Origin of the sequence: Thalassotalea sp. G2M2-11, from assembly GCF_017168195.1 — a bacterium.
Taxonomy (GTDB): Bacteria; Pseudomonadota; Gammaproteobacteria; order Enterobacterales; family Alteromonadaceae; genus Thalassotalea_E.
Genome location: NZ_JADNYL010000003.1, coordinates 57,672 through 173,014 on the forward strand (window position 1 = coordinate 57,672; position 115,343 = coordinate 173,014).

Below are 115,343 nucleotides of genomic sequence, written 5' to 3' on the forward strand. Positions count from 1 at the left end.
TAGAACATGAAATGGAATCAAGAAGCGATGAAATTGAAAAACGTGGCGAAGCAATTTGTTATTCCGTTTATAAAGTAGAGCAGTTAGAGCAACAGCTGCAAGATGAAGTTGATGAGTTGAGCCAATTCGACGTTATTTCAGCAAAAATCAAAGAACACAACAAAATTTAAAGTTTCAATCAATTAATTTCTCTGGATTGATGTGGGTACCTTTGAGGTACCCTTTTTTATGTGTGATGCATCATTTATAATGAAGCATCTCCCTCAAATCGAAAACTCTATGCACGCTGTACATCGGCTTTATCAATATCGTAAAAGTTTATCGACAACGACTTTTCAAGCCCGAGGTAAGGGCGTTAATCGCTGTGAGTGTTGCCGCCTAGCGAAAGAAAATTGTTTGTGTGCTATGCGGGTTTCCTTACAAAGTGATGCTGCATTTTTATTGCTAATGTATGACACTGAGGTGCTCAAGCCGAGTAACACAGGTAAACTTATTGCCGATTTACTGCCAGATTGTTATGCCTTTTTATGGGCAAGAACTGAAGTACCTGATGAGTTATTGAATGTGATCAATAATGATCAGTATCAGCCATATGTTGTGTTTCCGGCAGAGTTTGCTGATCAAGACCAGCAGGTATTTCAGCAGTCGGTGACGGTGCCAATTGATAAGCGGCCGTTATTTATTTTGTTAGATGGTAGTTGGCGAGAAGCGAAAAAGATGTTTCGTAAAAGTGATTACCTTAAACAATTGCCTGTGTTATCAATAGACCCACAACGCCTGTATTCAAAGGATTATACTTCAAAATATCACATAAGACATGCTGCTAAGGCGTCACAGTTAGCAACTGCTGAGGTGGCTGCTATGGTGTTAAATGGAATAGGTGAGCACAAAAATGGAGAAACGTTAGCTGCTTGGTTTGATTATTACAGTTATCAATACCAAAAAAGTGTTTGTCAGGCTAACCAAGGTGATCCTTTTGCTGAACAGCGCTATAAGACATTAATAATGGATGTTATTGAGCACAGTTAGTGTGAGATGAAACGAGGTTATTCTTTGTCAATAACCTCGATTATATTTGAGTAATAAAGTGTTTACAGACCTAGTTGCTTTTTACCTTGGTTAAACACTATGTCTACAGGGATCCCAGCAGTTTCTAATCGTGCTAAATCACTCGCAAGTTCTTGCTTGATCACGCCACTTTTCTGCACTAAATCACCAACGCCTTGATAATCACCATTGCCTTGGATTTCTAAAATTAATGCCGATAAGCTATCAATTGCCTGGCTCATTTTCTCCATGTTAACGCGATATAGCCCTTGTTCATTACGAGTAAATGCGCCCTGTTCTTGGAAGTAGTTAAAGCGTACCATGTTTGCTTTGCCATGGGCTGAGCTCGCACCAAAGCGAACTGAGCGGAAGATTCCCGCTAAGAAGGTGGTGTAATAATCCTCAAGCATTCCTTCGGTGATTGCACCTTTTTCTAGAAGTTGGCGGATCATATACAGGCCAAGGATATCGGCTTTACCTTCTTCAAGTGCAGAGGCATGTTCTTTCAGTGCTTGGCGAACAGTGCCTGTGTCATTAATGGTATTTTTGATCCCTAAGCCATGCGCTACTTCATGGAACATAGTGTTGGCAAAGAATGCGGTAAAGGTGATATGTTTTCTTTGCTCAGGCGCGATTAACTGTTGTGCAATTGGCACAAGAATATGATCGAACTTTGCTTGCATGGCGTTTTTAAGTTGTAAGCGTCTTGTGCCTTTCTTTAATTGCACTTCCTCATCATTAGGTAGGTTTATCGCAATTGTCTTACTACCAGCGTTTGAGTGCCCCGCGTAGTAGATAACATCATAGGCATTAAGATCTGCGTCAGAGCCTGGAGTTTCAGCTTTGTACTTTTTATTTACAGGCAAGCCCTTTTGCAATTCTGGCAGGTATTGAGCGTATTTCGCCAGCTTTTCACTCCAAGCCATGTCTTTAACTAGCACATAAGACTCAAAGGCTGCGCGGTAGCCGTATAACTGATCTTCATAAGTTTCGATTGGACCTATCACCACGTCGATAGGGTTATTTTTCATGTCCATCCAAGCAAAATCTGAAGCTTGATAACTATCAGTTCTTAATGCTTCTGCACGCATTGTTAAGTAGCTGGCAAACTCTTTATCTTCGGCGTAGCTTGCGGCTTTTTCTAAAATCACTGCTGCGCGGTTTAATTCATCACTATAAGCTTCAGAGTAGCCAACCGTCATAAGTTTGCCGTTTTTGTCTCTCTTGACCAGTGAATATAAGCCTTTTTTATCAGGGAAGTCAGCTTGTTCAAACTCTGTTTTAGTCATGTCATGAGGGTAAAACTCAGCACCAAGAGATTTTTCTTCGTAACCAGTTAAAAAAGGTTTATCGCCATTAAGGCGATCCCAAGGGCCATAATTAATCGTGGCAAAGTTTTTTACTTTTGGATCATTAATCTTAGCTAAAAAGGTGGCTTTATCTTCACCAAATGCTTGCTTCCAGAATAGGTCATCCATAATGGCTGACGCTTCTATCAATAATGAAAGCATTTTCTTTTGGTTGTCAGAAAGGTGAGACAAGTCACTTGATAATGTGACGGTTTTATAGATATCTAATCGATTCTCATAGCCATTGATTAACTCAGGTGTATGTTGTGATACTGGTGGCGTTTTGTCATTGCAAGCGCTTAACGTTGAAGTTGCTAGTAATACAATGCTAGCAAGTCGTGAAATTTTCATGTGGTTTAACCTTATTGTAATTATCGGCTAGAGACTAGAAAAAAAAAGCAGCCTTGGCAACCGTTTGGCGAAATTAATTGAATGATTATTGATTTAATGGCAGTGAAACTAAAGGAAATAGCGTTAAGTGAAACTTACAGAGATAAAAAAACCGGCAAAAGCCGGTTTTTATTAATGTTGATTCAACAAATTAAAGTGCTTTGATAGCAGCGTTAATACGGCTTTTGCTACGAGCAGCTTTATTTTTGTGAATAAGACCTTTACTTGCGTAACGATCAAGAATTGGTGTTACTGCTGCAAATTCAGTAGTTGCAGTCTCTTTATCACCGGCTTCAATTGCAACGAATACTTTTTTAAGTAATGTACGCATCATTGAACGACGACTTGCATTGTGTTGACGGCGCTTTTCTGATTGTACTGCGCGCTTCTTAGCTTGCTTTGAGTTAGCCAAGGTGAACTCCTAAAATGAATTAAATATAGCCTAAATTTAAGGCGACGAAATATGCCTTTTTTTCGTGAAATTGTCAAACCTTTTCCGCTTTTTATTTAAATTTATCTGTTTTTGTCGAACGATTGAACGTTTTTGAAGCGGATAAGTAAAAAGAGGAAACAATATTAGCTGTTATACCGATTAATCACTTGTTTATCAAGGGCAAATCACCGCATAATTAATAGCAATAATTTCATCATTCGGGCAAGGCGTTAAAAGGGATTGGTTTGAGTAAAAAGCTGGTTAAATCAGGTATTGTTGTCAGCATGATGACACTTATTTCGCGCGTATTAGGATTAGTGCGGGATGTGGTTATTGCCAATATGATGGGCGCAGGGGCATCTGCTGATGCATTTTTCTTTGCTAATAAAATTCCTAATTTTCTGCGCAGGTTATTTGCTGAAGGGGCTTTCGCACAATCTTTTGTGCCTGTGCTCAGTGAATACCACCAAAAAGATGTAGATGAAGGAACTGAGCATACCTGTCAACTTATCGCACAAGTTTCAGGCACTCTTGGCGTTATTGTTACTTTAGTCACCTTGATTGGCATGATTGCATCACCCGTCATAGTGATGATTTTTGGGCCGGGTTTTTATCTTGATTCCTTATCTGAAGGGGCCGAAGGGAAGTTTGATTTAGCGGCAAGTCTACTCAAAATTACCTTTCCCTATTTATGGTTTATTAGTTTTACGGCGTTAGCTGGCGCCATTCTCAATACCTATGGTCGTTTTGCTGTAGCTTCTTTTACTCCTGTGTTACTCAATGTGTGTATTATCTCGATGGCAATTTGGGGGCGAGTTTGGTTTGATAACCCAGAATATGCACTTGCTTGGGGCGTTTTTTTAGGTGGCTTAGTACAGTTTTTATTTCAAATCCCGTTTCTTTATCGGGCCGGGGCTTTGACCATGCCTAAGTGGGGGTGGTATAGCTCGGGCGTGACGAAAATTAGACGTTTGATGGCGCCTGCCTTGTTTGGTGTGTCGGTTACGCAAATTAATTTATTGCTTGATACCCAGATTGCGACCTTTTTAGTCACGGGCTCGGTCAGTTGGCTTTACTACGCAGATCGTTTATTAGAGTTTCCATTAGGCTTATTTGGTATTGGTATTGCGACGGTGATTTTACCGAGTTTAGCTAAGCTTCATACGAAAAAAAGCCCAGCCGCTTTTGAGCAAACACTTGATTGGGGCATTAAAATTATCACTTTATTAGGCTGGCCAGCGTTAGTCGGTTTAATGATACTTGCTCAGCCGATTATCATGGTTTTATTCATGCGTGGTGAATTTACCCAGTTTACTGTGATTCAGGTCTCTTTTGCACTGTTTGCTTATTTATCTGGCTTGATCAGTTTTATGTTTATTAAGGTACTGGCACCTGGTTACTATGCTCGCCAAGACACTAAAACACCGGTAAAAATAGGTATCAAAGCCATGGTAGCTAATATGGCGTTTAATCTGATGCTCGCACCGTTTTTTGGTTATGTAGGTTTAGCGATTGCCACGACGTTATCGGCAACCTTAAATGCGTTTTGGTTGTATCAAGGTTTGAAAACGTTAGCGGTATATCAATTATCAAGGTCAACGATAATATTTATGGCTAAGGTGATCATGGCCGCTTTAGTGATGGCTGTGGTGGTCAATTGGTTATCACCACCTTTTAGCACTTGGTTGGATATGAGTTATATGCAACAAGTGATTCAATTAATTACCTGTATTTCAGTTGGAGCGTTTTGTTACTTTATCATGGTGATTGCCTTAGGGATTCGATTGCGTGATTTTAGCGTAAAAGCTGAACAATAAAAAAAAGTGAAACAAATTACGCTGAGGTGCTGATTCTTACTAACGACTAAGCTATAATTCGTCGGTTTTTATTTTACGCCGTTATTTTAGTGGCGCTAACAGCAAATAATTTAAGGTTTTTCAGCTAAATGCAGTTAATTCGTGGTATCCACAATATTCAATCAGACCGTAATAGGGTTGATGAACGAGGTTGTGTGTTGACCATAGGTAACTTTGATGGTGTCCATTTAGGTCATCAACGAGTGATTAAAGCATTAGTTGCCAAAGCGCTTGAGTTAAATAGTGTTGCAACTGTGATGGTGTTTGAACCTCAACCAAGAGAGTTGTTTGCACCTGAGACAGCGCCTGCACGACTAACACGATTAAGAGATAAATACGCGTTATTAAAAGACCTAGGTGTCGAACGTTTGATTTGCGTAAATTTCAATCGTAAATTTGCCAACATTTGCGCCAATGAATTTGTCGAGCATTTACTGGTCAATAGCTTAAATATTAAATATTTAATTATTGGTGATGATTTTCACTTTGGTAAAAACAGGCAAGGTAATTTCGATACATTAAAGGTGGCTAGTCAGCAGTTTGACTTTGGTATTTCGGATACCTCCAGCTATAAACTGCATGATTGTCGTATCAGTAGTACAGCGATAAGAAATGCATTAAGTGATAATAAACTTGATGAAGCTTTTCAGATGTTAGGGCGTCCTTATTCTATTATTGGTCGTGTATTTCATGGTGATAAGCGTGGCAGAGAGCTAGGTTTTCCAACGGCAAATGTACTGTTAAAAAGGCGAGTTTCACCTGTTTCTGGGGTGTATGTTGTCGCAGTGAAGATTCCATGTGGTAATTTTTATGGTGTCGCTAATATTGGTTCTAGGCCAACTTTTGTCGGTATCAGGCAACAATTAGAAGTACATATTTTTAATTTTGATCGTGATATATATGGTCAAATAATTGAAGTAACATTAATAGAAAAGCTCAGGGAAGAACAAAAATTTTCTTCGTTAGCTGAGTTAACCGAGCAAATTGAAATAGATTGTGAGCAGGCAAAACAAACTGTTCAAACATTAAAGAATAATTAACCTTAAATCCCAGTTGAAAATATTCAACTTAGACAATAATGGATATGAATTTAAATGAGTGATTATAAACATACCCTGAATTTGCCAGCGACTTCTTTCCCAATGAAAGGAAACATGGCAAATCGTGAACCGCAAATGCTAAAGGATTGGGCGAGCAAAGATCTTTATGGCAAAATTCGCGCCGCTAAAAAGGGTAAAAAGTCGTTTATTTTGCATGATGGTCCTCCTTATGCCAATGGTAGTATTCATTTAGGTCATGCAGTAAATAAAATTCTTAAAGACATTATTATTAAAGCCAAAACGCTATCAGATTTTAATTCTCCTTATGTACCAGGCTGGGATTGTCATGGTTTACCAATTGAGTTGATGGTGGAAAAGAAAGTCGGTAAGCCGGGCCACAAAGTGAGCGCAGCAGATTTTCGTCAAAAATGTCGCGAATATGCGCTAAAACAAGTTGATGGGCAACGCGAAGACTTTAAACGTTTAGGTGTGTTTGGTGATTGGGATAAGCCATACTTAACCATGAATTTTGACACTGAAGCTAATATTATTCGTGCTTTAGGTAAGATTGCTGAAAATGGTCACCTACAGCAAGGTTTTAAACCTGTGCATTGGTGTACAGATTGTGGCAGTGCATTAGCCGAAGCTGAAGTTGAGTACAAAGATAAACAGTCTCCTGCAATTGATGTGAAATTTACAGCCCTTGATAACAATGTGGCGGATAAATTCTCTCACCCTGAAAATCATGAAGGGCAAGGTGAAATTTCAGCGGTTATCTGGACTACTACGCCATGGACACTACCTGCTAACCGAGCTATTTCAGTGCACCCAGAGGTTGAATATACCTTAGTGCAATGTGAGAAAGAGCAACAAAAGTTTCGTTTAATACTCGCTTCTGAATTAGTGAGCTCATGTATGGATCGTTTTGGTATCGATAAATACCATGCGTTAGGCTTCTGTCGTGGTGCTGACTTAGAGCATGTGCAAGTTAAGCATCCATTTTATGATTTTACCGTACCCATTATCTGTGGTGATCATGTCACTACTGATTCAGGTACAGGCTGTGTTCATACCGCAGGTGGTCACGGTGTTGACGATTTTGCTGTTTGTAAAAAATACGATTTAGAAATTTATAACCCAGTAGGGGCGAATGGGGTATTTTTAGACGATTTACCATTATTTGCTGGCCAGCATGTATTTAAGGCGAATGCGTCAATTGTTGATGTGTTAAATGAAAACGGTGCGTTGATCCACCATCATGCGTATGAGCATTCTTATCCACATTGCTGGCGTCATAAAACACCAATTATTTTTCGTGCTACGCCACAGTGGTTTATTAGCATGGATAAACAAGGGCTACGTCAAGCATCATTAGCTGAAATTAAGCAAACTGAATGGATCCCAGATTGGGGACAGAGCCGTATAGAGTCAATGGTGGAAGGGCGTCCAGATTGGTGTATCTCCCGTCAACGTACTTGGGGGGTTCCTATTGCACTATTTGTTCATAAGGACACAGGTGCGCTTCACCCAAGAAGTTTTGAATTAATTGAAGATATAGCAAAGCGTGTTGAAAAATCAGGAATTCAAGCTTGGTTTGACTTATCCGCTGAAGAGTTAATTGGTGATGATGCCAAAGAGTTTGTTAAGGTTGCAGATACCTTAGATGTTTGGTTTGATTCTGGTGTCACTCATTACTCGGTTGTTGATGCCAGAGATGAGTTTGATAAAGCTGCTGATTTGTATCTGGAAGGCTCTGATCAACATCGTGGTTGGTTTATGTCGTCAATGATGTCATCAGTTGCGATGAATGGTAAAGCGCCATACTCACAAGTGTTAACTCATGGTTTCACTGTTGATGTGAACGGCCGTAAAATGTCTAAATCACTTGGGAATGTGATCACGCCAGCCGAAGTTACCAATAAACTTGGCGCTGATATTTTACGTTTATGGGTAGCCTCAGTTAACTATACCCAAGAAATAACAGTCTCTGATGAGATCTTTAAACGCCAAGCGGATGCATACCGACGTATTCGTAATACATCTCGCTTTTTATTAGCCAATATCAATGGCTTTGAACCAGCTAAGCATTCAGTTGATGTGAACGAAATGGTTGAGTTAGATCGCTGGGTATTAGGACGTGCGGCGCAACTACAAGATGAAATCGTACAAGCTTATGACAAGTATGAATTTCATAATGTGGTACATAAGTTAATGAACTTTTGTACCACGGAGCTAGGTGGCTTCTATCTCGATATTATTAAAGATCGTCAGTACACAGCGAAAGATAACAGTGTGGCTCGTCGCTCATGTCAAACGGCTATGTATTTAATTGCAGAAGCGATGACTCGTTGGATGGCACCTATTTTATCATTTACTGCACAAGAGATTTGGCAAGCATTACCTTCGGTTGATGGTAGTGAGCGTGATGAGTTCGTCTTTACTGGTGTGTGGTTTGATGGTTTAGTGCACTTAACGGATGACGCACAATTTAACAATGACTATTGGCATGAAATTTTACAAGTGCGTGCGGAAGTCAATAAAGTGCTAGAAAATGCTCGTAAAGAGAAGATTGTCGGTAAAGCACTCGAAGCTAAGGTTACCTTATATGCCACGCAAGAATTAGCTGACAAATTGAAGGCGCTAGCAGATGAACTTCGTTTTGTATTGATTACTTCTGGTGCTGAAGTACAAGTTGTTGATACAGCCCCTGAAAGCGCGATAGCAACGGATATTGAAGGTTTATGGCTGGCCGTTAGCGCATCAACAGGTACTAAGTGTGAACGATGTTGGCACCACACCGAAGATGTTGGACAATATGATAGTCATCCTACCTTATGTGGCCGCTGTGTGACTAATGTTGATGGTGAAGGTGAGCAAAGACAATTTGCTTAATTAGTGACCGAACGTAATTTAAAAGTGCTCAGGCCCCTATGCAACAGCAAGGTGTACTGAGCATTTTATTATCAATATAGAGAAAGTTTATGGAGCAAGAAAAAAGTCAATCAAGTTTATCTTGGTTGTGGCTAACACTGGTATTTTTGATGATTGATCAGGCATCAAAGTATTGGGTTGCCAGTTCAATGAATCTATACCAATCAATCAACTTATTGCCATTTTTTAATATTACCTATGCACAAAACCCAGGTGCGGCATTTAGCTTCTTAGCTGATCAACCAGGGTGGCAACGTTGGTTTTTTTCTTTAATTGCGATGGTTGCTAGTGTAATCTTTTTGGTATGGTTAAAAAGAACTCCTAAAAGCCAGCCTATTTTAGCGGTCGCATTAGCTTGTATGCTCAGTGGAGCACTAGGTAATTTAATTGATCGGGTATTGTTTGGTTATGTTATTGATTTTCTTGATTTCTACCTCGGTCAATATCATTGGCCAACGTTTAATATTGCTGATTCAGTGATTTTTATTGGCGCAGTGCTAATGATCATCGATTCGTTTAAACAAGATAAATCAAGCCAACCTGACGTATTGAAAGAGAAATAATCATGTCTAAAGTTATTGAAAGTGATTCACAAACCATCGTCCATATTACTATGAAGTTAGCGGATGGCTCGGCGGCTGATAGCACGAAAGTGAATAATAAGCCGGCTAAGATAATTATGGGCGACGAAAGTATTTCACCTGCATTTGAACAGGAATTACTAGGTCTTAAGGTGGGTGAGAATAAAGAGTTTACCTTGTCTGCAAATGATGCATTTGGTGAGAGTAACCCTGATAATATTCATTATGTTGATGCTAATAAGTTCTCCGCTGAAGCTCCAGCAAAAGTTGGTAATATCATAACCTTTACCCAACCTGGTGGGGTCGAATTACCTGGGATGATCACCGATGTTTCGGGAGATTCAGTTACGGTTGACTTTAATCACCCTTTAGCAGGACAATCCGTCACGTTTATTATAGACGTCATAGACATTTTATAGGTGATAGTGTGGATATAATTTTAGCTAATCCTCGTGGTTTTTGTGCCGGTGTCGATCGTGCCATTAGTATTGTTGATCGCGCATTGGATTTATTTGAAGCGCCAATTTATGTTCGACACGAAGTTGTTCACAACAAGTTTGTTGTCAATGGTCTGAAAGACCGTGGCGCGGTATTTGTTGATGAATTGAATGAAGTGCCTGATGGCAGCACGGTTATTTTTAGTGCACATGGTGTTTCTAAAGCCGTCAGAAATGAAGCAAAACAACGTGGTTTAAAAGTGTTTGATGCTACTTGCCCATTAGTGACTAAAGTACATATGGAAGTTTCTCGTGCCAGCCGTAAAGGGATTGAGTGCGTGCTGATAGGTCATGCTGGTCATCCAGAAGTTGAAGGCACAATGGGGCAGTATGAGAGTGAAGAGGGCGGGATATATTTGGTTGAATCTGCGGATGATGTGCAAAAGTTGACCGTTAAAGACCGGCAAAAATTGTATTATTGTAGTCAAACTACGTTATCGGTTGATGATACCAGTGATGTGATTGATGCGCTTCGTCTAAAGTTCCCTGAAATTGAAGGACCAAGAAAAGACGATATTTGCTATGCGACGCAGAATAGGCAAGATGCGGTAAGAGCCATTGCTAATGAGGTTGATTTATTATTAGTGGTTGGCGCTAAAAATAGCTCAAACTCAAATCGTTTGCGCGAGTTGGCAGAAAAAATTGGTACAACAGCTTATTTAATTGATACGGCAGATAATATTGAGCTTGATTGGCTAGCAGGTGTTAACTCTATCGGTGTTACTGCTGGTGCATCTGCACCTGCGATTTTGGTTCAACAAGTGATTGAAGCTTTAAAAAAACATGGCGGTAAAGAGGTTACCGAGTTTCCTGGCAGGAAAGAAGACACCGTATTTGCGGTACCTGTAGAATTGCGCTAGTCTTAGTGGAGGCTGGAAGTTAAGCAATCTGATTCTCACAGTGAAATTACGTTGCTTTATTTTTATTAAGCAATTGAAAATAAATGAATAGTTACTGTGCATCATAAAAGGATGACTATTTGTTATATGGATATAAGGTATGGGTTAATGCGGTTCACATTAGTGATTTTTAACACATATATGCAACTCTTATCTGCGCTTTTACTCGATAAAGCGCTCTTTGTACTCATCTACAGTATTATTGCTCGAATTTATGGGCTATATTTTAAGATTAAAACTATTTTGTTGAATTGTCGTTTTAACTTCTCTTTTGATGTCGTTAACGCCATGGGAGTCATTGATGAAGCAAGGTTATAGTCAACAATCAAAAGGAATGACTTTTATTGAAGTCTTAGTGGCTTTAGTCATTATCGTTACTGGGATTCTTGGCGCTGTTGCTATGCAGGCAACGGCAAAAAAGGCAAGTTTTGATGCGATGCAACGTTCTCTAGCTTCGTCTCTTGCACAAGATATGATTGAACGTATGCGTGGAAATGATCCTGCGATCCTTGGTAATTATAATGGTACAGACTATGGCGAGACTTTAGATGCTGAGCCCAGTAATCGCTGTAATACATCAGCAGGCTGTGTTGCTGCGGATTTGGTGACCAACGACAAATATGAGTGGGAATTAGCGCTTATGGGGGCTGATGTTCAAAGTTCTGGCAGTAATGCGGGGGGGTTAGTTGGTGCTCGCGGCTGTATTTCACATTCTTTAGGGGCTGTAACCGTTATAGTTTCTTGGCAAGGTAGAGATGAAATCGCTGATAGTGATAAAGGCACTTGCGGGGCCGCAGGAAAAAAACGTCGTCAGGTTATTGTACAGGCTTTTGTGATTTAATATGAAAAAACAACTAGGTTTTACAATTTTAGAAATATTTATTGCGTTAACGATCGGTTTAGTGCTGTTTGCCGGTGTAATGAGTATTTTTGTTGGTATGAAAACAACCACTAAAGAGACATCATCTTATGGTGAGTTGCAGGAAAATGGTCGATTTGCTCTGAGTGTGTTAACGGAAGATTTATTACGTCAAGACTTTTGGGGAGATCTGACAGGTACGCTTGATTTAGCAAAATTAAATGGGGTACCTGTAGCACCGGGCAATGATTGTAATGGCGGCGGTGTTAATAATGCTTCATTTCCTGCAGCTGTTGGTCGTTACCGAACCATCTGGGGGGCAACAGCTACAGCGCAAGCTAATATGGGCTGCATCGCAGATGCGAAAATTGGTTCTGATATTTTACAGTTAAAACGTGTTATTTCGACTCCGCTTGAATCTGCGCCAGGTATACCAATTGCCAACGCGCCGTCAGGAAAATATTATTTTGTCGCGAACCAAAATGAAGGGGAAATATTTGCTGGTGGCGGTGCAGTGCCTGATCTTGATGTCAGTCGGGTATGGGAGTTCCAACATCATGTCTATTATGTCAGAGAAGATACTATAGGGTCTAATACGGTACCAGTATTGATGCAAGGGCAATTGACCACAAAAATGAATTTTGAGCCTATTATTGATGGTATTGAACGGATTAAGTTTATGTATGGTGTTGATACAAATTTTAACGGCGTAGTGAATACGTTTATCTCAGCAAACAACATGACGCAAAATTTATGGGATGGTTTTAACAATGCACGCATTTTAGCGGTAAAAGTATATGTACTAGCACGCAATGTTCAGCCAGATCCCAAATATACTGATACTAAAACCTATCAAATGGGAGATGAGCTAGTGCCAGCCTTTAATGACAATTATCGAAGGTTATTATTTACTAGCGTCGTCAGTTTACATAACGCAGGTATTGAAGAATGGCCAAAAACATGAAGTTAAATACGTTCAGAAGCCAACAAGGTGTGGTGTTGATTGTTTCCCTTGTTTTTTTAGTGGCGCTTACTGCTGTAGCGGTTGCATTGATGCAAAACTCGACCACCGATATGAAAATGGCTGGGGCAACTGAACAGCGTGTGATTGCTATCCAAGAAGCCGTGAGTGCGGTAGATGAAGTAATTTATCGGCAGTTAGCAGGGGGAACCGGTACCAATGGTTTTGCCCAAAACTTAGTCAATTTTCCGCTTAATGGGGTTAATGGCGTGACTGGTGATTTAACGCAAACAAATAAGAAAACCGACACGGTTGCAGATGTTGATATTATTAACAATGATTTTCGATTAGAAGCAGATTGTCCTGCATCTCGGTCGGCGTCTTCATCACAAGTATTTTCATGTAACTCATTACGCATCAGAGTGATTAAAAATTATGGTCGAAATAATACCAGCAATGTTGAAGTGAATTCAGGTATATCGCAGCAGTTACTGCGATAAACTGTTTAAGGATTATGAGGTAATCAATCAATGAAAAAGTTAATTGCACTGACCATCTTACTGTTAACCTCTAATATCTCGTTTAGTGAAGATATTGAGCTATACATTAGCGAAACGATTCGAACGACCGGTAAAAAACCTCAGGTGTTAATCATACTGGATAACTCAGCCAGTATGTCCACATTCCAAAATACAGTTGAAGGCTATAAAAATGATCCTTCTGCTCCCTATGTAGCAGAAAAATCTACTCATGCTTTTGATGATGGTATGTTGTACTATAATGTTGGTGGTGCTGATGGTGGTGGCTTTGGCGTCCCTGACAGTGCAAGTGATGCCAGACGTTTCCCAGTTGATTCCAATAATTGTGAAACCGCTCGCCAAGTGATTGCCGATGTTGGTTATTATATTGGTCGCATACGTGAGTATCGCATGAAAGGTAATACCGGTACATGGGAAGAGGTACCTGAAAATAACGGTGCCAATATCGAAGTACTTGATTGTATGGCAGATAATGAGCTTGATTTAGCTGATGCCTATAACAGAGCTGAGAACCCGATCACGAAAACTAATAACTTACCAAATGGCTATCCAATTGATAAAAAAGGCAATAAAAGTAACCCTGTCTATTATTCAGATGACGTTACCGAATCTGAAAAAATTGATTGGCAAGGTGGGCGACTTGTTACCATTTATTCAGCCAATTATTTAAGGTGGCACTACCTAGAATCCAAATCAGAAGTAAGCAAAACCCGCCTAAAGATGGCACAAGATAGTATTAGTGAAGTTATTAAAGCCGCCCCTTCAGTTGATTTTGGTTTAGAAGTGTTTAACTATAATCCAAGTGATAACGCTAGTGCATCGCAAGGAGGACGAGTTGTTTCAGCGGTTAAAGAAATGAATGCAACCAATAAAGCAGCATTATTAGATATCATTAATAATAAACTTGCTGCTGAAACTAATACGCCGCTATGTGAGTCTTTATATGAGGCATCTCAATATTTAGCCGGTAATGATGTCGAATTTGGTGATACGGATAAAGATTATAAAGATAACTTGGCGAATATTGATTATAAAGCAAATCGACCACCGATTGACTCAGCTGCTTTAATCGATTCAAATACTTATTCATCACCAATGCAAAAATGCCATAAAACTGCTTATATTATATTAATTACTGATGGTGCGCCTACCTTTGATATTGAAGCTAATGATCTTGTGGCTGCGCTTGCTGATGATGAATCTGAGAAGCCTGATGATTATGATCGCTCAGTGTTTGATGGGAGTTACATGCCTTCGTTAGCTGCCTGGATGGCAAACAATGATGTTAACCCCCAAATTGAAGGCAGACAAACCGCCCACACTTATACCATAGGTTTTGGTGTGCCCACCGAAAAAGAGGGAGAGTTTACAGCTGAGCCCTTATTAAATGAGACTGCTAACCGAGGTAATGGTATTTATTATCGGGCGACGGAGCAGCAAGAGTTAACAGAAAAATTATTGGCAATTTTTGAAGATTTAACACCTAGTAATCAAAGCTTAACATCGGCATCTGTGGCGGCTAATAACTTTGACCGCACAGAAACGTTAGACTCTGTTTATTATGCCATGTTTGATCCTGATAACAGCCCTCGCTGGCAAGGAAATGTGAAAAAATATAAGGTCGTAGGTGGCACTCAATATGGTAAAAATGATCAGCCTGCGTTAAATGAAGCTACTGGTCATTTTTCTGATGATGTTAGAAGTTATTGGACGCCGGATGTTGGTGAACCCGATGGTGCTTATGTTGAATCTGGTGGTGTTGCTGAAATTTTACGTAGCACCGCGGTAGCAGATAGAGTGCTTTATAGTGACTTAGGTACTGATAATGCAATTGTTAAGTTTACCACAGCGAATGCACTATTAGCTTTTGGAAACAGTACTAATTTAGCGAATGAGCTAAATGTAATTGATGACGATACTGAAATTACTAACATGCTTAATTGGGCTAAAGGCATGGATGTCGATGATGATAACGGTGATAAAATCACAACGGATACTCGCTATGATATTTTTGCTGACCCATTACATTCAAAACCACTAGTGGTTAATTATGGCTCCAGTATCCGTATTGTTATCGGTACTAACGCTGGGGCATTACATATGTTCCAAGACAATGACGATACGGTTGATGAAACATGGGCATTTATGCCAAAAGAGTTTTTTAGTAACTATAAATCACTGCGAGAGAATAATGTTGGCTCAGGTAAAGTTTATGGTGTAGATGGTAAAATTACCCCATTTGTACTTGATAAAAATGGTGACACCAAGATTGTTGCTGCTGATGGTGATAAGTTATGGATTTTCTTTGGTTTACGTCGAGGAGGTTCAACTTATTATGCGTTAGATATCACTAACCCAGATGCTGCACCTAAGTTAATGTGGAAAATTGATGCTAACACGTCAGGCTTTTCTGAGCTTGGTCAATCATGGTCTCAGCCAAAAGTGACTTATTCTAAGTTAAATGCTTCAGGAAGCGGTGAGACAGCCGTAGCTAAGCCTGTTGTTATTTTTGGTGGTGGTTATGATGGCAATAAAGATGCCTCTGGCCCAGGTACAGCAGATGCTAAAGGTAGAGCTATATATATGGTAGATGCTGAGAAAGGTACACTGTTATGGAGTGCCGCTCCATCAGGTGCTACGACAACTTTTTCAGGAATAGATGACAGTATCCCATCATCAATTGGTACACTCGATAGTAATGGTGATGGTTTTGCTGATAGATTATATACAGGCGATACTGGCGGTAACGTTTGGCGAGTTGATATGCCTGGGAAAATACCAAATGATCCTACAGAGCCTTGGACAATATATAAGTTAGCAGATTTAGGCGGCACAACAGATAGCACAGATGTACGCTTTTTTAATGAAGCATCCATAGTTAGAACATTTATTACTGAGACATTAGAAACGACGGTTTCAGATGGTAGTGGTGGTAGTAAAACAGTCGTCACTCTTCAAGAAAAACCTTATGATGCGATATTGATAGGCAGTGGTGATAGGTCTAATCCGTTAGGCAGAGATACCCAAGATACTTTCTTTATGATAAAAGATGAAAATGTGGTCACCAAATCAACAGCGACAGCTCCTGCGGCCATCACCAAGGCTGATTTATATGATTATACTGATGATCCTTTTGGTGCAACTATGACTGATGAACAGCGGCAAACCTTATCTATTGCGGTTAGTAAAAAGTCAGGTTGGTTTATTGATTTTACCCAAAGTGGTGAAAAAAATAGCTCTAAAGCAATTGCCATCAATGGTGTTGCATATTTTACCTCATATACGCCCCCTGATCTCACTGGAGTGATAGAAGCTTGTGAAGTACCTAGTGGTGCTGGTTGGTTATATGCGGTAGATCTGGCGTTAGGTATTAAAAAGTATGATTGGCAAGCGGAAGATCCAGACAACAGAAGTGATAGAATTGCCTACATAAGTGAACAATTTTTAGGTTCTCCAACATTAATCGTGGTGCCTGAAGATGACGGCGATCCCAATACAGTTGACGAATCTGTCGGCAATATTATTGTTGGTAGGAAAATTATGCCAGTAGGTTTTAGTTTGAAAACATTACGTAATTATTTATACGTAGAAGAGGAACAATAATGAGAAGTGCGATGAAATCTTTCGGATTTACGCTGATTGAATTAATGATAACCGTTGCCGTTATAGGTATTTTAGCTGCTGTTGCATATCCTTCATATGTGGATTATGTCAAACGATCTAATCGTGCTGAAGCGCAACGTGAGTTAATGCGAATTGCAAATTTACAAGAGCAATACTTTATCGATCATCGCACCTATACTGCAGACTTAACTAAGTTAAACTTGGCAAATCCATATGTGACAGAATCAACGAATTATTCTATTTCTGCAACTGGTGATGCAAGTGGTTTTAAATTAACGGCAAACGCCCAAAATTATCAGAGCAGTGACACAGGATGTACTAAAATATCAATTACGCATACTGGCGCTAAGCCTGATGGGGAAACGTGTTGGGAGAAATAAAATGAAAATTCATAACCTATTGTTAATGAGTGTTTTTTCTACGGTTTTTATGGCAAATGCAGAACAGGTCGCTGACGATAAAAAGCCTCATTCAATAAAAATGAAATGTCACGTCGAATTAATGGGCGGTGGTGAGTCAATTCATTATACTTTTATTAAACGAAGCCAACTTTCACAAATAAAAACTTTGGTAGCTGGACGTGAAATACCTGTGTTTAATTCGCGAAAAAACAAAGCTATTTACAAAGTAAATGAATGCTTGCCTATGGATAAAAAATTCAAAAATAAACGTGCAAACATGATTGCTGAGCGATTAGCGCAATAAAATTGCATTATCACTTGCTCTTAAAGCTTAAACCGAGTTAAGAGCAAGTGATATCATTACCATTTCTGTCTTCATCTTTACCGTCAGAGTCACTATCTTCGCTGGTATAAGATCGCCCCGTGAGTGAAATATCAATTCCTCGAGACCAATCGGTATTTTCAGATGGACAATAGCTGATTGTACCTGCATTAGCGCTAGCTAACTTACCATTAGGTGCAAAAATAACAAATGAAGAAGTAAAGCTGACAGCATCATTATTAGTCACTGCGTCCTTAACTCTTAACATCTCTCCAGTAGCACTGTCGTATTTTTTGGAATTTGCTAGAGTATCATTGGTGAAAACACTGATTTCTCCAGTCCAGTCATTGCTACAGGTTTCACCAGATAATGGGCATACCGTGGTAAATTTTCCGGTATTTATTGCGGTATTTCTTGCCGTAAGCAACAATCTGTTTATTTCGGAAATTTGATTATCTACCCGAGTTTTGACAATAAAATCACTTAAGCTAGGTACACCTACGGCGATCAAAATACCTAATATAGAAATCCCCACTATCAATTCTAATAAAGTAAATCCTTGAGTTTTCTTTCTACTGAGGAATGAAATGTGTTGATTTGTCATAAGAATACCAAGCGCTATACGTCCATCATATCCATTATTTATAACATCTATCAATGAACGCAGCTAGTTTAATTTCTTACTAATGGCATACTATGTACTTGCCCGATCGAGTTTTATCTCTTCCTGAACTTTTATCTTGTTTAGATTTATAAGCCCGGCCTGAAAGGTGAACGACTACCCCTCTTGATTTGTTTAAGTGGTTATGTGGGCAGTAACTAAAAGTAGCATTTTGCCCCCAACCATTTAGATGGCCATCATTACCATATGTTAAGCCTATACGGCTCGTACCATATTGTAATTTGTCTTGATGATGAATGGCATCTTTTGAGGTTAATATTATTTCTCCTTTATTAGCTTCAAATATTTTATTATTGTTTGTATCAATAAATACTGAAATTGATTTATGCCATTGATTATGGCACTGATTGTCGTCATTGAGTGGACAGACAGTTGTCGGTAATGAGTTTGAAATTGCTGAAACTCTCGCAGTGTTCAATAATCGATTAATCGAGCTAATTTCATTATCAACTCTCATTTGAACAATAAAGTCATCGAAGGAGGGGATACCCACAGTGATTAGTATCATTAATATTGTGATAGATACTAAGATTTCTATTAAAGTAAATCCGTTACTTTTCATTGCGCACCTCAGTCCTTGAGGTTAAGTAAATTGTCCTTCTAGGTATAGCTTAAAAGTAAAATAATACCAAATAATGCTAGTAATTTATCAGCTTGAACTTTGGTGTTTGATGTTGTTTTAATCCGCAGTATTGTTATCGACAATCACTACAGTTAGTCATAGATAGTTGGTATAGCAGCCCGTTTATGTTGGGTTTTACGGTAAATAGTTAAGATGATATCAACCACTTCTTGTTTTACGGCTTTACCTTCAAGAAAGTCGTCTAATTGATCATAACTTATCCCCAACGCATCCTCATCTTTTTTACCTGGTGATAATTCTTCTAAATCTGCTGTGGGGGCTTTTTCAATTAACTGTTTAGGCGCGCCTAAAGCGCTAGCAAGTTGACGCACTTGGCGTTTAGATAAGCCAAACAGAGGAGCTAAGTCACATGCGCCATCTCCCCATTTGGTGAAAAAGCCGGTGATATTTTCAGCTGAGTGATCTGTACCGATCACCAGCCCTCCTAAAATACCGGCAATATGATATTGCATCACCATGCGGGTTCGAGCTTTGACGTTCCCTTTTGAAAAATCTATCTGCGCACTTGATGCGTTCAACAAACCACTTTCGCTTAATGCTTCTAGTACTTCTTGATGAATGCCATTGGCACCACTTGCGATATTAGTTGAAATGCTTTTTGAGGGTTGGATAAATTGCAGTGCTAATTGAGCGTCATCTTCATCTGCTTGTACGTCAAAGGGTAATCGTACGGCAATAAATTGATAACTATCATTATACTCTTGGTTAAGTTCATTAATGGCAAGTTGGGCTAAGCGACCACAAGTCGATGAGTCGACACCGCCGCTGATCCCGAGTACTAAGTTTTTGAGTCCTGAATCGAGTAGCTGTTTCTTGATAAACTGAACTCTACGCTTGATCTCAAAATTGACGTCAATTGAAGGTAAAACTTTCATTTCGTCGATAATAGCTTGTAGATCCATTGATATTCCTATGCAGTATAAAGAAAAATAACGCGGGGCTAGTGTAGCAAATTCTTTTTATTTTGTGATGAAATTTATTTACCGATCTGGCTTTCGTTTAGCCTTAACATTTGTGTACAATGAGATGAACTTACTTACAATAAATGCGTTAACAGTGTTATGAAAAAGATTGAAGCAATTATAAAGCCATTTAAATTAGATGATGTAAGAGAAGCATTGGGCGAAATCGGTGTAACGGGCATGACGGTTTCTGAGGTAAAAGGTTTCGGTCGTCAAAAAGGACATACTGAACTTTATCGTGGTGCTGAATACATGGTGGATTTTCTGCCTAAAGCAAAACTAGAGATTGTTGTTCCAACTGATGATGTTGAGCGATGCATCAGTACGATTATGGATGTTGCACAAACAGGCAAAATTGGCGATGGGAAAATCTTTGTCACTGAGGTAGAGCGTGTGATCCGTATCCGTACTGGTGAGGAAGACGCTGAGGCGATTTAGCTGTTCATCGAAATTACTTTCCCATTATCGTATAACGGCTAGGTGCTTTTTTATGCCGTTATTGATTTTCGCATTTATCTATCGTTTCGGTATAATCGAAGCGTTCTTCCTATATAGGTTCATCAATTAGTGAAATATTTATCTCCCTGTTTATTATTATTTTTATTCTTACAAGGTTGTTCAACCACGTCACAACAATCTGGTGACATGATTGGTCAGTTGGTGATTGCTGAACCTCTGATGGTTAACTATAAAAGTGAAGTGGCGTTAGCAAGGATGACAGAAGTGCTTCAAAGTGTTGAAGTGACAGATGAACAACGTGCTGAACTTTTTTATAATCGAGGTGTGATCTATGACAGTGTCGGATTACGTTCCCTTGCTCGATTAGATTTTAACCGAGCATTGCGTTTAAAGCCTGATATGGTTGATGCCTATAACTTTCTAGGTATTCATATGACGCAATTGCAAGAGTTTGACCGTGCTTATGAAGCGTTTGATTCTGCGTTGGAGTTGGCCCCTGATCATGAGTATGCCTATTTAAATCGTGGTATCGCGCTCTATTATGGTGAGCGTGCTCATTTGGCTGTTGATGATCTAACGGTATTTTATCAAAAGAAAAAACACGATCCTTATCGCCTCTTATGGCTTTACCTCATCGAGCAGTCGGTAGACAATCAGTTAGCAATGAGTAACTTAAAACAACGCATGACATTAATTGATGATAATGTGTGGGCGAAAAATATCATTCGTTTATATGCGGGAGAGTTAAGTCACAAAGCGTTTATTCGTGATATCACGATCGGTGTCGGATCTAATAAAGAATTTAGCGAGCGATTGTGTGAAGCTTATTTTTATTTGGGTAAATTGACCTTGTTGCATGGTGATAAAAGGGCGGCAGCCAATTTCTTTAAACTTGCGCTAAGTACTAATGTGTACGAGTTTGTTGAACACAGATATGCACGGTTGGAGTTAGATTTGATGCGCCGAAAAGTGATCAGCAATCATGAAAGTGAGTAATTTTTTATTTAATGAATAAGCGCTTTATTCTCTTACTGATATTAACAATGAGTGTGACTAGCATCTGGCTGTTGCACTCATTTTTTTTGCCATCGCATATTTCTTCTAGATTATTAGCAGGTAAGGCAAGTGAATTTGAGCTTTGGTATGCTAAAAATGAGCAGCTATCTGCTTATTCTTATTATCAAACTGTTCATAATGAGGTTGGTTCTACTTTATGGTTGCGGGGTATGAGAGAGCTTGCCACTACGCAAGGAAAATCGGCTCTAACCTTAGCACGTTTTTATATTGAAAATAATAATCCCATTCGGGGTGATTATTGGTTAAGCCATGCTACAGCGTTAGGGAGTTTGCCAGCTAAACAGTTATTGGTAGAGCGTTCTCTTGCAGATGGCAAGTTAAAACAGGCATCTGCAGTGTTACAAACTATGCTTGATGAAACCTATGGCGAATATTATCTGTGGGCTATTATTCAAGCAATTGAACTGGCAATGAGAAATGGTGAACAGCAAAAAATCGAGTTGCTGGCTAAAAAATTAAAATCACAAGCACCTGAGCATGACATACTTGTTGAGTTGGCTCATTTTTCGGTGCTTGGTATTAATGACCAGCAACCTGATGTAGATTGCATTGCTAGTGTACAAATATATGCGGCTACGCTTCATGATTTGCGTAGAACTGAACAATTAATTGATCAATTTGCTCAGTCTAAGTTAAATAAATATGTTTGTCTTACTGTTCCTCGTTACATGCCTTTGTCTACATTAAACTGTCAACATGATCCAAATGAAGCGATTCGCTGTGATGAAACTATTTGGCAAACGCAGCTAACTAACATCCAAACTCGTTTTCTTGGTGTCATGTTACCCAGCGGAGGAGCAAATGTTAATCATGGCATCATGTATTTAGATCGACATGATAAGTTTTCAGTGTTTATGCATGAAATTGCTCACTTACTTGGTTTTATTGATGAATATCCTTTACCGCAAAATCACGCAAAATGTATGGTAGAACAGCAGGCAAGTTTTTCACATAATGTTGTGGTATTACCTGCAAGCCTGACAGGCGATAAATCAGCGGTTAGGCGCAAAGTGTTACAGCAACTGCCTTGGTTTCATCTTATAAATGATGATACGCCGATTTTAACGGCAAAAGATGGCTATTGGCAGTTAGGTACGCCAACAGAATTTCAAGGCAAGGTTGGCTTGTTTAAAACTCGTACATGCGCTGAACGTCAACCTTTTCATGAACAAGCGGCGAAATTACAAGCGTTCAAGCCGATATCCAATTTAACCAAACTTGCACATCATGAACTGGAACTACCTGAGCTGTATTATCAGTTACTGCAAGCTGCACCTGAAAAGTTTTTAATGCCAAGTTTCCATAGAAATATTGAAATTGCTCAATCAATAGACGATTGACAGAACAATTAACTTTCTTTTTCTTTTAACTGTGGTTGTGCGTTGGCAGATTTATTTTTACTTGATTGAGTATATTCTTGTTGTTTAACTAGTGTATTTCGTCTTACTTTTGCTATTGGCCACATGGTGCTTTGATTGAATGCTGATTGCGTAATTTGAAGTTGAGAATTTTTGTTCGTTGTCCGTTTGGCTTTTTGGTTGCCAATAAACCATGAAAATAAAGGCATACTACTTTCCCTCTTAATACCATCTATAAGTTATAGCTGATTTTGCCTGAGAACACATAATAAGAAATTCATCTTTACCTCAATATTTTTGCCTAATTTAGGTATAATAAACTCACTTTTACTCCGATCTTTTAACTAACTAATTGATATGAAAACATTTGATGTTAACCAGTTTCGTCAATATTTCCCCATCCTTACAACAACTTTCGAACAATATCATTTAGTGTATTTTGATAATGCGGCCACCATGCAAAAGCCATTATCTGTGATCGACGCTGAGCATGATTATTATTTAACTTATAATGCTAATGTCCATCGTGGTTCTCATTATTTGAGCCAACGTGCAACTGAGCTTTTTGAACAGGCAAGAGTGGAAGTTCAACGCTTTATTAACGCGCGTTCAGTTAAAGAGATTATTTGGACCAAAGGTACGACTGAAAGTATTAATTTAGTTGCTCAATCATGGGGGCTTGAACAATTACAAGCTGGTGATGAAATTGTGCTAAGTTATGCTGAGCACCATGCCAATATCGTCCCTTGGCAAGTGGTGGCTGAAAAGGTTGGTGCTAACATCAAGGTATTACCGTTAAATGAATCAGGGGTGATCGATGTTCATCAGCTAGATAGTCATATCACGGAAAAAACCAAGATCGTTTGTTGTAGCCATTTGTCAAATGTCATCGGTAAGTTTAACCCAATAGAAACCATCATAACTAAAGCCAAGAGCGTTGGTGCGTTAACTCTGATTGACGGTGCCCAAGCGATAGCCAATACCGAAGTTAATGTGCAGCAACTTGATTGCGATTTCTATGTTTTTTCTGCTCATAAACTTTATGGGCCAACAGGTGTCGGCGTTTTATATGGTAAACAAGCGCTCCTAGCTCAAATGTCGCCCTACCAATTTGGCGGCGAGATGATTAAAAAAGTCAGCTTTGCTGGCACGACTTTTAATGAATTACCATTTAAATTTGAAGCCGGTACCCCCAATATTGCCGGTTGTATTGCGTTTACTGAAGCGATCAAGTTTATTTTATCGCAGAACTTGGAGCAGCAACTTACTTATAAAAAAACGCTTACTGCGTATTGCTATCAACAACTTGCCCAAATTGGCTCTGTTCAATTTCTGGTTAAGCAGTGCCCTGATATCCCTTTATTTTCGTTTAACTTGAGCGGCTTTCATCAACAAGATGTTGCCGCAGCGCTTGATAGTAAAGGCGTTGCTGTCAGGGCGGGGCATCATTGTGCGATGCCTTTGATGGACTATTTGGCTATCAATGGTTGTTTGAGAGTTTCGTTAGCAGCCTACAACACATTTGATGAAGTTGATTATCTAGTTAATTGCTTAAAAGCACTGATTTTAGAGTCACAAACTACGCAAACAGTTCCCCTTGTTGCCAACACACAGGAAAGTCATGCATCTGACGATGATATTGAATATATGGTGTCGATTTTTAGTCAACAGCAAAGTTGGGACAGTAAACATCGACACCTTATGTTGTTGGGCAAAAATTTTCACCGGATGGATAAAAGCCTACGCACTGAACAAAGACTGGTAGCTGGCTGTGAAAGTGAAGCATGGTTGGACATCAGTAAAAATGCTGATGGACGTTATCTGCTCCAGGGGGATAGCGATGCTAAGATCATTCGAGGTTTGATGAAGATCACTTTTGCTGCCTTTAATAATAAAACAGCTGAGCAGATCCAGCATTTTGATATTCAAGCATATTTTGAAAAACTCGGCTTACTCAGCCATTTAAGCCCTTCAAGGGGCAATGGATTGCTGGCGATTGTTGAAAAAATTAAGTTATCGGTTAGCTAACTTTTGTTATCGGTTTTTGCTTGCTTGAGTTTTTGTTTGTGAAGTAATTTGTTAATTGCTTTGCCAACGGCAAAGAACGCAAAACTTGCGGTTACATGAGTTGCAGCACCAAAACCACCACTACAATCTAAACGCATAGTCCCCTCTTGCGTTTGCTTGGCATGACACACTTCACCTGAGCTATCAGGGTACATTAATTGCTCCGTTGAAAATACTGCGTCAATGCCAAACTTTCTCTTGGTATTGCGTGAAAACTGATATTCGCGACGTAACTGATTTCGTACTTTAGATAACAAGGGATCTTGATAGGTTTGGCTTAAATCACTCAGTTGGATTTGACTTGGATCACTTTGTCCGCCAGCGCCGCCAACAGTGATTATCGGGAGTTTGTTTCGCTTACAGTAGGCAATGATCGCTGATTTTATTTTTACAGAGTCAATGGCATCAATAACGTAGTCATAATGAGCAGACATAAGCTCGACTAGGTTTTCTTGAGTAACAAAGTCCTCAACACAATGAACCACACATTCAGGGTTTATTTGCTTGATACGCTCTGCCATTACCTCAACTTTACTTTCGCCTATCGTTGTTGAAAGCGCATGAATTTGTCGGTTGATATTGGTGGTGCAAATATCATCAAGATCGATAAGGGTTATCGTGCCAATACCTGAACGAGCTAGGGCTTCAGCAACCCATGAGCCAACACCACCAATACCTATTACGCAAAAATGAGAATCTTTTAATATTTGTGCACCGGTTTGTCCATATAACCGACTGATACCGCCAAAACGTAATTGATATTGTGACATGTTTACTACTTGAAAATTGCAAAATAACCATTATACCGACTGATCAAATAAAAGGGCAGTAGCGCATAATATATTTAGGTAAAATTAGCTGAATTTCGTGTCAGATTGGACTGTTATATTCTGATAAAAATTAGATAAAAATTAGATAAAAATTAGATAAAAATTTATCAGTAATTATATAAATAAAAATTGAATAGTTATTTGAGTAAATAGTTCAAATGTGTGTTTGAAAAAGAAACAAAAAAGGCAGCTAATGCTGCCTTTTTTCAGTCATTGATCATTTATCTATTTTTCAGTGGTACAAACTCTCGGTTAATATCACCGATATAGTTTTGACGAGGACGACCAATTTTTTGTCCTGGTTGACCTAGCATCTCATCCCAGTGAGAGATCCAACCGACAGTACGAGACATCGCAAAGATCACGGTAAACATGTTGGTAGGAATACCAATGGCTTTTAAAATAATGCCTGAGTAGAAGTCTACATTCGGGTAGAGTTTCTTCTCAATGAAGTATGGGTCTTCCAATGCAACTTTTTCAAGGGCCATGGCAACATCAAGTAATGGATCTTTAATGCCTAACTCTTTTAATACTTCATGACATGTTTCGCGCATAACGGTAGCACGTGGGTCAAAGTTTTTATAAACACGGTGACCAAAACCCATTAGTCGGAATGGGTCGTTCTTATCTTTTGCTTTTGCTACAAACTCATCAACACGGTCAAGCGAACCAATTTCTTCAAGCATAGTTAAACATGCTTCATTGGCACCACCATGAGCAGGACCCCATAGAGAAGCCACGCCGGCTGCGATACATGCGTATGGGTTTGCACCAGAAGAACCTGCTAATCGTACGGTTGATGTCGATGCATTTTGTTCGTGATCTGCGTGAAGAGTGAAGATACGATCCATTGCACGAGCAAGTACTGGGCTAACTTTATATTCTTCAGCAGGAACTGAGAACATCATATGTAAAAAGTTTTCAGCGTAAGTTAAATCATTACGCGGATAAACAAATGGTTGTCCCATGCTGTATTTGTATGCCATTGCTGCAATAGTCGGCATTTTAGCAATCAGGCGATGAGCACTGCGCATACGCTGCTCAGCATCATTGATATCCAAATCACTGTGGTAGAAAGATGAAAGTGCACCTACAACGCCACAAACCATTGCCATTGGGTGGGCATCTGGTAAGAAACCTTGGAAGAAGTGAACTAATTTTTCATGCACCATAGTATGGTTAGTGATGATGTTTTTAAATTCTTCGTATTGTTCTTTTGAAGGTGCTTCACCATTAAGTAGGATATAGCAAACTTCAAGATAATCAGCTTGCTTAGCTAAGTCATCTATTGCATAACCTCGGTGTTGTAGTATCCCTTTACCACCATCAATAAATGTTATAGCCGACTCACAAGAAGCTGTCGCTAAAAAGCCCGGATCATAAGTGAAGTAGCCTGCGCCGCCTAAGGTGCGAATGTCAATTACGTCATTGCCTGCTGTACCAGAAAGAATTGGTAGCTCAGCAATTACTTTGCCATCAATACTAAGAGAGGCTTTTGAATCAGCCATATGTTTTACCCCTATCAAATTCGATTGCTGAAGAACTTTGAAAATTACATTTTGCAAAGTTAATCAGTTTTTATGAATATAAAACTGCGCGCTATTCTACTGCAAAACACCCCCTAAAAGTCAATTCAAATGTTATAAGATTAGACTAAAGTCACATGTTTTTTTGTTATAGGTCAAAAAACATACGCAAGCCTTTAAAATAGCAACAAATTTGTCGATTAAGAAAATTGTAATTAAAAATTTAGGGCGATATAATCACGGTGATCTAGGATTTGTTTGCCTAACATCTTTATGTTTCGTGAATATCTACTAAGATCCTTGGGGGGTTGCTCATACAAATTATTTTTGGGTGACAATAAAAAAAAAGTTGAAGGCTCTTTGAGCTCTTAGGCGAAATCGTGAAAAAACAACGTCCTGTAAATCTAGACCTAACTACAATTAAAATGCATCCAGCGGCAAATGTGTCTATTTTGCACCGTATTTCTGGTGTCATTATGGTATTTGCTATTGGTATTTTATTGTGGACACTTTCATTATCTTTATCTTCTGCTGAAGGATTCGCACAAGTCGAGTCATTACTTGATGGTGTATTCTTCAAACTGATTATCATCGGTATTACTTCCGCTCTTATCTACCACGTTTTAGGTGGTATTCGTCATTTATTGATGGATATGGGGCATTTTGAAGAACTCAGTTCTGGTAACGCAACCGCTAAACTAGTGCTAGCTCTTTGGTTGATTCTAACCATCGTTGTAGGAGTAAACTTATGGTAAATAATGCAGCAACTGTAGGCCGTAGCGGCGTACATGACTTTATTCTTATTAGAACAAGTGCCGTGGTACTTGCTCTTTATGTTTTTTATATTCTTGGCTTTTTTGTTACAACGCCTGACGTAACTTATGAGTTATGGCAAGGCTTTTTTGCGAATATTTGCACTAAAATATTCACTATTGTTGCATTGTTTGCCTTGCTGATTCATGCATGGATCGGTATCTGGCAAGTGTTATCTGATTACGTTAAACCTGCGTTTTTCCGCGGTGTTTTACAATTTTTATTTGCGGTTACTTTATTAGCTTATTTAGTAACTGGCTTTTTAACTGTGTGGGGTGTGTAAATGAGCGTACCTGTTCGTGAATTTGACGCCATTGTAATTGGCGCCGGTGGCGCTGGTATGCGCGCTGCATTAGCAATTTCAGAGTCTGGCCAATCATGTGCCTTGATTTCGAAAGTTTTTCCAACTCGTTCTCATACGGTTTCTGCGCAAGGCGGTATTACTGTTGCGTTAGGTAACGCCCATGAAGACCACTGGGAACAACATATGTACGATACCGTGAAAGGTTCTGATTATATCGGTGACCAAGATGCGATCGAATACATGTGTAAAACTGGCCCAGAGTCCATTATTGAACTTGAAAAAATGGGTTTGCCATTTTCTCGTTTCGAAAACGGTAAAGTTTATCAGCGTCCATTTGGTGGTCAATCGAAAAACTTCGGTGGTGAGCAAGCTGCTCGTACTGCCGCAGCTGCTGACCGTACCGGTCATGCCTTGTTGCATTGTCTCTATCAACAAAACGTTAAAAATAAAACCAACGTTTTCTCTGAGTGGTACGCACTAGACCTAGTTAAAAATGACGATGGTCATGTTGTGGGTACAACCGCTATTTGTATTGAAACGGGTGAAGTCTGCTACTTTAAAGCACGTGCAACAGTACTTGCTACTGGTGGTGCAGGTCGCATCTTCGCGTCAACAACTAATGCTCATATTAATACTGGTGATGGTGTTGGTATGTCGCTTCGTGCTGGCGTTCAAATGCAAGATATGGAAATGTGGCAATTCCATCCAACGGGTATTGCAGGTGCAGGTGTACTTGTAACTGAAGGTTGTCGTGGTGAAGGTGGTTATCTATTAAATAAAGATGGCGAGCGCTTTATGGAACGTTATGCACCAAATGCTAAAGACCTTGCTGGTCGTGACGTAGTTGCGCGTTCAATGATGACTGAGATCCGTGAAGGTCGTGGATGTGACGGTCCTTGGGGTCCACACATTAAACTGAAGTTAGATCATTTAGGTCGTGAAACGTTAAATCAACGTTTGCCTGGCGTATGTGATTTATCTAAGACATTTGCACATGTTGATCCAGCGGAAGAGCCAATTCCTGTTATTCCTACATGTCACTACCAAATGGGTGGTGTGCCATGTAATGTTAATGGTCAAGCAATTAGCTTTAATCCTGAAACGGGTGAAGACACCATTATTGAAGGTTTATTTGCCGTTGGTGAAATTGCGAACGTATCAGTTCACGGTGCTAACCGTTTAGGTGGTAACTCATTACTTGATTTAGTGGTATTTGGTCGTGCAGCGGGTAACTTCTTAGGTAAATACTTAAATGATACCGAAAGCGGACGCGATGCTTCTGAATCTGATATTGATGCAGCGTTAGCACGTTTTAATCGTTGGGAATCTTCTACTTCTGGTGAAGATCCGGTACAAATTCGTAAAGATTTACAACAATGTATGCAGATGAACTTCTCGGTATTCCGTGAAGGTGAAGCAATGGCTCAAGGTATGAAAGAGTTAACGGAAATTCGTGAGCGTTTACAACATGCCAAGCTTGACGACAAGTCTTCTGAATTTAACACTCAGCGTATTGAGTGTTTAGAGTTAGATAACTTGATGGAAACAGCGTACTGTTCAGCTAAAGCGGCTAACTTCCGTACTGAATCTCGCGGGGCTCATGCACGCCAAGATTTCACTGAGCGTGATGATGAGAACTGGTTATGTCATTCTATTTATTCTCCACAGACTGAAGATATGTCAAAACGTGGCGTTAATATGGCACCTGTTCACCGTGAAGCTTTCCCTCCGAAAGCTCGTACATACTAAGGAGCATTCTTGATGAAACAAGTTTTTTCGATTTACCGTTACAACCCAGATGTTGATAATGCACCTTACATGAAGGACTACGAATTAGAAATTCCTGAAGGTTCTGACATGATGGTACTTGATGCCTTGATCTTATTAAAAGAGCAAGACTCAACGTTATCATTCCGTCGCTCATGCCGTGAAGGTGTGTGTGGTTCTGATGGTTTAAATATGAACGGCAAAAATGGTTTAGCATGTATCACGCCATTATCTGAGTTAAAAGCGAATAAAATTGTGTTACGTCCATTACCAGGGTTACCGGTAGTACGTGATTTAATTATTGATATGACTCAGTTTTATAATCAGTATGAGAAAATTAAGCCGTACTTAATTAATGATGGTAAAGAACAGCCTGCACGTGAACATCTGCAGTCTCCTGAAGAACGTGAGCACTTAGATGGTCTTTATGAGTGTATCTTGTGTGCTTGTTGTTCAACGTCTTGTCCATCTTTCTGGTGGAACCCTGATAAGTTTATCGGTCCTGCAGGTTTATTACATGCCTATCGTTTTTTAATCGATAGTCGTGATACTGCAACTGAAGAACGGTTAGATGATTTACAAGATGCCTATAGCGTATTCCGTTGTCACGGTATCATGAACTGTGTGGATGTTTGTCCGAAAGGATTGAACCCAACGAAAGCCATTGGCCATATTAAGTCAATGTTACTTTCTCGCGCAGTATAAAACTAAATAGCAGAGCACATTGTCAGTGTTCTGCTATTTCTTTATTCGGTGTAGTTGTTGTTTGCATTGATGCAATTAGCCAATAGTCTAATTTACGTGCGAATAATTATTATTTAATTTTTTATGGCTTATATCCCATAAAGGAACAGGCAATGCCAGAAGGTGTAATGAAGGCTTGGCTAGAGTCTTCCCATTTAAGCGGTGCAAATACTGCTTATATTGAAGAATTGTACGAATCTTACCTCGATAACTCGCAATCTGTGTCGGCAGAGTGGCGTGAAGTCTTTCAGCAACTGCCTAAGATTGAGGGTGCTGATGTTGAATATCGTCACTCAGAAATCCGAGAAGAATTCAGAGAACTTGCAAAAGAAGCCCATAAAACCGTGGTCGTATCGGCTGGTGGTGATGCAAAACAAGTTAAAGTATTGCAACTCATTAATGCATTCCGTTTTCGCGGTCATCAAAACGCTAATTTAGATCCGCTAGGGATTTGGCAGCGTGAGAAAGTACGTGATTTGCAACTGTCGCATCATGAGTTATCTGAAAACGATTTTGACAAAGAGTTTAATGTAGGCTCTTTTGCCGTCGGTCAAGAGACCATGAAGTTAGGCGATTTATTCAAAGCGTTGCAGAAAACGTATACTGGCTCTATTGGTGCTGAGTATATGCATATTACTTCGACTGATGAAAAGCGCTGGATCCAAAATCGCCTTGAATCAGTGCAGTCACAAGCAAAAATGTCTGTGACTGAAAAAGAAGAAGTACTTAAAGGCTTGATTGCTGCTGATGGCTTGGAAAAATACCTTGGGGCTAAATTCCCAGGGGCTAAGCGCTTTTCACTAGAAGGTGGCGATGCCTTAATTCCAATGCTGAAAGAGTTAATTACGCGTGCAGGCACTCATGGCACTAAAGAAGTTGTCTTTGGTATGGCTCACCGTGGTCGTCTGAATGTGCTTGTTAATGTCATGGGCAAAAACCCGAATAAACTATTTGATGAATTTGCTGGTAAAACAGATGAAGTGTTAGGCTCTGGTGATGTGAAATACCACCAAGGTTATTCATCTGACTTTGTGACACCAGGCGGTAATGTGCATCTAGCGCTCGCTTTTAACCCTTCTCATCTTGAAATTGTTAACCCTGTCGTGATTGGCTCAGTTCGAGCTCGTCAAGACAGACGTGAATGTGATCAGGGCGACTTAGTGTTACCGGTTACCATTCATGGTGATTCTGCTATCGCTGGTCAGGGGGTAGTACAAGAAACCTTTAATATGTCACAAGCGCGTGCATTTAAAGTGGGTGGTACTATTCGTATTGTAGTGAACAACCAAGTTGGCTTTACTACTTCAAACCCGCAAGATACGCGCAGTGGTGAGTACTGTACCGATATAGCTAAAATGGTACAGGCACCAATTCTTCATGTGAATGGCGATGATCCTGAAGCGGTTGTTTTAGCAACCCAAATCGCACTAGATTACCGTAATACCTTTAAGCGTGATGTGGTTATCGATCTTGTTTGTTACCGTCGTCACGGACATAACGAAGCAGATGAGCCAAATGCGACGCAGCCGTTAATGTATCAGAAGGTGAAAAAGCACCCAACGCCTCGTCAGCTGTATATGGAACGTCTAAACAGTGAAGGTTCAATACCTGAATCGAAAGCCAAAGAATTAGTTGAATACTACCGAAAACTGCTTGATGAAGGTCAGTGCACTGTTGAACAGTGGCGCCCGATGACAGAGCATTCAGTCGATTGGACTCCTTATCTTGGTCATGACTGGGATGATGCTTATGATGCATCTCTACCATTAGATAAATTAAAAGCGTTGGCAGAGAGTATCTCAAGCTATCCTGAATCGCATACCGTCCATTCACGTGTTAAAAAGATATATGATGACCGTGTTAAAATGGCAAAAGGCGAGAAGTTACTTGATTGGGGCTTTGCGGAAAATCTAGCTTACGCGACTATTGTAGATGAAGGCCAACGTGTTCGTATCACGGGTCAAGATGCGGGTCGTGGTACATTCTTCCATCGCCACGCTGTGCTTCATAATCAGGACGATTCTTCACAATACATGCCGTTAAAAAATGTACGAGAAGGGCAAGGGCCTTTTGATGTTCATGATTCGGTGTTGTCTGAAGTGTCTGTGCTTGCGTTTGAATATGGTTATACCACGGCAGAACCAGCTGGTTTAACGATTTGGGAAGCCCAATTTGGTGACTTTGCAAACTGCGCACAAGTGGTTTTTGATCAGTTCATTTCTTCAGGTGAACAAAAGTGGGGCCGTTTATGTGGCTTAACTATGTTATTACCTCATGGATATGAAGGACAAGGTCCGGAACATTCATCTGCGCGCTTAGAACGTTATTTACAGCTGTGTGCTGATCACAATATGCAAGTGTGTATTCCATCAACACCAGCACAAGTGTTTAATATGTTACGCCGTCAAGTGGTACGCCCAATGCGTCGTCCATTAGTGGTTATGTCACCTAAATCATTATTACGTCATCCAGCTGCTGTTTCTTCATTAGAAGACTTGGCTTCGGGCGTTTTTCATAATGTTATCGGTGAAATTGATGATATTAATCCAAAAGACGTTGAACGCGTTGTTTTTTGTAGTGGTAAGGTTTATTACGAACTACTTGAACAACGTCGTAAGAGAGAATTAAACAATATTGCGATTATTCGTGTGGAACAACTTTACCCGTTCCCAGAAGAAGAATTTAAGAAAGAGTTGGAGCAATACCAACATGTTAAGCAATTTGTTTGGTGTCAGGAAGAACCGCAAAACCAAGGTGCTTGGTACTGTTCACAGCACCATTTTAGAGCGATGATCCCTGAAGGTACTTATTTGACATATGCTGGCCGTAAGGCATCTGCAGCGCCGGCTGTCGGCTATATGTCTGTCCATGTTAAAGAACAACAAGCGTTAGTAAATGAAGCGCTAACCGTTGAATAAACCATATTATGTGGCTAAAAGATTGTAAGGAATAATTGAATGACAACCGAAATTAAGGTTCCTGTTTTACCCGAATCAGTTGCTGATGCAACAGTAGCTACTTGGCATGTTCAAGTAGGTGATAGCGTATCACGCGATCAAGTACTTGTTGATATTGAAACAGATAAAGTGGTACTTGAAGTACCTGCAACTGTTGATGGTGTGATCACTGAGATCTCACAAGAAGAAGGGGCAACTGTTTTAGGTGAACAAGTAATCGCCATTCTTACTGAAGGTACAGCAGCTCAAGAAAAGTCAGCACCAAAAGAAGACGCTCCAGCAGCATCAACAGGTGGCGAAACTCTTGATATTTTAGTACCGGTATTACCTGAGTCAGTTGCTGATGCAACCGTTGCTACTTGGCATGTTGCCGAAGGTGATGCAGTATCTCGCGATCAAGTGTTGGTTGATATTGAAACTGACAAAGTGGTATTAGAAGTGCCTGCTACTGCTGATGGTGTGATGGGTAAAATTGAACACGGTGAAGGTGATACAGTGTTAGGTCAGCAAAAAATTGCTGAACTAATTGCCGGTGGTAGCGCAAGCGCTTCTGCTGCACCAGCGTCTTCAGCTGAAGATGCTGTAAGTGCAGATGAATTAGCTAGCCCGTCTGTTCGTCGATTAATGACCGAAAAAGGCTTAACCGCGAGTGACGTTACTGGCTCAGGTAAAGGTGGACGCATTACTAAAGAAGATGTTGAAGCAGTAGCTAATAAGCCAAAATCAGCACCAAAAGCTGAAGCACCAGCGCCAGCAGCACAAGCATCAGCAGCGTTAGGTGAACGTACTCAAAAACGTGTACCTATGACGCGTTTACGTAAAACTATTGCTAACCGCTTATTAGAAGCGAAAAATTCAACGGCGATGTTAACGACTTTCAATGAAGTTAACATGAAGCCAATCATGGACTTACGTAAGCAATACAAAGACGTATTTGAGAAAACTCATGACACACGTTTAGGCTTTATGTCGTTCTATGTGAAGGCGGTAACGGAAGCATTAAAACGTTTCCCTGCAGTTAACGCTTCTATTGATGGCGATGATATTGTTTATCACAACTTCTTTGATATCTCGATTGCCGTGTCTACGCCTCGTGGTCTAGTAACTCCAGTTCTTCGTGATGCTGATCAGTTAAGCATGGCAGGGATTGAAAAAGGTATTAAAGAGCTAGCGATCAAAGGTCGTGATGGTAAATTGAGCATGGAAGACATGCAAGGTGGTAACTTCACTATTACTAATGGTGGCGTATTTGGTTCATTAATCTCAACACCGATTATTAACCTACCACAAACGGCTATTTTAGGGATGCATAAAATCCAAGATCGTCCAATGGCGGTTGATGGTAAGGTAGAAATTTTACCTATGATGTATCTAGCATTGTCTTATGACCACCGTTTGATTGATGGTAAAGAGTCTGTTGGCTTCTTAGTAACAATTAAAGAGTTACTTGAAGATCCAACACGTTTATTATTAGACGTATAATCGTTAAGTGATAGCTCGTTAATAAAAGCCGCTAAATAGCGGCTTTTTTTATTGCTGAAATACTTCTACTTAGTTGCGGCTTGTTCATCAGCACAGCATTCATCCTGAAGAAAACCGAGCACTTGTTTAAGCCTTTGATATTCTACCACACAGTATAAGGTACGGCTTTCTCGACGCTGCTTGATCAATTGAGCAGAGACTAGCCCTGATATATGATGTGACAATGTTGACGCTGGAATGTTTAATTGTTCTTGTATCACACCTACCGGTAAACCATTGGTTCCTGATTTCACTAATCGTTGAAAAATAGCTAATCGTGTTGGATGACCAAGTTCTTTAAGTGCTTTTGCAATGCTGTCGATATCCATCAAAAATCTCAAAATTCATATCTATATTTCGATATTACTAGAAATAACTTGCAATAAGCAAATGTAATTATATAATTCGAAAAATCTAGAAGTATGGAATTGGTCGTTGTGATGAATGAATCTGTGAGCAGTACATTAAATATGTTTGTTTTTCTTGCCGTAGAGTTAACGGTGCTTTTTTTAGCTATTAGTTATCTAGTTGGTGTGTTGCAGCACTATATTTCGCCAAACAAAATCAAGGCGATACTAAGTAGTTAAAATGGCAAAGGCTATGTGGTTGCTGTTTTTCTTGGCGCGATCACGCCGTTTTGCTCTTGCTCTACCATTCCTTTTTTAAAAGGGTTATTACGAGCAAAAGCAGGGTTTGGGCCTATGCTAGTGTTTTTATTTGCCAGCCCTTTGTTAAATCCAATCGTGTTAGGGCTATTTGCTGTCACCTTTGGCTGGCAAGTGGCGTTATTTTATTTTGCTGTAGCGGTTGTTGTTTCGATCGCGGCTGGCTTTACCTTAGAGCAACTTGGTTTTGAACGTTATGTCAAATCTGAAGCGTATCTGGCGCCTGCATCAACAAATTGTGCGAGTCAATGTGCTCAGGCAAAACCCATTGTTTCGAAATGGCTTAGCATTTGGCAAAGCACTTGGAAAGACTTTAAGGCTGTGCTGCCTTATTTAGCGGTAAGTATCACAGTGGGCGCTGTTATTCATGGTTTTGTCCCGGCTGAATTTATTGCCAGTGTTGCCAGTAAAGATAACTTACTGGCTATTCCTATTGCTGCCGTGATTGGTATTCCTTTGTACGTTAGAGCTTCTGCAATGATACCGCTCAGTTCAGTGCTCGTTTCTATGGGCATGGGATTAGGAGCGGTTATGGCATTAATTATTGGTAGTGCAGGGGCAAGCTTAACGGAAGTGATATTACTAAAGTCATTGTTTAAAAATACCATGATAGTTGCTTTTTTAGTTGTTGTGCTGTCAATGGCAATTGGTGCAGGTATCTTATATTCAACGTTGTTTTAAATACTAAGCTGATTGACGTTGCCATACCAGCTCAAATGCCTTTGCAAGAAGGAGCGAGTTATTGTGTAATTTCTTGTGGTGTAGACAGTGGTGGCTGCATGCAAATTTAACGCAATTTGATTTTTACTGTTGGATAATTATTCAAACTGCAAAGATAAACATATAAGTCAATACAGATGTAAGGTATTTGTTAAACTTTCATTATTATTAATCAAATTACTCAAAAAAATAATGATCTAGACTATAGTATAAGCTTCAAGGGGTTTGCTCTTTAGAGCTTTTGTACTATAATCGGTCAACTTTTTTCGATGGTGGTAGCTTTTATTTAGTTACTGTCATTTTCATCTACAGATAAATGGATAAAACACCATGAATTTGCATGAGTATCAAGCGAAACAATTATTCGCTGAATATGGTTTACCAGTTTCTGAAGGTTTCGCTTGCGATACACCTCAAGAAGCTGCGGAAGCTGCTGATAAAATTGGCGGCGATATGTGGGTTGTTAAGGCACAGGTTCACGCCGGTGGCCGTGGTAAAGCTGGCGGTGTTAAGCTAGTTAAAACCAAAGACGAAATCAAAGAATTCGCACAAAACTGGTTAGGTAAGAACTTAGTGACTTACCAAACAGATGCGAATGGTCAGCCAGTTGCTAAAATTTTAGTAGAAAGCTGTACTGATATCGCGAACGAACTATATTTAGGCGCGGTTGTTGACCGTGGTACTCGTCGTGTTGTATTCATGGCTTCAACAGAAGGCGGTGTTGACATCGAAACTGTTGCTGAAGAAACACCACACTTGATCCACAAAGCAGCGATTGACCCATTAGTAGGTCCTCAAGCGTATCAAGCGCGTGAATTAGGTTTCAAACTTGGCTTAAACCCAACACAAATGAAGCAATTTGTAAAAATCTTCATGGGCTTAGGTAACATGTTTATCGATCACGATTTCGCCTTATTAGAAATCAACCCGTTAGTTATTACTGACGCAGGTAACTTACACTGCTTAGACGGCAAAATTGGCGTTGATTCAAATGCGTTATACCGTCAAGCAAAAATCCGTGAAATGCACGATCCATCTCAAGAAGATGAGCGTGAAGCACATGCAGCGCAGTGGGAATTAAACTACGTAGCATTAGACGGCAACGTAGGTTGTATGGTTAACGGTGCTGGCCTTGCAATGGGTACCATGGATATCGTTAACTTACACGGCGGCAAGCCAGCTAACTTCCTTGATGTAGGTGGTGGCGCAACGAAAGAACGTGTATCAGAAGCATTCAAAATCATCCTTTCTGATGACAACGTTAAAGCAGTATTGGTAAACATTTTCGGTGGTATCGTGCGTTGTGACATGATCGCTGAAGGTATTATCGGTGCGGTTAAAGAAGTAGGTGTTGAAGTACCAGTGGTTGTTCGCCTTGAAGGTACAAACGCTGAAGCAGGTCGTGAAGTGTTAGCTAACTCAGGCTTAGACATTATCGCTGCTGAATCATTAACTGACGCTGCTACTAAAGTAGTTGCTGCTGCGGAGGGCAAATAATGTCTGTATTAATTAACAAAGATACTAAAGTTATCTGTCAAGGTTTCACTGGTGGTCAAGGTACTTTCCACTCAGAGCAAGCGATCGAATACGGTACGCAAATGGTTGGTGGTGTATCACCAGGCAAAGGCGGTCAAACTCACTTAGGTTTACCAGTATTTAACACAGTACGTGAAGCGGTAGAAGCAACTGGCGCAACTGCAACAGTTATCTACGTACCGGCACCATTTTGTAAAGATGCTATTTTAGAAGCGATTGATGCAGGTATTGAATTAATCGTGACTATTACTGAAGGTATTCCAACGTTAGACATGCTTGACGTTAAAGTGAAGCTTGAAGAAACTGGCGTTCGTATGATCGGTCCTAACTGTCCTGGTGTTATCACGCCGGGCGAAACTAAGATTGGTATCATGCCAGGTCACATCCACAAGCCAGGTAAAGTAGGTATCGTATCTCGTTCAGGTACGTTAACTTATGAAGCCGTTAAGCAAACAACGGATGCTGGTTTTGGTCAATCAACGTGTGTTGGTATTGGTGGTGACCCAATCCCAGGTACTAACTTCATTGACGTATTGGAAATGTTCCAAAATGACGACCAAACTGAAGCGATCGTAATGATCGGTGAAATTGGTGGTACAGCAGAAGAAGAAGCAGCTGAGTACATTAAAGCAAATGTTACTAAGCCGGTAGTTTCTTACATTGCTGGTGTTACTGCTCCTCCAGGTAAGCGTATGGGCCATGCTGGTGCTATCATTGCTGGTGGTAAAGGTACAGCTGACGAGAAATTTGCTGCATTAGAAGCTGCTGGTGTTAAAACGGTTCGTTCTTTAGCGGATATCGGTGAAGCACTTAAAGAGAAAGCGGGTTGGTAAGCAACTAGCGTTTCTTTTGAAATGATATTTAAAACCCGCCATCAGGCGGGTTTTTTGTTTTAAACAAACATATCCCTTTGTTTGTCATACATAGATTTAGCATGCCTATGCGCCTTGCCCTGTGGTGTTTCATGAGGAGATTGACCATCTAGTACTTCAATAACTGTGGGGACAGAATACCCTTTAATTTTTACTTCTCCAATTTCATCTAGCTCTCGATTAATTCTTAATACACAGTTTATGCTTGTACCCGCGTGAAAATTTAAGCCATCAATAAAAATAGATTCTTTGAATTTTTGATCATGCATATTAAAGCTAATTGTTTGATCTTTATATATTCCTTTCCACTTATAATTACCATCTTTTAATACTGGTGATATAAGCTCTATTTGTGCATTATCATCCTCTTCTGCTCTCAATTTATTAGTACTAAGAATAAACTCTCTAAATGCTCTTCGGTCTATGATTTTTTCTTGGGAAAATGGGTTATCTTTATTATCAAGTGCACTGATACTTATACTCTTAACTTTAGGGTCATTATTTAGATGAGTATAAAAATTAGATTTTCGTTTTGTTATCTTTAAATTTTTAGATAATTTTTTTGCGGTTACCTTGGCAAGATCGTTAATATTGTCAGATGAGTTTATTTGCTGCAGCTTCATTTTAAGTTCTTGTATTTGTAACTGCTCGAGCTCTTTAGTACGAGCATCACCTTCGGGATCATAAGTAAAGTATATTGTTGTTACTAAGCCTACTGCCATTAAAATAACTTGAAGCTGTTGAGAGTTTTCGCCTAGTGCTTTCCATTTATCTTTAAAGCCGCCTTCAAGAGGTATTTCTGATATTAGTCTTGTTTTAATATCTAATAATGTGGCGACTTCGGATATTATTGCTAATAGCTCTGCTTCACACTTATTTCTTGTTATCGCATCGATATCATGACTATCATCATCAAAATAATAATGAAGCTCAAGCTTGTTTATTGCTTCCATTCGTTTTTCCGATTTATTTAACAATATTTTAGTAACATATTGTCATGGCAGAACTTTATTGTTAATACTGATAATTAATACAGTCATGGTAAAAATAAATGAGGCTAGAGCGTTTGATTGGTTATCATAAAATACTTTTTAGTTTAGTTAATCATTCTTATAATATTGTCGCGGTGGCGACAACACCCAAAGGGAGACTGCCTCCGGCCTCCCTTTGGAATCCCTCGGAGCTGCTGAAAAATGTATTTCTTCTTTCATCACTAATATTCGAGCTAACGTTCAGATAGCACATCCATGTGCTACTTCACTTTGCTGGCGTCCTGCCAGCAATAGCTGATATTGATGATTCATTCAGACATTTTTCAGGAAATCAATGGGGTCAGATCGTTTGATTTGTTCTTGTTAAATACTTTCTAATATTGCTTTATATTTTCATTATATTGTCGAGGGTGCTCGACGGCACCCAGAAAGGGGCAAACGCCGGCCCCTCTCTGGACTCTCCCGGCGCTGCTAGCAAATGTTATATCTGATCTTAAAAACCTTAATATCGACGTATCGGCTCATATGGCACATCCCTGTGCCACAGAGCCTTTGCCATCATCCATGATGGCAATACGTGATTAAGTTTTTTAATTTCAGACATTTGCTCAAGCAGAATAATGCTCCGTTCAAGTTTGGTGATTAGTTTCGTTGTTTCTGGTTTGGTGTTTATTGCGGTTAAGCTATAGAAATGAGTGGGGCTGTTTACACCTGTTCCCATCTCAGCGGTTTGATAATTAACTAGCAAGGGTAGGCCTCGACCCGAGACATGGATGTCGAGGGCTGCCGTTGTTCATGGATGATAAATTGGCAGGTATCGGGGCATACGCTAGTTCATTATCAAAGTCTTCCGCTGATTGGGCGCCACGGGGAGTCCAGAGGGGCATTTGGCGTGTAACGCCCCTCTGGGTGCTGCGGCCACCGCCGCAATGGTGTTAATAGGTTATTTAAATTAGAAAGTATTTATTCTGAAAAATGCTTTTGAACTTGGAGGTTGTTTTTTATGAATGATCAATAATCGAGCTAACGTTCAGATACAAATAAAAACTCTGTTATGGTTCGATACCTTTAATTAAAACTGGTATTGAAGAGATGTGTTCTTATCTAAAAAAAATCAATGGCTTGTGATTATTTCTGGTTAAAAGAGTAGCTTTTTAATATATAACCATGACACGTGATTTTCCTTTTGTTATAGTAAGTTTATTGGACGAAAGTCATAAAATTAAGGGACTAATTATGTATAAATCTGTAGCTCTATCCGTTGCGTTGTTTTTTGCTTCAACGTTTCATCAAGCGTACGCTTCGTTGATCACCCACGAAATTATTTTAGACACCTATCAAGTTTGTTTTGATGGCATTGATTGCTCTGATGTCGATATGATTGAAAATGGTGATTTAGAACAGTATGCTGATGATTTTTTCAGTGTTGTTGGCTTAGATATTGTTTTTGGTGATATTCAAGTGCTCAATTATGCGCGTCCTGAAAACTCTAGCATAGATACTCGTTTTTATGACTATTTCACATTAGCAGGCTATGGGCAAGATCCTACTGGATATACGACAGTTCCTACATTTTTTGAACAATCATTTGACACTTTCTCTTTAGGACTTGGATACTTGGGATATGCCGGAGTATTAGTTAATTCGGTTAGTGATTATGCAGATAATATGGTAACTTTTATACACGAATTAGGGCATAACTTAGGCTTAGATCATTATTTTGATTACGGTATAGGGGCTACAAATAATTTTATGGATTACTCTGCTTGTGCTTATAGTTGCACTATCACAGAAGAGCAAATCTCTTTTGTTCGTACAGGCATTGAGAATAATGCATATAGTTTTGTTCATGAAATAAGTAATGATATCGATCAAGTATCAGTACCTGAGCCTTCCACGCTGTTATTGTTTACCTTTTTAATTTTATTTCTATTAATTTTCCCAAGTGCTAATAACAATATTCCTAACACAACGGATGAGAGCATACTTGTTTAATTTCAATGAACAAAGTGATTGGGTTTCTTTGATGTAAATTGAGTTTACAAATAAGAAGACAGGGTGTTTTTTATACTTTTATTGTAAATTATATTATTTATCTTAGTTATATTGTCTCGGCGGCAACAGCAGCCAAAGGGAGACTACCTCCTGCCTCCCTTTGGAAACCCTCGGAGCTGCAGAAAAATCTAGTTTTTCATTCATCATCAATAATCGAGCTAACGTTCAGATACGCTTAAAGGGTAAATATTTTAGGTTTTCTGAACTTCTCTTCTTGATATTGTCATTGCTGAGATGACTAAGTGGTATAACTATTTAAGGTCATGAGATCAACAAATCTTCGCTAGCCACTTCCTTTATGTATCACCATTATCGTTTAGATTTACTAAAAATTATGGCTCCCAAAAGGAGCCATAATGTAAGATAGAGATATTAAATAATAAAAATAATTAATAAAAACGGCACTACAACGTTAGTTTTTATTTGCCCATCGTAATGCTTTCACTTGCTAAAAGCTTAGCAACTCTTTCTTTGTTCTTTTCAAAAATTACTTTATTTGTGTCATCTGGGGCAGCCATCTTCAATGCTTTTGAATAATTTTTATAAGCCTCATTTAGCTGACCAACTTTCTCTTGCGCATCGGCTAAACTGTCATAAACATTGGCTGAATTCGGGTACAATTCTACGTTATAAGTAAATATTTCTAGCGCATCCTCTAAATTTTTATTCCCTAAAGCGTTGTAACCCAAATTGTTAATCACTCCTTCGGGTATGTTTACATCAAAGCCAAATTTAGAAGAAATGCCTTTGTAGTGAGCTTGAACTGCACTTAAACCTTGGGTGAAAGTTTCACGGGGCATCAGCCAGCCATCCCATACTTGTTTTAGACCAAAATACTGGCTACGCAATACCGTTGAACCATGATCTTCATCATCAAATTCTTTGTTGGCAAATATTAAGCCGTCAACGTTGTTTTCTTTAGCGACGTTAACAAAATTGTTGTAAGGTGTGATCATTCTGTCACCTTCTGCGGCCATGGTGACAAAAAGAGTACGTTCAAGTGATTTTGTATGATTAAAAAATGTCTTAGCATCATCTATTAAGCGTTGTTCGTCCCACCATAAACTTGGGCTGACCGAAATATAAGCATTAAACAATTGTGGTTTTGTTAAAAAGGCGTTTATAGCAAATAACCCGCCGAATGAGTGACCACTGAAGACACGATAAGGCTGAGTGCGATAGTTTTTTTCAATATAAGGGATTAATTCTTGCTCAAAAAATTCTAAAAAATTATCGGCGCCACCACCATTTTGAAATCGCTCATCTTTTGATATTAATATTTTTGGGGTTAAATCACGCGTTCTGTCTGTATTTGCAACACCCACAATGATCATTTGTGGAATACGACCATTGTCGGCGAGAAAGTTCATCGTACCTACTGTATGACTGAAATGACCTGGTCCGTCGGTAAGATAGAGTACTGGAAATCGATTTTTGCTGGTGAGGTAAGCATCAGGCAAATGGATTTGAATACTGCGTTGTTCTTTGAGTATTTCAGATTCAATTTTTATGGTGTTACCGATTGAAATATTGCTATCTACAGCCGCTGCTAGATTTGGTATAGACAATAAAATTATTAGGATTAATCGTTTCATAGTTTGTCGTCCTTTTATCGTTATATTTATTGATTTATAGTTAATTTTTCAATAACTACGATTTTTATCGTAGTTTATTTTTTTTCATATGCCAAGTATGAGTAAAAAATAGAAGATGAGAGAGAACGGTTGCACAGATTACTTTTTAGTTATAATACTGTTAAGAATATCTAGCACTGAAGGTGAGTTCTTGCGCATACAGTGCTCTGTTCATCCCCTGAATACTTTTCTTAATTTCAGCGTTTGTTAAAGCAGAATCTATGCTTCGTTCAAATTCATTTAATTTTTCTTGTTTGTTTCTTCGTATTTGGTTCGATTGAACGTGAGCAGGGCGATTTATGCTTCAGTGAGTTGGGCACCGAGGGAGTTGTTAGAGGGAAACGGTGTTATTTTCCTCTAACGTGCTGCGGATACTGCCGCAATGGCGTTAATAAGTTAACTAAATTAGAAAGTTTTCATTATGAAAAAATGCTTTTTAGTTTGTTGGTTTTTATCTGGTTATTTGTCAAGGGTGCTCGACGGCACCCCGACATAAATGCTATAGCTACAACCCTCTAAAAAATATCCGCTTCACATCGAATTTATTGAGCATTTTTTCCATTAACTCTAGATCAGAGATCCGATCGTCTAACGCTTCCATTTTTAATTCGTGTTTTACTAATTTACTGTCTTGAGCTTTATCTAACCCACCACTAGCGATAAAGTCTCGAATACTTTGCAGCTCTCCTTTATCTAACCAAACACCGCAATGTAGACAAGAATCAATCAGTACCCCTGAAATGAATTTGAAGTTACGACGAGTCATCATCTTTTGGCAGTTAGCGCAGGGTAAGTAGTTTTCAGACCGAGGGAGACCCGGACGTGAGTAATTAGGGTTACTTGCATCATCGCGGTATACATCAAATTCAGAAGTTAACACGGAGAACTCTTCTGGCTGTAACCACAGCCCATCGCATTTGTTGCATTTGTCTAATTCATAATTTCGATATGGATGTATTTCTAATGGAACGTTGCAACGTGGGCAATGTTTATCCTTATCTTCTTGTAATACCTTCATGCCTCCATTGCACATTGGGCAATGAAGCACTTTATTCTTAACTATGTGATGACATGACGTGCATTGTGATTGAATCATTCTATGTCCTTATAACTTTGGGCACTGCCTGTTTTCAATATACTGTAGTGATATGTTCTTTAAAAGACTTAATGTTACGCATAATAAGAGATTAGAGTAATAACAACTGGGCAAGAGGCATCCCGTCAGATTTCACTGTTATTGAAGAAATTCTGTTAACTAATTTTTTTGATCATGCCAATGTTAAATATCCGGCATAAACTGGTTTAACCCTTGTTCATAATGAAAACCAATTTCAGCGAGTCTATTCTCCAGTTGCCGCTCGTTAACATCCATCATCGCAGCTAGGCTATGTAAATTCTGGCACTCATGACGTAACTTATCATTGGCGATACCAAGTAATATGTTGGCATCCATGTGAATGCATTTTGTCATTTCCATTACACACCTCATTAATTAGTCAATTATCTATTTAAGTGTAGTTATTAAGTATAAAAGTGCCAAAAGGTGTGTGGATAGCAAGAAAAATCAACAAGAATAGAGTGTTTGATTTCACCTTCATGGCTTTTTTAAGTTTGTCGATTATAGGGATTTGGCTTGTTTTTGAATAAACTACGAAAATGTTAGTATTTCTACTTGTTTGAAAAACAAACGAATGCTATAAAAATAACTGGAGAAAAAAACAACAGGTTGGCATATGGATTATCGGGAATCGACATTGTGTTTGGGAACAACAAATAAACTCCGTTGTGCGTGTTGTGGAGGGCAAACACATAGTGTTAACTCGATCATCACTTACGGTTATTACTTTCTTGAATACTTACCTATATTTCCTGTGAAGCGTCATACGCAAATCCATTGTTTACAATGTCAAAACATTGCTGAAGTCCCACATAATTCCTCAGATCTAAAGTTAATTTTTTCAAATGTTGCCTTAGCATTTTTTAACAAATTACGCTTGATCAGTACTTTTACCGGCAGCTTCCTGATTATTTTATTTTTGAGCTTTTATTTTTCTGAAGAACAAAAACAACAGCGCCAAAGCCAAACTCATATTGATGCCCCTAAAGTGCATGACTTTTATTATCTTGATTACCAAAAAGCGGCAGGTGACTTTCGACCACAGCACAAATACCGTGTAGCTAAAATTGTTGATATTACCGGGGGGACGGTATCTCTTGTCTATGGTAATTATTTTTACCCGCTAAAGGCTACGCTAAGAAATGGAGTTGGTATAGGGCATACTAGACGTAATGATTATTTTGAGCAAAAACGACATCATTTTTCTTATGCGGAATTAGATAAACTGTTTCAGCATGGCTTCATTTATCGTGTTGTTAGACCTGAGCTTAACCACATCGGCCGAAACATGTCTGCGTACATGATTGATGGCAATGTTGTTAGTAAGCTTGAAATAGTTGGGCAAGCATGGCGTTATGTGCCTGGTAAGCGGCAGAATACCCAGGCAATGGCATTACTCAAGGCTAGTTATATTGACGATAGATTTGAACAGGCTTTCGCATTATTAACACGTTCGGCAAAATTAGGCTACGCAGCCGGACAAACAAACCTAGCTGAACTTTATTTAACAGGCATTGAAGGGACAAGAGATGTCGATTCTGCTGTATATTGGCTGTTTAAAGCCGCATTGCAGGGCTATCAACCCGCTATCGAAAAATATCGTGTGATTTGCCAATTAGAAGAAGCCTGTCAGATAGAAGATTTTTATCAAGCATTAAATGAAGCAGGTACTACGTATACTATTTATTAATGTCATCTTGGCAATAGCAACGCTAACTTATTAGAAAAGGAATCAAGCGCTGTGATCTATTCTGCTTTTGTTACTTAAATAATTTCAGTAAAATAGCAGCCCTTAACCAATCCTAAAAGGTTTCCGATGAAACGCGTTGTTTTATATATTACCGATAAATGCCCACATTGTCGTGAAGCGAAAAAGTACTTAGACGATCATGGCATTCAATACCGATTAACCAATGCAAAGATGCAGCGTGGTAGAAAAGAGCTAGACGCAATCGGTGCTCGTTCTGTACCTGTGCTTAAAATAGGTAATGAGGTGATGATTGGTTGGAATCTCAAAAACTTTAAAAAGTTCTATGGTGAGCATTAGTTAGTTGCTATCAATGTCTCGTTCAACTCAATAAAAGTTTCAGCAATGCGACCCCATGAGTAAGGGGAGTGTCGCAGTCATAAATCTCTCACTTTTTTATTAAATTGGACAAATGTTGCATTTTTCGAGCTAATTATGTCAAATTGTTTCAGTTTTCTTACAAGAAAAATTGCTTACACTTAGTGATAAGTTACAGAATTAGACTTGTCGAAACGCTAAGTGAATCAATTTCATTACTATTTCGTTTTAGTTTTATTTTTCGATCCGGCTGATCGAGAAAATAGTACACAAATCTAGTTTATATTTACTTACAACTCGTGCTTAGCTGGTATCTCCTTTTATTCATTTAACCTGCTACGCTGTTGACAGCAAATGGAATTGCGCAAAGGAAGTGATGAATATGACGCTGCTGTCATGTTTATTGAATGGAAAGAAAAGCAGGATAATTCATAAAGGAATAAAGGAGAGTTAACATGAATATTAATAAAACATTAATATTTGCAACTGTGGCATTAGGTTTTTTATGTACTACAAGCAACGCTCAACAATATCGTTTTGTTGCCCAAGATAATAGTGTAGCGACTAAAGTCTGTGTGTTGATGGGGTCAAACGAAAAATCTAAAGTCAGAAGGCTGATTGAATTTGGCGGCCTTAATAAATATCAAGTAGCTAATAGTTATCGCTGTAATAATTTATCTATGGCCAAGTTTGCCGCTAAATATAATGCGGTTGACACCTTGAATTATATTAATCGCTTTAGTCACTTTACCAATAAAGCGACACCTAGCGTCACTATTCAAGACTTAGCATTGAACCGAACAAATGAGACCGATACACCTGTTGTAGTTTATGTTGCTTCAGTTCGTTAAATAGGTATACCAATGCAATTATCAGTTAGTATTCATTTTATACGCTGATATTTTAAATGCTTATAGGTAATGAAGTGTTTATGTTACCTATAAGCATCTGTTTGGGTGTCAATCTTCAAATCAGCTACGCCAATAACCACCATAATATGTTGTTTTTGCCTTTTGAATAACATTGCTATTTTATTTTTTATTACTTTATTTGTTATTGAGTTAGGTTTAGCACTTTTAATCGTTCAACTAGCACTCGTTAGATTCTTGTTTGTAGTTCAAGAACAGAAGCATTATTCTTAAATCTATTTTGTGATTTATGTCACGGTATCCTATTGTTTTATAAGTTATTTGTTGTCGGAATTGACCAAGATCAACGTCTAAAAAAATTATGGTGTGATAATTAGTTTCCAAAAGGAATGATAGGTTGCCACTTGGGCAGCTTTGATATTCTAACCTCCATAAAAACGAATAGATTCGCTGCTGAGCAAGAGAATAGCCTGATGAAAAAAAATAATAAAGTAACAGGGGTTGAAAGATTATTTACTTCTTCGATGTTGTTGTCCACAACAGATACAAAGGGGAGAGTTACTTATGCAAATCAAGATTTTTGTGAAATAGCTGGTTATGAAAAAGAAGAGTTAGTGGGTCACGGTCATAATATTGTTCGACACCCTGAAATGCCTTCAGCGGCATTCGAAAATTTATGGGATACCATAGCGGCGGGTGAATCTTGGATGGGACCTGTAAAAAACCGCTGTAAAAATGGTGACCATTACTGGGTAAACGCATATGTGACTCCGATTAAAGATGCTAATGGCACTATTTATGAGTATCAGTCGGTACGAACCAAGCCTGAAGCTGAAGTGGTTGATCGGGCTGAAAAAACTTATCAGCAAATAAACCAAGGCAAGTTACCTTTAGCATTAAAATTTACCCAATTTGACATTACTCGATATATACAATTTCTATTGTTCTTTATTTGCTTAATGCTAGTCATAGCCTCAGTGACGTTATCATTACCTATTATATTTTCATTACCAGCCGTTAGTATTGTACTAATAACAACCTTGTTGTTTTTTGGGTGGCGTAAACGATACATTGCGGTGGTTACGCAGGCAGAAAAAGTATTTAATAACCCATTAATGAGCCATGTATATTCGGGCCATCCAGATAAATTAGGACGTATTCAACTGGCAATGACGATGCGACAAGCGGAACTTAACGCTATTATTGGTCGAGTGCGAGATTTGTCTGAACAAGTTAAAAGCTTAGCCGATGACTGTGCGACAAATGGCGAAGATATTTCGCATATGTTAACTGAGCAAAATGATGAGATTGCTCAGGTTGCCACTGCTATGGCACAGATGACGACTACAGTTCAAGAATTAGCGACGTTAGTGACGGAAGCTGCTGATGCATCAGTACAAGGAACTGAGCAAAGTAAAAATGGCTTGTCTGTAGTTGAACAAACGGTTGAGGCAATTGACCAAATGTCAGCACAGTTAAAAAATGTTGATGTGGTTATTCGCCAGCTAGTTGAGGGCAGCGGTGCAATTGAAAAAATTTCAGATGAGATCAATTCGATAGCTGATCAGACTAACTTATTAGCCTTAAATGCAGCGATAGAGGCCGCAAGGGCGGGAGAGCATGGCCGCGGTTTTGCCGTGGTTGCTGAAGAAGTTAGGGCATTGGCACAGCGTACGCAGCAATCAACAGAGGAAATAAAAACGACCTTAGGTAAAATCAATCAAGAGTCTATGACCGCTTTTGATGAAATGCGAAAAGGCGCCGAGCATGCGGAAAACTGTGTTGAATTTGCCAACAATACGGGGGATGCTTTATCTAAGGTGAGTGCAGAAGTTGAGCATATTTCTCAGCTGAATATGCAAATATCTACAGCGGTTGAAGAGCAAAGTGTGGTTACTGAGCAAGTCAGCGGTAATACGAATCGCATTAAAGATATAGCAACTTCGGGAGTCTCTCGAGGGGATGATGCGAAAAAATTAAGTGCAGATTTGCTGACAGAGTTAAATACCCTGCATAGTTTAATTGAACAGTTTAAACATTGATCATTGAAAGAAATAACTTTGTCGTAATTGCTTCGTTATTTTTAGTTATATTGTCGAGGAACTCTGTTAGTTCAGCGACAATATAACTTTATTGAAAAACTGTAAGTAATCAAACTAGCTGCTTTTTTATCAAGATGACAATTATTGTGGCGAATTCTCCCATGGATTCGTCGGTGGTTTTTGCCCTTGGTTTACCGTATTTTTTGGTTTTTTCATTTTTTTATCTTCTCTAAAACTGCCCTTGATAGTTGGCTCAGGAGCGTTTCCTGGAATTAACACTTTAGGTTCTCCAGGTGTTTGATGAGCAGGAATGACTCTTTCCCTCGGTGGGATCTCAAACTGATCATCAGGTGCTTTTGGTAAGTTTTTAAATTCATAGAGGTAAAAACGTTCTATCTTTTCTCGAGCCCAAGCGGTCTTTTTGAAAAACTTAATACTTGATTTCATGCTTGGGTTGTTTTTAAAACAGTTGATGCGAGTGTATTCGGCTAAAATATCCCAACCGTAATGTGAGACTAACTGTTCCAGTAATGTTTCTAGTTTTAAGCCGTGTAATGGATTATTTTCGTATATAGACTTTTCGTTCATGGGGGTGATTTATCATTTTAAATGAAAGTCTAGTATAACGAGTAATCACTTAATTACTGAAACTTTATATAAAAAAAGCCACATAAAGTGGCTTTTTATGGCAGTGAACTACGATGAACTATTGTTGCTGTAGCTTATGAGCGACTTTCTGCACATCATCAAGCACTCTGAGTAAATTGCCGCCCCAAAGTTTTTCAATCTCAGCTTCAGTATAACCTCGCTTAACCAGCTCTAAGGTGACATTGAAGGTTTCGGCTGCATCATTCCAGCCATCGACACCGCCACCACCATCAAAGTCAGAGCTAATACCAACATGGTCAATGCCGATTAATTTCACCATGTAATCAATATGATCAACTAAGTCAGCAACGGATACTTGCTCAATGGTGTCAGCAATTTTAGCAACTTCAGGTTCAGCTATTTCGGCGACTTCTGTCGCTTTTTCCCAATAGTCTTCTCTTTCTTGCGGTGATAATGTTTTTCGCTGCTCAGAGTTAAGCATTTCGTAACCTTTGTCTTTTGCTATTTTACGGTAGATCTTCATTTTGGCGTCAGAAAACGCTTTAGACTTTTCACCGTTAATATAAGAGCGAAAGGCAACGGTTTGCACTACGCCACCATTTTTCTTTAATGCGAGTAGTTCTTCATCGTCAAGGTTGCGGCTGTGATCATTCATTGCTCGGCTTGCCGAATGGGAGGCAATAACAGGGGCTTTTGATAATGCCATCATTTGCATGTTTGCTGCTTTGGACGGATGAGAAATATCGATCATTATTCCCCATTTATTCATTTCTTTGATGACTTCTTTGCCTAAATCACTCAATCCGTTGTGAAGCCAGCTATTATCTTTGTCACCGGTATTGGAATCACTCAACTGGCTATGCCCATTGTGAGCGAGAGACATGTATCGAGCGCCTAAGTCATAGAACTTCTTCACATTGCTGATATCTGTACCGATAGGGTAGCCATTTTCTACTCCTATCATGGCGACTTTTTTACCTTTTTTGATAATGCGTCTTACATCGTCTGAGGAAAGTGCTAGCTCAATTTTATCTGGTGCGATTTCAGTGGTTAAGCGGTGAATAGCGTCGAATTTAGCCATTGCTTGTTTATGGGCTGCAGCATAGCCTTTTTCAGTTAATGGCCCTTGACCGGTATACACAATCAACCAAGAAACATCTAATCCACCTTCATCCATTTTCGGAAGGTTGACTTGGCTCTTTAATCGCATGGTATAGTTTTTATCATGCTGAAAATTGGCAACGCTGAAATCATTATGAGTATCGAGAACGATAACTTTTTCATGAATCGCCTTTGCTTTGGTATGTAAATCTTTTTCGTTGTTTGGTGTAGCGTAAGCAAGCGAAAGTACGCTACTTACTGTGAGAGCGATTACGCTAAATGTTAATTTATTCATCATATTGAATGCGTCTTTTATTATATTAGTTTGTCGAACTAAGGTAATGTATTTAACGCGTTATGCCAATAACTGATGAAATTTAATTGCTGTAATGGGACGAGCTGTGAACTTTACAACATGAACTCATGCTGAAAACTTAAATTGTTATATCTTTATTTTTATCAATAGAGCAATGAGTTAGCGAACTTGATGCGTGAGATAACTCATCACATTCATTAGGAAAAGTAAAAAGTGTCAAAGGTAAAAAGTGTAAAATGTGAAAGGGGGCTTTATCGTTGCCCCCATAAAAATTATCAAACAATTTTCAACATTATAATGCTGCTGGGGTAATTGCTAATGATACACCTCATGGCTAAAACGTGTATGTTTGGCTAACTCCATTAACTGCATAAAGTCTGATTTTTTCAGTTTTATCAGAGATTCATGATCGCCAGCTTCAATGTAAATATGGTCTAACTCATTGAGCTTATCATCAAAAACCACCGACATATTATAAGCTTGACCAATGGGAGGAATGGCGCCAAATTCACAATCGTTAAACATGCTGGCAATTTGCTCCTCTTTTACTAACTGGTAGCTGGCCATCATTTCATCATTGAGTTTTGACAGTGATATCTTGTCACTCGCTGGTAAAACCGCCATTAATTTTCGGCCTTCATGGTCTAGCAAAATAACTGCTTTAGCAATTTGATTCGCTGGTACTTGTGCACTAATAGCACTACCAATAGAGCTATTACTGTGATGATGCGGGATCACATTGTACATCACGTTTTGTTGGTTTAGATAATCATTGAGTCGTGTAGAAATAGTCATTATCCACCTCCATAACTAAGCTATTCACATATTAGTGTAGGCTTTGCTTTATAAATTACGTAGTTTGTGCATCAGTTAAATTAACAACAAGTGTAAAAGAATAGGGACAATGAGTTCGGCATCTATACTGAGTCATTTGACTAAATTCTGTTATCCAGCCCCTAGCAACCACCGCTTTGATTCATTCGTATGGGTTATTAGTGCCTTGTATTTGAGATTTATTAAATTCAAGACTATGGTTAAAAGTACCTAATGAGCTGTTTTTATTATCAAGTTTTATGTTTTTTACTCATTGTGTTCCTGCTATAAATTCGTATTTCTTACTGTTAATACTTTTATTCAGCTCGGCAAATAGTCACGCAACAAAGTTGATGGTTGCGGTCGATTATTATCCGCCATGGACAATTACAGATACTAAGCCTTACCGTGGTATTGATATAGAAATTATTAATAAACTGGCTCAAGAGTTGTCCTTGGAGGTTAGTTATATCAACTGTCCATTCAAACGTTGTTTAGTGATGTTGGCTAACGGGCAAGTAGATTTAATGCCTGGCTTATTCAAAACGGCAGAGCGGGAAAAGTACGCTATTTTTGTTGAACCGGCTTATTTTGAAGACCCACCGAAAGAGTTTTATATTAATCTTGATAAACCTAAGAAAATTGAGCGTTATGAAGACTTGCAGACACTAGTGATAGGTGTGAAGCGAGGCGTAAGCTATTTTGATAAATTTGATCAGGACAAATCGTTAAATAAATTTACTGTGACTGAAGACAGTCAGCTAGTTGAGTTGCTAAAGATTGGTCGTATAGATACTTTTATTAGTAGCCGTTCGTTGGCAGATTACTTAATAAGTAAAGCAAGTGTAGGTCAGCGCATTGTCAGGGCGCCATTTCATTACGGTGATGGTGATGTCTCTTACATGGCCATTTCAAAAAAATCGTTATTTTCAAATAAAGTGGCGATGTTCAGTCAACAGCTTGAAGCAGAAATTAGCAAAGGCGTTTATCACAGAATCGCAGAAAAATATTTTGCTGAACTGTACAGCCAAAAGTAATTGTTAACCAGAAGCAGCTCACCATTCACTGAATGTAACAGTTTATTTCAAATGGAAAGCAACTTAGTGACGTTGTGCATGCTTATCTATTTTGATCCTATCGAAATTGCACAAGTTAATGAGGAATTTACCTTTATTTTACTCTGTGTTTTGTTCTGGATATTGTCATATAACGGTCATCTAGCTCTCATCTGTTCTTACATTTAGTTACCTCGAACCAACTACACTTTGTTATTTAACTATTATGATTGTCACAGGTAAATGGAATTACTTTTGTTGGAATTGAGTGTTCAGATGTTTCCATGTCTGTTTTAAGGATCAGTGTGTTAAGGAGAATAGTATGAAAACGTTCAACCTGTGTACCTTGTTATCAGTGATTGCTGTTGTGTCGGCTTTTAGTATTAATGCTCAGCAATATCGTTTTATTGCCAATGATAACTCGTTTGCTAGCAAGATTTGTGTATTAGTCGGATCAAATGATATTGCTAAATTAAAATTAACCTTCAGGCGCTATGATTTAAATAAACACCATATTGCCAATGACTATAAATGTAATGAATTAGCATTATCGAAGTTTGCGTTTAAATATAACGCAGATCAAACGTTTAAATATATTAATCGGTATAGCCACTATGATAATAAAGTAACGCCGAGTGTCACCATTAGTGATGTGGCGATGAATACACTAACACATCAGCAAGAGCCTATTATTGTTTATATTAATTAGTGTTACTTATGAAGTGAGTGATAAATGTTGTTCTCAAGGAAGAGACAACAGTGAAATAATGTAAAAAGTACTTTTTCATCGTGATAAAGCTTTTATAATAGCGCTATTATTAATGAAAGATGTACTTATATGAATCCTATTATTCAATTATTAGCAGATGCCAATATTGGTGAGCAGCAAACAAAAGAAATTTTTCAGGCATTAACCGAAAACCCATTAGCAGCAATGACAACTATTGGGCAATTAGGTATTGCACCAGAGAAACTGCAAGCGGTTATGATGCAAGTGATGACAGAGCCTTCGTTGATTAAAGACGCTGTTGATGAGCTAGGTTTAGATTTTTCAGCAGTTGAACAGGCAAAAGCACAAGTTGCACAAAATCAAAGTGAATAAAAAGCAATTCAGTCAATAATTGATCAATTTTTTTGTGAAATATGACTAAAGCATGCAGTTATTGCATGCTTTAGTCTCTGAACAGTAACTTTGCTAACCTTGATAGCTGTCGCCATAGATAATTTTTATTTATGATATAAAATCAGTATTTGATCAATCTTCCTCTCTTAATAAGGCATCTAAAGTATCGACGACTTCTGCCCAGTCGGAGTCATCTTGTAATGCTTCTGTGATAAAGGCAGATTGGGATTCATTCCAAAAGTTAGCATTGGCTAAAGACACGTCTGCTGGAATACCGCGATGTTTTCGAATAAATGTTTTGATAGCTTGTGCTTCGCTATCTAAGCCTATTTGGGAAAATAAGCAAGCTAGCGTATGTGACGAACGATCCATAAGGTTTTCCTTCGATTGAGCAGGTTATATAGCTTAGTATAGCTAGTTTATCTCACTTAGCTTAACGTTAAATATTAAAGGTTCTCTAGGGTGTGTTGATCTTTCAAGTTTGTTTTTGCAGCAGTTTGTTGGAAATTTTTACAAGGCAATGCTTTTGATATTTGTTCCACATAATAAAGCACTAAAGATTTTATGCTCCTGCAAAATCACCTTACCCCACATCCATGTGGGGCAAACAAACGCTGCCTGAAAGGTTCGGTTAAAAGCGTTTTACTCTTTGTTGTGAGGAGATTTGCTTAGATGACTAAGCGTCATTCCTCACGCCGCGATTAAAACGTTTTTATTTCGAACAAAAATCAAACAGCAAAGATCAACACACCCTAATATTAAAACCGTTAATAATTCAGGGCTTTTTGCACACTCTTATATAATGACTTTGCACTATAGGGTTTAGTTAACAATTGCTCTTGAAGATGTTTCACTTGTTCATCGACAAGATCTTCATCGGTGTAGCCACTTGCCAGTAATATTTTCACCTCTGGATGCTTTTCTTGTACTATTTTGGCTAATTCATAGCCATTGACTTCGGGCATGATCACATCTGAGATCATAAGGTCTATCTGTTCACTATCAAGTATGCTGAGTGCTTGTTGGTAACCATCAGCACTTAGCGTTGTGTAACCTTTGATACTGAGTAATTCGACACAAAGGTTGCGGATTTGTTGCTCATCATCGACAACGAGAATTGTCTCATTACCTCCTAGCTTTTCTCTCTGTTTTGATTTCGTTCGTACTTGATTGAGCTCTTCGATGTCAGTGCGCGGAAAATATATCGTGATGGTACAGCCCTGATCCGGCGCTGTTTCGATGGTGATACCACCTTTTGAACGTTTCACAAATGAAAATACTTGCGATAGTCCTAAACCGCTACCATCTTTACCTTTAGTTGAAAAAAAGGGGTCAAATACTTTACTTGCAACTTGTTTGGACATGCCAATGCCATTGTCGTTAAAGCGCAATTGGACATAGTCTCCTGCTTTTATATCGAGCGTCTCAGCTTCTTTTTCATCGATAGATAAGTTGGTCGTTGTGATGGTGATTTTCCCCGTTGTTTGCTTTTTTTGAATAGCGTGCAGGGCATTAATACTGAGGTTGAGAATCGCATCATTAAAGTCATTGGCATCTAGATTGGTGAGCCATAAATCTTCGGCTAAGTTGCAGGTTAAATTAATTTGAACGGTGAGTGTTTTTTGTAAGACATCGCGTTCATCTTCTATTAGTTGATTGATATTAACTTTGGCGGCACTGATTGATTCTGTTCGAGTAAAGGCTAATAATTTACTGATCAACTGCGTACCTCTGATCCCAGCATCTTGGATTTTTTTTACATAATTGAGAAGCTTAGGTTGGTCTTTCACCGCAATCGTAAGTAATTCCGTATAACCCAGTATAATGGCAAGCAGGTTATTTTGATCATGTGCGATCCCTCCTGTTAAGGTGCCTAGAGCTTCCATTTTTTGACTACGACGTAATAATTCTTGTTGGAGTTCTTGATCAGTTACGTCGTGAATGAGTGAGGCAATGCCGGTTATTTTACCATTTTCATTGATAATAGGAGTGTTATACCAATTACACTTTATCATTCTTCCCCATTTATCGTGGCAAACATGAGAACTTTGTGAACTATAATGTTGAGAAAAAAGTGAAGCGTAAAAATCATCGGCTTTGTCATGCTCTGAGTTTGACAGAATGAGCTCAGTAATAGGTTGTCCTATAATTTCGTCAGCATGATAACCAAATATATTCTCTGCCGCTTTATTCCATTCAACGCATTGTAATGAGCTATCCCACGTTATACAGCCTAAAGGTGTATTCTGTAAGTGCATCGCTAATTTATTTTTACTCTCGGTTAATTCATTGACTTTTTGCTCAAGGGTTTTATTTAATTGCTCTAAGGTTTTCTGTTGATCTTGTTTTTCTATTTCGGCGCCAATGTGCCCAGAAAATAGCTCAAATAATGTCGTGATCGTTTCTGCTTGGGTGATTTTTTTTGTATGTAAGGCAACAATAATACCAATGAGTTGACTTGCAGAGTTATAAAGAGGGACACCGATATAACCTTCAATCTTCATATCTATCAATAACTGATCATTGGGGTATAACTTACAAATATCACTGGTATATACACAGACATCATTACCAGTTACTTTGGCGCAAGGGGTATGCTCTAATTTGTATTGAAAATTATCAGCAAAACTGCCGTTAGCTAATAATGCTATGGTAGTTGCTGTTTCATTATCAAGATCGACTTTGGCAATAAAGAGGTAGTCGGAATTGGCTAATTTATTAATTTCTAACAATATAGAGTTAAAGAAGTTATCTTGATAACTTGCGTGTAAGTTTTTGATTATTTGAGGGAGTGCCTGTGCTAATTCAACCATATAGTTAATTGGAATCCTTTAACTAATCATTTCATTTTAGTGATTAACTTATTTATAGAGTGTAGTCATTAAATAGTAATGTTACACATTTAACGCTAAGTTAAAATAATAAGCTGCTAAAAGCGATAGGGGCGTAAGCTCAACTTTTGAAAATTGAACGAATTTTTTAATAATTGCTTATTTACCGCAACGTTTGAATGCCTTGAACGAAAATAAGGCCAGAGGTAGGGCTCGACAAAGGAATATGTCTTTAATGGTATGTAAAAAAAGACCAGCAAAGCTGGTCTTTTGGGGTTATCACTGTTTCATTAACAATGATGGTTTGGGATTATTGACAGCTTACGCCAACTGAAGAGAAGGCAGCTGCTACGTCGCTTACACTATAACCTAAGTCTGCAGCAGCAGATTCTACGCCACAAGCACCTGAGTTAAATGTTGCATTCGCTGTCCAGTACAAATCATTCGCACGTAGCATAACTTCAAACGCGGTTCTTGTTGACCAGCCGTTAGTGGTGGCTAATAAGTAAAATGCTTTGTTATAAACACCTGAGCTGTAATGTACGTCTAAGCCAGAAGTCATGTCAGCTGCGTGGTCAATTGAACGACCATCACGTGTTGGGTTATCCATGTAACGTAAAGCACCATTACTCTTGAATATTTGCTCACCAACCATCCAGTCATTTTGACCGTGCATGAAGTTCTCAGCCGCTTCGCCAGCCATATCTGAGAATGCTTCGTTCATGCCGCCTGACTCACCGCTATAAACTAAACCAGAACGTTGTTCAGTCACACCGTGGCTCACTTCGTGAGCAGAAACATCTAAGCTAACCAGTGGGTAGAATGTTGATGCGCCGTCACCAAATGACATCGCTTGACCATCCCAAAATGCATTTTCATAGTTACGACCGTAGTGAACACGCATTTCAAGTTTTTGTGATAATGGTGTTACGCCATACCAGTTGTTATACATGTCAAAAATAACATTACCAAACGCTTGTGCGTCGTTCATTGGTGCATAAGCGCCATTGGTTAGGTCATAACCAGTATCGCCACAAGAAACAATTGCTGTGCTACCGCGGCGAGTACTGTTACCCATATTTGTAGTGACAACATTTGGGCTATCTAAATAACAACTAGTGCCATCAGTTGATGCGATTAAGTTAGCATAGTCAGCACCGTAAGCATATTCACCTGTTTTTTCGTTACCGCCAGGGCCAGTTAAGGTTGTTGGTGATGTTGAACCACCATTACCACCGCCAGGCTTACCTTTACCTGATTTACCGTGGTTGATGCCTTCCCATGATAATAAAACGTCACCAGAGTTTGCATCAATAAAAGCCATTGGACGGCTTGGTGTTTCGCTATCGCTTACTAAATATTCAACGCGATAAACTAAGTGTGCTTTACTGTCGTTATCAACATAGATAGCTAAATCAGTTTTAGAATTTTCAATATTGTTGTGACCGAGCATCTGCTTTAATTTGCCTAATGCTTTACCGTGTAACATGCCTGGCGTTACAGAACTAAGGTCATCAGCAATGCTTACCATTAAGTTACCTTGTAAGCCTGTGTTACGACCTGCATTATCTTGTTCCAATACGATGCTTTGACCAAATACAGGAACACCTTTATAAAACATTTGTGCTTTAGTTTTGTTATTCCCTTTAACAGTTGCAAATGATTTGCCCATTTTAAAGCTATAATCATCATTCAATTGCATGACTTGATTGATTGACTTACCGTTCATGTTGCTGTGATTTGCACTAACTTGGTTGGCAGCCATTGCTGCACTTGATGCCCCAAATGCTAATAAAGTAGCAACTGATAATTTGGTTAATTTAGTCATCATTTTTAAACCTCTATTGATAATTATTTTATTATTCTCTGACATATAGAGAAGGTATAGCGTTTTAAGTAACGCTATATTTATTAGGCTTCACTCTTACGGTGATTCCCTAATAAATACGTGGCTTTAGTTTTATCGGTTAATCGATAACGCTGATAGCAATAAAGCGACAATTATTAATAAAATAACGACATTATGTGATAGCTGATGAATAAATATTAATTAGGCTTATCTTATTAAATGTTTATAAATCAGTATTTTGTATTTGTTTTGCTGTTGTTTTAATTTAGTGTTAACTTTTGGGAGAAAAAATAACAGGAGTTAAATGTGTTGAATCGTGTTTTATTATGGTTGCTCGTTATTTGTACGGTTTTGAGTAGCCAACATAGTGTTGCACAACAGGTAATAAATGCGAGCGAGGTGAGTGCTCAGTGTTTATCGCCTAAATGGCAAAAGCGTCAATTGATGCAATTAAAAGCAAACAGTTTTCAACCTTTGAAGCTTGCACAAAAACAACAACTAATGATGCAATTGTTAAATTGTTTGGCGCACCCTGATCCTGAGCTTAGGGACGGCATTGCTTTTACAGCAATTAGCCAATGGCTGAGAAATGAACAATTTGATCGGCAAGTATATTTAAGCATGTTTGAACATTTACTCTCGGTACTCAGTGCACAAGTGATAGATGAATATAATGTTTATCAATCTTTTGTGGCATTGATGCTGTCGGAAGTTGTTCGAGTTGATCGACTGACTCCTTATTTAACTGAGCAGCAAAGACAACAGCTGGTAGATGTCATCAGTTCGTATTATACATCAATACGTGATTATAGAGGTTTTGATCGGCAGATAGGTTGGCGTCATGGCGTAGCTCATAGTGCAGATGTCATGTTGCAATTGGCGCTTAATCAAGCGGTGAACCAAACATTGTTATCTCAGATGTTAACGACACTCAAACAACAAGTCATTGCGAGCAATGAACATTTTTATATTTATGGTGAATCTAAACGCATTGCCATGGCGGTTGTTTATATTCTTTTAAGGGATGTCCATTCAATAAGCCAATGGCAAACATGGGTGAATGATATCAGTTCGCCAGCGCCTTTTGCTCAATGGAATGAGGTGTATCAAAGTCAACAGGGACTAGCTAAGCTGCACAATACGCAACAATTTCTTTATGCTATTTATAGTTTAATAAAGCCAAGTGACAATAAACGATTACAAGCGTTAGTACCAACAATTGAGCAGGCGATTAAGTTAGTACGTTAACCCGATATATTCACCGTATGCATCATTAGTGACAAATGTGACTGTTTTGATCTGTATTAAGACAGAGAACACTCGCAACAGTTATGCTTTGCACTGTGAATAATTTATATGGCAAAGAATGTGAAGGTATCGTTAAAAAGGCAAGTATTCAGTTATAGTGGTCTATGGTTAGCGACAGGCGTTATTTTTGCTATTGCTGAGTATATTCGGGTTTTATTAGCCAGTTATGAAATGAACTCAATGTTTGTGTCATTTTGTGCCGGCTTTATTCTGTTTATTCCCTTGGTAAGCTTGCTATTGCATCCTGTTATTTTAGTGGCACCAGAGAATCGCGTGTTGCGTACTAAATCAAGTCTGTTGGCTAATATTGGCATTGTCTTTGTTGTACAAGTATTGTTTTTTCTTATTTGGATCACCGATGCTATTGCAATGTATAGCATTTATGTCGATCAAACCTCATTTCTCGCAAAAGCATTTAATATTACCAGTGAAAATACCGCTAATTTAAGCACAGAGTTTTTTGTCTTTAATTTGTTTCTTGCATGGTTTTTTGCGCTGTTATCCTTAGTGATAGGGCTATTGCCATGTTTAATTGCACGGCTGAAAAATCAGGGTGTCGTAGGAAACTTTATGGCGAGTTTTTCGTATGCAAAACAGTATAAAAAGCGCTTTAGTGGCTATTCATTATTGATAGCTGCATCGGTAATTTTACCGCTGTTGTATGTTAAATGGTTGTTTATTTTTAGTTTTCCTGTGGTATTAGCTCTAGTGATTGTGCAACTGGGTAAGCAATATTTACAAACGGCACTTATGAGCTAGTATCCGTTGAACTTGTTGTTGCAGCTGAGGAAGTACCTGTTGTTCAAACCAGACATTCTTTTTTAGCCAGCGGTTATTTCTGGGGCTAGGGTGTGGTAGCACTAATAATTGTTGTTGCAATAACGTTTGCCATTGTTGAGCTAATTCGGTGATGGATGCTTTACTGTCAAGATGCCAGTCAATAGCATATTTACCAAGCACAAGTGTTAACTGTACATTGGGAAGCTGTGCTAACAACTTTTTTCGCCATGTTTGAGCGCATAAGGGAATGGGAGCTCGGTCTCCATATTGATCTTTTCCTGGATAGCAGAACCCCATAGGGACAATGGCAAAATGCTTATCGTTATAAAATTGCTGCTTGTTAATACCTAGCCACTGACGTAATCGTTCACCACTTTTATCATCAAAAGGCATGCCTTTTTCATGGGTCACCTTACCAGGCGCTTGACCAGCGATTAAAATTTTACTGTGGCTACTAGCTTGTAGTATGGGTTTTGGTGAGAGCGGAAGCTCATTTATACATAATGTACACTGGCGAACTTGGTTAAGAAGTTTATCCACTTAAATCAATCGGCTAAAGATTTTCTGATGGTATGAATTTCTGCGATATTGTTGAAAAAAATCTCAACTAACTTAGGGTCAAAGGCAATGCCTGATTGTTCTTTTATATGTGCGTGTACTTTTTCATCTGGCCAGGCTTCTTTGTATGGCCTTTTCGAACATAAAGCATCATAAACGTCAGCTAATGCGGTAATACGCCCCTCAATAGGAATTGATTCTCCCTTTAATTGGTTAGGGTAGCCGCTACCATCCCAACATTCGTGGTGACTTAACGCAATAGATTTCGCCATTTGAAGTAAAGGAGAGTCGTGATTGCTCAGTATAGTGTCAGCATGATCTGCGTGTTGTTTGATGATCTGTCGCTCATCATCATTGAGTCTGGCAGGCTTTAGTAAAATATTATCGGGAATGCCGATCTTTCCTATGTCGTGTAAGGGTGATGTCAGCTCGATCATTTCAACTATCTTGTAAGGTAAGCCATATTCTCTGGCTAACAATTTGGCATATTGCCCAACTCTTAATACGTGTTTACCCGTATCGTTATCTTTTAATTCACCAGCAGCAGCAAGGCTGTTTAATAGGCTTTTAATAGCATCATTTAGTTGTTCGGTGCGTTGTGCGACTTTCTGCTCGAGAATAACTTGGCTATTTTCATGCTGATAGTAGCTAGCTCTTATTTTCAAGAGAATTGAAGCCCTTAAGATAACTTCAATTTGATCAAATGGTTTATTTAAAAAATCATTGGCACCATTTAACAGTGCTTTATTTCGTGTTTCAACGGCATCATTAGCGGTGATGATTAAAATCGGTAATTGATCTTCTTGGTAGGTTTTTCTTATGTCACTCATGACCTCAAAGCCATTGATATGTGGCATTTCAATATCTAAGATCACTAAGTCTATGGTATGTTTTTCTAATACGGACTGTACTTTTCTAGGATCAGTGATAGCAATCACTTTTGCGTTAAGTTCATTTTCTATCAGTTCCTTTAATATAAGGGTGTTAGTGATAGAATCATCACAAACCAATATTTTGGCGGTATGCGTGTTGTCCATGAAAAGACCTTTCTAACTGCTTAATAAATTGATCAGTTAACTCTTAAAGAGCTGAACCTAGAACCTGATAGAAAGTATAGGTGAAATTTTTTAACTGCGATAATTTTTTATCTTAAAACTCTCTTTATTTCTGCGTTATCTATTAATTTTAATGATTAACTCAGTTAAACTTGATCTACCGCAACTTGTTAATTGTCATTTATGAAATTCAGTCCGCTTGTTCAAGAGCTTATCCATTCGCTTAAATGTTTACCTGGAGTTGGTGCTAAATCGGCACAACGTATGGCTTTTCATTTGTTAGAGCGTAATCGTATTGGTGGAAAAAAACTCGCACTCTCCTTAGCGGATGCGATGGAAAATATAGGCCACTGCTCTCGGTGTCGAACCTTTACCGAGCAAGATACCTGTGAAATTTGCGCCAGCATGAAACGTCAGGCTAAAGGTCAGCTATGTGTTGTTGAAACGCCAGCGGATGTTATTGCTATCGAACAAACTGGTGACTATCACGGACTCTATTTTATTTTAATGGGGCACTTGTCGCCCATTGATGGCATTGGTCCAGATGATCTAGGCTTAGATATTCTTGAAAGCCAGTTGGCACGGGGAGAGTTTACCGAAGTGATTTTAGCGACTAATCCGACCGTTGAAGGCGAAGCCACTGCACACTTTATTGCTGAACTTGCCAATAAATATCAGGTGCAAATTTCCCGTATAGCGCATGGGGTTCCTATGGGAGGGGAACTAGAATTTGTTGATGGTAATACCTTATCTCATGCATTGTCAGGTAGAAAAAATTATCAGCTATAGTTGATAATTTTTTTTGTTAATAACAGTACAAAAGTAAAATTGTTTCTTTTATTTTTAACGTTAAGCTTTATTTAAGGTTTTATATTTATAGTTGAAAGCTTTTCAGTTCATGATGGCAAATAAACAGAAAATTAAAAAACCATAAAAGAAGACATAATTAAATGAGAGTGTTATTAGTTGAAGATGACATCGCTTTAGCGCAAGGATTGCAGCAATCTTTAAGGCGAGAAGGTTACAGCATAGACTGTGTCCATGATGGTAAATCTGCAATTTTAGCGGTAGCTGCAGGTGCGGTTGATTTAGTGATCCTTGATTTAGGCCTACCTGATATGGATGGTCTTCAAGTATTAAGAAAGCTTAAGGCAGAAGCTAAACAACTCGCCGTACTGATATTAACGGCAAGAGATAGCTCAGAAGATAAAGTAACAGGATTAGATTTTGGTGCTGATGATTATCTTGTTAAACCGTTTGATATGGCTGAGCTTTTTGCTCGTTTGCGAGTAATAGAAAGGCGATTAGGCACTGTTGATAGTGCGGTTATCGAACATAATGGTGTGATCTTAGATACTAAAGCACACTTAGTGTATTTGGGCGGTGAGCCGATAAATTTCTCACGCCGAGAATATATGATCTTCAAATCGTTAATGGAAAATATGGGCCGAATTCAATCAAAAGAGCAACTTGAAAATAAGCTCTATGAATGGGGGGAAGAAGTGGCAAGTAATACCATTGAAGTGCATGTTCACCATGTGCGTAAAAAGCTGCCGAAAGATTTCATTAAAACAGTAAGAGGTGTTGGCTACATTGTGAGTAAGCACTAAGTGTCGATTCAACGTTATTTATTATTATTAATAATATCGATTGTCACCTTGGCAACCTTTGGCGCGGCTTTGCACGGCTATCGTGCGGCAATGGCGGAGTTAGAATCAATATTTGATCAAGAGTTAATCAGTTTTTCCCATGCTCTTGTTCATTTGCCTGCGACAGATACTAGCATCTCGCAGCACAAAAAAGCCCCCTTTGTATTTCAAGTTTGGCAGGATAATCGTTTATTAATTCGCTCAAATAATAGCCCTGTTCAGCGATTATCGGAACAGGTAAATGGCTTTAGTGATAAGAACTTTCTTGGAGCGAGGTGGCGAGTCTATAGCCAACAAGTAGAACAGCGACAAGTGTATGTTGCACAGCGACAAAGTCAGCGCTTAGATTCTGCCGAACGTGTGCTGCTCACCTCTATATTGCCCATTGTGATTGCGATACCTTTTATCGGCTTATTTGTACTTTTAGCCGTGCGACGAAGTTTGGCTCCGCTTAGACAATTATCCCGTCAATTAAGTGTGAAATCATCCGATGATTTAGCGTCGGTTCAAATTACTGAAAACTCAAAAGAGCTAGAACCCATTGTTGAGGTGATTAATTCGGTGTTCGCACGATTAAAATCTGCATTTACACGGGAAAAACGCTTAGCCTCAGATGCCGCTCACGAATTGCGCACACCGATCAGCGTTCTTAACATTGATGCTCATAACTTGACGAAAGGCTTTCAATCACAGAGTTTACAGGTTCAGGATTTTGATAAGTTAAGTCAGAGTGTTGAACGTATGGCACACGTGGTCGAGCAAATCTTAGCGTTAAATCGTTCTTTACCTGAATCATTTAATAAAAAACTGCAGCCTATTGATATTGAAAAGATTTTACAAACAGTCATTGCTAAGCTGTATCCTCGAATCGAAGCGCAGCAGCAAGTGGTATCGCTACAAAGTAAACCCTACAAGGTGAAAGGGGATGAGTTTTCATTACAAACCTTGTTTGAAAATTTACTTGTTAATGCCAATAAATATGCTGGTAAAGGCTGTGAAATAAAGGTGAGTGTCAGTGAAACCATTGATGGTGTGATTGTTGTTGTCGAAGACAGTGGTATCGGTATTCCAGAGCCAGATAGAGATAAGGCTTTTGATCGTTTTTATCGATTCGATCATCAGCACCAATCAGGTAATATTGCAGGATGTGGCTTGGGTATGTCCATCGTTAAGCATATTGTTGACTTACACCAAGGTGATATTCATTTATCACAATCTTCACTCGGTGGCTTAAAAGTGAGTGTGTCTCTTCCGTCTGCTGACAAGGAAGCACAATGTTAACGTTCAGAGGCAAAATAAACGTTAGTTTGTGGCTTGGTTTACAACTGATGGTTTTACCGTTTGATGCCTTGGCGACTAATATTCCAGAATTTCATTTAACGCTAGAAAATCATTTATTTTTCCCTGCCGAAATTGAAGTGCCAGCGAATAAAAAAGTGAAATTAATTATTTATAATAAAGATGACGTTGCGGAAGAGTTTGATAGCTTCGATTTAAATCGTGAGAAAATGATATTCCCTAAACGAAAATCGACGATCTATATAGGGCCCCTTCCTCCTGGGGAATACCATTTCTTTGGTGAATATAATCCCAATATGGCAACAGGAAAAGTTGTTGTGAAGGGAGGTAGTAATGTTAATTAATATTGTTGTCTTAGTATTAAGAGATTTACTGCCTTTAGCTGTATTATTTGTATGGTTATTTGCTTATATTTATCCTGCTTTGTTAAACATTAAGAAACTTGCTTGGCTATGTGTTATCAGTTGTTTAGGTGTTTCGTTGTTATTTAATTTTGCGCCTGTTATGAGTGAGTATTTTGGCGGTGCAGGTCTTGAGTTAGCCTTGGTGTTATTAACCATTATTATTTACCTCTCATGCTTAGTGGCAAGTATATTTACGCTGAATGAACGCTCCCATTTATTGGTGGTTAAATTATGTTTTATGCTTGGTTTATCAAGTTTTATTGTCATCAAAGGAGCAAATTTTTTAATTTATTTTTTGGGGTATCTAGCCAGAAGTGCAGACAATAGTAGCGTGATTTTAGGCGTCGCATTGGCACTTGGTATTACTTTTAGTTTTTGTATTCTTCTTTATTTCACATTGTCGTGGTGCAGACTGCGAGGCTGGGAAAAGCTACTTAACTTTTTTTGGGCAATATACCTTGGCAGTTTGTTAGCTCAAATCGTGCCGATGTTGGCTCAAATCGACCTAGTAACCGATGCTATACCTTTATGGGATAGTCGATGGCTTATGGCCGACAAGTCTGAATATGGTCATATATTTAAGGCATTGGTGGGCTATGAAGCCACACCATCATTGAGCTATTTGCTCATCTATTTAATGGCGATAGTATTGTTTTACCTGGCAATGTTATTGAACAAGTATGTGACTAATTTCAACCATGAACCGCTTAATTCAACCAAGGTAGAACCGCAATGAGACGTTTGATCCTGTTTATTTTACTTCTAGCGTTATCATGGCAAAGTGATGCTGATGGCGTTGTGGTCGATAAAGTATATTCTCCGTATGTGTTGCCTCAAGAAAGAGAGATAGAATGGCGGCTGATGTCGAGAAATTCAGATGCTCAAGGCAATCAGCTGGGTCAAAGGCTAGGTTATGGCCATTCGTTATCTGAATATGTCACCATGGAGATTTACTTGGTTGGCGAACGAGAGCTTGGCAGTGATGATTTTGGCCTCGAGGGGATTGAAGTTGAAGCCCGCTGGATGCTTACCGAACAAGGGCAATATTGGGCTGATTGGGGGCTATTATTTGAAGTTGAAAAAGCACATACAGAAGATAACTGGGAGGTGTCTTCAGGGGTGTTGGTTGAGAAAGAATTTGGTAAAACCAGCTTAACGGTGAACCTGTTTGCTATTTATGAATGGGGTCAATCTGTGGCTAATGAGTGGGAAAGTGAAGCTAGAGTTAAATTACGTTATCGTTATCTGCCCATTTTACAACCTGCCATTGAACTTTATGCTGGCGAAGATTTTTTTGGTATTGGTCCTGCGTTTCAGGGCATTCAACGTTTTCACGGGCAGAAACAATTGAAATGGGAAGCTGCATTTATTAGTGAACTGTCTCATTCTGGTAAAGATCATACATTCCGATTTTCTGTAGAGTATGAGTTCTGATATTCGATTATTAACTAATAATTTTACTCTCGCGGCATTTTTTTGCTTGAATTCAACCTCGCCATCCCCATATTTGAATGTACCTTAAGGTTTATCCCTGATTTAACCTTATTTATTCGTGATTTTAAGATATTCAGATAGGAGATGGCTCAGATGGCTGAGACAGGTCAAAAAGAAGTTCATGGCTTTCAAACCGAAGTAAAACAATTACTTCAATTAATGATTCACTCACTTTATAGCAATAAAGAAATATTCTTGCGTGAATTAGTATCTAATGCCGCTGATGCGTCAGATAAATTACGTTTTCAAGCACTTTCTGATGCTGATTTATATGAAGGTGATGCTAACCTTCGTGTACGTGTTAATGCAGATAAAGAGGCTAATACTATTACTATTTCTGACAATGGTATTGGTATGACTCATGATCAAGTGATTGAACATTTAGGTACTATTGCTAAATCAGGTACGGCTGAGTTTTTCTCAAAGCTTTCAGGCGATCAAGCGGCTGATTCGCAATTAATTGGTCAGTTTGGTGTTGGTTTTTACTCGGCATTCATTGTTGCTGACAAGGTAACGGTGCGCTCACGTGCTGCTGGCGTGCCAGCATCAGAAGGTGTTGAATGGCAAAGTGAAGGTGAAGGCGAATTCACTACTGCAAAAATCGACAAACCTAATCGCGGTACGGATATTATTTTACACCTAAAAGAAGACGAATCAGAATTTGCTGATGAGTGGCGATTAAAATCTATTGTGACCAAATACTCTGATCACATCTCTGTTTCTGTTGAAATGTTAACGCCAGAAGTGCCTGCAGTTGAAGCGGTTGAAGAAGTCAAAGATGAAGATGGCAATGTTACTACTCCTGCAGTCGAAGCTCGTGATGCGGTTCCAGCTCAATGGGAAGCTGTCAACAAAGCAACAGCACTGTGGACTCGCGAAAAAGCCGATATTTCTGAAGATGAATATAAAGAGTTTTATAAACATGTGTCACATGATTTTAGTGATCCATTGTTATGGGAACACAATAAAGTAGAAGGTAAAACTGAATACACCTCTTTACTTTATATCCCGAAAAAAGCACCGTTTGACTTACACAACCGTGACAAACAACATGGTTTGAAATTATTTGTTCAGCGCGTATTTATTATGGATGACGCCGAGCAATTTATGCCAACGTACTTACGTTTTGTTAAAGGCTTGTTAGATTCAAATGATCTTCCGCTAAACGTCTCGCGTGAGATTTTACAAGACAATAAGATCAGCCAGGCGATTCGTAAAGGTTGTACGAAGCGTGTGTTAAAAATGCTCGAGAAGCTAGGCAATAAAGACAAAGATCAATATCAAATATTCTGGAATGAATTTGGTCAAGTGTTAAAAGAAGGGCCTGCTGAAGATTTTGCTAATAAAGAAGCCATTGGTAAATTATTACGCTTTTCGTCAACCCATGAAGATACCGCTGTGCAAGATGTTTCTTTACCAGAATACATTGAGCGCATGAAAGAAGGCCAAGACAAGATTTACTATGTGGTTGCTGATAGTTTTGAAGCAGCGAAAAATAGTCCTCACTTAGAAGTATTCCGCAAAAAAGGCATAGAAGTATTGTTGATGTCTGATCGCATCGATGAGTGGTTGGTGAGCCACTTCACTGAGTTTGATGGCAAGCAATTGCAATCTGTTGCTCGTGGCGGTGTTGATTTAAGTGCAATGGAAGATGAAGAGACTAAAGAAGCGCAAGAGAAACTTGAACAAGAGTTTGACACTGTGGTTAAGCGCATGAAAGATGCACTTGGCAGCAAAGTGAAAGACGTTAAAATTTCAAGTCGCTTAACAGATTCTCCAGCGGTAATTGTCACGGCAGATGATGACATGAGTACGCAAATGCAAAAATTGATGGCTTCAGTTGGACAAGAAGTACCAGAATCGCAGCCTATTTTTGAAATCAATGCCGAGCATGATTTAGTCAAACACGTTGCTGATGAGCAAGATGATGACAAGTTCAACCAATGGGTTGAAGTGTTATTTGAACAAGCAACCTTAGCAGAGCGAGGCAGCTTGAAAGATCCGGCAAGTTTTGTGCAACGGTTAAATAAGTTGATGATGAGCTTGACTAAGTAAAGTTGCCAGACTGTGTTTTTTCACAATAGTTTGATTAGACTTTAGTAGAAAAAAGGGGCTATTTGCCCCTTTTTTTGTTTTATGTCACGAATTGTGACTTGTTTGAGTACAAGTGACTAGGTATAGTGTGGCACTTTAATAAATAATGAACACCATATACTCATTTGGCAGTTAAATTGAGCCATTTACGCTGTGAGTTTAACAGGCAAATTAGTATATAAAACATAAAAGGCAAGATGATATGCGCATTATTCTTTTAGGGGCTCCTGGAGCTGGTAAAGGTACTCAGGCACAATTCTTAATGACTAAATTTGGTATCCCTCAAATTTCAACGGGCGACATGTTACGTGCGGCAATCAAAGCCGGCACCGAACTTGGCAACAAAGCCAAAGAAGTGATGGATGCTGGTCAATTGGTTTCTGATGAATTGATCATTGGTTTGGTTAAAGAGCGTATTGCACAAGACGATTGCAAAGCTGGCTTTTTATTGGACGGCTTCCCTCGTACTATCCCGCAAGCGGATGCAATGAAAGAAAACGGTGTTGATATCGATAGTGTTATCGAATTTGATGTGCCTGATGAAGTGATTGTTGAGCGTATGGCTGGGCGTCGTGTTCATGCTGGTTCTGGTCGCGTTTACCACATCGTTTATAATCCGCCGAAAGTGGAAAATAAAGACGATGAGACCGGCGAAGAATTATCCATTCGTCCTGATGATGAAGAAGCGACAGTGCGCAAGCGTTTAGGTATTTATCATGAGCAAACTAAGCCATTAGTGGATTACTATCAAGCGGAAGCAGAAGCTGGAAATTGCAGCTATTTGACTATCGATGGTACACAGCCTGTTGAGCAAGTAAGCAGTTTACTCGCTGAAAAACTAGCATAATTGCTCATAAACAACATTGATTATCAAGGCTTGCTCATGCAAGCCTTTTTTGTTTTCTGTTGACATGTTAACTTGCTAATCGGCTCACAAATCATAATCACAGAGGATATATGCTGTCACTTTCGATCACAGGATTTTACTTAGCTTTATTAGGGCTGCTATACGTTGCTTTAGCGATTCGTATTATTCAGCTTAGATTTCAATTTAAAACAGGTATTGGAGATGGTGGTCATGCACCACTAGCTCAGGCGATCCGAGTTCATGGGAATTTTGCTGAGTATGTGCCTATTGTGATCTTGCTACTAGCTTGTAGTGAAATAAATGGCAGTCATCCGTTATTACTCCATGGTGTTGGTGCAATATTCTTTATTGGCCGTATTTCGCACAGCATTGGCATCACAAAAACTCAAGGTCCATCATCATTTCGTTTTTGGGGCATGATGACAAGTTTCATGTCGATTATTATATTGGCAGTCGACAACATCAGGTTATTTATTTTTGCTTAAAGCTGATTTCTATTTTATCTCGGTGTTTGTATCATTGAAATATGAGGAATACCATCTTCAAGATACATTTCAGAGCATTGTTTGAAGCCATGCTGTTGATAAAAGTTAGCTAAGTGTTGCTGCGCTGAGATTTTGATCACTTCATTTGGAAATACGTGTTGGCAAACGTTTAATGCTTTGGCAAACAGCTGATGACCAAGCCCTGAGCCTCTTTGGTCTTGTGCTACAATCACTCGACCTATAGCAGGATGATCAGGGTAACACACTTGTTTAGCAAGAATGCGCAAGTAAGCCGTCATTTTGCTTTCTTGATAACAAAATAAATGTAGCGTATCTGGGTGTCGGTCTAAGTCGTCGAGATCAGGGTAATAGCATGTTTGCTCTACCACAAACACATCTATTCGTAACTTCAGTAAATCGTATAATTCGTCCGTTGTCAGTTCAGAAAATGTCTTAACTTGCCAGGTGATTTCTGTGTTCATAACCATAGTCAAATACAAAAGTAATGGTGCATTTGACCATGGAATTAGGGCTTTGTATAGGCAAAGTTATTGATTCATTACTTCTTGTAGTTTTTGAAAGTGATCTCGATAACTTTGTTGTTCGAGGTAGCCAATGATCTCTCGCTTGTAGGCTTGGATATCAAGCCGAGGGAATTCAGTTTCGAGAGTCTCTGTCAGTGATTGCGGCGCTGCATAAAGGAGGTAGGCTAGTGGTAAATAGCTTGGATCAAAGTCTTTACAATAGACCACGGTTCTTATTTGAGATGGTGTGTAAAAATCTTGCACGCCATAGTGTTTTTCTAATGTAGGTAATAGTTTCTTACCGTACTTTTTCAGTGACCAATACTTAAACATTTGCTATTCCTTAGCAGTTGGCTTTCCCTATATAGTAGGCGCTGTATATTACTATTTTATGGCAAATTGCTCAATGATTTATGACGAATAGATACTATTGAACGGGCATATGAGATAACTATCGGTTGATGATATGCACTTTTGTTTTATCGACAAAAAATCCTGCTTGAGTATAAGCGTTTGAAATATTTTCATTTTCTCTTAATTTCTTGAGCCCCTTATTAATGGCTGTTATGGCAGCTTTGCCTAAAGGGTGCTTACGACTGATGACGAAATGTCGACTATCGTTGAGTACTACGCCAATATTAGGTACAGGCACAAGGTGAATTTTTTCCATGGTAAAAGATTTGTCAGCTGATGAATGGAAGGCCATTAACATAAAATCTATCCAACCAAGGTTAACCATCCGAGCTTGGCTTAACCATTCATCTTCTTGTACTAACTTTTTTAACGAAAGTGACTGTAAGGTTTGCCAGTCTGTGCGCCATTTTGGGGTTGAAACGGCAGTGAATTGCTGTAAATCACTCAGCTGTTTGATGGAGAGTACCTTAGTATTTGTTGGTGCAGTATATATACCAGCAACATATTCACCATTTCGGATCAGGGGAGCAGAAATGTAGACATTTTCTTGCAGTGCTTTTGCATCGTTCAGCCAGTAGGAATCGAAGCTAATTAATAACCGTCCTTGTTCGATCAATTGTGTATTTCTAAAATTTAATTTTCCTGGCACATATTTAAATTGATGAGTAAAGCCTCCGAGTTTAAGTGCTTGCTGTGCAATGATCATGTCAACCACATCGCGACGTACCGTTTTTCCAGTGAAGTTTTTGATCGCTAATATATCGCGATTGTTGACAAAATTGAGGTAGTCTTCATAGACGTCATCTCGGATAAATATGGTGATGGTTTGTTCTGAGGGAGAAGGTAGTGTTTGGCTATATGTCAGCAAGCTAGTGAATGTAAAAAATAAACACAGTATCGTGCGGGAAATATAGCCATCATGTTGCATAGTGATATGGTAACCTTAAATCTGAACATATCTTTATCTATTAAATTATAATCGATTTTATGCTAATCGCTTTTTTAATTTATTAAGATATGATTGAGCTTATTTTGAATGACGTTGCTGCAGTACTTGCATCACTTCACTTAAGGTGATTTCTTTATCCCTAAGTAACACTAACGTGTGATAAAACAAATCGGCACATTCACCAAGTAAATCATCTTTGGTTTCAGCAACCGCGGCCAAAGCAACTTCTACCCCTTCTTCGCCAACTTTTTGAGCTATTTTAGTCGTTCCCCGGGCAAATAATTGAGCGGTATAGCTGTTTTCTGGCGCGTCGGCATGGCGTTCATCAATTACTTGCTCTAATTGACTAAGAAAGTTTTGTTCGGTTAATTGTTGCTCTGCAAAACAGGATTCAGTGCCTAAATGACAGCTTGGTCCTTGCGGCTGACAGGCAAGCAATAAACTATCGTTATCGCAATCAGCTAATACTTGTTTTACCTCTAGGAAATTACCGGAAGTTTCACCTTTTACCCATAATGCTTGCTTAGAGCGACTAAAAAAGGTTGCTTTACCTGTGGTGAGTGTTTGTTTGAGTGAACCCGCACTCATATAGCCCTGCATTAAGACTGCGCCTGTTTTGTGGTGTTGAATAATCGCAGGGATCAGATCATTCATTTTTTGCCAAGCAAGCTGATCTATATTTTCAAGTGTGACTATCATAATCGGATCTCAATATTGTCTTGTTTTAATCGTTGTTTTAATTCGCTAATAGCGATAATGCCTTTATGAAACACGCTGGCAGCCAAAGCGCCGTCAACATCTGCTTGTTGAAAAACATCGCTAAAGTGGGAGATTTCTCCAGCACCGCCAGAAGCGATAAGCGGAACCTGACAGGCTTGACGAGCTTGTTTGAGTTGCTCAATATCATAGCCTTGTCGCACACCGTCTTGGTTCATACAGTTAAGTACTATTTCACCAGCCCCTCGAGTTTGCACTTCTTGTATCCATTCAAAAGTGGTCCACTTTGTTTGTTGAGTGCGCGTTTCATCGCCAGTGAACTGGTATACTTGATAGCGGTTTGTTGCTTTATCGTAAAAGCTATCAATACCTACTACGACACATTGCTGGCCAAACACATCGGCTAAACGAGAAATAAGGGATGGATCACGCAAAGCAGGGGAGTTAATACTGATTTTATCAGCGCCCATCATTAAAATTTCGCGCGCATCCGCTTCACTTTTTATGCCACCAGCGACACAAAATGGAATATCGATCACTTCTGCAATCCGGCTTACCCAGCTTTTATCTACTACGCGCTCATCTGAGCTGGCGGTAATATCATAAAAGACAAGCTCATCAGCACCTGCTTCTGCATAGCGTTTTGCTAAGGGGACAATATCACCAATTATTTCGTGGTTACGAAACTGCACGCCTTTGACTACTTTACCATCACGTACATCAAGGCAAGGAATAATTCTTTTAGCTAACATAATTACCTCTAACTACTTGCTTGGCCAGCATGCGATGGCCTGCTCAAGCGTAAACTTACCTTCTAATAATGAGCGTCCTAAGATCACGCCTTTAACGCCAGTTGGTACTAAGGCTTTGATATCTTCTAAGCTACCGATCCCACCAGAAGCCTGCCAATGTATCTGAGGGTATTTGTCACAAACTTCTTGATAAAGCGAGACATTAGTGCCCGTTAAGGTGCCGTCTTTGCTGATATCTGTACAAAGAACATGTTTAATACCAGCATCTTGGTATTGCGCCAGTAAGTCTTCAAGATTGACGCCGCTGTCTTTTATCCAGCCATGTGTCGGTAAGGTTTTATTACCGTTTTCATCAATTTTGATGTCCAGTGCCAATACGATTTTTTCACTGCCATATTTGGAGAGCCATTCACTGACCAGTTCAGGTTGCTTTATTGCTAAACTGCCAATAACCACGCGATCAGCACCTAATGCAAACAGCTGTTTGACATCATCTTCACAGCGGATACCGCCTCCTACTTGAATGATCATATCAGGGTGATTGACTAATTGCTTTAATGTTGCCAGTTGGCGTTTACTGCTATCTTTTGCGCCATCTAAATCGACAAAGTGCATCACTTTTGCGCCAGCGTTAGCATATGCTTGTTGGCGTTCTAGCGGGGTATATTGGTAATTGGTTTTTTGCTGGTAATCGCCTTGATAAAGACGTACTACTTCGCCATCGATAAGATCTATCGCTGGGATCATCATAACACTAATTCCTTAGCTGGTAATTCGAGAAAGTTACGGATAATTTGACTACCAATATCACCAGAGCGTTCAGGGTGAAACTGACATCCGATGAAGTTGTCTTTGGCAATAGCAGCAGAGAATTTACTGCCGTACTGACAACTGGCAATGGTATATTGGCTAAGCGGTGCAGCATAGCTATGCACAAAATACACGTAATCGTTGTTGTTAATACCAGTTAATATTGGGTGGCTTTGTTCAATAGTTAAGGTGTTCCAGCCCATATGTGGCAAGCGTAACCCTTCACTTTCTAGTGGCAATACTTGTGTCGGGATCAAATTAAGGCAGGGCGTTTCTTGATTGTCTTTACTGCTCACTAATAAGCCTTCTCGCGATGACGAGGCCATCAGTTGCATACCTAAACAAAAACCCAAAACAGGTTGTGATAACTGCTGTATCGTCTCAACTAAGCCTTTTTCTTTGATGTTATTCATCGCGTGCTTAGCACTACCCACACCGGGAAGGATCACTTTATCCGCTTGGGTAATTGTCGCTATATCATCAGTGATAACTGCACCGTAGCCTAAACGCTCAACGGCAAATTTAACCGATGATAAATTTGCGCAACCGGTATCGATAATGACAATGTGTTGCTGACTGGCAATGTTATTGTCTGTGTTATTCATTACAGCGCACCTTTAGAGCTAGGTAGTACATCACCATTAACCGTAATTGCCTGACGTAATGCTCGACCGAATACTTTAAATAAACTCTCTACTTGGTGGTGGCAATTACCTTCACTAGTAGATAAATGTAGAGTGATCGCCATCGAATCTGCTAATGAGCGGAAAAAGTGTGAGACCATTTGCGTCGACATTTGGCCAACTCGGCTATCGGTAAATTCGGCACTAAATTCTAACCAAGGACGGCCTGATAGATCTAGTGAACACTCGGCACGACACTCATCCATAGGTAAAACAAAACCAAATCGACCAATGCCTCGTTTATCACCTAATGCTTGTTTTAATGCTTGGCCGAGTGCTAACGCGGTGTCTTCAACGCTGTGGTGTTCGTCAATATGGTAATCACCATCGACAGATACTTGCATAGCGAATCCACCATGAGTAGCAATTTGCTCGAGCATGTGATCAAAAAAGCCTAAGCCAGTGCTGATTTTCACAGGACCAACGCTGTCTAGGTTAACCGCAACATTGATATCGGTTTCTTTGGTGGTACGGACCACATTGGCTTTTCTTGGCTGGATTAACAACTGCTCTGCAATATCAGACCAATTGAATGATTGTCGATCGTACTTGATGCCTGCAATACCCATATTAGCAGCAAGCTGCATATCGGTTTCACGATCGCCGATCACATAAGAGTTGGCAAAATTGACTTTACCTTGCTGTAAATAATCACTGACCAAACCTAGTTTAGGTTTGCGGCAACTACAGTTATCTTGCTCAAAGTGCGGACACAGTAATACTTGATCAAATTTTACGCCTTGTGAATCAAACAGCTCCATCATTTTATTATGTGGTTTATCAAAGTCAGCTTGTGGGTAGCTGTCAGTGCCTAAGCCATCTTGATTAGAGACCATGACTAAACGATAGCCTTTTTTCTGTAAGTTAAGTAATACCGGAATGACTTGTGGTTCAAACACAAGCTTTTCTAAGCTATCAACTTGCTTATCACTGATAGGCTCTTCAATTAAAGTACCATCACGATCGATAAATAAAATATTCTCTTGGGATTGACTTAATGCCATGTTAATTCTCTTTCTCTAATGTTTGTGCTGGTTTGTTTTCGTTTGCCTTGATAAGGGTTTGTTTTAAATTGTCGAGTTCATCTTCGCTGCCAATACTAATGCGCAAGCAGTGCTCAAGGCTCATTTGCTTTGATTGATCTCTAATTAAAATATCCTGCTCGGCTAAACTCTCGAAGACAAAATTTTTCTCATTGGTGTTATGTGTGCGAAATAAAACAAAATTAGCATCACTGGTAAATACGGATTGACACCAAGGCTGTGTTGATAACCAATCTGCCAACTTTTCTCTTAATACGTTCGTTGTCTGGACACGCGCATTTACCTCGGTGATCCCTTCACTGGATAATGCTTTACTGGCTATTTCAGCCACAGGAGCCGAAATTGGATAAGGGGCGATCACTTTACTTAGCATAGTAATAATATCGCTATTGGCTAAGGTAAAACCACATCGTAATCCTGCCAAAGCAAAGGCTTTTGATAATGTACGTAACACCACAAGTTGTGGATATTGCTTAAGCCAAGTGGCAACAGAGTGCTTAGGGCAAAATTCAATATAAGCTTCATCTACCACAACAATGGCACTATCAGCAAACATATCTAAGGCGGCTTTTATTGATGATTGGCTTAATAAGTTACCCGTTGGATTACCTGGAGAGCATAAAAAGACGACTTTCACTCGGCCAACTTGTGCTCTTAATCCCTCGAGGTCTAGTTGACAGTTATCAGTTAATGGCACCTTGATGATACCTGCACCATGGTTTTGGGCACTGATGGCGTACATTCCGTAGGTTGGAGGGCAGATCAGTATATTGTCCTGATAGGCCTGGCAAAAAGTTCTGATCAGCAGCTCTATCCCTTCATCGGCACCACGAGTTGCTAAGATTTCATTCGTTGCTAAGCCAGAGTATTGGCTGTATGCATTGATCAGATTTTCCGGTTGAAAATCAGGGTAACGATTAATGCAGTCACTGTTAATTTGATAATCACCATTACCGGCAGCTTCATTGGCATTGAGCCACACCTTTGAGTGAAACTCATTACCGCCTGAGCACAACCTGCGAGCTGATTGATAAGGGATCATATCAACCAGCTCAGTACGGGCTAATTTATTGGCTATTGACATATCTCCCCCGATGTTTGCGTTGACGCTAAGCGAATGGTTACCGCGCGTTTGTGGCCATCTAACCCTTCAGCATCGGTTAACTCTTTAATGCAAGGGGCAAGATTGGCTAAGCCTTGTTGAGTGATTTCCTGTACTGTGAAACGGCGAGAAAAGTCGGCAAGTGATAAGCTCGATATTACTTTTGAATAACCATATGTGGGTAGTACGTGATTAGTACCACTGGCGTAATCTCCTGCCGATTCTGGGGTGTACGCACCAACAAAAATAGAACCAGCATTACGTAGCTGAGTTAATAACTCTTGGGCGTTATCGGTTTGCACAATTAAGTGCTCTGGACCATAACTGTTTGAAATAGCTACGGCTTGTGTCAGATCTTGCGTGAGAATTAAACGGCTTTGCGTTAATGCCTGTTCGGCAATCGCTTGACGAGAAAGTGCAGTTACTTGGTTTGCCAGTGCTTGATACACGTTATCGATAAGTAATTGGCTATCTGATAATAAGATCACTTGGCTGTCTGGGCCGTGCTCAGCTTGAGAGAGTAGATCTGCGGCCACATAATCAGCATTCGCATTTTTATCTGCAATCACTAAAACTTCCGAAGGACCCGCTGGCATGTCAATGGCAAAACCTGTGACCTGTTGTGATAGCTGTTTTTTCGCTTCGGTGACATATTTATTACCTGGACCAAAGATTTTATTAATTGGCGCAATAGTTTCAGTTCCTAACGCTAAAGCGGCACAGGCTTGGGCACCGCCAATGGCATAGATTTCATCAATGCCACATAAATCTGCTGCCGCTAATACTTCAGGCGCAAGGTCACCCTTATTATCGGGCGGGCTAACAAGTACTACTCGTTGACAACCTGCTAATTGGGCTGGTACCCCAAGCATCAATACTGTTGATGGTAAGGGAGCACTGCCTGCTGGAATATACAAACCAACACTTTCAATGGCTTCTGTTTTTAAGGTACACACAACTCCTGGCATTGTTTCCACACGTATATCACTTGGCTTTTGCGCCTGATGAAAACGCTTAATTTGCTGATAAGCCGTTTCAATGGCATCGATGCGGGCTTGGCTTAATGACGCTTTAGCTTGATTGATCTGTGCTTGGCTCACCTTCAGTGTGGTGAGGCGACAGCCATCAAAACGTTCAGTTAAATCAAAAAGTGCGGCATCTCCTTTATGCCTTACGCTGTTGATAATATTTTCAACTTGCGTTGCTAATAGTTCGCTTTCGGCAATTGCGGGGCGTGCCAATGCATTTGTTTGTTCCTGAGGGGATAATCTAGCCCAGTTAATGGTTCTGATCTTCATGTTATACCTGCTAGCCCATCATTTTTTCAATTGGCATCACTAGAATAGAATTACAGCCTAGTGCATTGAGTTGTTCCATGGTTTCCCAGAAAAAAGTTTCTGTTGCAACTACGTGTACCGCTACTAAATCATCACGACCAGCTAGTGGTAAAATAGTAGGTGTTTCTTTACCTGGCATTAAGGCACTGACTTGCTCTATTTTATCTTTTGGCGCGTGCAACATAATGTACTTACTTTCTTTGGCTTTCATCACTCCTTGAATGCGAGGTAATAAGGTATCTAAAATATTTTGCTTTTCAGTACTTAATGGCGTAGAGGTTTGAATGAGTGATGCTTTTGAGTGAAAGATTTCTTCTACTTCGACTAAACCATTTGCTTCTAACGTTGCGCCGGTAGAAACTAAATCACAGATGCCATCGGCTAGTCCTACACGAGGGGCCACTTCAACAGAGCCTTTTAGTAAGCAAAACTCAATGTTGATGCCATTTTCTTTGGCAAAGCGATTAAGAAGTTGCGGATAAGTCGTGGCAAAACGTAAACCATCTAAACTTTGAATGCCTTGATAATTAAATTCCTCAGGCATAGCAATTGATAAGCGGCAGCCACCAAAATTCAGTTGCGTGGTTTTAATATACTGTGATTTTTGCCCAATAATTTCGCGCTCTAACGCGGCTTCTTCCAAGGTGTTATCGCCAACAATGCCGAGATCACATACGCCGTCCATCACAAGGCCTGGTATATCAGAGCTTCGAACTCGCATGATATCAATCGGCATATTTGCAACATGCGCGAGTAATCGTCTGTCGGCAACATTAATTTTTAGGCCGCAGCGCTTAAGTAAAGCCTGAGTATCTTCACTTAAACGCCCTGATTTTTGCATCGCAATGCGTAAACGAGTTTCAGTGGTCATAATGGTTTCCTGTTAAAAGTTTAATTCTTGTTACGTTAATAAAAGTGTTAGTTAATATGGCTGTATATACAATTCATCCGCCCTAAAAAGCGAAAACCCCCGAAAGAGGTGGACTCTTTCGGGGGTTCGGTAAACTACTTTTATAAACGCCGCTGAAAGGTCCATAGCCCCTCAGCGAACAAACCTGAGTGGCTAATCCGTATGATGGTGATGATGATGGATGGCAGTCAGGTTTGTTTTCATAATTTGCTCGTATAATGTTGTTAAATCAAATAGAGATATATTGTCTAATTAGCTATAACATTACTGTTAATTGCTTGCTGTCGCAAGTATTAAATGTGATAGTTATATGAAATTATCGTCTAATAAATAATTATACTGATAAAGTCATCAACATTTTATGACTTTAGCCGATATATAAAGGTAAATATATTGTTTGGTGATAGCTAGGTGAGTACATGGATATTTTTACCACAGCATTAACACGAGTGAGGGCAACGCCGATAAAGCCGGAAAACTTGCGAGTGAAAGCCTTGAAAAAAGAATCAGCAACGCAAGAGTTGACTGACGATATTCATCACCTTGAAGATCATCAATTATATTTTATTGATGAGAAAACTCACCAGAACAATAAACAGCAACATCAGCAGCAACCGAGCAATGAAGAAGAATCTTTTCCTGAGCATGTAAAAGCCAGTGAAGATGTCATTACCCATAAACAAGAAATTCTACATCCTCAACCTACAAAAGATGATGAGCAAGACGATGATGTTAAGCACCTTGATATTTTTATTTGATCTTGTTCATTCTGCCAAAAATGTATGGATGATATAGGAGCTGATAAGCTTCCATTAATTCTGAATCAACAGTGAATAATGGCCTGATAAGTAAATTAGCTGATGATATCACTTTCATTCTGTAGGGCGCTTTATATAATAGCGACACTTTAGTTTATTCAGTAGTTACATGTCACCAGTCGAACTTGCTTTTTCTCGTAGCGGAATTTTATCCAAAGTGTTAACCGGCTATTCTCCGCGCCAGGCACAAATTGATATGGCGCTGGAAGTTGAATTAGCGATTGAGCAACAATCATCGTTAGTGGTAGAGGCTGGCACCGGAACAGGTAAAACTTTCGCCTATCTACTTCCAGCATTACTGTCTGAAAAAAAGGTGATTGTTTCCACTGGAACAAAAAATCTGCAAGAGCAGTTATTTCATAAAGATATTCCATTATTACGAAAAGCCATGGCGACCAGCGCACAAATTGCATTGTTAAAAGGTCGAGCTAATTATCTGTGTCATTATCGACTTGAGTTATACACGCAAGAGCGAGGTCAGCTCGATGCTGCCATGTTAGCGGATTTTGTTAATGTGAAAAAATGGTCAACGTCGACTCAAAGTGGCGACATTGGCGAGTTAGTGAATGTCGCCGAAGATTCTGCCATTTTTCCTTACGTCACCAGCACAGTTGATAATTGCTTGGCAAAAGATTGTCCTCATATCGATGATTGTTATTTAGTAAAGGCGAGAAAAAAAGCCATAGATGCAGATGTAGTCGTGGTGAATCATCATTTGTTTTTTGCTGATATGGCGTTAAAAGATACGGGGTTTGGTGAACTTATTCCAAAAGCAGATGTTGTTGTCTTTGACGAAGCGCACCAAATTCCAGATATTGCCAGTGATTATTTTGGCGAGGCGTTTTCTACCCGGCAAATTATTGATCTGTGCTCGGATGTGAAACAGCTTTTTCGCACCAGTTTGGCAGATGTTAAACAATTGGAAAAAGCAGCGGAAAAGTTACAAAAAACTGCGCAGGAGTTTCGGTTGTTATTTCACCATGATCCTGAGCGAGGTAATTGGCGTGAAAAACTACAATTACCAAGGATGTCTAGGGCTTTTGCTAACCTTAAAACCGATCTTGATTTTCTTTATCAGGTGATAAAATTATGCTTATCACGCAGTGAAGCGACCGATAATTGTTTTGAGAGAGCCGTTAATATTTTAGCTAAGTATGATGTGATGGCGAATATTGAGCAAAATGGCATGAGTTTTTGGTACGAGACAACACGTCGTCATGTGGTCTTGCATTTAACCCCGTTAAGTGTGGCTGATAAATTCAGTACTTTTGTTGAAGCGTCTGGTGCTGGCTGGATTTTTACTTCTGCGACCATTGCTGTCAATGATGGTTTTGAGCATTTTACCTCTCAACTTGGATTATCGCAGGCGCAAACTTTGTTAGTGGATAGTCCTTTTGATTATTTAGCTCAATCTCAGTTAGTGGTACCGCGTTATTTACCTGATGCCGCTCATCACAATCGAGCGCAGGCATTGGCTGACTTAGCGCAGCCGTTAATAGCAGCAAGTCATGGTGCTTGCTTTATGTTATTTACCAGCTACCGAATGTTGAACCAAGTCGCTGAGATTTTAGCTGATCAAATAGAAAACCCTTTATTAGTGCAAGGGCAGATGAGTAAACGCAAGCTGTTAGATGAGTTTATTGATAACTCAGAGGCAGTATTACTTGCTACGGCAAGCTTTTGGGAAGGTGTCGATGTCAGAGGAGATAAATTGACTTGTGTGATTATCGATAAGTTACCTTTTGCTTCGCCAGATGATCCCATGTTGCAGGCACGCAGTGAAGATGTACGTCGCCAAGGAGGAGATCCGTTTAGTGAAATTCAATTGCCACAAGCGGTAATTGCACTAAAGCAAGGGGTCGGGCGCTTAATTCGCGATGTTACTGATCAAGGTGTCATGGTAATATGTGACGATAGATTAGTGAGTCGTCCATATGGACAAGTATTTTTGAAAAGTTTACCTGATATGCGTCGTAGCCGTGATATCAATCATGCGAGTAAATTTTTAACTTCACTTCATTCACAGTAACCAATTGAACAGTTAGACGAGATTTATGGCAAATTATATTGCAATTGATGCTTCAACTGAGGCATGTTCCGTAGCATTATTAGTGGACAAACAAGTATTTCATGAGTTTGAATTGTGCCCGCAGTCACATAGTTTGGTGTTGCTGCCTATGATAGATCGCTTGTTAAAACAAGCGGGGTGTCAATTATCTGAGCTTGATGGCTTGATCTTTGGTCAAGGCCCAGGCAGTTTCACTGGCGTTAGAATAGGCATAGGCGTTGCGCAGGGCTTGGCATTTAGTGCTGAACTACCTGTTGTTGGTGTTTCAACACTGCAAGCAATGGCTCAATTGGCTTATGAGAAGTTTCAGCAATCTAAAGTGGTGTCGTTAATTGATGCGCGAATGTCTGAAGTGTATCTAGGCGGTTATCAGGTGAACGAGCAGGGGCTTATGATGCCTGTACTTGATGAAGCTGTTTTATCGCCGAAAAAAGTCGCCGAATATTTAACAGCTTTTAATGACGGTATCTATGGAGTGGGTACTGGCTGGGATGCCTATGCTAGTGAATTAACAGTGAAGAAATTAAATCTTGATTCACCTCAAGTGTTATACCCAGATGCCAAGGCAATGTTAACCCTTGGTCAATTTGCTTTTGCTCAAGGGAAATCGGTCAACGCTGAAAATGCCCAACCGGTTTATGTTCGCGATACTGTGTCGTGGAAAAAGCTACCCGGAAGAGAATAATTAACGTTTTAACTGAAAAATTTTGTTATTTGGTAAAAATTTGGTAGATTTAAGGTATGCAGATTTATAGCGCAAACTCATTTACTCCACAAGCAACTGCTTCATTGGCTGTTGATAAATCTGCGCGCACACCTGAGCAAAACAATCGTTTAGTTGTTGACCCTCAACAGCAAAAAGCCCAAACAGATGAACAAGCTAAACAGCAAAAACAGCGTTTTGATGTTGATGAGCAAGCTATCACACAGTTTGAAGAGCAAAAGGCGCTCACTAATACTCGAACAAGCCCACAGAAAATTGACAGCGGTTACGATCAACCTTCTCAAGTTAATTTATCAGCGGTGTCAAGATATCAATCTGTGGGAGATATTGCACAACGAGAGGCAATTCAACAAACGTTTGGTGTTGATTTATATGCCTAATTGTTTGGGGATTTTTACTCAATCATCTCAATTATTATGAGTACAGAGTTAGACAGTTCTACGAGTAAATTTTCTGATAAATATCGATTTTGGCTCATTCTTGTCATTGCCTTAGTGGTGATGCAAGTACCTGTTATATCAATTCCTTTTAAATGGTTTGAAAGTTTTTTTCATGAAATCAGTCATGGACTAGCCGCAATTTTTACTGGAGGTTCAATCGTCAGAATTGAGCTGTTTACCAACGGGGCTGGTTTATGTACCACACGTGGAGGCTCTGCATTTCTTATTAGTTTTTCTGGCTATGCTGGTGCCAGCGCATGGGGAATGATACTTTATTGGTTTAGCAGTATGCATCAGCGCTTAGCTCAAGTGGTTAGCCTGGTGATTGTATTACTGTTAGCTACGACGTTAATTTTGTGGGTTCGTGATTTCTTAACTTTTACTATTATCGCTATATTACTTGTGATTATTTTGCTCAAGTTTAAGTTAACTAATCTCAAGTATTTACAATTTATGTTGCAAATAATCGCGGCAGTAGTGTTACTTAATAGCGTACGTAGTCCGTTATATTTAATTGACGGCCGTGAGTTGGGTGATGGTGCTGCTTTGGCGAATATGACTATGATTCCTGAGATGATCTGGGTGGTGCTATGGTGTATTCTAGGGTTGCTAGCGATTGTGAGCGTCATGAAATTAAAGATGAAAACTATTCGTTAATTGCATGGTCATAATGACTAGGGTGGCAAAGATCAATGAGGATCAAATGAAAAATATTATTAATAAATCAGTGTTGGGTAACTTATTAGGCTTATCATTATTGTCTTTATTGACAACAGGTTGTGTTAATATACCTGAATCTTTGCAGGTTGATGAAGCAACGCAACTTACTGATTTTGGTAAAGTAAGGGCGAATGCGACCCAATATGTAGGTACTCAAGCTCGTTGGGGCGGCGTCATTGCCAAAGTTGAAAATCAAGCGGATACCACTATGTTAGAGGTGGTTCGTTTTGAGCTTAAGGCATCGACCCGACCTACGCCAAAAGATGAAACTCAAGGACGTTTTCGAATTTACCATCAAGGCTTACTTGATCCCATGATTTACAAAGAAGGTAGAAGCATCACCGCACTAGGAACTGTTGCAGCTTCAGAAGCTGGCAAAATCGGTGAGCATGATTACCTATACCCTGTGCTCAATAGCAGCTCGGTTCACCTTTGGAAAAAAGTAAAACCTGTTGAAATGTCAGTGTTTTTTCAACCATATTGGATGACACCGTCACTTTGGTATTACCCAAGAACCTATCACCCTCATATACGTTACCCTTTAAGGGAAAAAAAGCCGGTAGTTAACACTAGCAAACAGACTCGTTAATGGTAAATACTAACATCCATGAAGTTAGTTTTGATTTAGGTGATATTCAGCTAAATGGTATTTCAAATGGACTTATGGATGCGCCTTTGTTGCTATGTTTGCATGGCTGGCTTGATAATGCGGCAAGTTTTATTCCGTTAATTGAGCAGTTAGATGGTTACCACATCATCGCTATTGATTGGCCAGGACATGGTCATTCTGCTCATCGCGGACAAGATGCGCATTATCACTTTATTGATTATGTGTACGATTTACTTTTATTATTTGAACATAACAATTGGCAAGCGATTGATATCATTGCCCATTCTATGGGGGGGATGGTTGCTTCAGCTTTTTCAGCTGCTTTTCCTGAAAAAGTGAGAACTCTTACTTTATTAGATTCAATTGGTTTTATTAGCGCTAATGCCGAACAAACAACTGAGCAACTTCGTAACGGCATGCTGAGTCGTCTTAAGCGAAAAGAAAAACGTAAGCCAGTTCACTCGTCATTAGATTCAGCGATTAAAGCACGTAGGCAAGTGTCAGATTTAACTTATCGTGATGCCAAACTGATTGTTGAACGTGGTTTAATGGACTACCAAGAAGGAGTCACTTGGCGATCAGATAGTCGTTTACGTAATACGTCACCTTATCGTTTGACGATTGAACAAGCTCAGCAATTTATAAAAGATGTTAACATGCCAGTGCAGTTAATCTATGGTGATACAGGGTTATCACTTGTCGAACATGGTATCGAATTTTATGGTCCTTTATTTAAGCATTTTAAGGCGTATAAGCTCAGTGGGGGGCATCATATTCATATGGAGCAAGCACAAAAAACCAGCAAGTTAATTGAGTCATTTATTAAAAATACTGACGGTTTTTAGCTAATATCAAAGAAAACACCTAAATCCGTTTAAAAACTATAGACATTGGACCAGTATTAAAGTAAAACTTCCAAATTCAAACGTCTGTTTAAAAATTTAGGCACTATCGTAAAGGTACTTTTTAAAGTGTTGTGATAGAAAATAACTAAACTCACATTAAGTGAAATAAATGTCTAAAGTCATGTTGCAAGTATAAAGAGGAGAGCATAGTGCAAAGTGCTGAGCGAAAAATTTGGTTGGAACGAAGTTACCCACCTGGAGTTCCGTTTGAAATAGACCCAGACAAATATACCTCTCTTGTTGAATTGTTTAATAAATATGCTGGGATTTATGCCAATCGTGCAGCATTTATTAATATGGGTGCCGAAATTAGCTATGCAGAATTAGAGCAACAAGCAAAAGCGTTTGCTGCCTATTTGCAACAAGAACTTGGGTTAAAAAAAGGCGACAAATTTGCCATTATGGTGCCTAATTGTTTGCAATATCCCATCGCATTGTTCGGTGCACTAATGGCGGGCTTAACCGTTGTCAATGTGAACCCACTCTACACAGCGCGAGAGTTAGAACATCAGTTAAAAGATTCTGGCGCGAAAGCAATGTTAATTATTGAGAACTTTGCCCACACACTTGAACAAGTTATTGATAATACGCCACTTGAGCGAGTGATTTTAACATCATTAGGTGACCGTTTAGGTTTTATCAAAGGTAATATTGTCAACTTGGTGGTCAAATATGCCAAGAAAATGGTGCCAGCATTTTCTCTTAAAAATACGGTACGTTTTAATCATGTGTTGAATAAAGGAAGTTCACTCCCTTATACGCCGGTATTACTAAAGGGTGATGATTTAGCCTTCTTACAATATACCGGAGGTACAACTGGTGTCTCGAAAGGAGCAATGCTAACTCATCGTAATATGGTCTCGAATTTACAACAAGCAAAGGCCGCGATAAAGCCGCTAGTAGAAGAAGGCAAGGAGCTGGTTGTAACCGCATTACCGCTTTATCATATCTTCGCGTTAACCGCGAATTGCTTAACCTTTATTACCTTAGGTGGCACTAACTTATTGATCACAAATCCTCGAGATATGCCTGGCTTTGTTAAAGAATTAAGTAAATATCAATTTACTGCATTAACTGGGGTAAACACGTTATTTAATGGGTTATTGAATACACCGGGCTTCGACCAGTTAGATTTTAGTCATTTAAAAGTCTCACTTGGTGGTGGTATGGCCGTTCAACGTCCTGTTGCTGAGCGTTGGGAAAAAGTGACAGGTACACGATTACTCGAAGGTTATGGCCTGACAGAATGTGCCCCTTTAGTGACGATTTGTCCATATAACCAAACGCATTATACTGGCAGTATTGGTTTGCCGGCATCTTCGACCGATATTCGCATTGTCAGAGACGATGGTACAGATGCCGAAATTGGTGAAGCAGGTGAAATGTGGGTAAAAGGTCCGCAAGTGATGGCAGGTTATTATAATCGACCAGAAGCAACGGAAGAAATATTAAAAGATGGCTGGTTAGCTACCGGTGATGTTGCTGAAATGGATGACAAAGGTTTCTTCAAAATTGTTGATCGTAAAAAAGATATGATCATAGTTTCAGGTTTTAATGTTTTCCCCAATGAAATTGAAGAAGTCATTGCCTCGCTAAATAGTGTTTTGGAAGTTGCCGCTGTTGGTGTTCCTCATGAAATATGTGGTGAGGAAGTGAAAGTCTTTGTGGTAGCAAAAGACAAATCTCTGACTAAAGAAGAGATTATTACCCATTGCCGAGCTAACTTAACAAATTATAAAGTGCCTAAGTTGGTTGAATTTCGTGATGAACTGCCAAAAACAAATGTTGGTAAGATATTACGAAGAGAGCTTAGGTAAACATAAAACGTTAATGAAGAGCGATAATGAAAAATGCCGACGTTATGTCGGCATTTTTGTATCTGGAAGTTTAATTATTGCTTACTGGGCTTTTAACACCTGGCCAGTTACAGCTTTACTATCATCTGACATCAAATAAACGTATAAAGGCATAATTTGCTCCGTCGTTGGAAGCGTTGCTTGATTTTCTGCGGGGTAGGCCTGCGCACGCATAGGTGATGCAGTAGCGCCAGGGTTAATCGCATTCACTCTTAATGTTGATTTATCATATTCGTCAGCAATAACCTGCATCAAGCCTTCAGTGGCAAATTTAGATACGCTGTATGCGCCCCAAAATGCTCTTCCTTCACTGCCAACGGTTGAAGTGGTAAAGACTAAAGAGGCATTTGGTGCTAATAAGAGGGTAGGGATAAGTGCTTGGGCCATTAAGTGTTGAGCCGTGACGTTTACTTGCATTACATCTTGCCAGATTTGCTCATTAATATGGGTATAAGGAGTTAGCTCTCCCAGAATCGATGCATTGAATAATGCCCCATCAAGTTGACCAAACTGTTCAGCAATGGTTGCTGACATATCAATATAATTTTGCTTAGTTGCACCTTTTAGATCTAATGGAATAATCGCTGGCTCAGGTCCGTTATTTGCGACAATTTCATCATAAGTTTTCTCAAGCTTTGCCACAGTTTTACCTAGCAAGATCACGGTTGCACCTAACTGGGCATAAGTGAGTGCTGCTTGGCGACCAATGCCATCGCCAGCACCAGTTACAAGAATCGTTTTATCGGCTAAACAGTTTTTTGAAATCGTATAATCAAACATAGAACAAACAAGTCATTAAATAAATGCCGCTATTCTACTCTGAGTAAAATTAGCTGACGAGGAAAAGTTGAAAATAGAGTGAAAAATTTTAATTTTATTGTGAATAAATCAAAAAACCACTGGCACAACGCATCATCTTGGGTTAAGTTTAACTGGTCTAACTTGTTAAGAATTCATTAAGAGATTTGTAGCTAGGATGTTGGAATTACATTTCTACAGCCTATTAAATATCAAGTAAAATAGAAAAGTATATAGACTAGAATATTGGCTAGTATCTGGGGAGAGATAATGAAAAAGCTAGTGCTAAGCGTTGCTATTGCGTCAACTTTAGGGTTAAGCGCCTGTGATAGTGAAACGGTTAAAGATGTAAAAAATGATATTGCCGAAAATGGCCCTGTAGTTGTTCAACCCGCTCGCGTGGTATTTGATCCTGCAAAAGGTATTGAAGGGTTATCAGTACCAAATGATTTAGTTTTCCAAGGCACACAAGATGGTACATTAGAAATTCCGGTTGCTGATCCAACCGATAGTTCAGACCCTTTTGTTGCCGCCAGTGCACTTGATGGTTGGTCGACCTCGCAACCATTTGTATTGAGTATTGATTTTCCTGAAGGGCGTTCATTAGACGGCGACAGTGTTTTTAATCCTGATTCTGTACGCATTTTTGAAACCACCATGGGTGGTGATGTAAGTGATGCCGATTGCGCAACAGTAGAACGTGGCCTTGCTTGTAAAGTGGTGCGTGAATTAGTCTATACCCAAGACTTTATTACTCAAGCCTCTGGTAATGATGTTGCTATTATCCCATTAAAGCCTTTATCGGGTAAAACAACCTATGTCATTGCCTTGACCAGTAGCTTACAAGATAACTTAGGTGAGCCTATTATGGGTTCAAGTACTTATGAGTTAATGCGGCAAGATATCAAAACTCATCCATTAGGTGATGCATCTCAATTAGCCTTACAAGGCGTTATTAATAGCTATGAAAAAGCGGTTGTCTCAGGCGGCGTTGAAAGTGATTCGATCATTTATACCATGGCGATGACCACACAATCGACCACTGATGTGTTGTATACATTGAAAAGCTTGATGGCGAATAATTTACAACAAGGGATTGTGCCAAGTATCAGTGTATCAGATACCGGCTTATCGGTTGCTGATGCCTTAGCAGGGCAAATACCAGCGCAATCTGTCCCTCTTTACTCAGCAGCAAATTTGTTCTCAGGTAGTATTACTTTACCATATTATTCAGGTGTGCCAACAGCGACTAACCCATTGGCACCAGTGAATACTTGGTGGAATGGCTTATGTGATTCAGGAGCCATGTTAGCGGGATTGGCAGCGAGTAACCCTGCAGCTATTCCTCCAGAAGCAGTGAGTGAAACTGATGGCATGTGTATGGCTATCTCTCAAGCAAGTGGCTTACCTGCTCCAGGTTTACGTGATTTAGGTATTGATCAAGAGCGTAACTTAACACGCTATAACCCAGTACCTAAACAAATGACAATGATGCCGATTGATGTGCAAATGACTACTCCTGATTTAGCCTGGGCAAATCCTGTTCGCGCCAGTATGAATATGGAGCCGTTAACTCAGCCTGAAAATGGTTGGCCTGTGGTAATTTTACAGCATGGCATCACTAGTTATAAAGAAGTGATGTTGGCTGTTACCGGCATGTTATCGATTAATGGTTTTGCAACTGTCGCTATTGATCATCCATTACATGGTAGCCGTGGTTTTGATTTAACTGGTGATGGCGTTGACGAAATTAATGCATCAACGGTAAGTTCATTACACTATGTTAACTTAGCTAGTATGCTATCTATGCGTGATAACACCCGCCAAAGTGCGATTGATATTGTCGGGTTACGCTTAGGGTTGAACTTTTTAGGTGGTGTAGATGGCAACGGTGATCCGATTAAAGTGAACAGCCAAGAAGTGCACTTTTTGGGACATTCGCTAGGGGCTATTTATGGGATCAATGCCTTAGCATTAGCCAATACACCGCTTGCACCTCAAGTTGACCCATTATTTAAAATCGATACTAATGTGTTAGCAATGCCTGGCTTAATGTTACCTAATTTCGGCATAGAGTCACCAGCATTTGAGCTACTAGTAAAATCGAACTTAGCCTATGGCGCATCAGCCGAGTTTAAAGCCTATGTTGATGCTAACTACCCAACGGGTTATAGCCAAGAGCAGTTAAATGCGCTTTATGAAGGTTTTTATGCGAGTTTAACACCGGCACAGCAGGGTGAGTTAGAAGGTGCATTTGCGCAATTTACCTTTATTGCCCAAACTGTGACAGATGCAGGGGATCCAATTAATTATGTTAATGCGTTAGCTGCGACTGAAACCCCAACCTTATTATTTGAAGTTGTCGGTAATGGCGCGGATAATTTACCTGATCAAGTTGTGACTAATACTGCACCTTCTACGCCATTAGGTGGTACAGAGCCTTTAATTAGCTTACTAGGTTTGCCAGGGGTGAGTGAAACGACTCAAGGCTCAGGTGCGGTAAGGTTTGCTTATGGTCATCATGGTTCAATTTTAGATCCAAGACCAAATGATGCCTCACCAGATGCAGAAAAAAGTGCCCGTGTGACGCAAGAAATGCAAACGCAAATGGCTGGATTTTATGCGACTAAAGGTCAAGTGATCATGGTAAATGATCCAGAAGTTATTCACTAAGTTAACCTGACAGAGTAACTTAATCAAAAGCCTTCAGTAATGAGGGCTTTTTTTATGGATTTTTATCCCCATTAATAATGTAATTGATCAGATAATTACTGTTTGGAGAGTAATGTTGGAATTTTTATATGAATATGGTTTGTTTTTAGCTAAAACAGTGACTTTTGTCTTGGCGGTTGGTGCAATCATTGCCTTGATTGCGAGCTCAGCGATGAAACAAGGAGCCAAAAAAGGTGAGTTAGAAGTAACGGATATATCAGAACAACTTGAAGAAGTGGAACAAGAAATTACTCATCATTTATTAACCAAAGAGCAATTAAAAGAAAAAGAAAAGCGCGATAAAAAACAGGCGAAAGAGCAAGCTAAAGCTGACAAAGCTGCGGCTAAAAATTCAGATCATACTGAACTAACCCATGAGCCAAAACTGTTTGTGATTGATTTTAAAGGTAGTATTGATGCTAAAGAAGTATCAGCATTACGTGAAGAAGTTACCGCTATTTTATTAGTTGCAACGGAAAAAGACGAAGTGTTAGTACGGTTAGAAAGTGGTGGTGGTATGGCACATTGCTACGGTTTAGCAGCCTCACAGTTAGATCGATTACGTCAGGCTAATATTCCACTTACCGTTGCCGTAGATAAGGTTGCAGCCAGTGGTGGTTATATGATGGCGTGTGTTGCCAATAAAGTGCTTTCAGCACCATTTGCCATACTTGGTTCGATCGGCGTGATCGCGCAGATCCCAAATTTTAATAAAATTTTAAAGAAAAACGATGTTGAATTTGAACAGTTAACAGCAGGTAAATTTAAGCGCACGTTAACTATGTTTGGTGAAAACACCGATGAAGGACGCGAAAAGTTTATTGAAGAAATTGAAGAGATGCATGAGTTATTCAAGGCCCATGTTGCTGAACATCGTCCTGAGCTTGATATTGAAAAAGTAGCAACAGGTGAAACCTGGTCAGGTAAAAAAGCGATTGAGGTTGGGCTTGTTGACGAAGTGATCACCAGTGATGATTATTTATGTCAAGCCAATAAAGACAAGAAGGTGATTGGTATTAAGTATGCTGTGAAAAAAGGACTTGCTGAAAAACTATCAAAAGCGGCATCGTTATCGGCAGAATCTTTTCTGGGCAAGTTGTGGCAAAATAATCGTATTTTTCCAAGCTAATCCTGTATGAGAACTAAGTGATGAAAGCATCTTTTTGGCATGCTTGTTGGGAGCGTAACAGTATAGGTTTTCATCAAGCTGATGTGCACCCTTTTTTAGCAAAGTATTTGCAGCCTAGATTGCAAGCGCAGGATAGCACTGTGTTTGTACCATTATGTGGTAAGTCTGCCGATATGGTATGGTTAGCCGATCATATGACAGTAGTAGGGGCGGAGCTGAGCGACATTGCTTGCCGAGACTTTTTTATAGAAAAGCAATTAGATGTTAGTGCTGTTAAGCAGCATAACTTTAATGTTTACCAGTATGAAAATGTCAGCTTATGGCAAGGGGATTTTTTTCAATTAATTGCCAAGCAGTTGCCCGCATTTGATTGGATCTATGACAGAGCCGCTATTATTGCTCTGCCAGAGGCAATGCAACAGGCGTATGTTGAACAGCTCAGCACTTTTATGAGCGAGCATAGTCAGTTATTTCTGGTTAGTTTGGAGTTTCCTGCCTCGGAAATGTCTGGTCCACCATTTCCAATAACAAGTGAGCGAATTGAGCAGTTGTTCCAAGGCTTTGAAATAGAACATGTTGCTCGCCATGAGCTAGCCGATAAAACCTTTGCTCAACGAAGGTTTGAGGTGAGTTATTTAATCGAAACCTTGTACATTATTCGGCGTAAGCGAGCATAACTTTTAGTTATTTACTAACTGTTGTTCAAGTGTACTCACTAAACGCGCCACTTGTTCTTGTTGTACTTTATCGACGATTGGCGCCAATTTATCTAATCCTTCAGGCATATAACCCGTGACTTGGTAGTGAAGTATTATTTCACTGGTTGTTGGTGAAATCGCATTGAATTTCCAAGACATGCCTCCTTGCACTCCTAACATTTGTAATGGGCCGAGCCCACCAATCATACGGATCTCTTGCTCAGGCACTACATAGGAAACCGTCATGTGCAAAGCTTGTTGTTTACCATTTCTTTCACAAAAGCATCCACCTACTTCTGGGGTTATGCTCAGTGCTTTAGCATTGCCAAACCAGGTATGCTCACTGTGCCACCACTCACTAATACGAATGAATTGCTGATAAGCCCTTGCTTGGCTAACAGGCACCTCTTGCTTTATCAGCAGTTGAAAACCATTATGATTGGCGTTGATAACTTCTGCTTGAGTTGTCATACCTAACAACGTAAGTAAAACGGTAAAAAAATATTTGGGTTTCATCAAAGCCTATAATTTATCTATCACTCTTTAAGGTAAATTTAGTTAAAATAGCGCTAATTGCAAAATAAATAGGAATGAATGAGTTACTATGAAGCATGTCACACTGGCTGGGCAAGCGGTCACGCCATCAAAAATTGTTTGTATTGGACGTAATTACGTCGATCATATCGCAGAACTTGGTAATGAAATACCAAATGAGATGGTAGTGTTTAATAAACCTAATTCAGCGATTTCTACGCAATTATTTGCCGTACATCATGAGCCTTTGCATTATGAAGCGGAGATTTGCTTTCTTGTAAACAATGGTCAGTTTTGTGCGGTTGGCTTTGGTTTGGATCTAACCAAAAGGGCATTACAAAGCAGATTAAAACAAAAAGGACTACCTTGGGAGCGAGCCAAAGCATTTGATGGTTCGGCTGTCTTTAGTGATTTTGTTGCCATAAAACAATCGGATATTAATGAACAACTACAATTAAGGTTGTTGATTGATGACGTTGAGCGACAAAAAGGTGGAGTTCAACAAATGATGTATAAGCCGGGTATTATTCTTGATGAGCTTAGTTTATATACTCACCTTGATGATGGCGATATTGTAATGACAGGTACGCCTAAAGGGGTGGGGCAGATTGAATCGGGCACCACATTTATCGGCATGATCATGCTTGGTGATCAGGTGTTAGTATCTCAAACATGGCATGTAGAGTAGCTTTAACCATGGCGGCTCGTAAATCAAACCCGCCTAACTGACTAAGGTAGAATATCAGTTATATTTTAATTGTGCGGCTATAAGGTAAATAAGGGTTATGTGTTGACAATCGGGTCGATAATTACTTTTCTTTCTTTGTAGCGCATTTTACTTGGTCCGTATTCTCTTTTTGTACGCTCATGAAATTCACCAATATAAACTTGTACGTTTTGGTAGAATTTTTCCAATGCTTCAACAAAAACACTCCCCATGTATTCTTCAATTTCTTTTTCAAGCTGTTCTTTGCTGTTTAGGTGTTCACCCATTAAATTGGCATGGTGTTGATAGGCGGAGGTGAGTTTTTCGATCGATTCTGGGTTTACTTTATCTTTTGGGAGCTTCTTCATTTTGTTGATGCCACTTTGTAACTCAGACGATTTTTTAGACTCGGCATCAATTAATTCTTCTATCTGCTCAAATTGTTCATGCAAAGTGGCGAGGTGGTCGATAAATTTAATAATCGTTGTACTGCCAGCTGTCGCACCTATGGTTCCTGCATGGACAGAAGTACCAGCTAAAATCATGCCGGCAATCAGTTTTCCATTTGCTCTGTCTTCAGTACCTAGCCATAACCTTTCACCCACATGGATAATGCTATGCATCATTTGCTTTTCAATGCGTAAATTTTTACAGCTAATATCGGCATATTGACAATATTTTGCATAAATATTGCCTTTTGCTTTGATATTGACACTCATGACAACATCAGCAACTTGTACTTCTTCCATGTCGTGTTTTTTACCAATAATACCTGTGCCTATGGTGATGTCACCACCAGCCTGTAGGAAAGCAGATTCAACAAAACCACCTATAGTGATATCACCACTGGCAATCACTTTCATCCCTTCACAAACATCTCCATCAATGATCACACTACCTTCAAAATCGATATGGCCCGTGCTGACATCAACATTTTTAATTTTATATATTTCATCGACTTCCATGCCATTTTCAATAACGCGCGGTAAACCAACTCTTGTCGATAGTAACAGGTTGTTGTTTTTAGGGCTTAATTCAGTTCCTTCGCCTTCTTTCAATTCAATATCGTTACCGGCTTCTGGCTCTAATGGGGTACCGGTAACGGTGAAGCCTTTCACTCCTTCAGTTGGAGGGATTTTCTTCGCTAAAGGATCGCCGACCTTAACACAAACAATATCACCAAGATCTCGCATATCAACTGAGCCATCTTCGCGTTCTTTTGGTTTGAGTATTCGCTCTTGGGCACTCTCTACTAAGGGTTTGATGATACCATCTTTACCATTAATCGCTTCTTTTCCATGAGCGATTTCACCTTTCACTATTGAGCCTGATGGTTCTTTAGCCGCGTGTTGGGCTAGTTTTACTAATTCTTCTTTGGTAAAGCCTTTGGAGATCCCAGCTTTTTGTGCCGCATGCAAAATGGCTTTGGCTGTTAAATGCTTTCCTCCTAATGCCGTTGATATTTCTGCTTTAGCCATCATTTCATCTTTTTCAATGTCAAAGGTGATGGTCGCATCACGGCGCTCTAGGATTTGATAGCGAATTTCTCGGCCTGATTTATTTGCTTGGAGTGGTTTTAATACGCTATTTAATTCAGCAATGGCATTTTTTATGTTGCCACTGTCTACGTATAGGCTGGTATATTCAGAGGAAGCGATCATTTCATGAATAGTTGCTTCCGTAATCACTGTACTATCTTTTACTGGCTGCAATAAAAGGTCAATATTGTTTTTCTTATTTGGCTCTAAAACTGCTTTGGTCACGCGTATTGCTCTCTTATTACTTGTAAAGGCTAGATATAGCTTTCTTGATGTATTCGAATAAAATTATTAGTGCCAACTTTTGAATAATCTATTTTGTATTCTTTATTATCTAGCGCTTGAACAAAAACTAACGTTTTCTCTTCACCAAAGACATCAACAGCGCCTAAATCGACGACTTCTTGATAGGCCTTTTTGGCATCAGATTTTTTGCGGGGAACTGGACCTTTATATAGACCAAGTCCTCGATTAGTGACAATTACTATTGGATGATTTCCGTTAACAATTAGTAAATCGAACTTTCTCATCTTATGAATAATTGTATTTCTACCACTGGTGATGAAATTCTTCTCAATCAAAATAGGCTCCTAGAAAGTAGCGAATCAATATTTAACCTGCTGTAATTCAAGTATAAATGCCTTTATAAATTTTGCTTACATTGCAGGGTTAAAATTTTAAATTTAATTTAGGATTAAATCTAAAAACCAACTACATATTAATTATAATTATTAGATTGACATTAATATATAAAGTTTTGATTTACTAAGCAATAAATACAAGTAACTAATTAAAAAACCCATGATTAATGTCATAAAAGTGTTAATTAAAGTAATAGTTAGTTAACAATAAAACGGGAGTTGTTCACTGTTGATTAGCAAGCGTCGAACAAGATCTAATGCGCGTTGGGCCACCATTAATTGAAAGTATTGTCTATCGCCCTTAATACAAAAATAATAGCTAGTGGCCTGTTGCTTGGTCGCTATTGTTAGCCAAACTGAGCCAACAGGTTTATCGGGGCTTCCCCCCTCGGGACCTGCAATACCTGATACGGCAATCGCATAATCAGCATGTGTACGTTCAAGAGCTCCTTTTGCCATTTCTATTACTACCTGTTCACTGACAGCTCCATGTGTGTTGAGTGTTTGTTCACAAACGCCGACCATTTGGGATTTCATTTGATTGGAATAAGTGACAAAACCCGCTTCAAATGCCTGAGAAGCCCCAGCTATATTGGTAAGTAAGCTAGCGATTAGCCCACCAGTACATGACTCCACTGTGGTAATTGATTGCTTTTGTTTAACTAACTCAGCTAACACCAGTTCAGCCATGGTGTGCATTTTATTATCATCAATTCTTCTTAAAACATGATCGCCTAGTAGCTGTAATAGCTTTTTTTGCCACAGCTCAAGTTGGGTTAACTGGTGTTTATGCTTAACTGTTAGCTTGACTTCTAACATGGGTGATGCTGCTCGAAAGCCTAGTAGAACATCTGACGGCCAATCAGGCAGATGTTCTGTGATCAATTGTTGCAACTTAGATTCACCAATACCAAATACTTGATATCTTTTGACAATATAATGTTCTGTGTTGGGTAATTGGTGTTTAATTTCAGGTAAAATGTATTGCTCCATCATGTGCTCTAACTCTTTAGGCACACCGGGAGTGCAATAAATATCACAGCCTTGGTAGTTCACAATAAAGCCAACAGCGCTGCCAATATCGTTGGGAATAATTTTTGCTGCATCGGGTAACATGGCTTGCGTTAAATTAGCCTCATCTAACTGCGTTGCTTTTTTGTCACACCAAGCTTGCAGATGTGCCAATGCTTGAGGGTGTTGTGCTAATTGTCTCTTGCTTGCTTTAGCAAGCGCAAGCGCGGTTAAATCATCTGTTGTTGGCCCTAAGCCTCCATTAATAATTAATATATCAGCACTTTGGCTCATTTGCTGTATTTCGCTAACCAGTATGTCGATATCATCGGCTACGGTAATTTTACGTTCAATGCTTGCCCCTATAGCGATTAACTGTTGAGCGATCATCACTGAATTGGTATCAACAATGTCGCCAGTCATTAATTCATTGCCGGTTAATAGTAGTTGTATGTTGAGTTGAGCCACATGAGTCCTTAAAAGGTTAATTAGCATTTAATTAATATTTAATTAGTTAATTTACCGATTAAAAAAAAGTATTTAAACCTTTTTCTCAATAGTTGTAACTAAGGATGTAGCAAGCGTATTTAATCAAACAAAGGTATGTGTATGTATAAGAATAAATTGTGTCTATTATCTATGTTATTTATGACTACTTCGGTATTGGCTGATGTACAAGATGAAGTGGTAAAGTCGTTTAATGTTGGAGAGCGAGCAGAGTTTCGTATCGAAAATATCAATGGCGAGGTTGAAATAACCGCATGGGATAAAAATGAGATCAAAGTCACAGCAATGATCACTGCTGATAACCAAGAAGAGCGTGAACGTATTATTATTGATATGGATGCGAATGCGCGAGGTGTGAGTGTTGAAACCCGATATAAAAAATCTGGTTGGGGAAATAATAACTCGGGTAGTGTTGATTATCGAGTACAGGTGCCAGTGAATACTCGCTTAACCTCTGTTGATTTAGTCAATGGTTCTCTGAGTATTGAAGGCGTTCGAGGTGAGATGAATGTTGACTTAGTGAACGGCTCTATCACTGCGACAGGCTTGGCAAGCGATAGCGAAATTAACTCAGTTAATGGCAGTATTGACGTTACCTATGAAAGCATTTCCAGTGAATTACGTGAAATATCGATTGATACCGTCAATGGTCGTATTGAATTGAATGTGCCTGAAAATATTAATGCCGAAGTGGATATTGAAACCATGCATGGCAGTATTCGAAACGATTTTGGCCTTTCCAGTGATAAGAACATGTTTTCTGGTCGTCACTTAAATGGCACTATAGGCTCAGGTGACATTAGTATATCGATTGAAAGTGTCAATGGTGGTGTGCGTTTACAAAAGCGTTGATCCAGTTGATATTTTCCTGAGGATAACCTAGATAGCAAGCGGCAATTTAGCCGCTTTTTTCGTGCGTAATACTGTCGAATTCGCTATGATCATTACACAGAGTAATGATTAGGCTTGGCGTAAAATGAAGTATGACAGACAGCAATTAGTCGGGGCATGGTATCGAAGTGATGTTGATGATGCAGAGTGTGTTCACACTGAATTTGCGCAAGTGTTAGCAGATGGCAGTTATGAATTTAGTTTTTCTGTCCATGATGCTCAAGGTCAGTTAATTGAACAATCGGTTGAAGTAGGGGACTGGGGCTTAGTCGGTGATATTCATTTTACTATTGCGAAAGGGGAATATATTGAGAATGAAGCGTATGTAGTGGATCTCGAGGACCCTGACAATTATCATGCTTATAGAGTGCTGACTTTAGACAATCAAATATTCAAATATCAACATATAGTTAGTGATGAAGTGTTTATCCTGCGGCGGGTTATTGATAAAATCGCTTATTGTTAAGATAATTCGCAAATGGTGCTAATAAGCGATTCATGATCACCACATTTGCTTAAGATATAAATAATAAGCCAAAAATTGAGAATATTGATGAAAGATTTACGTTCAGCAAGCCTGATTACTGCGATTAAAACGCCTTTTGATGCGCAAGGCAATATTGACTTGGCAACCTATGATAAGTTAGTCAGTGAACAAATTAATGCGGGGGTTGATGGTATCGTTGTTGGTGGAACAACTGGGGAAGGCCATCTACTTAGTTGGGAAGAGCATCTTATGTTAATTGCTCATAGTGTCCACCAGTACAGTGATAAACTTATTATTGTAGGAAACACTGGCAGTAATAATACTAGAGAAGCAATAAAAGCAACAGAAAATGGCTTTGCCATGGGCATGGATGCGGCATTACAGATTAATCCTTATTATGGTCGAACATCTAAAGCGGGTGTGATGGCACATTTTAATAAAGTATTAGAGATAGGCCCAGCATTTATCTATAACGTACCTGGACGCACAGGCCAAGATATCACACCAGATATTATTGAACCTCTATCTCGCCATGAAAACTTTGTTGGTGTTAAAGAGTGCGCTGGCGATGAGCGTATTGCTTATTATGAGCAAAAGGGTATTGCATGTTGGTCGGGTAATGATGATGAAAGTCATCAAAGTCGTCATCAATCAGGTTCACATGGCGTGATTTCAGTGACGTCTAATTTAGTACCAAAATTGATGCGTCAGTTGATGGATGAAGAGAACCCCAGTTTAAATGATAAAATGATGGGGTTAATGCAATGGTTATTTTGCGAGCCTAATCCTATTGCAATTAATACCACATTAATGATGACCAACGCTGTTGGTGCTAATTTTAGGTTACCATATCAACCATTAACACTGGAACAACGTCAGCAGGGGATTGAATTGCTAGAAGCGTTTGAGCAATCAGAACTAGTTGGCGAGCAACTCAATGTGATGTCTGATGACGACTTTACGTTTACGCCATAAGATTGGGTATGCTCTGCTTTGTTAGAGCTAGCTTAACAGAGAGCATTTACTTTGCTAGCTTTGATAGGCTCGGTTGCAGCTCTTCAGGCAAGGTAAATGTTTGATGTTGTTGGCTTAGGGGGCAGTCGAACGCTAAGCTAACAGCACATAATTGTAAATTAATGGCTTGTTCAAGCTTTTCTTTGTCACCATGTAATCGATCGCCCACAACAGGAATACCGATACTAGCGGCATGCTTTCTGATCTGATGTTTTCTTCCTGACACAATTTCCACATCCATTAAGCTCATGTCTAATACGCTACTGTATTCAATTGGGGCAAAGCGACTTTCTGCGCATTTGCTATCAATAGGCGTAGTTACCCGCCATTCATTCTGTTCATCTAACTTCATTAGTTGACCATGGCATATAATGCGGTAGTGCTTAGACAGTAAGTGTTGCTCAAATAAATGACTAAATGCCTTATTGGCTTTTTTACTATGCGCAATAATAATCAGCCCAGAGGCTGCACGGTCTAGTCGGTGGACAATAAATGCCGGACGTTGTGGTTTGAGCTGTGTTTCGGCCCAACGGGCAATAGTGCAGTGATCACTCCATTTAGAGCCTTGGCTTAGCATCCCATATGGCTTATACCAGATGCTATAATCGTGTTGATCAGAAATTAATTGTGCCGTAGGCGGTTGTTGGCTTAATACAAGTTCATCGTAATATAAGTGAAGGGTATCATCAGCTGCTAAGGTTTTTGTCAGCTTTCTTATTCGTTGTGTCTTATTTCGACGGCTTAACCATAAGGCGCCTTTTTGGATTGCGGACTTTATTTGAGCATTGCTTAACGGTGTTTTATTTTTATTACAGCCAATACTTAATGTGTCAATAATAGTATCGCTGATCCTTGTTACAGGGAGGTGTAGTTCAAACTTGAGCATTGCAATATCGGGTTATCGAAAAAGAAAACACTATTGTAACTAAATTAAGTATGAATCGTAAAAATTTACGTGTTCATTTGTCATAATAGGCGCTAGACTTGTTAGTAATTTTTTGATGTGGACAACTTTATGGAACGTGATTTTACTTTATTTCCTGATGATAATATTGGTAATGCTTTGTGGCAGATGTTACAGCAGGGGGATGACTTGTTGCAAACAAGAGAAATTGAATTTTCGGTGATTTTTCCTAATCAAGAGCTTGCTTTAAAATTTGGTCACTTATTACTTGAGAATAATCAAAAGCTTTCATTTTGCCCTTATCAAGAGAATGAAGAATTTCCTTGGGAGATCACTGCTTATCCAGAAATGCCAGCCAGTTATGAGAACATTGTTGCCTATCAACACTTGTTAGAAGCCAGCTCAGAACCATTAAAAGGAAAATTTGATGGCTGGTTCAGCCCTTCTATGAACAAATTTGCCCTTTAGTTTAAACGAATTACACCTATTTATTATGTCTGATATTTCACAGTTACAATCATTAGCTAAGCTAAGTAGCCAGTCTTTTCACCAGCAAAAAAACTTTATAAAAAAAGTGCTCGCAGGTCGAATTGTGCAATGTCCTCACTGTCAAAAAAATTTATCCGTGTATTTAACTGATCAGGGTGAATCGTCAATTCGATGCGCTAAAAAGTGCACGGATATTGCGCTAGATTGTGAATAACCAACTCGCTCTGGTTATTCACATTAGGGCTTACAAAAATGTGGTAATTTCAGCTAATGATTTTTTCACTAGTGCATGATGCGGCACCGTTGCATCTTTAGCAGGGTAACCTGTCACTAACAGCATATAGGCGCGTTCATTGTCGGGTCGTTGACATATTTTACTTAAGAATGACATGGGTTTTGGCGTGTGGGTTAAGGTGACCAATCCACTTGAATGAAGCGCATTGATCAAAAAGCCTGTGGCAATACCAACAGATTCATGGACATAGTAATTGGTATTGTTATCTTCGGCATGAATCCCTCCTTTTTTTTGACTAAAAATAGCAATCAGCCAAGGAGCTTTGGCTAAGTAGGGCTTGTCTGCATCCGTCCCCAGTGGTTTTAAGGCTTCTAGCCATTCTTCGCCTGCACGTCCTTGATAAAAACTCCGCTCATGGGCTTCTGCCTGCTCTTTTATTTGCTGTTTCACATCATCACTGTGAATGGCAACAAAGTGCCAAGGTTGATGATTTGCCCCACTTGGCGCTGTGCCAGCCGCTTTAATGCAATTTTCAATCACCTCTTTGGGCACTGGGCGATCACTAAAATTTCGGATGGTGTGACGTCGCTTGAGCTCTTGGTAAAACTGTTGTGAGCGGGCGATCATTTCATCTGTTGGATATTCCACATAATCACATAGTGGAGAGGCATTATGTTCCTGCATTTTATTTCAATAGTTAGTTTAGATAGCACTAATGTAAATGATTGAAAATATATTGCAAGTGCAATAACTTTTAAAGAAAACTCGCCCAGTTGCTGTTCTATTTTCTTTACGCTTAAGATAAAACAGTATTTGCTGATCATGTAAAACACAATGTTAATGATAATTGTTTTTACCTAAGTTACTGAATGTTTTTCATAATTTTAACAGTCAATTTTGCTGAGATTATTGAATGATTATTTGTTTATAACTGCGTTGCCTTTAGTTTAATTTGTTCTTAATTTTTACTTCATACTTTGTACGATTGTACTAATATTAAGCATCCATAGAACTCAAGTTCTACTCAAGGTCAATGGTATTGAAAAGGAAATCACACAGCATGAATAGCTTTAAGAATATTTTAACCGTAGTGCAACCACGCACGGATGATTTACTGGCTGTCAAAAAATCTATGATATTGGCTAAACGAAATTTTGCTAAATTAACAGTTTTGTATGTTGTGCCAAAGTCTTCTTTTTATGATAACTGGATACATCGTCACTCCCATAATGGTCATACTCCAGATATACAAGCGCAATTAGAACAACTGATAGCAAGTGCGGATGATTTTGGTGTCCGTGCTGAATTTGTAGCGGTTGAGGATAATGACTTTGCGCATGCGATAGAACAACAATTCGGACGCGATACTTTCGATTTGGTTGTTGCTGAGCATCAAAAGCAAGAGTTTCGACTTTGGCCTTTTGATGAGAAAGCATATCAAAAATTGATTGATGTTTCGCCCAGTGCAGTCATGTTTGTAGGTCAGCACAAATGGCATGAACATGGTCATATACTAGCTGCAATAGAGACGGAAGAAACCTCTATCTGCCATAAACAGCTTAACCATGAAATTGTCGCGAAAACCGACGAAATGGCTAAATTACTGCAAAGTGACAGTCATTTTGTTAATTGCTATTTAAGGAGTTGCCATATTGCGTTTGATATTGAACATCACATACTGAATGAATATGAGCAGCACTTTAACCATTTAAGTGCATTGGTTGAATCTTATCACTGTGATAAAGAGAAATTACATATTGAAGAGGGGATAGTTGATGATGTTATACCTCAGCAAGCCAACGCACTAGATGCAAACATTGTAGTACTGGGCTGTAATGAGCATAAAGGCATAGCTGCGTCGGTGAAGGGGCATACGATTGACTTTATATTAGACAAGTTGCCTTGTGATGTATTGGCGCTACAACCTAATGTTCATTAAGGCGTAGTGAATTTGTTGTAAAAAAAACCGAGCAAAGCTCGGTTTTTTTATATTTTTAATCAGCTCGTTAATGTTCTCGTTAGCCAATAAATTTTCTGGCATTACGGAACATACGTACCCAAGGAGAGTCTTCCTGCCACTCATCAGGGTGCCATGAGTTAGCAACTGTTCTAAACACACGCTCAGGGTGCGGCATCATAATGGTCACACGACCATCTGTTGTCGTTAATGAGGTGATCCCATCTGGTGAACCATTCGGGTTCGCAGGATAAGTTTCAGTGACTTCACCATAGTTATTAACATAACGCATTGATACTGCGCCTGAATTATTCGCATCTGCAATTGCTTGTTCAGAGCTAAACTCTGCATGGCCTTCACCGTGTGATACGGCAATTGGCATACGAGAGCCGGCCATACCCTCAAAGAAAATTGACGGGCTTTCTTGGATTTCTACTAAAGAAAAACGGGCTTCAAAACGCTCAGATTTGTTTTGCACAAAGTGTGGCCATGCGTCACTACCAGGAATGATTTCCTTTAAGTTAGATAACATCTGACAGCCATTACAAACACCTAAACTAAAGGTATCTTCACGATGGAAAAAGGCTTTAAACATTTCTTTGGCTTTAGCGTTAAACAATATTGATTTTGCCCAACCTTCACCAGCACCTAGTACGTCACCGTATGAGAAACCACCACAGGCAACTAAACCATTAAAGTTAGCTAGATCAACGCGTCCTTCGAGAATATCTGACATGTGAACGTCAATTGCAATAAAGCCTGCACGATCAAATGCTGCCGCCATTTCTACATGAGAATTAACCCCTTGCTCACGTAAAATAGCGATTTTTGGATTATTACCTGTTTGGGCATCTTTAGCGATAAGATCGGCAACAATATCTTCATTGATATCGAAGGTCAGCTCTGTATTTAAACCGGGATCTTCAGTATCAAACTTGACATCAAATTCTTGTTGCGCACATTCAGGGTTATCACGCATTGCTTGCATTTTAAGCGTTGTTTCCGCCCAGATCGTTCTGAAATAGGTACGTGAATTGGCTAACACTTCGTTTCCATCACGGGTAAATCGAATGGTATCGTCTTGATTGATACGACCTATGTCATGGCAAAAATCGAGTACATTATGCTCAGCTAAAATTGCATGCACGGCATCAACATCACTTTCGTGGATCTGTATTACTGCACCCAACTCTTCGTTAAACAGTACTTCAAGATCGGAACCTTGTAGTTTTGATAGCTCAATATCGACACCGGTGTGACCAGCAAAAGCCATTTCTGCAACAGTAGTAAATAAACCACCGTCACTACGGTCATGGTACGCCAATAGTTTTTGCTCACTCACTAAGGCTTGCATGGCATTAAAGAAACCTTTTAACACTTCAGGGCTGTCAACGTCAGGCGTTTCTTTACCTAGTTGCTTATAAACTTGTGCTAAGCATGACCCACCTAAACGGTTTTTACCGCCAGATAAATCAATCGCTATGATGCGTGTATCACCTTTATCGGTACGTAATTGAGGTGTGACAGTTTTGCGGATATCTTCGACACGACCAAAAGCGGTGATCACTAATGATAATGGCGCAGTTACGGCTTTTTCGTCACCATTTTGCTGCCATTTGGTCTTCATTGACATTGAATCTTTACCAACGGGGATGGTTAAGCCAAGTGCAGGGCAAAGCTCTTCACCTACGGCTTTTACTGCTTCATAAAGACCGGCATCTTCGCCCGGATGACCCGCGGCAGCCATCCAGTTGGCTGATAATTTAATTCGGTTTAAATCACCGATATCTGTGCCAGCAATGTTAGTTAATGATTCAGCAACAGCTAAGCGAGCTGAAGCGCCATAATTTAATAGCGCAACGGGTGTTCTTTCACCCATTGACATTGCTTCACCATGGTATGAATCAAGTGCAGATGCGGTAACACCACAGTCAGCAACGGGTACTTGCCATGGACCCACCATTTGATCGCGAGCAACCATACCGGTAACAGAGCGATCGCCAATAGTGATTAAGAATGTTTTCTCAGCAATAGTCGGTAAGCGTAATAGGCGTTCGGCTGCATCGGTAACTGTCATCTCTGTAGTATTTAATGTATCGCCTGTTTCTGTTTTACTCACAACATCACGATGCATTTTAGGCGGCTTGCCTAGTAATATATCAAGAGAAAGATCAATAGGGGTATTGTTATGGTGAGAGTCAGTAAGGGTTAAATGCTCTTCTTCTGTGGCGCGACCTACAACGGCAAAAGGGGCGCGTTCACGTTGACAAATTGCTTCAAATTCCGCTAAACGTTCATCCGAAACCGCTAATACGTAACGCTCTTGAGATTCATTACACCAGATTTCAAGTGGAGACATACTGCGTTCATCATTTGGTACGTTACGTAACTCAAAGTTACCACCACGACCGCCATCAGAAACCAGTTCAGGGAAAGCATTGGATAAACCACCAGCACCGACATCATGAATAAATAAAATAGGGTTGTCTTTTCCTAACTGCCAACAACGATCAATCACTTCCTGACAACGACGCTCCATTTCAGGGTTTTCACGCTGTACCGAGGCAAAATCTAAATCTTCAGCCGACTGACCAGATGCCATTGATGATGCAGCACCACCACCAAGACCAATGTTCATTGCAGGTCCACCTAAGGCGATAAGGTTAGCACCAACGTTGATTTCACCTTTTTGTACATGTTGATCGCAAATATTACCTAAACCACCGGCTAACATAATTGGTTTGTGATACCCACGTACTTCTTCGCCATTAAAAGAGTTAACTTGCTCTTCATAGGTACGGAAGTAACCTAAAATATTGGGGCGACCAAACTCGTTGTTAAACGCAGCGCCCCCTAGTGGGCCTTCCATCATAATATCTAGTGCACTGACGATACGTTCTGGTTTGCCAAAATCGGTTTCCCATGGCTGTTCAAACCCTGGTATACGTAAGTTTGATACGGTAAAACCGACTAAACCAGCTTTTGGTTTAGAACCAATACCCGTTGCACCTTCATCACGAATTTCACCACCAGAGCCAGTTGCCGCACCCGGGTAAGGAGATATAGCGGTAGGGTGGTTGTGTGTTTCAACCTTCATCAGAATTTGAATATCTTCGTGGTTGTAGCCGTATTTTTTGCTTTTCGGATCGGGGAAGAAACGACCGCCTTCAGAACCCACCATAACGGCAGCATTATCTTTATAAGCACTTAACACATAATCTGAATTATGCTCATAGGTGTTTTTGATCATTTTAAACAATGATTTTGGCTGTACTTGACCATCGATAGTCCAGTCAGCATTAAATATTTTGTGACGACAGTGTTCAGAGTTCGCTTGAGCAAACATATAAAGTTCAATATCGTTCGGGTTACGGCCTAGTTTAGTAAAATTTTCAACCAAATAATCAATTTCGTCTTCAGCTAACGCTAAACCTAAGTCTTGGTTTGCTTTTGCTAAGGCATCACGTCCACCGGCAAGTATGTCGATAGACACCAATTCTCCAGGCTCGGCGCTGGCAAATAATAAATTGGCTTGTTCAAACTCATTAAATACTGACTCCATCATGCGATCATGCAATAAGGCATTTAACTGTTTTTGCTGTGTTTCTGTTAATGAATCACTTTGAACGTAATACGCAATACCGCGTTCTAAGCGAATAATTTTATCTAAGCCACAGTTATGGGCGATATCGGTTGATTTTGATGACCAAGGGGATATAGTGCCAGGACGAGGTGTTACCAATAATAATTGACCAACAGGCTCATGTTCTTCAATCTTAGGGCCATAAGTTAATAACTTAGCAAGCACAGTCGTTTCATCAGCTGATAACTCTTGTGTTACATGGGCAAAGTGCGCAAACTCTGCATAAATTTCTTTAATAGGAAGGTTAGCTTCAGCACACTGTGAAAGAAGTTTTTGTGTTCTAAATTCAGAAAGTGCCGGAGCGCCACGAAGAGTTTGGATCAACATCGCCATTTGTTTACTCACTAGTAAATTAAATTAGGGGAAAAAATCGCGCGTATTATAGTCGAGTTAGAGGGGTTTGATAAGTAAAATTAATGACATGTTTTCGCTATAATAAAAAAATGTCTTTATCTAAAAATAAAAGCAAGACACAATAAGTCCTTATGAAGCATATTTTATTTAATTTTTTAAAAAATAACGTTTTTATTTTGCTGCTTGTAGTTATTGCTGGTTTGATGCAAGGCTGCAGAACTGGGCAGGAAACTATCAGCTTAGCTGATATTAAAGCGCGAGGGTATATTAACGTTGGTACATTATATGGTGCCACCAGTTATTATGTCGGCGCTGAAGGCGATACCGGCTTTGAATATGAGTTGGCGAAAAAGTATGCGGATTTTTTAGGGGTGCAATTAAAAATTTCGGCCAGCTATAGTTTAAAGGATTTATTTAAGCAACTTGAAAACGGCGAAGTTGACTTTTTAGCAGCGGGTCTTGTGGTAACTGATAAACGCTTAGCTAAATATCGATTTGCTCCTAGCTATAACAATATCAGTCAAAAACTCGTCTTTAAACAAGGCAAGGAGCGCCCACGAAAAATTGATGATTTGACCGGTAAATTGATGGTTACTGCCGATTCCAGCCATGTTGAAAATCTGGAATTATTAGCCAATAGCCATACCGATTTAACTTGGCAAGAGAGTACGGAGCTTGATAGTGAAGAGCTGTTACTTAAAGTGCTCGATGAAGAGATTGATTACACCGTTGTTGATAGTCATACCTTAGCCGTTAATCGTCGCTATTATCCTGAAATTAGTATTGGCTTTACTATTAAAAAAGCAGAGCCTATGGCATGGCTGTTAGCAGATGAGCATGATGACTCAATTCTTGCCAGTTTGATTGAGTTTTTTGGTCAAGTGCATCATGACGGAACGTTATTGGCGCTTGATGATAAATATTACGGTCATGTAGAGCAGTTTAATTATGTTGATACTCGTTTATTTATTCAAGCCGTTGAAAATAAGCTGCCTCAGTATCGTCCGCTGTTTGAAAAATATGGTCAAGAGATCGATTGGAAATTATTGGCGGCGATCAGTTATCAAGAATCACATTGGAACCCAAGAGCACGTTCTCATACCGGTGTTCGAGGGATGATGATGTTAACCTTACCAACGGCGAAGCAAATGGGAATAAAAAGCCGCATTGATGCTGAACAAAGTATTCGTGGTGGGGCAAAATATTTTAAACAAATGATCGATAGAATGCCGGCAAGGGTGCCACAGCCAGATCGATTATGGTTTGCGCTTGCTTCTTATAATGTTGGCTTAGGTCATTTAAACGATGCACGTAAAATCACCAAGCAACAAGGGGGGGACCCTGATCGCTGGGTGGAAGTCAAAGATAGGTTACCTTTATTGAAGCAAAAGAAATTTTATAAAAAAACCAAGTATGGTTATGCCAGAGGAGATGAACCTGTTAATTACGTTGAAAATATTCGCCGTTATTATGATACGTTAACTTGGATGGACAAAAAGCAGCAGGAAGCGTTAGAAGCACAAAGGTTACGCCTAGAGCAGGAAAAACTACCACAGATGCCATCAGATAGCATAGCTACGCCTATCGCTGAGAGCAGCGACGAGAACTCTCCTCATTAATCACTTTACTTAATTGACATGTTTTGCATCAATATTTGTTCACTTTGTCATATATTAGTCACACTTATGTGTCACAATGGCTATGTTATCGATATTAAAACGAGATTATATATGCAAAAAAATAGAAAGTTATCCCATTCACTTCAACGTAAACGTATACTCACAAAGCAAAAGCATAAGCTTAATTGCCGACGTTTATTACAATTTATGCAGGAAAACCAAACTTAATCATTCAACCAGTGTGGTTGCTCTAGGGTCATATAGATACAATTTTCTAACGGCAAGCTTTCAGGGTAAATGAATTCGTTAAAACCTAAACGTTTGTATGCGTTGATAGCACTAGGGTTAGTTGTTAACACAAACAGTGAAAGTGACGTGTTCCCCAAGGTTTTCGTGCCTTTGATAGCAAGTTGCTGTATCAATTGATTAATTATGCCTTGCCCTCGGTGTTGCGGGTTGACCACTAAACGTCCTAAGTGACAATGCCCCAATCGTAAATAAAACTGACCAAAAGCGATAAATTCGTGCTTATCATTAATCAAACAATACGAAGCTAATTCTTTACAGTTTAAATCTTCGGTAAAAGTTTCCAGCGTATGAGGAAAACGAAAATTGGGTCCAGACCATTTCGCTAACTCTTCTTGGTTTTTGAACCAGCTACGTAGTTCAGTGATATAGTTTGATGAATATTTGACGAGTTTAATAACTTTTCCCCTAATTAAAGAGATTGATTTTTTGCTGCTTGCTTGAGTGCTTTTTTTTCCGCCCGTCGCCGTTTAAAAAAATTCGACAATAAAGAAGCACATTCGCTTTGAAGAACACCATGCTCTACTTGAATTTGGTGATTCAATTTATCACTGTTTGTTAACGAAAATACACTACCTGCACTGCCTGTTTTTAAATCGGTTGTGCCAAACACTAAACGGTTAATACGGCTATGTACTAATAAGCCAGCGCACATTGGGCAAGGCTCTAAAGTAACATATAAAGTACAATCAGTGAGGCGATAATTACGCTTGTGCTCACCAGCTTGACGGATGGCAAGCATTTCAGCATGGGCAGACGGATCATTTCGCGTAATCGATTGATTATAGCCTTCACCAATGATGTGCCCATCACAGACCACTACGGCACCTACTGGGATTTCATCAATTTGCTCGGCCTGTTGAGCTAATTCAAGCGCCCGCTGCATAAAGTACTGATCGCTGGGTTGGGCTGTATTTGGTTTATTACTCATCATTTTATAAAAACAAGGTTAATAAGTCGTTAAGGTAGCGATGGCCTTGTCGCGTTACTTGCCATTGATGATTGTGTTTAATGAGCAAGTGTTTGTCTTGCGCTTGTTTGAGTTTATCTAATATACCACTGATCGGTAATCCGGTTGCTTGTTGGTAATGTGTTTCATCAAATGGGCGGAATAAGCGTAATTGATTCATCATGTATTCAAAAGGTAATTCTGCTTGATCAACCAAGTTAAGGTGGTCTAAATGCTCGCGTGAGGTATCTAAATACCCTTTTGGATGCTTCACCTTGACTGTACGATAAATTCTATTGTTAACCGCGTCAGTAATTTTACCGTGAGCACCGCAGCCGATGCCAAGGTAGTCACCAAAGCGCCAGTAATTAATATTATGCTGACACTGCATATCTGTTTGGCTAAACGCTGATATTTCATATTGCTGATAGCCTGCTTGATTTAATAGCGCAATGCCCTGATCTTGAATTTCCCACAAAGTATCATCTACAGGCAAGGTTGGCGGCTTGGAATGAAAGATCGTGTTAGGCTCGATGGTTAACTGGTACCAAGAAATATGGCTGGGGCGCAAGGAAATCGCAGTCTTTAAATCATCTAACGCGTTTTCAACATTTTGATCAGGTAGGCCATGCATAAGATCTAAATTAAAGCTATCGACGCCACAACTTTGTGCTAACAGCGCAGCATTTTTTGCTTGCTCACTGTCATGGATACGTCCAAGTTTAATAAGTTTATCTGAGGCAAAGCTTTGAACGCCGATGGATAAGCGTGAAACACCAGCAGCAAAAAAACCTTTAAATTTTTCTGCCTCAATGGTGCCAGGATTAGCTTCTAAGGTAATTTCTATGTCACTATCATGTTCAAAGCGTTTGCTGACCTCAGTGAGTAGTCGACTAAGTGCTGAGACAGACAATAGGCTGGGGGTGCCGCCACCGATAAAAACGGTGTGCAGTTTGCGCTTACTCAAGTTAAATTTTGCAATGTCATTATCTAAGTCTTTTATTAACTCATTGACATAATCATGCTCAGGAATACTACCTTTGAGTGCATGGGAGTTAAAATCACAGTAAGGACACTTCTCAACACACCAGGGAATGTGAATATATAGAGATAATGGTTGTTCTATCAGCATATGCTTAACGGTTACTTGCTTAGCTGAGCAAGTTTTTCAACTAATTGACTCAGCGCTTTCCCACGATGGCTTAATTGGTTTTTCAACGTTCGAGGTAATTCGGCTGAGCTCATATTATGCTCAGCAACCCAAAATATTGGATCATAACCAAAGCCTTGTTCACCTTGTGGGCGGGTTAAAATTGAGCCGTGCCAAACGCCATGACAAATTATAGGGGTCGGATCTTGTGCATGCTGCATATACACTAATACACAATGAAAACGAGCCGTTCTTTCAGACGGTTTAACACCATTGAGTGCGGATAAGAGTTTTTTGTTATTATCGGCGTCCGTAGCGTCTTCGCCAGCAAAGCGCGCTGAATAAACCCCAGGAGCCCCTTGTAGTGCGTCAACCTCTAAGCCTGAATCATCTGCGATAGCGGGTAAACCGGTTTCTTTAGCAGCATGGCGGGCTTTAATGATGGCATTTTCGACAAAGGTCGTGCCTGTTTCAGCGACATCAGAGACATTAAATGTATTTTGCGGCTTAATTTCAAAGCCTTGGTCATTAAGTAATGCCGCAAGTTCTTTCACTTTACCTTGGTTGCCGGTGGCTAGCACAATCGTTGTCATAATATTGGGTGTTGATCTCATTTTGTTAATAGCGCGCATAATACCTTAATTTGATAAAAATTAGCAGGTATTAGCTGAGCACAAGGGAATTATTTTTGGGATTAATGACAGATGGTAAAAGAAAACCGCCAGAGTGTGTTTACAAAGGCGGTTTATTTATTGATATTTGAAAGCAAGCAATCAATTTATTCTACATAAAACTTCTGCGAAAACTTTAAGTTATGGGTTTCATTTCCATCAGTGATGGTTAAGTCAAACTGGATTGTTTCCTCATTGTGATAGCTTACTTGACCTAAATAGTAAATCGCATTTCCTTCTTTAACCTCGACAAACTCAAGGGTCTTGTTTTGTCCCGCTAAATTTCTCGCACTGCCGGTAATAGAGACTTGCTTTGCTGGTTTTCCTTTTTGGCTATTGTCCATCACAGAAATATTGACTAAGCCATTATATCTACTGCGTTCAATACCATAAGCTTTAGCAACTTCAGGTGTTAAAAATGTAGCACCAATGGCCATGTAGTGCACATTCATACTGCCAAGCTTTTTCATATTTTCCGCATGTGCAACAAAGCTTAGCGATAATAGCAACATGAAAACGCTGATGGTGATTTGTGTTAAAACCTTCATTAGATACTCCAAAATAATGGGTATGACAATTAAATTATAGTCATCTCCATTAAAAGTGCTTAATTGCTTATAACATTGCCCAGTATGGGATCCAGCCTGACAATAAAATATTGATCACATTCAACAGCAAAAATGCCGCTAATACCGATAGATCTAAGCCACCAATATTGGGAATAATATTACGAATAGGGCGTAATACGGGTTCCGTTAATTGATGCAAAATTACTTGGGTTGGATTGTAGCTTTGTACGACCCAGCTCATTAATGCCATGATCAACATGAGTACAAAGAGCAAGAATCCTGTTTGCTTAATTAAGTATAACACCCCTAAATAAAAGGCTGTGATGATATCAATGGGTCCACCATTGATTAACGGGATAATAATAAACTTTAATGAAGCAACTAAATAAGCAATCACTAAGGTCGCCAGATCAATACCGCCAAAGCCAGGAATGAGCCGACGAAAAGGGATCACTAACGGGTTGGTAACTTTTACCACAAACTGGCTTAACGGGTTGTAAAAATCTGCACGAACTAACTGTAACCAAACACGGATCACTAGCACCATTAATAGCGCATCAAAAATAAAGCTAAGTAAGTAATTTACTGCTGCCATTGACTACTCCAAAACATTGTTCTATCTACTTATATTTGGTCAAAAAGCAAAATTGCAATCGTTAATTATTCTACCATCTGCTCATCGTAGGGATAATTGGTCGTGGTTGCAGCTTTTGAATCATCTATAGTAATACTGTTGAATGAGCTAGCAAATA

Annotated in this window: 110 protein-coding genes, 1 pseudogene and 1 other annotated feature (1 of these 112 only partly in view); of the genes and pseudogenes, 64 read left to right on the forward strand and 47 right to left on the reverse strand. The window is 39.4% G+C overall.

Going from position 1 to position 115,343, the window contains the following annotated elements; translation table 11 throughout:
• Together IV514_RS11220 and IV514_RS11225 are read left to right on the forward strand one after the other, a co-directional pair.
• Positions 1-170, forward strand: the 3' portion of a protein-coding gene (locus tag IV514_RS11220) for a DUF2884 family protein (RefSeq protein WP_206485372.1). Its footprint begins 631 nt before the window's first position; 170 of the gene's 801 nt are visible here — the last part of the coding sequence; its start codon lies off the left edge, out of view; it ends in the stop codon at positions 168-170.
• Positions 171-249: 79 nt separating this feature from the next.
• The gene (locus tag IV514_RS11225) at positions 250-1,029 is read left to right on the forward strand and encodes a tRNA-uridine aminocarboxypropyltransferase (RefSeq protein WP_241242340.1); all 780 of its coding nucleotides are present in this window, start codon (positions 250-252) and stop codon (positions 1,027-1,029) included.
• 62 nt (positions 1,030-1,091) lie between these two features.
• Here the strand turns inward: IV514_RS11225 and IV514_RS11230 are convergent, their stop codons facing one another.
• A complete protein-coding gene (locus IV514_RS11230) occupies positions 1,092-2,747 on the reverse strand; it encodes a Zn-dependent hydrolase (protein WP_206485373.1) in 1,656 nt (551 codons plus the stop codon).
• A 190-nt stretch (positions 2,748-2,937) separates the two neighbouring features.
• Complete coding sequence (gene rpsT / locus IV514_RS11235; protein WP_206485374.1) at positions 2,938-3,198, reverse strand: 30S ribosomal protein S20; 261 nt, start codon at positions 3,196-3,198, stop codon at positions 2,938-2,940.
• Between the two features lie 266 nt (positions 3,199-3,464).
• Between rpsT and murJ the strand changes: the two genes are divergently transcribed.
• The 12 genes from murJ (at position 3,465) to IV514_RS11295 (ending at position 17,711) form a co-directional block, all read left to right on the forward strand.
• Entirely contained in the window at positions 3,465-5,036 is a 1,572-nt protein-coding gene (murJ, locus tag IV514_RS11240) for a murein biosynthesis integral membrane protein MurJ (RefSeq protein ID WP_206485375.1), read from the forward strand.
• A 128-nt stretch (positions 5,037-5,164) separates the two neighbouring features.
• Positions 5,165-6,115 (forward strand): bifunctional riboflavin kinase/FAD synthetase, encoded by a 951-nt coding sequence (gene ribF / locus IV514_RS11245; RefSeq protein WP_206485376.1) that lies wholly within the window; start codon positions 5,165-5,167, stop codon positions 6,113-6,115.
• 54 nt (positions 6,116-6,169) lie between these two features.
• The gene (gene ileS, locus IV514_RS11250; protein ID WP_206485377.1) at positions 6,170-9,007 is read left to right on the forward strand and encodes an isoleucine--tRNA ligase; all 2,838 of its coding nucleotides are present in this window, start codon (positions 6,170-6,172) and stop codon (positions 9,005-9,007) included.
• A gap of 89 nt (positions 9,008-9,096) precedes the next feature.
• On the forward strand, positions 9,097-9,609 hold the full coding sequence (gene lspA / locus IV514_RS11255) for a signal peptidase II (RefSeq protein WP_206485378.1): 513 nt from the start codon (positions 9,097-9,099) through the stop codon (positions 9,607-9,609).
• Positions 9,609-10,046, forward strand: a complete 438-nt coding sequence (gene fkpB, locus IV514_RS11260; protein WP_206485861.1) for an FKBP-type peptidyl-prolyl cis-trans isomerase — start codon at positions 9,609-9,611, stop codon at positions 10,044-10,046. Before lspA ends, fkpB begins: the two co-directional genes overlap by 1 nt.
• Before the next feature lie 8 nt (positions 10,047-10,054).
• Entirely contained in the window at positions 10,055-10,984 is a 930-nt protein-coding gene (gene ispH / locus IV514_RS11265; RefSeq protein WP_206485379.1) for a 4-hydroxy-3-methylbut-2-enyl diphosphate reductase, read from the forward strand.
• A gap of 340 nt (positions 10,985-11,324) precedes the next feature.
• A complete protein-coding gene (gene pilV, locus IV514_RS11270; RefSeq protein ID WP_206485380.1) occupies positions 11,325-11,864 on the forward strand; it encodes a type IV pilus modification protein PilV in 540 nt (179 codons plus the stop codon).
• Position 11,865: 1 nt separating this feature from the next.
• Complete coding sequence (locus IV514_RS11275) at positions 11,866-12,846, forward strand: PilW family protein (protein ID WP_206485381.1); 981 nt, start codon at positions 11,866-11,868, stop codon at positions 12,844-12,846.
• The gene (locus IV514_RS11280) at positions 12,843-13,343 is read left to right on the forward strand and encodes a pilus assembly PilX N-terminal domain-containing protein (RefSeq protein ID WP_241242342.1); all 501 of its coding nucleotides are present in this window, start codon (positions 12,843-12,845) and stop codon (positions 13,341-13,343) included. Before IV514_RS11275 ends, IV514_RS11280 begins: the two co-directional genes overlap by 4 nt.
• A 30-nt stretch (positions 13,344-13,373) precedes the next feature.
• On the forward strand, positions 13,374-16,985 hold the full coding sequence (locus IV514_RS11285; protein ID WP_206485383.1) for a PilC/PilY family type IV pilus protein: 3,612 nt from the start codon (positions 13,374-13,376) through the stop codon (positions 16,983-16,985).
• Positions 16,985-17,386, forward strand: coding sequence for a type IV pilin protein (locus IV514_RS11290; RefSeq protein WP_277601505.1), 402 nt, complete (start codon positions 16,985-16,987; stop codon positions 17,384-17,386). Before IV514_RS11285 ends, IV514_RS11290 begins: the two co-directional genes overlap by 1 nt.
• A gap of 1 nt (position 17,387) precedes the next feature.
• Positions 17,388-17,711 (forward strand): TapY2 family type IVa secretion system protein, encoded by a 324-nt coding sequence (locus IV514_RS11295; RefSeq protein ID WP_206485384.1) that lies wholly within the window; start codon positions 17,388-17,390, stop codon positions 17,709-17,711.
• Positions 17,712-17,748: 37 nt separating this feature from the next.
• Here IV514_RS11295 and IV514_RS11300 read toward each other — a convergent pair whose 3' ends face one another.
• From IV514_RS11300 to nadE, 3 genes are all read right to left on the reverse strand, one after another.
• Positions 17,749-18,333, reverse strand: coding sequence for a GspH/FimT family pseudopilin (locus IV514_RS11300; RefSeq protein ID WP_206485863.1), 585 nt, complete (start codon positions 18,331-18,333; stop codon positions 17,749-17,751).
• 79 nt (positions 18,334-18,412) lie between these two features.
• Positions 18,413-18,973, reverse strand: coding sequence for a GspH/FimT family pseudopilin (locus IV514_RS11305; RefSeq protein WP_206485864.1), 561 nt, complete (start codon positions 18,971-18,973; stop codon positions 18,413-18,415).
• 152 nt (positions 18,974-19,125) lie between these two features.
• The gene (nadE, locus tag IV514_RS11310; protein WP_206485385.1) at positions 19,126-19,956 is read right to left on the reverse strand and encodes an ammonia-dependent NAD(+) synthetase; all 831 of its coding nucleotides are present in this window, start codon (positions 19,954-19,956) and stop codon (positions 19,126-19,128) included.
• A 159-nt stretch (positions 19,957-20,115) separates the two neighbouring features.
• Here nadE and glnB point away from each other — a divergent pair, with 159 nt between their 5' ends.
• The 3 genes from glnB to IV514_RS11325 all read left to right on the forward strand — a co-directional run bounded on the left by glnB (position 20,116) and on the right by IV514_RS11325 (position 22,892).
• Positions 20,116-20,454 carry a nitrogen regulatory protein P-II gene (gene glnB / locus IV514_RS11315; protein WP_206485386.1) on the forward strand — a complete coding sequence of 113 codons (339 nt, stop codon included), beginning with the start codon at positions 20,116-20,118 and terminating at the stop codon, positions 20,452-20,454.
• Between the two features lie 129 nt (positions 20,455-20,583).
• The gene (gene nlpI / locus IV514_RS11320) at positions 20,584-21,471 is read left to right on the forward strand and encodes a lipoprotein NlpI (RefSeq protein WP_206485387.1); all 888 of its coding nucleotides are present in this window, start codon (positions 20,584-20,586) and stop codon (positions 21,469-21,471) included.
• A 47-nt stretch (positions 21,472-21,518) separates the two neighbouring features.
• Positions 21,519-22,892, forward strand: coding sequence for a hypothetical protein (locus tag IV514_RS11325; RefSeq protein ID WP_206485388.1), 1,374 nt, complete (start codon positions 21,519-21,521; stop codon positions 22,890-22,892).
• 8 nt (positions 22,893-22,900) lie between these two features.
• Here IV514_RS11325 and IV514_RS11330 read toward each other — a convergent pair whose 3' ends face one another.
• Positions 22,901-23,119 carry a hypothetical protein gene (locus tag IV514_RS11330; RefSeq protein ID WP_206485389.1) on the reverse strand — a complete coding sequence of 73 codons (219 nt, stop codon included), beginning with the start codon at positions 23,117-23,119 and terminating at the stop codon, positions 22,901-22,903.
• Between the two features lie 148 nt (positions 23,120-23,267).
• Here IV514_RS11330 and IV514_RS11335 point away from each other — a divergent pair, with 148 nt between their 5' ends.
• Positions 23,268-24,938 (forward strand): SufS family cysteine desulfurase, encoded by a 1,671-nt coding sequence (locus tag IV514_RS11335; protein ID WP_206485390.1) that lies wholly within the window; start codon positions 23,268-23,270, stop codon positions 24,936-24,938.
• Here IV514_RS11335 and tcdA read toward each other — a convergent pair.
• The gene (gene tcdA, locus IV514_RS11340; RefSeq protein ID WP_206485391.1) at positions 24,935-25,747 is read right to left on the reverse strand and encodes a tRNA cyclic N6-threonylcarbamoyladenosine(37) synthase TcdA; all 813 of its coding nucleotides are present in this window, start codon (positions 25,745-25,747) and stop codon (positions 24,935-24,937) included. The genes IV514_RS11335 and tcdA overlap by 4 nt on opposite strands.
• A gap of 281 nt (positions 25,748-26,028) precedes the next feature.
• Positions 26,029-27,315, reverse strand: coding sequence for a citrate synthase (locus IV514_RS11345; protein WP_206485392.1), 1,287 nt, complete (start codon positions 27,313-27,315; stop codon positions 26,029-26,031).
• A gap of 398 nt (positions 27,316-27,713) precedes the next feature.
• Here IV514_RS11345 and sdhC point away from each other — a divergent pair, with 398 nt between their 5' ends.
• The 6 genes from sdhC to odhB all read left to right on the forward strand — a co-directional run bounded on the left by sdhC (position 27,714) and on the right by odhB (position 35,400).
• Entirely contained in the window at positions 27,714-28,088 is a 375-nt protein-coding gene (gene sdhC / locus IV514_RS11350) for a succinate dehydrogenase, cytochrome b556 subunit (RefSeq protein ID WP_206485393.1), read from the forward strand.
• Positions 28,082-28,429, forward strand: coding sequence for a succinate dehydrogenase, hydrophobic membrane anchor protein (sdhD, locus tag IV514_RS11355; protein WP_206485394.1), 348 nt, complete (start codon positions 28,082-28,084; stop codon positions 28,427-28,429). Before sdhC ends, sdhD begins: the two co-directional genes overlap by 7 nt.
• Positions 28,430-30,199, forward strand: a complete 1,770-nt coding sequence (gene sdhA / locus IV514_RS11360) for a succinate dehydrogenase flavoprotein subunit (protein ID WP_206485395.1) — start codon at positions 28,430-28,432, stop codon at positions 30,197-30,199. It begins immediately after the preceding gene.
• Positions 30,200-30,211: 12 nt separating this feature from the next.
• The gene (locus IV514_RS11365) at positions 30,212-30,922 is read left to right on the forward strand and encodes a succinate dehydrogenase iron-sulfur subunit (protein ID WP_206485396.1); all 711 of its coding nucleotides are present in this window, start codon (positions 30,212-30,214) and stop codon (positions 30,920-30,922) included.
• A gap of 152 nt (positions 30,923-31,074) precedes the next feature.
• Positions 31,075-33,879 carry a 2-oxoglutarate dehydrogenase E1 component gene (locus IV514_RS11370; RefSeq protein WP_206485397.1) on the forward strand — a complete coding sequence of 935 codons (2,805 nt, stop codon included), beginning with the start codon at positions 31,075-31,077 and terminating at the stop codon, positions 33,877-33,879.
• Between the two features lie 39 nt (positions 33,880-33,918).
• Positions 33,919-35,400: a 2-oxoglutarate dehydrogenase complex dihydrolipoyllysine-residue succinyltransferase gene (gene odhB, locus IV514_RS11375; protein WP_206485398.1), complete on the forward strand. Its 1,482-nt coding sequence runs from the start codon at positions 33,919-33,921 to the stop codon at positions 35,398-35,400.
• A gap of 65 nt (positions 35,401-35,465) precedes the next feature.
• Here the strand turns inward: odhB and IV514_RS11380 are convergent, their stop codons facing one another.
• Entirely contained in the window at positions 35,466-35,768 is a 303-nt protein-coding gene (locus tag IV514_RS11380) for a metalloregulator ArsR/SmtB family transcription factor (protein ID WP_206485399.1), read from the reverse strand.
• Positions 35,769-35,879: 111 nt separating this feature from the next.
• Between IV514_RS11380 and IV514_RS11385 the strand changes: the two are divergent.
• From IV514_RS11385 to sucD, 3 genes and pseudogenes are all read left to right on the forward strand, one after another.
• A pseudogene (locus IV514_RS11385) lies at positions 35,880-36,785 on the forward strand (permease).
• A 369-nt stretch (positions 36,786-37,154) separates the two neighbouring features.
• Positions 37,155-38,321, forward strand: a complete 1,167-nt coding sequence (sucC, locus tag IV514_RS11390) for an ADP-forming succinate--CoA ligase subunit beta (protein WP_206485400.1) — start codon at positions 37,155-37,157, stop codon at positions 38,319-38,321.
• The gene (sucD, locus tag IV514_RS11395; RefSeq protein WP_206485401.1) at positions 38,321-39,193 is read left to right on the forward strand and encodes a succinate--CoA ligase subunit alpha; all 873 of its coding nucleotides are present in this window, start codon (positions 38,321-38,323) and stop codon (positions 39,191-39,193) included. Before sucC ends, sucD begins: the two co-directional genes overlap by 1 nt.
• Positions 39,194-39,252: 59 nt before the next feature.
• Here the strand turns inward: sucD and IV514_RS11400 are convergent, their stop codons facing one another.
• Together IV514_RS11400 and IV514_RS11405 are read right to left on the reverse strand one after the other, a co-directional pair.
• On the reverse strand, positions 39,253-40,185 hold the full coding sequence (locus tag IV514_RS11400) for a hypothetical protein (RefSeq protein WP_206485402.1): 933 nt from the start codon (positions 40,183-40,185) through the stop codon (positions 39,253-39,255).
• Between the two features lie 541 nt (positions 40,186-40,726).
• Positions 40,727-40,972 (reverse strand): hypothetical protein, encoded by a 246-nt coding sequence (locus IV514_RS11405; protein ID WP_206485403.1) that lies wholly within the window; start codon positions 40,970-40,972, stop codon positions 40,727-40,729.
• A gap of 488 nt (positions 40,973-41,460) precedes the next feature.
• Between IV514_RS11405 and IV514_RS11410 the strand changes: the two genes are divergently transcribed.
• Complete coding sequence (locus IV514_RS11410; protein ID WP_206485404.1) at positions 41,461-42,219, forward strand: M12 family metallo-peptidase; 759 nt, start codon at positions 41,461-41,463, stop codon at positions 42,217-42,219.
• A gap of 479 nt (positions 42,220-42,698) precedes the next feature.
• On the opposite strand, the gene IV514_RS11415 is transcribed toward IV514_RS11410, so the two are convergent.
• The 3 genes from IV514_RS11415 to IV514_RS11425 form a co-directional block, all read right to left on the reverse strand.
• Entirely contained in the window at positions 42,699-43,874 is a 1,176-nt protein-coding gene (locus tag IV514_RS11415) for an alpha/beta hydrolase-fold protein (RefSeq protein ID WP_206485405.1), read from the reverse strand.
• 544 nt (positions 43,875-44,418) lie between these two features.
• Entirely contained in the window at positions 44,419-44,931 is a 513-nt protein-coding gene (locus IV514_RS11420; protein ID WP_206485406.1) for a zf-TFIIB domain-containing protein, read from the reverse strand.
• Between the two features lie 261 nt (positions 44,932-45,192).
• Positions 45,193-45,384 (reverse strand): DUF4250 domain-containing protein, encoded by a 192-nt coding sequence (locus IV514_RS11425; protein ID WP_206485407.1) that lies wholly within the window; start codon positions 45,382-45,384, stop codon positions 45,193-45,195.
• A 262-nt stretch (positions 45,385-45,646) separates the two neighbouring features.
• On the opposite strand from IV514_RS11425, the gene IV514_RS11430 reads away from it, so the two are divergent.
• The 4 genes from IV514_RS11430 (at position 45,647) to IV514_RS11445 (ending at position 50,006) form a co-directional block, all read left to right on the forward strand.
• The gene (locus IV514_RS11430) at positions 45,647-46,720 is read left to right on the forward strand and encodes a sel1 repeat family protein (protein WP_206485408.1); all 1,074 of its coding nucleotides are present in this window, start codon (positions 45,647-45,649) and stop codon (positions 46,718-46,720) included.
• Positions 46,721-46,846: 126 nt separating this feature from the next.
• Entirely contained in the window at positions 46,847-47,077 is a 231-nt protein-coding gene (locus IV514_RS11435) for a glutaredoxin family protein (protein WP_206485409.1), read from the forward strand.
• A gap of 473 nt (positions 47,078-47,550) precedes the next feature.
• On the forward strand, positions 47,551-47,946 hold the full coding sequence (locus IV514_RS11440; RefSeq protein WP_206485410.1) for a DUF3718 domain-containing protein: 396 nt from the start codon (positions 47,551-47,553) through the stop codon (positions 47,944-47,946).
• Positions 47,947-48,437: 491 nt separating this feature from the next.
• The gene (locus IV514_RS11445) at positions 48,438-50,006 is read left to right on the forward strand and encodes a PAS domain-containing methyl-accepting chemotaxis protein (RefSeq protein WP_206485411.1); all 1,569 of its coding nucleotides are present in this window, start codon (positions 48,438-48,440) and stop codon (positions 50,004-50,006) included.
• 141 nt (positions 50,007-50,147) lie between these two features.
• Here IV514_RS11445 and IV514_RS11450 read toward each other — a convergent pair whose 3' ends face one another.
• From IV514_RS11450 to IV514_RS11460, 3 genes are all read right to left on the reverse strand, one after another.
• Positions 50,148-50,594 (reverse strand): VF530 family protein, encoded by a 447-nt coding sequence (locus tag IV514_RS11450; protein WP_206485412.1) that lies wholly within the window; start codon positions 50,592-50,594, stop codon positions 50,148-50,150.
• A 118-nt stretch (positions 50,595-50,712) separates the two neighbouring features.
• Positions 50,713-52,014, reverse strand: a complete 1,302-nt coding sequence (locus IV514_RS11455; protein WP_206485413.1) for a dipeptidase — start codon at positions 52,012-52,014, stop codon at positions 50,713-50,715.
• 333 nt (positions 52,015-52,347) lie between these two features.
• Positions 52,348-52,827, reverse strand: coding sequence for a YbaK/EbsC family protein (locus tag IV514_RS11460; RefSeq protein ID WP_206485414.1), 480 nt, complete (start codon positions 52,825-52,827; stop codon positions 52,348-52,350).
• A gap of 371 nt (positions 52,828-53,198) precedes the next feature.
• On the opposite strand from IV514_RS11460, the gene IV514_RS11465 reads away from it, so the two are divergent.
• The 3 genes from IV514_RS11465 to IV514_RS11475 all read left to right on the forward strand — a co-directional run bounded on the left by IV514_RS11465 (position 53,199) and on the right by IV514_RS11475 (position 55,002).
• Positions 53,199-53,882 carry a transporter substrate-binding domain-containing protein gene (locus IV514_RS11465; RefSeq protein ID WP_241242361.1) on the forward strand — a complete coding sequence of 228 codons (684 nt, stop codon included), beginning with the start codon at positions 53,199-53,201 and terminating at the stop codon, positions 53,880-53,882.
• 340 nt (positions 53,883-54,222) lie between these two features.
• On the forward strand, positions 54,223-54,609 hold the full coding sequence (locus IV514_RS11470; RefSeq protein ID WP_206485416.1) for a DUF3718 domain-containing protein: 387 nt from the start codon (positions 54,223-54,225) through the stop codon (positions 54,607-54,609).
• A 129-nt stretch (positions 54,610-54,738) separates the two neighbouring features.
• The gene (locus IV514_RS11475) at positions 54,739-55,002 is read left to right on the forward strand and encodes a DUF2999 family protein (protein ID WP_206485417.1); all 264 of its coding nucleotides are present in this window, start codon (positions 54,739-54,741) and stop codon (positions 55,000-55,002) included.
• A gap of 153 nt (positions 55,003-55,155) precedes the next feature.
• Here IV514_RS11475 and IV514_RS11480 read toward each other — a convergent pair whose 3' ends face one another.
• The 3 genes from IV514_RS11480 to IV514_RS11490 form a co-directional block, all read right to left on the reverse strand.
• Positions 55,156-55,395: a DUF2789 domain-containing protein gene (locus IV514_RS11480; protein WP_206485418.1), complete on the reverse strand. Its 240-nt coding sequence runs from the start codon at positions 55,393-55,395 to the stop codon at positions 55,156-55,158.
• Positions 55,396-55,790: 395 nt separating this feature from the next.
• Entirely contained in the window at positions 55,791-57,836 is a 2,046-nt protein-coding gene (locus tag IV514_RS11485) for a PAS domain-containing sensor histidine kinase (RefSeq protein WP_206485419.1), read from the reverse strand.
• A 328-nt stretch (positions 57,837-58,164) separates the two neighbouring features.
• Positions 58,165-59,685, reverse strand: coding sequence for a M4 family metallopeptidase (locus IV514_RS11490; RefSeq protein WP_241242343.1), 1,521 nt, complete (start codon positions 59,683-59,685; stop codon positions 58,165-58,167).
• 324 nt (positions 59,686-60,009) lie between these two features.
• Between IV514_RS11490 and IV514_RS11495 the strand changes: the two genes are divergently transcribed.
• Positions 60,010-60,951, forward strand: coding sequence for a DUF2785 domain-containing protein (locus IV514_RS11495; RefSeq protein ID WP_206485420.1), 942 nt, complete (start codon positions 60,010-60,012; stop codon positions 60,949-60,951).
• A gap of 120 nt (positions 60,952-61,071) precedes the next feature.
• Positions 61,072-61,770, forward strand: a complete 699-nt coding sequence (locus tag IV514_RS11500; protein WP_206485421.1) for a hypothetical protein — start codon at positions 61,072-61,074, stop codon at positions 61,768-61,770.
• Here the strand turns inward: IV514_RS11500 and IV514_RS11505 are convergent.
• Together IV514_RS11505 and IV514_RS11510 are read right to left on the reverse strand one after the other, a co-directional pair.
• Complete coding sequence (locus IV514_RS11505; RefSeq protein WP_206485422.1) at positions 61,747-62,331, reverse strand: uracil-DNA glycosylase family protein; 585 nt, start codon at positions 62,329-62,331, stop codon at positions 61,747-61,749. The genes IV514_RS11500 and IV514_RS11505 overlap by 24 nt on opposite strands.
• A gap of 5 nt (positions 62,332-62,336) precedes the next feature.
• Entirely contained in the window at positions 62,337-63,386 is a 1,050-nt protein-coding gene (locus IV514_RS11510) for an HD domain-containing phosphohydrolase (RefSeq protein WP_206485423.1), read from the reverse strand.
• Positions 63,387-63,587: 201 nt separating this feature from the next.
• Between IV514_RS11510 and recR the strand changes: the two genes are divergently transcribed.
• The 9 genes from recR (at position 63,588) to IV514_RS11555 (ending at position 71,697) form a co-directional block, all read left to right on the forward strand.
• Positions 63,588-64,193 carry a recombination mediator RecR gene (gene recR, locus IV514_RS11515; RefSeq protein WP_206485424.1) on the forward strand — a complete coding sequence of 202 codons (606 nt, stop codon included), beginning with the start codon at positions 63,588-63,590 and terminating at the stop codon, positions 64,191-64,193.
• Between the two features lie 161 nt (positions 64,194-64,354).
• Entirely contained in the window at positions 64,355-65,014 is a 660-nt protein-coding gene (locus IV514_RS11520; protein ID WP_206485425.1) for a response regulator, read from the forward strand.
• Positions 65,015-66,334, forward strand: coding sequence for an ATP-binding protein (locus IV514_RS11525; protein ID WP_206485426.1), 1,320 nt, complete (start codon positions 65,015-65,017; stop codon positions 66,332-66,334). It begins immediately after the preceding gene.
• Positions 66,335-66,381: 47 nt separating this feature from the next.
• The gene (locus IV514_RS11530) at positions 66,382-66,696 is read left to right on the forward strand and encodes a cupredoxin domain-containing protein (RefSeq protein WP_206485866.1); all 315 of its coding nucleotides are present in this window, start codon (positions 66,382-66,384) and stop codon (positions 66,694-66,696) included.
• Positions 66,686-67,492, forward strand: a complete 807-nt coding sequence (locus IV514_RS11535; protein ID WP_206485427.1) for a hypothetical protein — start codon at positions 66,686-66,688, stop codon at positions 67,490-67,492. Before IV514_RS11530 ends, IV514_RS11535 begins: the two co-directional genes overlap by 11 nt.
• Positions 67,489-68,190, forward strand: coding sequence for a hypothetical protein (locus IV514_RS11540; protein ID WP_206485428.1), 702 nt, complete (start codon positions 67,489-67,491; stop codon positions 68,188-68,190). The genes IV514_RS11535 and IV514_RS11540 overlap by 4 nt, the downstream gene beginning before the upstream one ends.
• A gap of 153 nt (positions 68,191-68,343) precedes the next feature.
• Entirely contained in the window at positions 68,344-70,305 is a 1,962-nt protein-coding gene (gene htpG / locus IV514_RS11545) for a molecular chaperone HtpG (protein ID WP_206485429.1), read from the forward strand.
• A 241-nt stretch (positions 70,306-70,546) separates the two neighbouring features.
• Positions 70,547-71,191: an adenylate kinase gene (adk, locus tag IV514_RS11550; protein ID WP_206485430.1), complete on the forward strand. Its 645-nt coding sequence runs from the start codon at positions 70,547-70,549 to the stop codon at positions 71,189-71,191.
• 110 nt (positions 71,192-71,301) lie between these two features.
• The gene (locus tag IV514_RS11555) at positions 71,302-71,697 is read left to right on the forward strand and encodes an MAPEG family protein (RefSeq protein WP_206485431.1); all 396 of its coding nucleotides are present in this window, start codon (positions 71,302-71,304) and stop codon (positions 71,695-71,697) included.
• Positions 71,698-71,711: 14 nt separating this feature from the next.
• On the opposite strand, the gene IV514_RS11560 is transcribed toward IV514_RS11555, so the two are convergent.
• From IV514_RS11560 to hisG, 11 genes are all read right to left on the reverse strand, one after another.
• The gene (locus IV514_RS11560) at positions 71,712-72,179 is read right to left on the reverse strand and encodes a GNAT family N-acetyltransferase (protein ID WP_206485432.1); all 468 of its coding nucleotides are present in this window, start codon (positions 72,177-72,179) and stop codon (positions 71,712-71,714) included.
• 66 nt (positions 72,180-72,245) lie between these two features.
• Positions 72,246-72,554, reverse strand: a complete 309-nt coding sequence (locus IV514_RS11565) for a DUF6559 family protein (protein WP_206485433.1) — start codon at positions 72,552-72,554, stop codon at positions 72,246-72,248.
• Positions 72,555-72,672: 118 nt separating this feature from the next.
• Positions 72,673-73,563 carry a hypothetical protein gene (locus tag IV514_RS11570; RefSeq protein WP_241242344.1) on the reverse strand — a complete coding sequence of 297 codons (891 nt, stop codon included), beginning with the start codon at positions 73,561-73,563 and terminating at the stop codon, positions 72,673-72,675.
• Positions 73,564-73,662: 99 nt separating this feature from the next.
• On the reverse strand, positions 73,663-74,283 hold the full coding sequence (gene hisIE / locus IV514_RS11575) for a bifunctional phosphoribosyl-AMP cyclohydrolase/phosphoribosyl-ATP diphosphatase HisIE (RefSeq protein WP_206485434.1): 621 nt from the start codon (positions 74,281-74,283) through the stop codon (positions 73,663-73,665).
• On the reverse strand, positions 74,280-75,053 hold the full coding sequence (gene hisF / locus IV514_RS11580; protein ID WP_206485435.1) for an imidazole glycerol phosphate synthase subunit HisF: 774 nt from the start codon (positions 75,051-75,053) through the stop codon (positions 74,280-74,282). The genes hisIE and hisF overlap by 4 nt, the downstream gene beginning before the upstream one ends.
• Before the next feature lie 12 nt (positions 75,054-75,065).
• Complete coding sequence (gene hisA, locus IV514_RS11585; RefSeq protein WP_206485436.1) at positions 75,066-75,803, reverse strand: 1-(5-phosphoribosyl)-5-[(5-phosphoribosylamino)methylideneamino]imidazole-4-carboxamide isomerase; 738 nt, start codon at positions 75,801-75,803, stop codon at positions 75,066-75,068.
• Positions 75,800-76,468 carry an imidazole glycerol phosphate synthase subunit HisH gene (gene hisH, locus IV514_RS11590; protein ID WP_206485437.1) on the reverse strand — a complete coding sequence of 223 codons (669 nt, stop codon included), beginning with the start codon at positions 76,466-76,468 and terminating at the stop codon, positions 75,800-75,802. Before hisH ends, hisA begins: the two co-directional genes overlap by 4 nt.
• Complete coding sequence (gene hisB, locus IV514_RS11595) at positions 76,468-77,550, reverse strand: bifunctional histidinol-phosphatase/imidazoleglycerol-phosphate dehydratase HisB (RefSeq protein ID WP_206485438.1); 1,083 nt, start codon at positions 77,548-77,550, stop codon at positions 76,468-76,470. Before hisB ends, hisH begins: the two co-directional genes overlap by 1 nt.
• A 1-nt stretch (position 77,551) precedes the next feature.
• Positions 77,552-78,673: a histidinol-phosphate transaminase gene (gene hisC, locus IV514_RS11600; protein WP_206485439.1), complete on the reverse strand. Its 1,122-nt coding sequence runs from the start codon at positions 78,671-78,673 to the stop codon at positions 77,552-77,554.
• Positions 78,664-79,989 carry a histidinol dehydrogenase gene (gene hisD, locus IV514_RS11605; protein WP_206485440.1) on the reverse strand — a complete coding sequence of 442 codons (1,326 nt, stop codon included), beginning with the start codon at positions 79,987-79,989 and terminating at the stop codon, positions 78,664-78,666. Before hisD ends, hisC begins: the two co-directional genes overlap by 10 nt.
• A gap of 10 nt (positions 79,990-79,999) precedes the next feature.
• Positions 80,000-80,899, reverse strand: coding sequence for an ATP phosphoribosyltransferase (hisG, locus tag IV514_RS11610; RefSeq protein WP_206485441.1), 900 nt, complete (start codon positions 80,897-80,899; stop codon positions 80,000-80,002).
• Positions 80,900-80,986: 87 nt separating this feature from the next.
• Positions 80,987-81,116 (reverse strand) — a sequence feature (His leader region).
• 241 nt (positions 81,117-81,357) lie between these two features.
• Between hisG and IV514_RS11615 the strand changes: the two genes are divergently transcribed.
• The 8 genes from IV514_RS11615 (at position 81,358) to fadD (ending at position 89,040) form a co-directional block, all read left to right on the forward strand.
• On the forward strand, positions 81,358-81,696 hold the full coding sequence (locus tag IV514_RS11615) for a hypothetical protein (protein ID WP_206485442.1): 339 nt from the start codon (positions 81,358-81,360) through the stop codon (positions 81,694-81,696).
• A 169-nt stretch (positions 81,697-81,865) separates the two neighbouring features.
• Positions 81,866-83,785 carry an ATP-dependent DNA helicase gene (locus tag IV514_RS11620; protein ID WP_206485443.1) on the forward strand — a complete coding sequence of 640 codons (1,920 nt, stop codon included), beginning with the start codon at positions 81,866-81,868 and terminating at the stop codon, positions 83,783-83,785.
• A gap of 25 nt (positions 83,786-83,810) precedes the next feature.
• Entirely contained in the window at positions 83,811-84,509 is a 699-nt protein-coding gene (gene tsaB / locus IV514_RS11625) for a tRNA (adenosine(37)-N6)-threonylcarbamoyltransferase complex dimerization subunit type 1 TsaB (protein WP_206485444.1), read from the forward strand.
• 56 nt (positions 84,510-84,565) lie between these two features.
• Positions 84,566-84,928, forward strand: coding sequence for a hypothetical protein (locus tag IV514_RS11630; RefSeq protein ID WP_206485445.1), 363 nt, complete (start codon positions 84,566-84,568; stop codon positions 84,926-84,928).
• Between the two features lie 36 nt (positions 84,929-84,964).
• Entirely contained in the window at positions 84,965-85,645 is a 681-nt protein-coding gene (locus IV514_RS11635) for a M50 family metallopeptidase (protein ID WP_206485446.1), read from the forward strand.
• Positions 85,646-85,691: 46 nt separating this feature from the next.
• Complete coding sequence (locus tag IV514_RS11640) at positions 85,692-86,297, forward strand: Slp family lipoprotein (protein ID WP_206485447.1); 606 nt, start codon at positions 85,692-85,694, stop codon at positions 86,295-86,297.
• Positions 86,297-87,163, forward strand: coding sequence for an alpha/beta hydrolase (locus IV514_RS11645; RefSeq protein WP_206485448.1), 867 nt, complete (start codon positions 86,297-86,299; stop codon positions 87,161-87,163). Before IV514_RS11640 ends, IV514_RS11645 begins: the two co-directional genes overlap by 1 nt.
• 209 nt (positions 87,164-87,372) lie before the next feature.
• Entirely contained in the window at positions 87,373-89,040 is a 1,668-nt protein-coding gene (gene fadD / locus IV514_RS11650) for a long-chain-fatty-acid--CoA ligase FadD (RefSeq protein WP_206485449.1), read from the forward strand.
• Between the two features lie 81 nt (positions 89,041-89,121).
• Here fadD and IV514_RS11655 read toward each other — a convergent pair whose 3' ends face one another.
• Complete coding sequence (locus tag IV514_RS11655) at positions 89,122-89,859, reverse strand: YciK family oxidoreductase (protein ID WP_206485450.1); 738 nt, start codon at positions 89,857-89,859, stop codon at positions 89,122-89,124.
• Positions 89,860-90,147: 288 nt separating this feature from the next.
• Between IV514_RS11655 and IV514_RS11660 the strand changes: the two genes are divergently transcribed.
• The 3 genes from IV514_RS11660 (at position 90,148) to tmpT (ending at position 94,395) form a co-directional block, all read left to right on the forward strand.
• On the forward strand, positions 90,148-92,550 hold the full coding sequence (locus tag IV514_RS11660) for a VolA/Pla-1 family phospholipase (RefSeq protein WP_206485451.1): 2,403 nt from the start codon (positions 90,148-90,150) through the stop codon (positions 92,548-92,550).
• Between the two features lie 115 nt (positions 92,551-92,665).
• Complete coding sequence (sohB, locus tag IV514_RS11665) at positions 92,666-93,718, forward strand: protease SohB (protein ID WP_206485868.1); 1,053 nt, start codon at positions 92,666-92,668, stop codon at positions 93,716-93,718.
• A gap of 20 nt (positions 93,719-93,738) precedes the next feature.
• Complete coding sequence (gene tmpT / locus IV514_RS11670) at positions 93,739-94,395, forward strand: thiopurine S-methyltransferase (RefSeq protein WP_241242365.1); 657 nt, start codon at positions 93,739-93,741, stop codon at positions 94,393-94,395.
• Positions 94,396-94,398: 3 nt separating this feature from the next.
• On the opposite strand, the gene IV514_RS11675 is transcribed toward tmpT, so the two are convergent.
• A complete protein-coding gene (locus IV514_RS11675; protein ID WP_206485453.1) occupies positions 94,399-94,887 on the reverse strand; it encodes a hypothetical protein in 489 nt (162 codons plus the stop codon).
• Positions 94,888-95,020: 133 nt separating this feature from the next.
• Here IV514_RS11675 and IV514_RS11680 point away from each other — a divergent pair, with 133 nt between their 5' ends.
• Positions 95,021-95,638 carry a fumarylacetoacetate hydrolase family protein gene (locus tag IV514_RS11680; protein ID WP_206485454.1) on the forward strand — a complete coding sequence of 206 codons (618 nt, stop codon included), beginning with the start codon at positions 95,021-95,023 and terminating at the stop codon, positions 95,636-95,638.
• A gap of 95 nt (positions 95,639-95,733) precedes the next feature.
• Here the strand turns inward: IV514_RS11680 and IV514_RS11685 are convergent, their stop codons facing one another.
• From IV514_RS11685 to IV514_RS11695, 3 genes are all read right to left on the reverse strand, one after another.
• Positions 95,734-97,419 (reverse strand): FapA family protein, encoded by a 1,686-nt coding sequence (locus tag IV514_RS11685; protein ID WP_206485455.1) that lies wholly within the window; start codon positions 97,417-97,419, stop codon positions 95,734-95,736.
• Positions 97,420-97,448: 29 nt separating this feature from the next.
• Positions 97,449-97,775 (reverse strand): hypothetical protein, encoded by a 327-nt coding sequence (locus IV514_RS11690; RefSeq protein WP_206485456.1) that lies wholly within the window; start codon positions 97,773-97,775, stop codon positions 97,449-97,451.
• 261 nt (positions 97,776-98,036) lie between these two features.
• Complete coding sequence (locus IV514_RS11695; protein WP_206485457.1) at positions 98,037-99,314, reverse strand: CinA family nicotinamide mononucleotide deamidase-related protein; 1,278 nt, start codon at positions 99,312-99,314, stop codon at positions 98,037-98,039.
• A gap of 141 nt (positions 99,315-99,455) precedes the next feature.
• On the opposite strand from IV514_RS11695, the gene IV514_RS11700 reads away from it, so the two are divergent.
• The 3 genes from IV514_RS11700 (at position 99,456) to dapA (ending at position 101,706) form a co-directional block, all read left to right on the forward strand.
• Positions 99,456-100,205, forward strand: coding sequence for a DUF4097 family beta strand repeat-containing protein (locus IV514_RS11700; protein WP_206485458.1), 750 nt, complete (start codon positions 99,456-99,458; stop codon positions 100,203-100,205).
• 124 nt (positions 100,206-100,329) lie between these two features.
• Positions 100,330-100,710 carry a hypothetical protein gene (locus tag IV514_RS11705; protein WP_206485459.1) on the forward strand — a complete coding sequence of 127 codons (381 nt, stop codon included), beginning with the start codon at positions 100,330-100,332 and terminating at the stop codon, positions 100,708-100,710.
• Positions 100,711-100,785: 75 nt separating this feature from the next.
• Positions 100,786-101,706: a 4-hydroxy-tetrahydrodipicolinate synthase gene (gene dapA, locus IV514_RS11710; protein WP_206485460.1), complete on the forward strand. Its 921-nt coding sequence runs from the start codon at positions 100,786-100,788 to the stop codon at positions 101,704-101,706.
• A gap of 46 nt (positions 101,707-101,752) precedes the next feature.
• Here dapA and IV514_RS11715 read toward each other — a convergent pair whose 3' ends face one another.
• Positions 101,753-102,631, reverse strand: coding sequence for an RNA pseudouridine synthase (locus tag IV514_RS11715; protein ID WP_206485461.1), 879 nt, complete (start codon positions 102,629-102,631; stop codon positions 101,753-101,755).
• A 129-nt stretch (positions 102,632-102,760) separates the two neighbouring features.
• Between IV514_RS11715 and IV514_RS11720 the strand changes: the two genes are divergently transcribed.
• Positions 102,761-103,117 (forward strand): ribonuclease E inhibitor RraB, encoded by a 357-nt coding sequence (locus IV514_RS11720; protein WP_206485462.1) that lies wholly within the window; start codon positions 102,761-102,763, stop codon positions 103,115-103,117.
• Positions 103,118-103,382: 265 nt separating this feature from the next.
• Here IV514_RS11720 and IV514_RS11725 read toward each other — a convergent pair whose 3' ends face one another.
• The gene (locus IV514_RS11725; RefSeq protein ID WP_206485463.1) at positions 103,383-104,057 is read right to left on the reverse strand and encodes a nitroreductase family protein; all 675 of its coding nucleotides are present in this window, start codon (positions 104,055-104,057) and stop codon (positions 103,383-103,385) included.
• 376 nt (positions 104,058-104,433) lie between these two features.
• Between IV514_RS11725 and IV514_RS11730 the strand changes: the two genes are divergently transcribed.
• Complete coding sequence (locus tag IV514_RS11730; protein WP_206485464.1) at positions 104,434-105,312, forward strand: universal stress protein; 879 nt, start codon at positions 104,434-104,436, stop codon at positions 105,310-105,312.
• A 79-nt stretch (positions 105,313-105,391) separates the two neighbouring features.
• Here the strand turns inward: IV514_RS11730 and purL are convergent, their stop codons facing one another.
• Entirely contained in the window at positions 105,392-109,300 is a 3,909-nt protein-coding gene (purL, locus tag IV514_RS11735) for a phosphoribosylformylglycinamidine synthase (RefSeq protein ID WP_206485869.1), read from the reverse strand.
• 158 nt (positions 109,301-109,458) lie between these two features.
• Between purL and mltF the strand changes: the two genes are divergently transcribed.
• Entirely contained in the window at positions 109,459-110,946 is a 1,488-nt protein-coding gene (gene mltF, locus IV514_RS11740; protein WP_206485465.1) for a membrane-bound lytic murein transglycosylase MltF, read from the forward strand.
• 224 nt (positions 110,947-111,170) lie between these two features.
• Here the strand turns inward: mltF and IV514_RS11745 are convergent, their stop codons facing one another.
• The 6 genes from IV514_RS11745 to IV514_RS11770 all read right to left on the reverse strand — a co-directional run bounded on the left by IV514_RS11745 (position 111,171) and on the right by IV514_RS11770 (position 115,186).
• Positions 111,171-111,674, reverse strand: coding sequence for a GNAT family N-acetyltransferase (locus IV514_RS11745; RefSeq protein ID WP_346776929.1), 504 nt, complete (start codon positions 111,672-111,674; stop codon positions 111,171-111,173).
• Positions 111,665-112,186, reverse strand: coding sequence for a tRNA adenosine(34) deaminase TadA (gene tadA / locus IV514_RS11750; RefSeq protein ID WP_241242346.1), 522 nt, complete (start codon positions 112,184-112,186; stop codon positions 111,665-111,667). The genes IV514_RS11745 and tadA overlap by 10 nt, the downstream gene beginning before the upstream one ends.
• A 1-nt stretch (position 112,187) precedes the next feature.
• The gene (hemW, locus tag IV514_RS11755; RefSeq protein ID WP_206485466.1) at positions 112,188-113,333 is read right to left on the reverse strand and encodes a radical SAM family heme chaperone HemW; all 1,146 of its coding nucleotides are present in this window, start codon (positions 113,331-113,333) and stop codon (positions 112,188-112,190) included.
• Between the two features lie 11 nt (positions 113,334-113,344).
• Positions 113,345-113,944, reverse strand: a complete 600-nt coding sequence (locus IV514_RS11760; RefSeq protein ID WP_206485872.1) for an XTP/dITP diphosphatase — start codon at positions 113,942-113,944, stop codon at positions 113,345-113,347.
• A gap of 185 nt (positions 113,945-114,129) precedes the next feature.
• On the reverse strand, positions 114,130-114,570 hold the full coding sequence (locus IV514_RS11765; RefSeq protein WP_206485467.1) for a DUF4426 domain-containing protein: 441 nt from the start codon (positions 114,568-114,570) through the stop codon (positions 114,130-114,132).
• A gap of 67 nt (positions 114,571-114,637) precedes the next feature.
• On the reverse strand, positions 114,638-115,186 hold the full coding sequence (locus tag IV514_RS11770) for a YggT family protein (RefSeq protein WP_206485468.1): 549 nt from the start codon (positions 115,184-115,186) through the stop codon (positions 114,638-114,640).
• Positions 115,187-115,343: the final 157 nt, after the last annotated feature.

Bases quoted from the DNA above. Each gene is read 5' to 3' on its own strand.
- IV514_RS11225 (WP_241242340.1), top strand. From the start codon at position 250: ATGAAGCATCTCCCTCAAATCGAAAACTCTATGCACGCTGTACATCGG.
- IV514_RS11230 (WP_206485373.1), bottom strand. From the start codon at position 2,747: ATGAAAATTTCACGACTTGCTAGCATTGTATTACTAGCAACTTCAACG.
- ribF (WP_206485376.1), top strand. From the start codon at position 5,165: ATGCAGTTAATTCGTGGTATCCACAATATTCAATCAGACCGTAATAGG.
- ileS (WP_206485377.1), top strand. From the start codon at position 6,170: ATGAGTGATTATAAACATACCCTGAATTTGCCAGCGACTTCTTTCCCA.
- lspA (WP_206485378.1), top strand. From the start codon at position 9,097: ATGGAGCAAGAAAAAAGTCAATCAAGTTTATCTTGGTTGTGGCTAACA.
- pilV (WP_206485380.1), top strand. From the start codon at position 11,325: ATGAAGCAAGGTTATAGTCAACAATCAAAAGGAATGACTTTTATTGAA.
- IV514_RS11275 (WP_206485381.1), top strand. From the start codon at position 11,866: ATGAAAAAACAACTAGGTTTTACAATTTTAGAAATATTTATTGCGTTA.
- IV514_RS11280 (WP_241242342.1), top strand. From the start codon at position 12,843: ATGAAGTTAAATACGTTCAGAAGCCAACAAGGTGTGGTGTTGATTGTT.
- IV514_RS11285 (WP_206485383.1), top strand. From the start codon at position 13,374: ATGAAAAAGTTAATTGCACTGACCATCTTACTGTTAACCTCTAATATC.
- IV514_RS11290 (WP_277601505.1), top strand. From the start codon at position 16,985: ATGAGAAGTGCGATGAAATCTTTCGGATTTACGCTGATTGAATTAATG.
- IV514_RS11295 (WP_206485384.1), top strand. From the start codon at position 17,388: ATGAAAATTCATAACCTATTGTTAATGAGTGTTTTTTCTACGGTTTTT.
- IV514_RS11300 (WP_206485863.1), bottom strand. From the start codon at position 18,333: ATGACAAATCAACACATTTCATTCCTCAGTAGAAAGAAAACTCAAGGA.
- IV514_RS11305 (WP_206485864.1), bottom strand. From the start codon at position 18,973: ATGAAAAGTAACGGATTTACTTTAATAGAAATCTTAGTATCTATCACA.
- nadE (WP_206485385.1), bottom strand. From the start codon at position 19,956: ATGGATCTACAAGCTATTATCGACGAAATGAAAGTTTTACCTTCAATT.
- glnB (WP_206485386.1), top strand. From the start codon at position 20,116: ATGAAAAAGATTGAAGCAATTATAAAGCCATTTAAATTAGATGATGTA.
- IV514_RS11325 (WP_206485388.1), top strand. From the start codon at position 21,519: ATGAGTGTGACTAGCATCTGGCTGTTGCACTCATTTTTTTTGCCATCG.
- IV514_RS11330 (WP_206485389.1), bottom strand. From the start codon at position 23,119: ATGCCTTTATTTTCATGGTTTATTGGCAACCAAAAAGCCAAACGGACA.
- IV514_RS11335 (WP_206485390.1), top strand. From the start codon at position 23,268: ATGAAAACATTTGATGTTAACCAGTTTCGTCAATATTTCCCCATCCTT.
- tcdA (WP_206485391.1), bottom strand. From the start codon at position 25,747: ATGTCACAATATCAATTACGTTTTGGCGGTATCAGTCGGTTATATGGA.
- IV514_RS11345 (WP_206485392.1), bottom strand. From the start codon at position 27,315: ATGGCTGATTCAAAAGCCTCTCTTAGTATTGATGGCAAAGTAATTGCT.
- sdhD (WP_206485394.1), top strand. From the start codon at position 28,082: ATGGTAAATAATGCAGCAACTGTAGGCCGTAGCGGCGTACATGACTTT.
- sdhA (WP_206485395.1), top strand. From the start codon at position 28,430: ATGAGCGTACCTGTTCGTGAATTTGACGCCATTGTAATTGGCGCCGGT.
- IV514_RS11365 (WP_206485396.1), top strand. From the start codon at position 30,212: ATGAAACAAGTTTTTTCGATTTACCGTTACAACCCAGATGTTGATAAT.
- IV514_RS11370 (WP_206485397.1), top strand. From the start codon at position 31,075: ATGCCAGAAGGTGTAATGAAGGCTTGGCTAGAGTCTTCCCATTTAAGC.
- odhB (WP_206485398.1), top strand. From the start codon at position 33,919: ATGACAACCGAAATTAAGGTTCCTGTTTTACCCGAATCAGTTGCTGAT.
- IV514_RS11380 (WP_206485399.1), bottom strand. From the start codon at position 35,768: ATGGATATCGACAGCATTGCAAAAGCACTTAAAGAACTTGGTCATCCA.
- sucC (WP_206485400.1), top strand. From the start codon at position 37,155: ATGAATTTGCATGAGTATCAAGCGAAACAATTATTCGCTGAATATGGT.
- sucD (WP_206485401.1), top strand. From the start codon at position 38,321: ATGTCTGTATTAATTAACAAAGATACTAAAGTTATCTGTCAAGGTTTC.
- IV514_RS11400 (WP_206485402.1), bottom strand. From the start codon at position 40,185: ATGGAAGCAATAAACAAGCTTGAGCTTCATTATTATTTTGATGATGAT.
- IV514_RS11410 (WP_206485404.1), top strand. From the start codon at position 41,461: ATGTATAAATCTGTAGCTCTATCCGTTGCGTTGTTTTTTGCTTCAACG.
- IV514_RS11415 (WP_206485405.1), bottom strand. From the start codon at position 43,874: ATGAAACGATTAATCCTAATAATTTTATTGTCTATACCAAATCTAGCA.
- IV514_RS11420 (WP_206485406.1), bottom strand. From the start codon at position 44,931: ATGAAGGTATTACAAGAAGATAAGGATAAACATTGCCCACGTTGCAAC.
- IV514_RS11425 (WP_206485407.1), bottom strand. From the start codon at position 45,384: ATGACAAAATGCATTCACATGGATGCCAACATATTACTTGGTATCGCC.
- IV514_RS11430 (WP_206485408.1), top strand. From the start codon at position 45,647: ATGGATTATCGGGAATCGACATTGTGTTTGGGAACAACAAATAAACTC.
- IV514_RS11435 (WP_206485409.1), top strand. From the start codon at position 46,847: ATGAAACGCGTTGTTTTATATATTACCGATAAATGCCCACATTGTCGT.
- IV514_RS11440 (WP_206485410.1), top strand. From the start codon at position 47,551: ATGAATATTAATAAAACATTAATATTTGCAACTGTGGCATTAGGTTTT.
- IV514_RS11445 (WP_206485411.1), top strand. From the start codon at position 48,438: ATGAAAAAAAATAATAAAGTAACAGGGGTTGAAAGATTATTTACTTCT.
- IV514_RS11450 (WP_206485412.1), bottom strand. From the start codon at position 50,594: ATGAACGAAAAGTCTATATACGAAAATAATCCATTACACGGCTTAAAA.
- IV514_RS11455 (WP_206485413.1), bottom strand. From the start codon at position 52,014: ATGATGAATAAATTAACATTTAGCGTAATCGCTCTCACAGTAAGTAGC.
- IV514_RS11460 (WP_206485414.1), bottom strand. From the start codon at position 52,827: ATGACTATTTCTACACGACTCAATGATTATCTAAACCAACAAAACGTG.
- IV514_RS11465 (WP_241242361.1), top strand. From the start codon at position 53,199: ATGGTTGCGGTCGATTATTATCCGCCATGGACAATTACAGATACTAAG.
- IV514_RS11470 (WP_206485416.1), top strand. From the start codon at position 54,223: ATGAAAACGTTCAACCTGTGTACCTTGTTATCAGTGATTGCTGTTGTG.
- IV514_RS11475 (WP_206485417.1), top strand. From the start codon at position 54,739: ATGAATCCTATTATTCAATTATTAGCAGATGCCAATATTGGTGAGCAG.
- IV514_RS11480 (WP_206485418.1), bottom strand. From the start codon at position 55,395: ATGGATCGTTCGTCACATACGCTAGCTTGCTTATTTTCCCAAATAGGC.
- IV514_RS11485 (WP_206485419.1), bottom strand. From the start codon at position 57,836: ATGGTTGAATTAGCACAGGCACTCCCTCAAATAATCAAAAACTTACAC.
- IV514_RS11490 (WP_241242343.1), bottom strand. From the start codon at position 59,685: ATGATGACTAAATTAACCAAATTATCAGTTGCTACTTTATTAGCATTT.
- IV514_RS11510 (WP_206485423.1), bottom strand. From the start codon at position 63,386: ATGGACAACACGCATACCGCCAAAATATTGGTTTGTGATGATTCTATC.
- recR (WP_206485424.1), top strand. From the start codon at position 63,588: ATGAAATTCAGTCCGCTTGTTCAAGAGCTTATCCATTCGCTTAAATGT.
- IV514_RS11520 (WP_206485425.1), top strand. From the start codon at position 64,355: ATGAGAGTGTTATTAGTTGAAGATGACATCGCTTTAGCGCAAGGATTG.
- IV514_RS11530 (WP_206485866.1), top strand. From the start codon at position 66,382: ATGGTTTTACCGTTTGATGCCTTGGCGACTAATATTCCAGAATTTCAT.
- IV514_RS11535 (WP_206485427.1), top strand. From the start codon at position 66,686: ATGTTAATTAATATTGTTGTCTTAGTATTAAGAGATTTACTGCCTTTA.
- IV514_RS11540 (WP_206485428.1), top strand. From the start codon at position 67,489: ATGAGACGTTTGATCCTGTTTATTTTACTTCTAGCGTTATCATGGCAA.
- htpG (WP_206485429.1), top strand. From the start codon at position 68,344: ATGGCTGAGACAGGTCAAAAAGAAGTTCATGGCTTTCAAACCGAAGTA.
- adk (WP_206485430.1), top strand. From the start codon at position 70,547: ATGCGCATTATTCTTTTAGGGGCTCCTGGAGCTGGTAAAGGTACTCAG.
- IV514_RS11555 (WP_206485431.1), top strand. From the start codon at position 71,302: ATGCTGTCACTTTCGATCACAGGATTTTACTTAGCTTTATTAGGGCTG.
- IV514_RS11560 (WP_206485432.1), bottom strand. From the start codon at position 72,179: ATGAACACAGAAATCACCTGGCAAGTTAAGACATTTTCTGAACTGACA.
- IV514_RS11565 (WP_206485433.1), bottom strand. From the start codon at position 72,554: ATGTTTAAGTATTGGTCACTGAAAAAGTACGGTAAGAAACTATTACCT.
- IV514_RS11570 (WP_241242344.1), bottom strand. From the start codon at position 73,563: ATGCAACATGATGGCTATATTTCCCGCACGATACTGTGTTTATTTTTT.
- hisIE (WP_206485434.1), bottom strand. From the start codon at position 74,283: ATGATAGTCACACTTGAAAATATAGATCAGCTTGCTTGGCAAAAAATG.
- hisF (WP_206485435.1), bottom strand. From the start codon at position 75,053: ATGTTAGCTAAAAGAATTATTCCTTGCCTTGATGTACGTGATGGTAAA.
- hisA (WP_206485436.1), bottom strand. From the start codon at position 75,803: ATGATGATCCCAGCGATAGATCTTATCGATGGCGAAGTAGTACGTCTT.
- hisH (WP_206485437.1), bottom strand. From the start codon at position 76,468: ATGAATAACACAGACAATAACATTGCCAGTCAGCAACACATTGTCATT.
- hisB (WP_206485438.1), bottom strand. From the start codon at position 77,550: ATGGCATTAAGTCAATCCCAAGAGAATATTTTATTTATCGATCGTGAT.
- hisC (WP_206485439.1), bottom strand. From the start codon at position 78,673: ATGTCAATAGCCAATAAATTAGCCCGTACTGAGCTGGTTGATATGATC.
- hisD (WP_206485440.1), bottom strand. From the start codon at position 79,989: ATGAAGATCAGAACCATTAACTGGGCTAGATTATCCCCTCAGGAACAA.
- hisG (WP_206485441.1), bottom strand. From the start codon at position 80,899: ATGACCACTGAAACTCGTTTACGCATTGCGATGCAAAAATCAGGGCGT.
- IV514_RS11615 (WP_206485442.1), top strand. From the start codon at position 81,358: ATGGATATTTTTACCACAGCATTAACACGAGTGAGGGCAACGCCGATA.
- IV514_RS11620 (WP_206485443.1), top strand. From the start codon at position 81,866: ATGTCACCAGTCGAACTTGCTTTTTCTCGTAGCGGAATTTTATCCAAA.
- tsaB (WP_206485444.1), top strand. From the start codon at position 83,811: ATGGCAAATTATATTGCAATTGATGCTTCAACTGAGGCATGTTCCGTA.
- IV514_RS11630 (WP_206485445.1), top strand. From the start codon at position 84,566: ATGCAGATTTATAGCGCAAACTCATTTACTCCACAAGCAACTGCTTCA.
- IV514_RS11635 (WP_206485446.1), top strand. From the start codon at position 84,965: ATGAGTACAGAGTTAGACAGTTCTACGAGTAAATTTTCTGATAAATAT.
- IV514_RS11640 (WP_206485447.1), top strand. From the start codon at position 85,692: ATGAAAAATATTATTAATAAATCAGTGTTGGGTAACTTATTAGGCTTA.
- IV514_RS11645 (WP_206485448.1), top strand. From the start codon at position 86,297: ATGGTAAATACTAACATCCATGAAGTTAGTTTTGATTTAGGTGATATT.
- IV514_RS11655 (WP_206485450.1), bottom strand. From the start codon at position 89,859: ATGTTTGATTATACGATTTCAAAAAACTGTTTAGCCGATAAAACGATT.
- IV514_RS11660 (WP_206485451.1), top strand. From the start codon at position 90,148: ATGAAAAAGCTAGTGCTAAGCGTTGCTATTGCGTCAACTTTAGGGTTA.
- tmpT (WP_241242365.1), top strand. From the start codon at position 93,739: ATGAAAGCATCTTTTTGGCATGCTTGTTGGGAGCGTAACAGTATAGGT.
- IV514_RS11675 (WP_206485453.1), bottom strand. From the start codon at position 94,887: ATGACAACTCAAGCAGAAGTTATCAACGCCAATCATAATGGTTTTCAA.
- IV514_RS11680 (WP_206485454.1), top strand. From the start codon at position 95,021: ATGAAGCATGTCACACTGGCTGGGCAAGCGGTCACGCCATCAAAAATT.
- IV514_RS11700 (WP_206485458.1), top strand. From the start codon at position 99,456: ATGTATAAGAATAAATTGTGTCTATTATCTATGTTATTTATGACTACT.
- IV514_RS11705 (WP_206485459.1), top strand. From the start codon at position 100,330: ATGAAGTATGACAGACAGCAATTAGTCGGGGCATGGTATCGAAGTGAT.
- IV514_RS11715 (WP_206485461.1), bottom strand. From the start codon at position 102,631: ATGCTCAAGTTTGAACTACACCTCCCTGTAACAAGGATCAGCGATACT.
- IV514_RS11720 (WP_206485462.1), top strand. From the start codon at position 102,761: ATGGAACGTGATTTTACTTTATTTCCTGATGATAATATTGGTAATGCT.
- IV514_RS11725 (WP_206485463.1), bottom strand. From the start codon at position 104,057: ATGCAGGAACATAATGCCTCTCCACTATGTGATTATGTGGAATATCCA.
- IV514_RS11730 (WP_206485464.1), top strand. From the start codon at position 104,434: ATGAATAGCTTTAAGAATATTTTAACCGTAGTGCAACCACGCACGGAT.
- purL (WP_206485869.1), bottom strand. From the start codon at position 109,300: ATGTTGATCCAAACTCTTCGTGGCGCTCCGGCACTTTCTGAATTTAGA.
- mltF (WP_206485465.1), top strand. From the start codon at position 109,459: ATGAAGCATATTTTATTTAATTTTTTAAAAAATAACGTTTTTATTTTG.
- tadA (WP_241242346.1), bottom strand. From the start codon at position 112,186: ATGATGAGTAATAAACCAAATACAGCCCAACCCAGCGATCAGTACTTT.
- hemW (WP_206485466.1), bottom strand. From the start codon at position 113,333: ATGCTGATAGAACAACCATTATCTCTATATATTCACATTCCCTGGTGT.
- IV514_RS11760 (WP_206485872.1), bottom strand. From the start codon at position 113,944: ATGACAACGATTGTGCTAGCCACCGGCAACCAAGGTAAAGTGAAAGAA.
- IV514_RS11765 (WP_206485467.1), bottom strand. From the start codon at position 114,570: ATGAAGGTTTTAACACAAATCACCATCAGCGTTTTCATGTTGCTATTA.
- IV514_RS11770 (WP_206485468.1), bottom strand. From the start codon at position 115,186: ATGGCAGCAGTAAATTACTTACTTAGCTTTATTTTTGATGCGCTATTA.